The organism is Actinacidiphila rubida (assembly GCF_900110255.1).
Taxonomy (GTDB): domain Bacteria; phylum Actinomycetota; class Actinomycetes; order Streptomycetales; family Streptomycetaceae; genus Actinacidiphila; species Actinacidiphila rubida.
Window position 1 is genome coordinate 284,000 of the sequence record NZ_FODD01000001.1, and the last position, 109,486, is coordinate 393,485.

Consider the following 109,486-nt stretch of genomic DNA (forward strand, 5'->3'; position numbering starts at 1 on the left):
GACCGTGGACGTCTTCACGTTCACCGGGCTCGCCGACGGCAAGGAACACATCGCACTGGGGGTCGGCGACTACGACCAGGCGGGCGTGCCGTTGGTGCGCCCGCACTCGGAGTGCCTGACGGGGGACGTGTTCGGTTCCGAGCGGTGCGACTGCGGTCCGCAACTGCGCGAGGCAGTGGAGCGCATCGCCGCCGTCGGCGGGTACCTGCTCTATCTGCGGCAGGAGGGCCGCGGGATCGGCCTCTACGCGAAGCTCGACGCCTACGCGCTCCAGGACCAGGGTCTCGACACCTATGAGGCGAACCGCGCCCTGGGGCGCGCCGACGACGAGCGCGACTACACCGCCGCCGCTCAGATGCTGACGGCCCTCGGCGCAGGAGAGATCACCCTGCTGAGCAACAACCCCGACAAGGCGAAGCAGCTCGGGGCGCTCGGCATCACCGTGCGGGAGCAGGTGCCCACCGGGGTGCACGTCTCCGCCGCCAATGTGCGGTACCTGCGGGCCAAGGTCGAGCACACCGGCCACACGCTGGCGCTGCCCGCCTGACGGCGGGCGGCTCAGGGCGTCTCCGGGGTCGCCGGTGGACCTCGCTGGTTGCCTGCTGCGTACGTGATACGGCCCACGATCGAAACGGTGGCGTTTCGATCGTGGGCCGATTACTCTTTTAGGTGTACGACATCGTTTCGACAGTGCGTATCGCATACCGTGCACGCAGGGATCACAAGGAGGGCAGGTCATGTCGCCGGAGGCAACCACCGCGCGTCGCACCCGTCTGACTCCCGAGCGTGAACGGGAGCTGTACACCGCGGTCGTCGAACTCCTCCGGGAGGTCGGCTACGAGGCGCTGACCATGGATGCCGTCGCCGCCCGCACCCGGGCCAGCAAGGCGACCCTCTACCGCCAGTGGAAGGGCAAGCCGGAACTGGTCGCGACCGCGCTGCGGCACCACAAGCCGGTGTCCTTCGCGGACATCGACACCGGGTCGCTCAAGGAGGATCTCCACGAGCTCGTCAGATGTCATGACGAGAACGAGATCAAGCGCGACCAGGAGGTCATGCGCGGTCTGGCGCACGCCGCGTTCCAGAACGAGGACCTCTTCACCGCGCTCCGGGAACTGCTCATCGAGCCGGAACTGGCCAGCTTCCGCGACCTGGTGCAGCGCGCCGTGGACCGCGGCGAGATGTCCCCGGACAACCCGGCGCGGCACTTCCTGCCGCACCTGCTGTTCGGCGGCGCGCTGGCGCGTCCCATCATCGAGGGCATCGACCCCGACCCGGAGTACACGCACCGATACATCGATGCCGTGGTCGTCCCCGCGCTCGGGCTCTCCTAGCTCATGCGCACCTCCCGGAATCCGCAGTGGCCCGCAGGGCTGCCCGGGCCGCTCCGAAGAGACCGGGCCCGAGGCCGGATCCGAAGAGTGCCGATCCGAAGACATCAGATCTGACGAGATCACCAGATCACATCTGAACACCCCACCATCGCACCACCGCTCCACCTGACACGCCGCTCTCGTCGTCGGGCTGGTTCCTCACGCCCATATCCGCCCTCCTTTCGACGGGAGCTCCTGCCTTCATGGCCACATTCCTGTACAAACTGGGTCGGCTCGCATTCCGGCGACGGCGTTACGTCGTCCTCGTGTGGGTGGCCCTGCTGGCCATCGCCGGAGTCGGCGCCGCCACCGCGCCCTCCGCGCCCAGCGACAACTTCACCGTTCCGGGCACCGAGGCGCAGCACGCCTTCGACCTGCTGCACGAGCGTTTCCCCGGCACCAACGCCGACGGCGCGTCCGCGCGCATGGTGTTCAAGGCGCCCAACGGCCAGAAGATCACGGCAGGCCCGAACAAGGCGGCCGTCGAGAAGGTCGTCACCGATCTGAAGAACAGCCCGCAGAAGGGCACCGTCGCCGATCCGTTCACGGCCGACGCGGTCAGCAAGGACGGCACCACGGCGTACGCGTCGGTGACGTACACGGCGAAGTCGACGGAGATCACCGACGCCACGCACACCGCGATCGAGGACGCCGCGCAGCACGGCCGCGACGCCGGGCTGACGGTCGAGACCGGCGGCACCGCACTGCAGGCCTCGCCCGAGACCGGCAACAGCGAGGTCATCGGCATCGGGATCGCGGCGGTGGTGCTGCTCATCACCTTCAGCTCGCTGGTGGCCGCGGGACTGCCGCTGCTCACCGCGATCATGGGCGTGGGTGTCGGCATCGCGGGGATCACCGCGCTCGCGACGACACTCGGGTTGTCGAGCACGTCGTCGACGCTCGCGTCGATGATCGGACTGGCGGTCGGCATCGACTACGCGCTGTTCATCGTCTCCCGGCACCGGCACGAACTCATGGAGGGGCATGACGGCGAGGAGGCGGCCGGCCGGGCCGTGGGCACCGCGGGTTCCGCGGTGGTCTTCGCGGGGCTGACGGTGCTGATCGCGCTGGCGGGACTGTCCGTGGTGAACATCCCAATGCTCACCAAGATGGGGCTCGCGGCCGCGGCGACCGTGGCGATAGCCGTGCTCATCGCGCTCACCCTGATCCCCGCGCTGCTCGGCTTCGCCGGGACCAAGGTCCTCACCCGCAAGGTGCGCAAGGGACGGGCCACGGACGCGGACAAGCCCAACATGGGTACGCGCTGGGCGCGGCTCGTGGTGCGCAGGCGCGTGCCGTTCCTGGTGGCCGGTGTCGTGGCGCTGGGGCTGGCGGCGCTGCCGATCACGGGCATGCAACTGGGCTTGCCGGACGACGGTTCACAGCCGGTCAGCACCACGCAGCGCAAGGCCTACGACACGCTGTCCGCCGGTTTCGGGCCCGGGTTCAACGGCCCGCTCATGGTGGTCGTGGACGCGGCGCACAGCAGCGATCCGCAGCAGGCCGCGCAACATGTCAAGCAGACGATCGCAGGATTCCCCGACGTCAAGACGGTGACCGCGCCTGCGTTCAACCCGAAGGGTGACACCGCGACGCTCACCGTGGTGCCGGCGTCGAAGCCGAGCTCCGCCCAGACCGAGGATCTGGTGCATACCATTCGCGGTCACTCGGGAGAGCTGGAGCGGTCAACGGGCGCTGACGTGCTCGTGACCGGCACGACCGCGATGAACATCGACGTCTCGCAGCGGCTGAACGACGCCCTGGTCCCGTACCTGGCGCTGGTCGTCGGCCTCGCGTTCCTGCTGCTGATGATCGTGTTCCGGTCGGTGCTGGTGCCGCTCAAGGCGGCGCTCGGCTTCCTGCTGTCGGTGCTGGCCGCGCTCGGCGCGGTGGTGGCGGTCTTCCAGTGGGGGTGGCTGTCCCACCTCATCGGCGTCGAGCAGACCGGTCCGATCATGAGCATGATGCCGATCTTCCTGATCGGTGTGGTCTTCGGACTGGCGATGGACTACGAGGTCTTCCTGGTCACCCGCATGAGGGAGGCGTACGTCCACGGCGAGTCGCCGCGTCAAGCCGTCGTCACCGGATTCACCCATGGCGCCCGGGTGGTGTCGGCCGCGGCCGTCATCATGATCAGCGTCTTCGCCGGATTCATCGGATCGTCGGAATCGATGATCAAGATGATGGGCTTCGGTCTGGCCATCGCGGTCGCCTTCGACGCGTTCATCGTCAGGATGACGATCGTCCCGGCGGTGCTCGCGCTGCTCGGACGCGCCGCGTGGTGGCTGCCGGGCTGGCTGCAGCGGGCGCTGCCGAACGTCGACGTCGAGGGTGAGCAACTGCGGAAGAACCTCGCCGACGTCCGTGCGCCGCACGCACGGAGCGACGAGCCCGAGACGATCAGCGTCTGATCCGACCGCCGTTCCCGCACACGTACATGTCCCCGGCTGGATTCATTACCAGTCGGGGATATGTCGTTAACTGAACGGCAGGGTTATGGACACCGAACGATCGTATGACGATGCGTACGATGCGGCGACATCACGGACTTCATGCGCACTGAGGGACCCATGCGACCCCTGGACGTTCTTCCGCGCGGGACGGACCGCCTTCGGGCCGCCGTCATCGCCGCCTGTGTGACCGCAGTTTCGTTCTGTGTGGGGGACGCCGCCGCCCGCCAGTACCCGTTCGGCCCCCGGACGCGGGACATCAACGACCTGGGGAACCAGTTCGTCCCGTTCCACGCCCACCTGTGGGACCTGCTCCACGGCAAGGCCGACGGCGGGTGGCTGCTCAACTGGCAGTCCGGATACGGCAGCAGCTTCCTCCCCGACTACGGCACCTACCTGTCGAGCCCGTTCGCGCCGCTCGTGGCCCTGTTCCCGCGGCACGAGATCGACCTGGCGGTGTACGTCGTCACCGTCCTGAAGATCGTCACGGCCGCCGTCGCGATGGCCTGCCTGCTGCCGGCCCTGCGTCCCGGCCCGCGCTGGGCGGCCGGACTGCTCGGCGCCTCCTACGCGTTGTGCGGCTGGACGCTGATGATGGGCTCGTACAACACGATGTGGCTGGACGGCCTGATCGCGTTCCCGATGCTGTGTCTCGTCGGCGAATGGGCGCGGCAGGGGCGGCGGCAGATCTGGGGCATCGCGGTCGTCGCACTGTGCTGGACCGCGAACTTCTACACCGCCTACATGGCGACCATCGCCGCCGCGCTCGTCCTGGTGGCCCGCCTGCTCACCGACACGGACCCGGCGACGACCAACCGCGCGCGGCTGCTCGCCGTGGGCCGCGCGACCGTCACCACCGTGCTCGGCGTCGGCCTGACCGCGCCGCTGCTGCTGACCATCGTCAAGGGCACCAAGGACGCCTACCCGGGCCGTCATCTGATCTTCCACGCGCTGCCCTGGTCCGACCTGCTGATGCGGCTGCTGCCCGGCACGTACGGCTTCACCAGCCCCTCGACGTACATCGACACCACCGCGCTCCTGCTGGCGTTCGCGCTGCCGTTCCACACGGGGGTGCCGCGGCGCGTCCGGGCGGTGTGGACGGTACTGGTCCTCGTCGTCGCCGCGTCGTTCCAGTGGACGCCCACGCACCTGATGTGGCACGCGTTCGCGACGCCCAACGGGAGCGCGTACCGGCAGACGTTCGTGCTCAGCGGCATCATGGTGATCGCCGCGTGGCTGGCACTGGCGCACGCCCTGCCCCACCCGAAGGCCCTCGCCTGTGGTGCGGGAGTCATGGGTCTCGTCACGGTGGGGGCGGTGCTGGGTGCGCAGGGCGGCCTGTCGGGCCTGGGCACCTACCCGCTGCTCGTACTCGGGCTGATCGTGTCCTGCGGCGGGCTGTACGTCCTGTGGCGCGCCGGCACCGCGGGTGGCGCGACGAACCGGTGGAGGATCGCCGCCGGAGTCGCCGTCGGCGTGCTCGTCGTCGGGCAGGTGGGGCAACTGGCGCTCAGCAACGCCTGGATCGACCGCAAACGCCTCGCCGCGTTCGACGACTACCCGGTGTGGGGCCAACGGCAGAACTGGCAGAGCGCCACGATCGCGTCGGTCGACGACTGGCCCGCGCGCCGCACCGACCCCGGCCGCGAGGCGACGGTGGGCAACGACCCGCTGGCGGTCGGCGGCCAGGGCGCGCAGTACTACAGCAGCCTCACCGCCGACGTGTACACCCGCACCATGGAGGCGCTCGGCGACGGTTGGACGTCGCACGGCCGCAGCCTGCAGAGCCTCGACAACCCGGTCACCGACGTGATTTTCTCCGTCGACAACCGGCTCCGCTCGCCCGTCGACCCGCACAGCTCGCACATCCCGCAGACCGCGCCGCCGGCCGTCGTCCACCAGGACGTGCCGCCGCTGGTCACCGTGCGGCAGACGCCGCCGGGGAAGTTCGGCACGTCGCCGTTCCTCAACCAGGAACTGCTCCTCGGCAGCCGCGTCTACACACCCGGGCACATCTCTCTCACCAACCCCCAGGGCAGGCCCGTGCCGCTGAACGCCAAGGGCGTCTACCTCACGCCCGGCAAGCGCAGTGCCCCGCACAGCACCTACCGGTTGACGACCACGTGCCCGGCGGGCACCGGCGTGTACCTGTGGGCACCGGACTTCATGGGCAACGTGCGGGTCCCGGGCCACAACGCCCTGGTGTGGCGGGGCGCGCTGCCCAGCCATCGCGCGCCCATGCAGGGGCTGGGCAAGGCGCCGGCCGGCGGGCACGTGACGCTGCTGCTGCGTGCCGCGTACGGGCCGAGCACCGTCGACCCGGACGGCGTCGGCTGCCTGTCGCTGCCGATGCTGGCGTCCGCCGAGAAGCGCATCGCGGCGGCGGCCGCCACCCGGGTGGACGTCAGCAGTGACGGGATCAGCGCGCAACTGCCCGCGGGCTCCCGGGGGACCGCGGTGATCGCCGCACCCGACATCAGCGGCTGGAGCTGCTCGGCGGGCAACGGGTTCCATCCCGGGCGGTCGTATCTCGGGCTGCTGTCGGTGCCGCTGGGCGCGGACAGCACCAGCGTCTCGTGCTCGTTCACCCCGCCGGGACTGCATCTCGGTGAGGCGGCCGGTGGCGCGTCCCTGTTCGGAGTCGCGTTCGTCGCCGCCTACGGGTGGTGGCGGAAGAGGCGGCGCCCGTCGGTGGAACCCGGCGGCCCGCCCGACCCCGTCGCACCGCCGCAGATGCCGGAGGCCGCGGGCATCTGACCGTCCGATGATCGGGACGCCACGTCACCCGTGCGCGTCACGTCGTCCCGGACGCCGCCCCACAGCCGTCAACGAACGGAGACCGCGCACGTCACCCGAACCGGTGGCGCGCGCGGTCTGCTGATCGGATGTCAGATCAGCGTCGGCTGGAGCAGGCCGCGTTCGAAAGCCAGCAGCCAGCGCTTGCGGTCCAGGCCGCCGCCGTAGCCGGTGAGGCTGCCGTTGGCACCGATGACGCGGTGGCAGGGCACGATGATGCCGACCGGGTTCTTGCCGTTGGCCAGACCCACCGCGCGGGAGGCACCGGGTTGCCCGAGGGCGATGGCGAGTTCGCCGTACGAGACGGTCTCGCCGTAGGGGATGTCGCGCAGGGCCGCCCACACCCGCTGCTGGAACGGCGTCCCCGACAGGCGCAGATCGAGGTCGAACCCGGTGCGCCCACCGTCGAAGTACTCGGTGAGCTGCGTGGTGACCTCGTCGAAGACGGGAAGGTCGGCGCGCGGGCCGAAGGTCTCCTCCGACGGCCGGTGCCGCTGCTGCGTCATGTACAGGCCCGCGAGCTCACCCTCGAGGGCGACGAGCGTCAACGGCCCGCAGGGGCTGTCCACGACGGTGTGGACGACGGCGGGGGTGTTCGTGCCGGTGGTCGGGTCGGTGGTGGTGGTGGTCATCGCGCCGCACCTTTCGTCGGATGAGCGGTCGTCGCGGTCGTCGTGGTGGTCGCGGTCGTCGGAGGAGTGCCGGTCGTACCGCCGGTCGTACCGCCGGTCGTCACACCGGTCGTACGGGCGGTTGTCGGATCAACGTCCGCGACGGCGGTCTCACCCGCACGTACCGCGTCACCCGCGCGGGCGTCCGGGGCGACGATCGGATCGTCCTTCGTCGGGAGGACGTTGATCGGATGGTCGCCTGTCGCCCACAGGTACTGGGTGGCGTAGGCGCGCCACGGCTGCCACGCGGCGGAGTGGCGGGTGAGGGCGGCGGGCGTGGTGGGCAGGCCGAGGTCGCGGGCGGCGTTGCGGACGCCGAGGTCGGTGGCGAGGAGCGCGTCGGGGTCGCCGAGGGCGCGCATCGCGATCGTCTCCACCGTCCACGGCCCGAACCCGGGCAGGGCGCCCAGCTGCTTGCGGGCGCGCTGCCAGTCGCTGCCGACGTCGAGGTCGAGGTTGCCGGCGGCCAGTTCGCGCACCAGGGCGGCGAGCGTGTTCCGGCGGCTCTGCGGCATGGCGAGGGCCGCCGGGTCGTGGCCGGCGAGGGCCGCGGGGGACGGGAACAGGTGGGTGAGGCCGCCGGCGGGATCGGTGACGGGTTCGCCGTACGCGGCGACCAGCCGCCCGGCGTGCGTGCGCGCCGCGGCCGTGGAGATCTGCTGGCCGAGCACCGCCCGCACCGCGAACTCCGGCCCGTCGGCGACCCGCGGCACCCGCCGGCCCGGGGCCTTGGCGACGAGCGGCGCGAGCACCGGGTCGGTGGACAGCAGGGCGTCCACCGCCACCGGGTCCGCGTCCAGGTCGAGCATGCGCCGGCAGCGGCTGATCGCCTGCGCGAGGTCGCGCCAGTCGGTCAGCCACAACTGGCACGCGATGTGGTCGGGTTCGGGCCGCAGCGCCGCGATGCCCGCGCCGTGCGGCAGCCGCAGCGTGCGCCGGTAGGCGCCCGCCCGCCACTCCTCGACACCGGGCACGGCGGTGGCCGCGAGGTGCCCGAACAGGTTGTCCGGAGTGAGCGGGCGGCGGAACGGCAGCCGCAGCGACAGCGTCCCCGTCGCGGCGGCGGGACGGCCCTTGGCGACCCGGGCCCGCAGCTCGCTCGGGGACAGCGCGAACACCTCACGCACGGTGTCGTTGAAGGTGCGGACGCTGGAGAAGCCGGCGGCGAAGGCGATCTCGGCCATCGGCATCGTCGTGGTCTCGATGAGCAGGCGCGCGGTCTGCGCGCGCTGCGCCCGGGCGAGCGCGAGGGGTCCCGCGCCCAGCTCGCCGAGCAGTTGCCGCTCGATCTGGCGTTCGCTGTAGCCCAGCCGGGCGGCGAGGCCGGGCACGCCGTCGCGGTCGACCACGCCGTCGGCGATCAGCCGCATGGTGCGGGCGACGAGGTCGGCGCGCTCGTTCCACTGCGGCGACCCGGGGCTGGCGTCGGGCCGGCACCGCTTGCAGGCCCGGAAACCGGCCTGCTGGGCGGCGGCGGCGCTCGGGTAGAAGGTCATGTTCTCGACCTTCGGCGGCACCACCGGGCAGCTCGGCCGGCAGTAGATGCGGGTGGTCAGCACCGCCGTGAAGAACCACCCGTCGAACCGGGAGTCCTTCGACTGGACGGCGCGTACGCAGGCGTCGAAGTCCGTAGGCAAATCCGTAGGCACCCCACCAGCATCGCGCACGTCAGGGTCGCGGTCTGGCGAGAATCCGACATCGAGGTCGGAGCCGGGGCCCGGGGCCGCACGGCGGGCGCGGGCCCTGACCGAGCCCGACGGCGAGCCCCGGGGCTGGTCAGGCTCGGTCGGGGCCCGGCTCGGGGCTCGGTCGGGGCCGTGCGACGGGCGGTCCGGTCGGGACGGAGGCGGTCAGTCGGCGACGCGGCTCGCGGGCTCGAAGCGCAGCGACTCGTACTCGGGGTGCCGCGTGATCCAGCTGTCGATGAACGGGCAGATGGCGACGACCCGCAGGCCCAGCTCGCGGGCCTCGTCCAGGGCGGTGCGGGCGAGCGTCGACCCCACGCCGCGTCCCTCGTAGGCGGCCTCGACCTCGGTGTGGACGAAGACGATCATGTCGGGGGTGCGCATGTAGGCCGCCACCCCGGCGAGCTCACCGTCGATGCGCGCCTCGTAGCGGTGCGCGTCCGGGACGTCGGTGACGGTGACGGAATCGGCGGGCGTGCTCACGAGCGGTAGCCCTCCACCGTCGAGGAGGGGCGGACGCGGGCGCCGCCCGGGTCCTCGCCGGCCTCCAGAAGGGCGCGGCGCTGCCGCAGCAGGTCCCAGCACTGGTCGAGTTCGCGCTCCAGGGCGGCGAGCCGCTCGTGCTCGGTGCCGCCTTCGATGGAGCCCTGGGCGAGGAGGTCCCGCAGGATCTTCTCGTCGGAGACCATCTTGCTGATCCGCTTGAGGATGGCAGCTTCTGCGTTGGCGTCGTGGGGCTGTTCCACGGGGAGGCACCTCCAGGGTCCCGTTTCCGGACGGTCCGGCACTTCCACTCTTGCAGGTCGCGCGCCTTGCCGCAGGCCGTCGCGGGTCGGGGCCGACGGCAGGGGGTGTGCGGGCGGGCGGTCTTGGGCCCTCGCGCCACGCGGCGCGACCCCTCACCGCTTGCGTCGCGGGCCCAGACGCCACGCGGCGCGGCCCCTCGTGGCGTGGTGCCCCGCTCCTCGTGATGCGCGGCCCTCACTCCTCGCCCGTGGTGCCGGCGTCCGCGTGTTCGCGGAGCCACTGCTCGATCTCGGCGCGCACCCTGCGGTCCATCGCCAGCGACATCTCGGCCTCGACGATGTTCTTGGCGACGGGGCGCAGCCGCTGGAGGGTGTCGGCGATGCGCTGCCCGTCGCCCGGTGCCAGATAGGGGCCCGGGTTGAGCACATGGGTCCTGATGACCTGGGTGAACACGTCGGCGATGGCGTCGACGTGGGCGCGCACCTCGCGGCCGGCCGCCAGCACGGCGGACAGGGGCACGCCTTCCCGCACCAGGGCGGCGGAGGCGTCGAGCAGGCGGCGGCTGATGTGCAGGACGTTCTCGCCCTCGACCGCGATGTAGCCGATGTCGAGCGCCGCCGTGAGGTTGTCGGGGCTGACGTCCTGGCCGAAGTAGTCGGCGAGTTCCTCGGGGGTGAGCCGCACCGGTGTCTCGTCGGACCAGGGGGCGCCCAGGGCGCCTTCCAGGCCGAGGAGTTCGGCGACGCCGTCCAGGGTGCGGCCGTTCTCCCAGGCCGCGATGAGTTCGGCGATGCCGCCCAGGGTGTGGCCGCGGTCCAGGAGGGCGGCGATGGTGCGGAGCCGGGCGAGGTGGTCCTCGGAGTACCAGGCGATGCGGCCGTCGCGGCGCGGGGGCGGCAGCAGGCGCCGTTCCCGGTAGAAGCGCAGGGTCCTGACGGGGATGCCGGCCGCCTTCGCCAGTTCCTCGACGCGGTACTCGCGCGCCCCGGTGCCGTTGTCGTCCACGCTGCCAGCCTATGCGGTGGCGAACGCACGATCGGGTGGTGTGGTGGGATGCGGGTGACCGTGCGGTGGGGCGACGGCGCGCGGGTGCGAGTGCGGGCCGGGATGCGGGTGCACGGGTCGCGCCGGCCCGCCGGTGCTCGTCCCGGACCCGGCAGACCTACCGGTCGGTAAGAATTGCGTCGAACCCCTACCGAAGGTAACTCCAGTGCCCTACAGTCCGACTGTACGACCGTGCCAGTGATTGCTGGCGCGATTGTCGGATCGTGTGAACGAAACGCTTCAGTCAGTCGGTCGAAGGGCGGTGCCATGGACGGCGACCTCGAACACGTGCGGGTGGCGGTGATCGGGTCAGGGTTCGGCGGGCTGGGCGCCGCCGTCAGACTGCGCAGGGAGGGGATCACCGACTTCGTGGTCCTGGAACGCGCCCAGTCGGTGGGCGGCACCTGGCGGGACAACAGCTATCCCGGCTGCGCCTGCGACGTGCCCTCCCACCTGTACTCCTTCTCGTTCGCCCCCAACCCCGAGTGGCCGCGGGCCTTCTCCGGGCAGGAGCACATCCGCGCCTACCTGGAGCGGGTCACCGACACCTTCGGGCTGCGGCCGCACCTGAGGTTCGGCGCCGAGGTGCTCACGGCGCGCTGGGACGACGCGGCACGGCACTGGCATCTGACGACCGCGGCCGGTGAACTGACCGCGGACGTCGTCGTGTCCGCGACCGGACCGCTGTCGGACCCGAAGATCCCCGATGTTCCCGGCATCGAGGACTTCCCCGGCCGGGTCTTCCACTCCTCGCGCTGGGAGCACGACTTCGACCTCAAGGGCAAGCGTGTGGCCATGGTCGGCACCGGCGCCTCCGCGATCCAGATCGTGCCGTCGATCCAGCCCGAGGTCGCGCAGCTGACCGTCATCCAGCGCACCCCGCCGTGGGTGATGCCGCGGATGGACCGGCCGATCGGGGCCGCCGAGCGCTGGCTGCACGGGACCGTGCCGGCCACCGCGAAGGCGCGGCGCGGACTGCTGTGGCTGATCCGCGAGTTCCAGGTCGGCGCGTTCGTGAAGCGGCCGAAGCTGATGAAGGCGGCCGAGCGGATCGCCCGCAACCACCTGCGCCGGTCGGTGAAGGACCCGGCGCTGCGGGCCCGCCTCACGCCCGACTACACCATCGGCTGCAAGCGCATCCTGCTGTCCAACACCTACTATCCGGCGCTGTCGCAGCCCAACACCGAGGTCGTCACGTCGGCGCTCAGCGAGGTGCGCGGCTCGAAGGTCGTCACCGCGGACGGCACCGAGCGGGAGGTCGACGCGATCGTCTTCGGCACCGGCTTCCACGTCACGGACATGCCGATCGGCGACCGGGTGATCGGCGCGGACGGCCGCGCCCTGAGCGAGCACTGGAAGAACGGCATGGCCGCGCTGCGCGGCTGCAGCGTCGACGGGTTCCCGAACCTGCTGTTCATCATCGGCCCCAACACCGGCCTGGGGAACAGTTCGATGATCCTGATGATCGAGTCGTCGCTCAACTACGTCGCCTCCTACATGCGCGCGCTGTCGGCCACCGGCGCGGCCGCGCTGGACGCCAAGCCCGCCGCCGTCGCCGCGTGGAGCGACGACATGGAGCGGCGCGCGTCCCGCACGGTGTGGAACACCGGCGGCTGCAAGAGCTGGTACCTGGACGCCAACGGGCGCAACACCACCGCCTGGCCGGGCACCACCGCCGAGTTCCGGCGGGCCACGCGCGAGGTGAGGCTGTCGGAGTACGAGGTGCTGGCGCCGGTCGCCGCGTCGGAGCTTTCGGTGGAGGCCGTGTCATGACCGTCCCCTACGAGGCCGTGCGGCCGCGCCGCGAGCACACCGTCGTATCGGCGGACGGAACGCGACTGCACGTCGAGGAGTACGGGCGGGCCGACGGTCCGACGGTCGTACTGTCGCACGGCTGGACGTGCTCGACGCTCTTCTGGGCGCCCGTCGTGCGGCTGCTGGCCGCCGACCACCGCGTCGTCGCCTACGACCAGCGCGGTCACGGCCGCAGCGCCGCGCCGGCCACCCGCACGGGTTACGGCACGGGCGTACTGGCCGATGATCTGCAAGCCGTACTGGAGACCGTCGTCCCCGACGGTCAACGGGCCGTGCTCGCAGGTCACTCCATGGGCGGTATGACGATCATGGCGGCGTCCGGGCGGGCGTCGGTGCGCGGCAGGACCGCCGCGGTGCTGCTGGCCAGCACCGGCAGCGGGCAGCTGCTCGGCAGCACCGAGGTGCTGCCGCCGAAGGTCCGGTCCAAGGGCCTGCGGCGCTTCTTCCACCGTCAACTGCTCGTGTCCCGGCTGCCACTCGGACCGGTGACCCCGATGTCGAAGGCGGCACTCAAGTACGGCGTGCTGGGCACGGAGCCGACACCCGAGCAGGTCGCGTTCACCGCGCGCATCGTGCACGCCTGCCGCGCGAGCCAGCGTGCCGCGTGGGGCCGGGTGCTGGCCGTGCTCGACCTGGACCGCGAACTGGCCGCGCTCGACGCGCCCACCGCGATCGTCGTCGGCACCGCCGACCGACTCACCCCCAAGGGCCACGCCCACCGCATGGCGGCCGCCCTGCCCCGGCTGGTCTCGCTGACCGAACTGCCGCGGCTCGGCCACATGACGCCCATCGAGGACGCGGTTTCCGTGGAGCACGTCATCCGGGAACTGGTCGCGGAGCATCTGGCGCCCGCCGGCGCGGCGCAGCCGCAGGAGCCGGCGCAGGAGTCGGTGAAGGAGGAGGAGAGCGCATGAGCGCACGATCGCTCGACGGCCAGGTGGCCGTCGTCACCGGTGCGGCGCGCGGCGTGGGCGAGATGGTGGCCCGCAAGCTGGCCGCACGCGGGGCCCGCCTGGCACTCGTGGGCCTGGAGCCCGACGCGTTGAAGCAGGTCGCGCAGTCGCTGCCCGGCGACGCCGCCCACTGGACCGCCGACGTCACCGACCGCACCGCGATGGCCGCGGTCGCCGCCGACGTGCGGGCGCACTTCGGGCGGATCGACGTCGTCGTGGCCAACGCCGGTGTGGCCACCGGCGGTCCGTTCCTGGACTCCGACCCCGACGCGTTCGACCGGGTGATCCAGGTCAACCTGCTGGGCAGCGTCGCCACCGCCCGGGCGTTCCTGCCGGCACTGGTCGACTCGCGCGGCTACCTGCTGCAGATCGCCTCGCTCGCCGCGATCACGCCCGCGCCGATGATGGCCGCGTACTGCGCGAGCAAGTCGGGCGTGGAGGCGTTCGCGCACAGCCTGCGGGCCGAACTCGGCCACAAGGGCGTGGGGGTGGGCGTCGGCTACCTCAGCTGGACCGACACCGACATGGTGCGCGGCGCCGACGAGGACGAGGCACTGCGCGCGATGCGGGCACGGCTGCCGTGGCCGGCCAACCGCACCTACCCGCTGGAGCCCGCCGTCGACCGGCTCGTCGCCGGCATCGAACGCCGCTCCGCGCACGTGTACGCGCAGTGGTGGCTGCGCGGGATGCAGCCGGTGCGCGGCTACCTTCCGTCGCTGCTCGGCGGCGCCCTCGGCCGCCGCGAAATGCGGCGCGTGGAACCGGCGCTGGTGCGCAACGGCGGTGTCCGCAGGGGCCTGGTGGGGCGCGGCGGCGCGGCCGACGAGGCCGAGCGATCATCGATCGATCACACACCGTGACAGTAACCACACGCTGACCTGGGGTTATTGTCCCAGGATGCGGCCTGTGTCCGGCCGTGTAAGTCTTGTCGAGGCCCCATTCCGACACACTCCAGGAGGAGTAACCATGGGCGCTTTCGATCAGTTCAAGGACCAGGCCACCCAGTACGAGGAGAAGGCCCGGAGCGCTGCAGGCAACAAGCGCGACAAGTCCGCCAACCCCCAGCGCCAGGAGCCGATGGAGCGCGGCGGTGCGCAGCGTGACGCGCAGCAGCGCGGCTCCGAGTTCGAGGACCGTGCGCGTGACCGCATGGACCGCGACGCCGAGGAAGAGCAGGACTGGGCCTGAACGGCCTGACTTGAACGGTCGCCGCCGGCAAGGGCGTTCGCGCCCCAGCCGGACGCAGTGACACTGAAGGGGCACCCCGCAACGGGTGCCCCTTCTTCTGTCCCCGGGCGAGTCGCTCTCGCGGCACCTGGCTGCTGCGCGGCCCTTCGCCCCTCAGCGCGGCGGCAGTTGGGGACGGGCGCGGCTGGGGCGCGACGACAGGTCGGGCGGGACCGCGGCCGGGTGCTCCTCGAGCAGGTTGAGCGCGGTGCGGACGGCCACGGCCAGTTGGCCGTGACGGCCCTCGGCCCAGTCGACGGGGGTGCGCAGGCACTCGATGTCGGGAGAGACGCCGTGGTTCTCCACGGACCAGCCGTAGGCGTCGAACCAGGCGGCGTTCATCGGCACGGTGATGACGGTGTTGTCGCCGAGCCGGTGCCGTCCGGTCATGCCGACGACGCCGCCCCAGGTGCGCAGCCCCACCACCGGTCCCAGGCCCAGGAGTTTGAAGGCCGCGGTGATCATGTCGCCGTCGGACGACGTGGCCTCGTCGGCGATCGCGACGATCGGCCCGCGCGGCGCGCTGCTCGCGTAACTGACGGGCTGCGCGTTGCGGGTGAGGTCCCAGCCGAGGACGGTGCGGGTCAGCTTCTCGATGACGAGTTCGCTGATGTTGCCTCCGGCGTTGCCGCGCACGTCCACCAGCAGCGCGTCGTACGCGACCTCCTTGCGCAGGTCGCGGTTGAACTGCGCCCAGCCGGAGCCTCCGAGGTCGGGGATGTGCAGGTAGCCGCAGCGGCCGCCGCTGAGCCTGCGCACCACCCTGCGGCGGCGGGCCACCCAGTGCTGGTAGCGCAGCGGCCGGTCGTCGATCAGCGGGACGACGGCGATCCGGCGCGGCCCGCCCCGGCCGCTCGACGGCGCGAACGTCAGCTCCACGGTGGTGCCGCCGGCGCCCGACAGCAGCGGGTAGGGGCCGGCGTGCGGGTCGACGGGCCGGCCGTCGACGTGCGTGAGGATCGCGCCCTCCCGGATGCCCGTACCGGCCAGCGGTGAACGGGCCTTGGAGTCCGAGGACTCGCCGGGCAGGATCCGCAGCAGCGACCAGGTGCCGTCCTTGTTGTGCTGGAAGTCCGCGCCGAGCAGGCCGATCGGCCGCTGGTAGTGCGGCGGCCCCTCGTTGCGGCGGGCCGGCTGCACGTAGGCGTGCGAGGTGCCGAGTTCGCCCAGGACCTCGCGCAGCAGGTCCGCGAACTCGTCGGGGGTGCTGACGCGTTCGACGAGCGGCCGGTACTGGTCGAGGATCGCCGGCCAGTCCACGCCGCACATGTCGGGCGCCCAGAAGTAGTCGCGGATCAGCCGGCCGGCCTCGGCGTAGGACTGCCGCCACTCGGCCTCCGGCAGCACCTCGTGCAGGATGCGGCGCATGTCGACGTAGACGGTCGAGTCGTCGTCGCCGCGCTCGTTGGCCGGCAGCACCGCCAACTCGCCCTCGTCGTACACCGCCAGGCGCCGGCCGTCGCCGCTCACCGCGTACCAGTCCATGTGGTGGACCAGTTCGGTGCGCTTGGACTTGCCGAGGTTGAAGTACTCCAGCGTCGGCCGCGCGGACGGGTCGGCGGGGTTGACGAACGTCTCGCCCAGGGCGCCGGAGATGGGCCAGCGCAACCACACCAGGCCGCCCTGCACCGGTTCCAGCGACGAGTACTTCGACGCCGCCACCGGGAACGGCGTCACCCGGTTCGCCAGGCCCTCGGCCTCGACGACGACCGGGCCGTCGCCGGCGGCCTCGCCCGGGTCGAGACCGGAGCCCACCGGGCTGCCCTCGACGCGCAGGGCGAACGGCGACGGCGTCGCGGAGTTCAGGGGCACGAGGTAGGGGCGGCAGCCCAGCGGGAACGACAGGTCGCCGGTGTGCACGTCGTACACCGGGTCGAAGCCGCGCCACGACAGGAACGCCAGGTAGCGGCCGTCGCGCGTGAACACCGGCTGCTCGTCCTCGAAACGGCCGTTGGTGACGTCGATGATCGTGTGGTCGGACAACCGGGCGATCTTCACCGAGCGCAGCGAGCGGCCCACGCCTGGGTGCGACCACGTCAGCCACGCGGAGTCGGGGGAGAACGCCAGGTCGCGCACCGGGCCGTTGGTGGAGCGGATCAGCTCCTCGACGGTGCCCGCCGCGCGGGCCGGCCGGCCCCGGCCGTTCGTCGACCCGGCGCCGCCGAAGTCACCCGCGTCGTCCGCGTCGTCCGTGTCATCCGTATCGTCCGACGATCCGCCGGCCATACCGCCGTCACCCTCGTCGTCGACGCCCGTCGCCACCAGCAGCAGCCGCCCGTCGTGCGCGGCGACCGCGAGGGTGCTGCCGTCCGGCGAGGACGCCATCTCCAGGACGCGCCCTATGCGTGCGACGGCCAGCCGGACCCGCAGGTCGTCCACGTCCCGCACACCGCCGGCGGCCAGTCCCGCACCGCCCGCGCCGGACGCGCCGCCGGGCGGCCCCACGCCCGCCCCGGCGCCGCCGTCCTCCGGCGCGCCCGCGCCCTCGACCAGCAGTTCCGGCCCGGGCGCCGAGCGCTGCGGGCCGCCCTCGCCCGAGACCGCCTCCTCGACCACGATCTCCTCGCCGACGGCCTCCTCGACCGCGGCCTCCAGCGCGTCCTGGCCCGTCCACCGGGTGGAGCCCCGGCGCACCCCCGCGGGCACCGCACCCTGCCCGGCCCCGCCCGCGGCTGCTTCGGCGGCCGCGGTGGCGGCCTCGATCGGGTCGTCCAGCAGGTCCCGCTCCCGGGTCAGCGCCCGTGCCGCGCGGCCTGGCAGCGGCGCCAGCTCGATGCCGTCCTCGCCCTCCGCGTCCGTGACGTACGCGACGACGCCCGTGTCGCCGAGCATCACGGGCAGCCGCACCCGTGCGCCCGGCTCGTCGGCGATGGTGCGCGCCGGGCCGTCGCGGTGGGTGAGCCAGTACAGGCTGCCGCGCACGCACACCGCACTGGCCCGGCCGGTCTCGTCGGTGGCCAGCCCGTCGAGGTTCGAGGCGGCCGGCACCTGGTAGGGGCGGCGGCCGCTGCGCTGGCCGCCCAGCCGGATGTCGAGGCGGCGCGGCCGCGCGTCCGCCGCGGCCAGGTCCTCGACCAGCCACAGGTCACCCGCGCACTGGTACACCACGCGCTCGCCGTCGGTGGCGGCGCTGCGGGCGTAGAAGTCGGCGTGGTCGGTGTGACGGCGCAGGTCACCGCCGTCGGGTGCGCACGAGTACAGGTTGCCGACGCCCTCGTGGTCGGAGAGGAACGCGATCCGCCCCCGGACGAACATCGGCGACGACAGGTGCCCGTCGATGCCGGGGACCAGCCGCTCGCCGTGCAGCCACAGCCGGCCGGTGGCGCCGCCGCGGTACCGCTTCCACGCGTACGGCTCGTGCGGCGGCGTGCCGGTCAGCAGCAGCGTGCGGCGCTCGGTGCCGCCGCCCTCGGCGCACGCCCGGTCCTGCACGGCGATGTCGGACACCGGGCCCCAGGGCAGCGGGCCGCCCGGCCCGTACTCGACAGGCACGCTGTAGGCCCACGTGTGGTACGCGAACGGCTTGCCGTGCGAGGACACCGCGAGGACCTGCCCGTCCGGCGTCCACGAGCACACCCGGGTGTCGCTGCTGCCCCAGTACGTCAGCCGGCGCGCGGCGCCGCCGTCCACCGGGACGAGGTACACCTCGGGGTCGAGACTGCGCCAGTTGGTGAACGCGATCGTGGTGCCGTCGGGGGAGAAGCGCGGCGGCCCGACCCGGGTGCGGTCGGCGGTCACCCGCCACGCGCGACCGGGGGACCCGCCGGGCGTGCCCAGCGGAGCCGTCCAGATGTCGTCCTCGGCGGCGAAGCACACAAGCTCGCCGTTCAGGTGCGGGAACCGGAGGTACGCGCCATCGCTCACCCCTCCCATGGTTCGGGGCGCCCGCAGGCCCAGCAACTTTTCCGGCCGGCTTGCGCCCCCGCCGCACTCCGTTCCGCCGCCCGTGCGCCCCTGGCCTGCGGTCCCGCCCGTCCCGGCGGCACCGCGAACCTCCCGGGCCCCGCCGTGACGGGTCCCCGGCCGCCGGAGCCACCCGGAGGGCCCAGTCAGGGCGCGGAGCCCGCAAGCCACGCCGGGCCCCGGCGGCTCGGACCACGCGGGACGCCCAGCCCCGGAGAGGGGGTTCACTGGTCAGGTGGTGAGGTGGTGAGGCAGCTAGGCGATGTGGCGGCAAGGTGGTGAGGCAGTGAGGCGGCCACGCGGTGATGCGCTACGGCAGCCAGGCGGTGCGCCGGCGCTGTGCCTGGCTGCCGCCCGATCCGGGGCTCAGGCCGCGCCGGCCTCCCGCGCCAGCCGCTCCTCCGCGGCCGCGAGCCGCGCCAGCGTCCGCTCCCGGCCGAGCGCGACCAGCGACTCGAACAGCGGCAGGCCGACGGTGCGGCCGGTGACCGCAACCCGCACCGGCGCCTGGGCCTTGCCCAGCTTGAGCCCGTGCGCCTCGGCCACCGCCTCCAGCGCGGCCTTCAGCGGCTCGGCCTCCCACTGCGCGACCGTCAGCGCCGCAGACGCGTCGCGCAGCAGCTCCGCCGCGCCGGGCTTCATCGCCTTCGCCCACGACGCGTCGTCGCGGGCGGGCGCGTCCAGGAAGAGGAAGTCGACGTTCGGGGTGATCTCCGACATGACCGCCAGCCGCGTCTGCGCCAGCGGCGCCACCGCGGCGAAGACGTCCGGGTCGTAGGACTCCGGCGCCCACGGGGCGTGCGGCGCGGTCAGCCACGGCGTGCACTCGGCGATGAAGTCGTCGAGCGGCAGGGCGCGGATGTACTCGCCGTTGAACGCGGTGAGCTTCTTGAGGTCGAAGAACGCCGACGAGCCGTTGACGTCCTCGATCCGGAACAGCCGCTCCAGCTCCTCGTACGGCATGATCTCGCGGTCGTCGCCGGGACCCCAGCCCAGCAGCATCAGGTAGTTGACCATGGCCTGCGGCAGGTAGCCCTCGGCGAGGTAGTCCTCCAGCGCGACCTTGTCGCGGCGCTTGGAGAGCTTCTGCCGCTTCTCGTTGACGATCACCGGCATGTGCGCCCACACCGGCGGGACCGCGCCCAGCGCCTGCCACAGCAGCTGCTGCTTCGGCGTGTTGGACAGGTGCTCCTCGGCGCGGATCACCTCCGTGATGCCCTCGTCCAGGTCGTCGACGACGTTGGCGAGCAGGAACACCGGGGAGCCGTCGCCGCGCGCGATCACGAAGTCCTCGATCGCGCTGTTGGGGAACGCCGGCTCGCCGCGGATCAGGTCCACCACGACCGTCTCGCCCTCGTCCGGCGTGCGGAACCGCAGCGCGCGCCCCGGCTCGTACGCCAGGCCGCGGTCGCGGCAGAAGCCGTCGTAGCCCAGCTGCTGGGAGCCGGTGCGCTCGGCGAGCTGCTCGCGGGTGCAGTCGCAGTAGTACGCCTTGCCCTCCGCGTGCAGCTTCAGCGCCGCCTCGCCGTGCCGGCCGGCGTTCGCGGACTGGAAGTACGGGCCCTCGAAGTGCGGATCGGCCTGGGAGATGCCGATCGCGGCGAGCGCACTGATGATGCCGTCGATCCACTCGGGCTTGTTGCGGGCCGCGTCGGTGTCCTCGATGCGCAGCACGAAGGTGCCGCCGGACTGGCGCGCCACCGCCCAGTTGTAGAGGGCGGAACGGGCGCCGCCGACGTGGAACATGCCGGTCGGGGACGGTGCGAAGCGGACGCGGGGCGCGGCATCAGACATGCGGCCCAGCCTATCGGCGGGGTGCCGGTGCCCGCCCCCATGACCGGCGGGGCCGCTTCGCGTAACGTGCTCCGCACACGTACCGGTGAGTAGCCACCGGTGGGGCTGTCAGTGGGACGGGAGCGGGCCGATGGCGCTGGACGCGGACGTCGTGGTGGTGGGAGGCGGGCTGGCAGGGCTGGTCGCGACCGCCGAACTGGCCGAGGCGGGGCGGAAGGTGATCCTGGTCGACCAGGAGCCCGAGGCGTCCCTGGGCGGTCAGGCGTTCTGGTCGTTCGGCGGGCTGTTCTTCGTCGACTCTCCCGAGCAGCGCCGGATGCGGATCAAGGACAGCGCCGACCTGGCGCTCCAGGACTGGATGGGCACCGCGGGCTTCGACCGCCCCGAGGACCACTGGCCGCGCCGCTGGGCCGAGGCCTACGTGCACTTCGCGGCGGGGGAGAAGCGGGCGTGGCTGCGCGAGCGCGGCATACGCATGTTCCCGGTCGTCGGCTGGGCCGAGCGCGGCGGGTTCCTCGCGACGGGACCGGGCAACTCGGTGCCGCGCTTCCACATCACCTGGGGCACCGGCCCCGGTGTCGTCGCGCCGTTCGCGCAGCGGGTGCGCGACGCGGTCGCGGCCGGCCGGGTCGAGTTGCGCTTCCGGCACCGGGTGACCGCGTTGACCGTGACGGGCGGCACCGTGGACGGGGTCAGCGGCGAGGTGCTGGTGCCCAGCGACGCCGCCCGCGGCGAGGCGAGTTCGCGCGAGACGGCCGGCGAGTTCAGCATCAGGGCGCAGGCGGTGGTGGTCACTTCCGGAGGCATCGGCGGCAACCACGAGCTGGTGCGGGCGGCGTGGCCCGAGCGGCTCGGCACGCCGCCGCGGAAGCTGCTGTCGGGCGTGCCGGCGCACGTGGACGGGCTGATGCTCGGCGTCGCCGAGTCCGCGGGCGCCGGGCTGATCAACGGCGACCGGATGTGGCACTACACCGAGGGCATCGAGAACTGGAACCCGATCTGGGCCCGGCACGGCATCCGCATCCTGCCCGGGCCCTCGTCGCTGTGGCTGGACGCGACCGGCCGGCGGCTGCCCGTGCCGTACTTCCCGGGCTTCGACACCCTCGGCACGCTCGCCCACATCATGGGCACCGGGCACGAGTACACCTGGTTCGTCCTCACCCAGAAGATCATCGAGAAGGAGTTCGCGCTGTCGGGCTCCGAGCAGAACCCGGACCTGACGGGCCGGAGCGTGCGCGAGGTGCTCAAGCGCGCGCTGCCCGGGGCGCCCGGACCGGTCGAGGCGTTCAAGCGGAACGGCGCCGACTTCGTCGTCGAGTCCGAACTGGGCGCGCTGGTCAAGGGGATGAACGCGCTGACCGGTGAGGGGCTGATCGACGAGGCCGAACTGCGGCGCGAGATCGAGGCGCGCGACCGCGAGATCGCCAACACCTACACCAAGGACCTCCAGGTGACCGCGATCCGCGGTGCCCGCAACTACCTGGGTGACAAGCTGATCCGCACCGCGTCGCCGCACCGGCTGCTCGACCCCAAGGCGGGCCCGCTGATCGCGGTGCGGCTCAACATCCTCACCCGCAAGTCGCTCGGCGGGCTGGAGACCGACCTCGACGCGCGCGTCCTCACCCCGGCGCCGGGCGCCGGCGAGACGCGCGGCGAACCGCTGCCCGGGCTGTACGCGGCGGGCGAGGCGGCCGGCTTCGGCGGCGGCGGCATGCACGGATACCGGTCGCTGGAGGGGACGTTCCTCGGCGGCTGCATCTTCTCCGGCCGCGCGGCGGGCCGCGCCGCGGCGAAGGCGACGGCGTAGGGCACGGCGGGGCAGGCCCCGCCGCAGGTTCCGCGTACGGCCACCACGCGTTCACCGCAACCGGACTGACGGATCGTCAGTTCGGTTGCGGTACGTCCCGCGTGCGGGCTCGCCGCTCGTCGTGCTTCAAGCATTGACAGGGGCAGGGCAGCTCCCCACTATGGGAGCGCTCCCACGTTAAGAGCGTGTAACCGGACCATGAATCACCGCACCACCTCCCTTGACCTCTCGAACTGGTTTCGACGGTCCACCCCCCATATGGAGGTTGTTCGCACATGGCAGTTCCGACAGTCCGACGCAGAACGGCCGCGCTTGCGGCGGCAGGCGCGCTCGTCGTCGCCTCCGGCGCAGTGGCCGCTGCGATGAGCACCAGCGCATCGGCCGCCTCGGCCGGCTGCTCGGTGAACTACACCGTGAACCAGTGGGACAGCGGGTTCACCGCGCAGATCACCGTCACCAACACCGGCCCCGCACTCACCGCATGGACCCTCGGCTGGTCCTTCGCCGGAAACCAGCAGGTCACCCAGGGCTGGAACGCCACCATCACCCAGTCCGGCCAGGCGGTCACCGCCAAGGACATGGGCTACAACGGCGCGATCGCGACCGGCGGCACGGCCAACTTCGGCTTCAACGCCTCCTACAGCGGCACCAACGCGTCGCCGACCGCCTTCACGCTCAACGGCGTGGCCTGCGGCGGCTCCGGCACCTCCGGCGGTACGACCGGCGGCACCACCGGCGGCGGAACCACCCCGCCGACCACGCCGCCCACGACGCCGCCGACCACTCCCCCCACCAGCCCGCCGCCCGGCACGAAGCTCGACAACCCGTACGTCGGCGCCAAGGGCTACGTCAACTCCGAGTGGTCCGCGGAGGCCGCGGCCGACGGCGGCCAGTCGATCGCCAACCAGTCGACGGCCGTCTGGCTGGACCGGATCGCCGCGATCAACGGTGCGAACGGCGCCATGGGCCTCAAGGCCCACCTGGACGCCGCCGTGACGCAGGCCGCGGGACAGCCGCTGACCGTCGAGTTCGTCATCTACGACCTGCCCGGCCGCGACTGCGCCGCCCTGGCGTCCAACGGTGAACTGGGTCCGACGGACATCGACAAGTACGAGACGCAGTACATCGACCCGATCGCGTCGATCATGTCGGATGCGAAGTACGCGAGCCTGCGGATCGTCAACATCATCGAGCCCGACTCGCTGCCCAACCTCGTCACCAACGCGGGCGGCACCGCCGGTTCGACGGACGCCTGCGCGACGATGAAGGCGAACGGCAACTACGAGAAGGGCGTCAGCTACGCGCTGTCCAAGCTCGGCGCGCTGTCGAACACCTACAACTACATCGACGCCGGCCACCACGCCTGGCTCGGCTGGGACAGCAACCTCGGCCCGTCCGCCCAGGAGTTCTACAAGGTGGCGACCACCAACGGCGCCTCCCTGGGTGATGTCCAGGGCTTCATCACCAACACCGCGAACTACAGCGCGACGGTGGAGCCCAACTTCAAGGTGACGGACAACGTCAACGGCACCACGGTGCGCCAGTCCAAGTGGGTGGACTGGAACAACTACGTCGACGAGCAGTCCTACGCCACGGGCCTGCGCAACCAGCTGATCTCGGACGGCTTCCCGTCCAGCATCGGCATGCTGATCGACACCGGCCGCAACGGCTGGGGCGGCACCGCGCGTCCCACCGGCCCGGGCGCGACGACCAGCGTCGACACGTACGTCGACGGCGGCCGCATCGACCGCCGCATCCACGCCGGCAACTGGTGCAACCAGTCCGGCGCGGGCATCGGGGCCCGCCCGACCGCGGCGCCCTCGGCGAACATCGACGCCTACGTGTGGATCAAGCCCCCGGGTGAGTCGGACGGGTCGAGCTCGGCCATCTCCAACGACGAGGGCAAGGGCTTCGACCAGATGTGCGACCCCACCTACGGTGGCAACGCGCGCAACGGCAACAACCCGACGGGCGCGCTGCCCAACTCGCCGCTGGCCGGCCACTGGTTCTCGGCCGAGTTCCACCAGCTGATCCAGAACGCGTACCCGCCGCTGTCGTAGCACCCGCAGGACTGACAGCGGATCCCCCCACCGGGCCCGTGACGGGGCCGCGCCCTGGTCGCCACGACCAGGACCGCGGTCCCGGAACGGGCCCGCCGCACGTCAGCGGCCGTGCGAGGAGAGTTGTCCACAGGGCCCCCGACCGGCCGTCGGGGGCGTCGTGCACCATGGAGGGCGTAAGGGAGCACCGCGGTCAGGCGGGGTGTGCGGCCGGCCCGCGCACGGTCCTGGCGGGTACGGGAACACACATCGGGAGGCGCCGCTCATGGGCATCGGGGACGTCCACGGGACGGTCGCGGACGGCTGGGAACCGGTACGCGACGTCTTCGCGCAGAACTTCGCGCGCCGCGGGGACCAGGGCGCCGCCGTCGCCGTCCACCACGACGGGCGCGTGGTGGCGGACCTGTGGGGCGGCACCCGCGACTTCGACGGCGGACCCGCGGGCAAGCCGTGGGAGCGGGACACCGCGCAGACCGTACGGTCGGCCACCAAGGGCATCGCCGCCGCCTGCGTGCTGCTGCTCCACCAGCGCGGGCAGCTCGACCTCGACGCCCCCGTCGCCGCGTACTGGCCGGAGTTCAAGGCGCACGGCAAGGACCGCGTCCGGGTGGGGGACGTGCTCGCGCACCGGGCCGGCGTCCCCGCGCTCGACGTGCCGCTGACGCCCGCGCAGGCGCTGGACGGGGTGTCGGGGCCGCGGGCGGTCGCCGCGCAGGCCCCGCAGTTCCCGCCGGGCGAGGCGCACGGCTACCACGCCCAGACCTACAGCTGGCTGCTCGGCGAGCTCGTGCTGCGGGTCAGCGGCCGCACCCTGGGCCGCTTCCTCGCCGACGAGATCGCCGGACCGCTCGGCCTCGACCTGTGGACGGGACTGCCCCCGGGCGAGCAGCACCGGGTCGGCCGCATAGGCGAGACCGCCCAGCCGGAACCCGCGTCCTCCGGCATCATGCGGGCCCGCCCCAAGCAGTCCGTGCACGACGCCTACGCCGACCCCGGGTCGCTGACGCGGCGCGCGTTCGGCGCGATCACCCCGCTGCCCGACGAGAACAGCCCCGCCTACCGGGCCGGCGAACTCGCCGCGTCCGGCGGTATCGCGACCGCCCGCGCGCTGGCCCGCTGCTACGCCGCGTTCGTCGGCGACGTGGAGGGCGGCCGGCGGCTGCTGGAGCCGGGCACCGTCGAAGCCGCGCGCGCCGTGCGGTCCGACGGGCCCGACCGGGTGCTGGTCGTCAGCACCCGCTTCGGACTCGGGTACATGCTGCACAGCGGCGCGTCACCGCTGCTGGGCCCCGGCTCCTTCGGGCACCCCGGCCGCGGCGGCTCGCTCGCGTTCGCCGACCCCGAGCACGCCCTCGGCTTCGGCTACGTCACCAACGGCATGCAGAAGAACGTCACCGCCGACCCCCGCGCCCAGGCTCTGGTCAGGGCCGTTCGGGACTGCCTAACCTGACCCGATGGAGCGCTTCGAGACGTACGGCGTGGTGGTCACGGGCGGAGCCCGCGGGATCGGGGAGGCGACCGCACGGCGGTTCGCCGCGGAGGGCGCCGGCGTGCTCATCGCCGACGTGGACGGGGAGTCGGGCGCGCGCACGGCCGCGTCGATCCGGGCCGGCGGCGGCCGGGCCGAGCACGCGGTGTGCGACGTCACCGACCGGGTGTCGGTCGACGCGGCGGTGGCGCAGGCGGCGGCCGCGTTCGGCTCGCTGGACGTGCTGGTCAACAACGCGTACGCGTGCAGCGACCACCGCGACGACTTCACCGAGGAGCGCGACGAGGACTGGGCGCGCGACCTCGACGTCTGCCTCATCGGCGCGATGCGCTGTGCGCGGGCCGCGCTGCCGCACCTGGCGAAGGCCCGGGACCGGCGCGGTGCGATCGTCAACATCGGCTCGGTGAACGGGCTTTCGTACTTCGGCAACGCGGCCTACAGCGCGGCCAAGGCCGGGCTGGTCTCGCTGACCCGGAGCCTGGCGCAGGAGGCGGCGCCGCTGGGCGTGCGGGCCAACATGGTGGCGCCCGGCACGATCCGCACCCCCGTGTGGGACGGCCGCGAGGCCACGCTGGCGGCGGCCGCCCGCGCCTACCCGCTGGGCCGGGTCGGCGAGCCCTCCGACATCGCCGCGGCGGTCGCGTTCCTCGCCTCCACCGACGCCGCGTGGATCACCGGCGTCACCCTTCCCGTCGAGGGCGGCATCCTCGGCTCCAACACGGGCTTCACCGACGCGCTCGCCGCGGAGATCGCGGACGGCGACCCCGCCCACGCCTGACCCCTTCTCGGAGCCGCGGCCGTTTCCCCGGGGTGCGGCTCGCCCGCTTCTCCTCGCCCGAGCAGCGGGCGGGCCCGCGCGCGCCTGACCGCTTCCCAGCGGTCCCGTCGTCCCCGCGGCGTCCGGCGTCGGGCGGGCGCGGCGCCCAGCCCAGGGCCGGGGGTCTGCGCCTCCGCCTGCGCCGGCCGGGGCCGGTCGTCGGTGGGGGCGGGAACGGGTGGGGTGCGGCTTCAGCCGGTGAGCATCAGCGTGATGCCGGAGACGACCAGGGCGGCGGCGATCAGCCGCGGCCGTCCGAAGCGCTCGTTGAAGACGAGCGTGCCGATGGCGGCGCCGGCGATGATCGACGTCTCGCGCAGCGCTGCGACCGGGGCGAGGGGCGCGCGGGTCTGCGCCCACACCACGAGGCCGTACGCGGCCGTGGACAGCGCGCCGGCCAGCAGCCCGCGGGCCGCCACCGGGCGCAGCGCGGCCAGGAGGCCGGGCCGGCGGGAGGCGGCCGCGACGAACGGCACGGCCGCGCCCTGCATCAGCATCAGCCAGGTGATGTAGCCCGCGGCGGAGCCGGACGCGCGCACACCCACGCCGTCGACCACGGTGTACCCGGCGATCGTCAGGCCGGTGCCCACCGCGGCCGCCAGCGCGGGCCAGTTGGGGCGGCGGCCGCGCAGCCCCCACAGGGCGACGCCGCCGAGCCCCGCGGACGCCACCGCGACCCCGGCGGTCTGCCAGCCGTCGGGCCGCTCGGAGACGAACACCGCGGCCAGCACCGTCACCGCCAGCGGCGCGACCCCGCGCGCCACCGGGTAGACCTGCCCGAACTCGCCGAGCGAGAACGACCGCATCAGCAGGTACTGGTAGGCCAGGTGGATCGCCACCGACGCGGCCAGGTACGGCCACGCGCCGGAGCGCGGGGACGCGGCGAACGGCGCGATCAGCGCCGCGCACAGCGCCCCGCCCCCGCCGACGAGGGTGAAGGTGAGGAGCTGGTCCTTGATGCGGTGCGCGATGGCGTTCCACACCGCGTGGGTGACCGCGGCGGTGAGGACGGCGAGGACGACGACCGGGGTCATGCCGGTCGCCGTCCTCGTACGGTGGTGCGCTGCCTCACCCGGTCACGACGCCCGCAGGACGGCCGCCACGATGGGGCCGGCGGACGCGAAGCCGTGGCCACCGCCCTGCACGAGAGCGGCCGCGGCCACATGGCCGTCGTACGCGGTGAACCAGCCGTTGGGCGCGGCCGCGCCCTCCAGTTCCGCGGAGCCCGTCTTGGCGCCCGCGTCGGAGCCGAAGCCGCGCATCACGCTGCTGGCCGTGCCGTTGGTGACGGCGCCGCGCATCAGCGAGCGCAGCTTCGTGGAGACGCCGGACGGCAGCGAGTGCGACGACGCGATCGTGCCGTCGATCAGGTCCCGGTCCACGATCAGCGGCTGGTGGAACGTGCCGGTGGCGGCGGTCGCGGCCACCGAGGCCATGATCAGCGGGTTCATCTGCAGCCGGCCCTGGCCGATCATCTCCGAGGTCAACTCGTCCTGGTCACCGCCGGGATCGGGCATCGTCGGCTGCGCGTCCGGCGTGGGGGTGCCGACGTTCCACGCCTGTGTCAGGCCGAACTGCCGGGCCGTGCTGGTCAGTCCGCCGCCCGGCAGGTGGCCGGCCTGCTTGATGAAGCCGGTGTTGCAGGAGACGGCGAAGTCCCAGGCCAGATTGGCGCCGGGGTTGTCGTGCACGCCGCTGTCGTTGTGGTACGCGCGGCCGTACTTGTAGTTGGCGCCGTTCACGCAGGGCGCCGGCGAACTCGGCGAGAGCCCGCCCTCGATCAGGGCCGCCGCAGTGACGATCTTGAACGTCGAACCGGGCGCCTCCTTCGCCTGGAGCGCGTTGTCGACGCCCGTCGCCGGGCTGTAGGCGACCGCGAGGATGCCGCCGGTGCGGGTGTCGAGCGCGACGGTGCCGGCCTGGCTCTTGCCGGCCACCGCCTTCTCGGCGGCGGCCTGCAGTCCTGAGTCGAGGGTCGTCCGCAGGCGCTTGCCCTTGCCCTTCACCAGCGTCACCAGGGTCTTGCCCTGCGAGCCGTCGGACTTCTCGATGTAGGTCTCGACGCTCGGGGTGCCCCCCTTGAGCTTGTCGCCGTACCTGGTCGCGAAGTCGTCGAAGATCCGTGCCAGCGACGGGTACTGCTGCCCCGTCATCGTCTTGTCGTTGCGGTCGACGATGTCGAGGTCCGGCGTCCTGGCGGTGCCCGTCACGATCCGGTCGCCGTCCGCCAGCCCCGGATACAGCACCGACGGGGCCCACTTGACCGCCGGGTCGCCCTTGGCGTCGACGCCGACGGTCAGGGACGTGGCGTACTGCAGCAGCGTCTCCTTGCCCTGGTAGTCGACGTGCGCCACGACGGTGTAGGGCATGGCCTGCCCGGCGGGCGTGCCCGGGGTGATCTCGACCTTGGTGATGTGGCCGTCGGACGCGAAGCCGCGCAGGCCGTCGGTCGCGGTCGACGCCGCGTCCGTCATGCCCGCCGCCCGCACGACGTCCCCGCCGGCCCACGCCGTCAGGAAGTCGGTGCCGGTCTCCGAGACCTCCTTGGCCGACGGCGTCCGGTCGGCCTGGGCGGCCGTCGGGCTGGACGTGCCCCCGCTGCCGCCGCCCCCGCCGCCGGTGTCCAGTGCGCTGAAGATGTTGTACGCGCCGAATCCCGCGACCCCCAGCATGCCGGCGAACACGGTTCCGATGATTCCGGCCTTGGCGCCTCTCGACATGGGCACAGCCCGGTCCCCCTCCCCTTGAACGCGTTCAATGAACGCGCTTTCGCGACTCTACGGCGCCTCCCTTTGAGCCAGGTCTCGATCAGGCCACGGGTTCGTGCCGAAACCTTATGAAGAGGAACGCGACGGGCCGCTTCTTCGTCGGGGCCGGGGCGCGCGGCCGCGGCGCCGACCCGCGCGATCGTACCCCTCGGGACCGTCGCGGGGCGGTTCGGTCCGCATACGGGACGCGTCCGCAGGCGGTCAGCGGGAGGCGGGTCTGCGGGACGCCGGGCTGTCGGACGCGGGCGCTAGCCTCCGGGCGAACTCATCGGGAAGAGCAGGGGAGATGTGCGATGGACGCGTCGACGGCGGACCGGATCCTGGGGCAGAGCTGGGAGGACTACGCCCGGGAGGCGATCGCGGAGGCCGGCGCGGAGTTCCCGGGACGGGGCCGGGTCGTCGAAGCCTTCGGCGAGCCCGACTCGTTCGAGGAGGTCGTCGCCCCCTTCGGCGCGCGGTGGCCCGGCCTCGCCGCCGCGCCGTCCCCACTCCCGGCGGACGCGGATCATGTGGCGGCGCGGGTGCTGGCCGCGCTGCACGAGGCCGCGGACGGGGATGGCGACGGCGGGGATGACGCGGACGGGGAGGACGGGGATGCCGACGGCGGGGATGACGACGACGCGGAGTCGTGCCTGCTCGACCGGCCGTACCGCAGCACGGACCTGCCCGCCCTCGCCGAGGAACGCGACCTGGCGGGCTCCTGGCCGTACGACATGGCCGAGCTCTGCACCGTCCTGCGCTCCTGGGAGGAACGCTTCGGCACCCGGCTGGTGGGCCTCGGTGACGACCGCCTGATCCTCTCGGTCGCGGCCCCCGCCGGGACCCCGGCCGACGCCGAGGCCGTCGCCGCGGAACACTTCGCGTTCGCCCCCGACACCATTACGCAGGGCTTCGACGAAACCCTCCGCGCCCACGCCGCCCACCAGATCCTCAACCACCCCATCTGGTCCTTCTGGTGGGACTGACCCGCTCCGCGCCGGTACCCGCACGTCCGGGAACGCCGCGACCCCGCACCGGAGCATCGGCGCGGGGTCGCGACAGGTCGCTTCGATCCGGCGGTGTCAGGAGACGCTCTTCCGCGCTTTGAGGATGACCTCGGTCACGGCGTCGGGCTGCGAGATCATGATGACGTGGGAGCCCTCGATCTCGGTGATGTCGGCGCCGGCCCGCTGGGCCATCTCACGGACGACGTCGGCGCCGGCCGCGGTGTCCGCCGTGCCCACGGCCGCCCAGACGGGCAGGTTCTTCCACGCGGGGGGCCCGCTCTTCTCGGCGAAGGCGCCGGCGGCGATGGGCCGCTGGGAGAGACCGTAGACGTCGGACTGGCGCTGGGGGAGGTCGGCGGTGAAGACCGAGCGGAATTTCGCGGCGTCGATGAGAACCTCGGTGGCGGTCTCGGAGCCGTTTCCCGTGGGGTATTGGTACTCCTCCAGCGCGCTGGTCAGCACGCTGTCCTTCGAGCGGCCCACGATGTCGCCCAGGAGCTCACCCTCGTCGGGGGCGAACGCGGCGACGTACACCAGGCCGACGACGTTGCCGGTCCGCGGGACGGCGTTGGTGATGACCGCACCGCCGTAGGAATGGCCGACGGCCAGGACCGGGCCGGGGATCTGGTTGATCATGCTGGCCACATAGGCGGCGTCGTGGCTGATGCCGCGCAGCGGGTTGACGATCGCGCGCACGGGCACGCCGGCGGCCACGAGGCGTTCGGTGACGAATGCCCAACTGCCGGCGTCGGCGAACGCCCCGTGCACCAGCACGACCGTGGGGCCACTGGCGGAGGAGGCCGCGTCGCTCATGGATGTCTCCTTCAGGTGATCTCCGGCCGGCCTCTTGCTCACCGTCCGGGCTGGGACCGGGAATTGCGGACTGAGGAAGGGGTCTTCGCGTCAGCGCGTCATGGCCGCTGATCTCCCGTGCGGAACCGACGGGACCGGTCGACCGAAGCCCACGCCCTCTGCACGCAGGGGGCGGGAGCCCGTAGCGGTTTGTCCCCTATTGTCTGGAATTCTGCTCAAGGGGAGTCTGGCACGGAAGGGAAGCACCCGCAGTGCAACGGGGTGGCTGGGGTGCCGCCGAGGACGACCGCCAACGACCGGGGGCCCCGCACCGGCGAACCGGTGCGGGGCCCCGCGTCACGTGGGATCACATCGCTGACCTGGCTAGATCCAGGAGTCGAACCACATTCTCGCCTGCCAGCCCGAGTACGGGATCGTCATGCCCGTGTAGATCGGGAAGAAGTAGATGAAGTTCCAGATGATCAGGAGGACGAGGGTGCCGGCGCCGACCGCGCCCCACATGCGGCGGCCCTCGCTCGCGCCTGGTGGGCCGAGGAACGCGCCGACCATCATGGCGACGGCGAGGCAGAGGTAGGGGACGAAGGCGACCGCGTAGAAGTAGAAGATCGTCCGGTCCTGGAAGTTGAACCAGGGGAGCCAGCCCGCGCCCAGCGCGCAGAGGATCGCGCCGGCCCGCCAGTCGCGGCGCATCGCCCACCGGAAGAGCAGGTAGACGATCGCGAAGCAGGCCGACCACCACAGCAGCGGCGTGCCCAGGGCGAGGATCTCGCGGGAGCAGCCGGACGCGGTGTGGCAGCCGTCCTGGCCGTACTTGGGCGACTCGAAGTAGTACGAGACCGGCCGCCCCAGCACCAGCCAGCTCCACGGGTTGGACTGGTACGGGTGCGGGGTGTGGAGGCCCACGTTGAACTTGTAGACCTCGTGCTCGTAGTGCCACAGGCTGCGCAGCGGCGCGGGGATCCACGACCAGGTGCCGCCGCGGTCGTCCGCCCAGTGCCGGAAGTAGCCGCCGTCGGTGACGAACCAGCCGGTCCAGGTGAGCAGGTAGGTGCCCAGCGCCACCGGCAGCATCGAGAGCACCGACCAGCCGAGGTCCTTGCGCAGCACCGCCACGTACGGGCGGCGGGCGCCCGCGATACGCCGCGAGCCGACGTCCCACAGCACCGTCATGATCATGAAGAAGGCGAGGAAGTACAGGCCGTTCCACTTGCTGGACGCGGCCAGGCCCAGGAGGACGCCGGCCGCCAGCCGCCAGGGCCGCCAGCCCATGCCCACCCGCTCGCCCGTGTGCCGGTCGGGCCCGGCGAAGCCGTCCTCCCCGACCGGCAGCGCCGCCGCGAGCCGCGCTCTGGCCCAGTCCCGGTCCACCAGCAGGCAGCCGAACGCGGCGAGCGCGAAGAACATGATCACGAGGTCGAGCAGCGCGATGCGGCTCATCACGTAGTGCAGGCCGTCGCACGCCATCAGGGTGCCGGCCACGCAGCCCAGCGCGGTGGAGCGGAACAGCCGCCGCCCGATCCGGCACAGCATCAGCACAGACAGGGAGCCGAGCAGCGCCATCATGAAGCGCCAGCCGAACGGGTTGAGGCCGAACATCCACTCGCCGGCCGCGATCACCCACTTGCCCATCGGCGGGTGCACCACGTAGCCGGGCGCGTCCGACAGCGGGATGGTCTGCGGGTGCGCCAGGATCTGCGGGTTGGAGATCTTGCCGTCCGGCCAGCTGCCCTCGTAGCCCAGCTTGAGCAGCGCCCAGGCGTCCTTGGCGTAGTACGTCTCGTCGAAGACGACCTCGCGCGGGCTGCCCAGGTGCCAGAAGCGGATGCCGCCGGCGAACAGGGAGACGAGCAGCGGTCCGAGCCAGCCCGACCACCGCGCCGCCCGGTGGGCCGCCGCCGGGCCCAGCCCCACGGTCCGCCACAGGCGGGTCCCGGGTTCGGGGAACGGCGGGACCAGGCGCTCACGCGTGTCGGTCCGCGGCCGCTCGGTGTACCCGAAGCGGCGCAGCCGCCGCGCCCAGGGACTGGCGTCGGCCTGCGCCCGGACCTCCTCGTCGACGCGGTCCTGCGTCGCGGTGTCACTCGTCACCGGGCCATCGTAGGGAAACGACCTGAGAAAGCGATGTGCCCGGCGGCGGCCGACCGGTTTTGCCCCCTATCTCCGTGCGCTCCCCGTCCCCCGGCCGGCCCCGCCCGCGGCCCGCGCCCCGCCGCCCGCGCCTCCGGGCCGCGGCGGTGATGGGAGGATGCCGGGGTGAACAGCGCAGCCGCAGGCGTCCTCGTACTGGCCGGAACCCCCATCGGCGACCCCGCGGACGCACCGCCCAGGCTGCGCACCGAACTTGCCGGCGCGGACGTGGTGGCCGCCGAGGACACGCGGCGGCTGCGCCGCCTCACCCAGGCGCTGGACGTCGAGGTCTCCGGACGGGTCGTCTCCTACTTCGAGGGCAACGAGGCCGGCCGCACCCCGGAGCTGGTCGAGGCGCTGCTCGGCGGCGCGCGTGTGGTGCTTGTCACGGATGCCGGGATGCCGTCGGTCTCCGACCCCGGGTACCGGCTCGTCGCCGCCGCGGTCGAGCAGGGCATCCCGGTCACCGCCGTGCCCGGTCCGTCCGCGGTGCTGACCGCGCTGGCGGTCTCCGGGCTGCCCGTCGACCGGTTCTGCTTCGAGGGCTTCCTGCCCCGCAAGGCGGGCGAGCGGACCGCCCGGCTGCGCGAGGTCGCGGCCGACCGCCGCACCCTCGTCTACTTCGAGGCCCCGCACCGGATCGCCGACGCGCTCACCGCGATGGCCGAGGTGTTCGGCGCCGAACGGCGGGCCGCGGTGTGCCGGGAGCTGACCAAGACGTACGAGGAGGTCCGCCGCGGCCCGCTGGCCGAGCTGGCGGGGTGGGCCGCCGAAGGCGTGCGCGGCGAGATCACCGTGGTCGTCGAGGGCGCCCCCGAGCCGGGTCCCGCCGACCTGGAGCCGGCCGAGCTCGTCCGCCGCGTGGCGGCCCGGGAGGCCGCGGGGGAGCGGCGCAAGGAGGCGATCGCGGCGGTCGCCGTCGAGGCCGGGCTGCCCAAGCGCGAGGTCTTCGACGCGGTGGTGGCCGCGAAGCACGGCTCCGCCTGAACCCCCGGCGCCACCTGACCCTCGGCGCTGCGCCCGACCCACTGCTGCGCCCGACGCCACGGCGCCGCTCGACGCCACGGCGCCGCGCCGTCCGACCCGGGCGGGCGGGTCCCGATGCCGGTCCCGGGCGGCGGTCCCGGGCGGCGGTGCCTGCCCGCGAGCGGTACGGCGCCGGCCCAGGGCGGCCGCGCCCGCCTGCGAGCGACGCGGTGCCCGCCCGCCGGCGCTACGAAGCCGGGCCCCGGCTCCCGGGCCCGGCTCCGGGGCTCCCGGGCCCCTGGGGCGCGGACCTAGACTTGGGGCAAGGCAAAGCAACAGCCCCCAACTCCCACATAAGCGCCAAATCTCCCCCAAGAGTCGGAAGCCCCGCCGCGTCATCGGGCGGGGAGGCGTTCGCTGGGAGGTGGGAAGTCCCAGTCCGGGCGAACGGCCCGGAGGGCACGCAGGAGCTGCCATGAGCGACACCGTCGGAAGCGACCGCGGCACGGGCGGGCAGACCGCCACCGAGGCGTACTCCTTCGCCTGCATGAACTGCGGACACTGCTGGGAGCAGACCTACGAGATCGAGCACCACCAGGACGCCGCGGGACGTCCGTACGTCACGTACCGCGCCGACGGCGTCGAGGTGCCGTCACCGCTGACCCGTCCCACCTGCGACAACTGCGACGGGCACCGGGTGCGGATCATGGGCTCCGGCCAGGTCTCCGAGGCCGTGGCACAGCGGTGGACGCTGGAGCACGGTGAGCACGACCGCGGAGTGCACCGCACCCACCACTGGCCGACGCTGCACATGCTGCACCGCAGGCACGGGCAGGAGCCGCCGCGCCCCGAGGACGGCACCACACGCCGGACCGCGCCGTAGACCCGGGTCCGACCGAGGCCCGGCCCGGCTCAGGCCCGGTCCGGCGTTCCGGCCGGGCGGGCGTTCCGGCCGGGCGGGGCCCGCGATCGCGGCCGCGCCCGAAGTCCCTAGGATCGGGCCCATGGCGAGCCACGAAGACCCCAGCACCGCGGCCCAGGTCCGGTCCCGCACGGACGGCAAGAAGGCAGCACCGCCGCCGCCCGAGCCGCTGCGGGTCGCGGTCGCCGACTCGCACACCCATCTGGACATGCAGTCCGGCACCGTCGAGGAGGCGCTCGCGCAGGCCGCCGCGGTGGGCGTGACCACCCTCATCCAGGTCGGCTGCGACCTGCCCGGGTCCCGCTGGGCCGCCGAGACCGCCGCGGCGCACGCCGCCGTCTGGGCTTCCGTGGCCCTGCACCCCAACGAGGCCCCGCGGATCGTGCACGGCGACGCCGAGGCCACCCACCCGCGGGCCGGCGGGCAGGTCCGCGCGGGCGGCGGCACGGCCGCGCTGGACGAGGCGCTCGACGAGATCGACGCGCTCGCCGCCCTGCCGCAGGTCCGCGGCGTCGGCGAGACCGGCCTGGACTACTACCGGACCGGCCCGGACGGCGTCGCCGCCCAGCACCACTCCTTCCGCCGGCACATCGCCATCGCCAAGAAGCACGGCAAGGCGCTGGTCATCCACGACCGCGAGGCCCACGACGACGTGCTGCGCCTCCTCGACGAGGAGGGCGCGCCGGACACCGTCGTCTTCCACTGCTTCTCCGGCGACGCGGCGATGGCGAAGGTGTGCGCCGACCACGGCTACTACCTGTCCTTCGCGGGCAACGTCAGCTACAAGAACGCGCAGAACCTGCGGGACGCCGTCGTCGTCGCCCCGCTGGACCGGCTGCTGGTGGAGACCGACGCGCCGTTCCTGACCCCCGTGCCGTACCGGGGCCGCCCCAACGCGCCGTACCTCATCCCCGTCACGCTGCGCGCGATGGCCGCGGCCCGCGGCACGCACGAGGACGCGCTGGCCGCGGCGATCGCCGAGAACACCGCCAGGGCCTTCGCGTACTGACGGGCGTCCGGCGCGGTGCCGATAGCCTTGCGGGTGTGAGTACGACACCCCCCGACGGCCCCGCGCACGAGGCGCACGACCCGGACGCCCCCGGCGCCCAGGACTCCCCGGGCGACCAGGACTCCCTGCTCGGCCCGGCCGACGTGCGGGAACTGGCCGCCGCGCTGGGCGTGCGCCCGACCAAGCAGCGCGGCCAGAACTTCGTCATCGACGCCAACACGGTGCGGCGGATCGTCAGGACCGCGGGGGTGCGGCCGCAGGACGTCGTCGTGGAGGTCGGCCCGGGGCTCGGGTCGCTCACCCTGGGGCTGCTGGAGGCCGCCGACCGGGTCACCGCCATCGAGATCGACGACGTCCTCGCCGGGGCGCTGCCCGCCACCGTGGCCGCGCGGCTGCCCGCGCGCGCCGACCGGTTCGCGCTGGTGCACAGCGACGCGATGCAGGTCGCCGAGCTGCCCGGGCCGCCGCCCACCGCGCTCGTCGCGAACCTGCCGTACAACGTGGCCGTCCCCGTGCTGCTGCACATGCTCGCGACGTTCCCGAGCATCGAGCGCACCCTGGTGATGGTGCAGTCCGAGGTCGCCGACCGGCTCGCCGCGCAGCCCGGCAACAAGGTGTACGGCGTGCCGTCGGTGAAGGCCAACTGGTACGCGGACGTGCGCAGGGCCGGTGCCATCGGGCGCAACGTCTTCTGGCCCGCGCCCAACGTGGACTCCGGTCTCGTCTCGCTGGTGCGCCGCGACCCGCCGAGCACCACCGCCTCGCGCGAGGAGGTGTTCGCGGCGGTCGACGCGGCGTTCGCCCAGCGCCGCAAGACGCTGCGGGCCGCGCTGTCCGGATGGGCGGGGTCCGCGCCGGCCGCGGAGGCCGCGCTGGTCGCGGCGGGGATCTCCCCGCAGGCCCGCGGGGAGGCGCTGACCGTCGAGGAGTTCGCCGCCATCGCCGAGCACCGCCCGGACCGGTCCGCACCGGTGTCCCGCCCGTGACCCGCCGCCCGCCGCACCGGCCCCGGCACCGTCCGTCCGAACCGACCCGCGCCGTACCGCCCCCGAGGAGCCCCCGCCCGTGACCGCCGCCTCCGTGACCGTCCGCGTGCCCGCCAAGGTCAACGTCCAGCTCGCCGTGGGCGGGCTCCGGCCCGACGGCTTCCACGACCTGGCCAACGTCTTCCTCGCCGTCGGGCTGTACGACCACGTCACGGCCGCGCCCGCGGCCGGCCTGCGGATCAGCGGGGAGGGCCGGGACATCGAGTCCGTCCCGCTCGACGCGTCGAACCTCGCGGCGCGCGCCGCGATCGTCCTGGCCGAGCGCCACGGCATCGAGCCGCGGGTCCACCTGCACCTCCGCAAGGACATCCCGGTGGCCGGCGGCATGGCCGGCGGCAGCGCGGACGCGGCGGGCGCGCTGGTCGCCTGCGACGCGCTGTGGGGCCTGGGAACGCCGCGCGAGGAGCTGCTGGCGATCTGCGCGGAGCTGGGCAGCGACGTGCCGTTCGCCTTGGCCGGCGGGGCCGCGCTCGGCGTCGGCCGCGGCGAGATCCTCACTCCGCTCGAGGTGGGCGGCGCGTTCCACTGGGTGTTCGCCGCGGCGGAGGGCGGGCTGTCCACGCCGGCCGTCTACCGCGAGTGCGATCGCCTCCGGCGCGAGCGGGGGGCCGGGGACGGCGTCGACGACGTGGCCGTGCCGGCGGCGGATCCCCGCCTGCTGGACGCGCTGCGCGCGGGTGACGTCCACGCGCTGGCCGCGACGCTCTCCAACGACCTGCAGTCCGCCGCGCTGTCCCTGCGGCCGGACCTGGCGCGGACGCTGCGGGCCGGCGAGGACGCGGGGGCGCTGGCCGCGGTGGTGTCCGGGTCGGGGCCGACCTGCGCGTTCCTCGTCTCCGACGAGGAGACGGCGGCCAAGCTGGCCCACGCGCTCGGGCCCGCGGCCCGCCCCGCTCCGGCCCCGGCGCCGGGCGCCACCCTCCTCCCGGCCTAGGGGCTGCCACCCGCCGGGTGGGGCCGATGCTGTCGCCGCCGGGCCACCGGCCGGTGGTGGGTCGCTCGCGCTGGGGGCAGCTCCCGGCCGAAGGCTGGAGGACCCCGCGCCCCTGGTCCGGCCGGGTGGGGTCGTTGCTGTCGCCGCCGGGCCACCGGCCGGTGGTGGGTCGCTCGCGCTGGGGGCAGCTCCCGGCCGAAGGCTAGGGGACCTCGCGCCCCTGAGGGGGGCCCTGGTGTGGGCGGGGCGCGGCACGGACGGATGCCCCGGGGGCAAGGGGCGCTCCTCGGGCGGGCCGGAGGTGGCGGCGCGGGGAAGTAGGGTGGGAGGTCGGAGATCCCCCAGCTGAAGCGTGGAGAAGTGCCGACGTGGCCGTCAATCTCGTCAATGTCGAAGCCGTCGGCAAGACCTACGGGACCCGGACGCTGCTGGACTCGTTGAGTCTGGGCGTCTCGGAGGGGGACCGGATCGGCGTCGTGGGGCGCAACGGGGACGGCAAGACGACCCTCGTCCGCATCCTCGCGAAGCTGGAGGAGCCGGACTCGGGCCGCGTCACCCACCAGGGCGGGCTGCGCTTCGGGGTGCTCACCCAGAACGACTCGCTGGACCCGAAGGCCACCGTCCGGCACGAGGTCGTCGGCGACCGGCCCGACCACGTGTGGGCCGGCGACGCCCGGGTCCGCGACGTGCTGACCGGGCTGTTCGGCTCGCTGGACCTGCCCGGCTTCCCCGACGGCATGGACACCGTCATCGGCCCGCTGTCCGGCGGCGAGCGCCGTCGCATCGCGCTGGCCCGGCTGCTCATCCAGGAGCAGGACCTGATCGTCCTGGACGAGCCGACCAACCACCTGGACGTGGAGGGCATCTCGTGGCTGGCCGGCCACCTGCGGGCCCGGCGCTCCGCGCTGGTGTGCGTCACCCACGACCGCTGGTTCCTCGACCAGGTCTGCACCCGCATGTGGGACGTGCAGCGCGGCACCGTCTACGAGTACGAGGGCGGCTACAGCGACTACGTCTTCGCGCGGGCCGAGCGCGAGCGGATCGCGGCCACCGAGGAGACCAAGCGGCAGAACCTGGTCCGCAAGGAGCTGGCGTGGCTGCGCCGCGGCGCCCCCGCCCGCACCTCCAAGCCGCGCTTCCGCATCGAGGCGGCGAACGCGCTGATCGAGGACGTGCCGCCGCCGCGCGACTCCGCGGAGCTGATGCGGTTCGCCAACTCCCGCCTCGGCAAGACGGTGTTCGACCTGGAGGACGTGACCGTCACCGCGGGTCCCAAGGAGCTGCTGGCCCATGTGACCTGGCAGTTGGGCCCCGGCGACCGGATCGGCCTGGTCGGCGTCAACGGCGCCGGCAAGACCTCGCTCCTGCGCGCGCTGGCCGACGCGGACGCAAGCGAGGGCGAGGTGCAGCCCGCGCACGGGCGGGTGGTCGTCGGAAAGACGGTGAAGCTGGCGTACCTCTCGCAGGAGGTCGCGGAGCTGGACCCGGCCCAACGGGTGCTGCAGGCCGTGGAGTCGGTGCGGCAGCGGGTCGACCTCGGCAAGGGCCGGGAGATGACCGCGGGCCAGCTGTGCGAGCGGTTCGGCTTCACCAAGGAGAAGCAGTGGACGCCCGTCGGCGACCTGTCCGGCGGTGAGCGGCGCCGGCTGCAGATCCTGCGGCTGCTGATGGACGAGCCCAACGTGCTGTTCCTGGACGAGCCGACGAACGACCTCGACATCGAGACGCTGACGCAGCTGGAGGACCTGCTCGACGGCTGGCCGGGGTCGATGGTGGTCATCAGCCACGACCGCTACTTCCTGGAGCGCACCACCGACCGGGTGTTCGCGCTGCTGGGCGACCGGACGCTGCGGATGCTGCCGCGCGGCGTCGACGAGTACCTGGAGCGCCGCCGCAAGGCCGCGGAGGAGGCCACGCCCCCGCCGCCGCCCGCCAAGGAGAAGCCGGCCGGCGACACCCGCGCGGCCAAGAAGGAACTGCAGCGCGTCGAGCGGCAGTTGGACAAGATCGGCGACCGCGAGAACAAGCTGCACGCGCAGATCGCCGAACACGCCACGGACTTCGGGAAGGTGGCCTCGCTCGACGCGGAACTGCGCGCACTGCGCGACGAGCGCGAGGAGTTGGAGATGCGCTGGCTGGAGCTCGCGGAGGACGTGTAGCAGGGCGGTAACGGAACGGCTCCGGGCTGAGGCGTCAAGAGGGCCGGGTGGTAGAAAGAATGACCGCCCGTCCGACACCTGAGCGAAGTACGAAGAGGACCTGCCGATGTCGCAGCCGCCCCCGCCCCCTGGAAACCCGCCCCAGTTCGGGGCGTCGGACGGCGCCGTTCCGCCGCCTCCGCAGGGTCCGGCGCAGGGCGGGGCGCAGACGCCTCCTCCTCCTCCTCCGGGCGGGTACGGCTACCCGGCCCCGCCGACCCCGACACAGGTCGGCCCCCAGACGCCGCCTCCGGTGCCGCCGTCCGACAACCCGTACGCCGCACCGGTGCCGCCGGCCCAGAACCCGTACGCGGCACCGACCCAACCCGCTTTCCCCCAGCAGCAGTTCCCGCAGCAGCCCCCGCCGCCGTACCCGAGCGCGCCGCAGGCGCCACAGCCGCAGGCGCAGGGCTACGGCTACCCGGGGCAGCAGCAGGGCTATCCGGGCCAGCCGCAGGGCTACCCCCAGCAGCCGTACGGGTACGGGCAGACCCCGCCGCCCGGCGGCTACCCGCAGCAGTACCCGGGTGCTCCGGCCGGCGGTGGCCGCTCCTCCGGCAAGGTCGTCGGGATCGTCGCCGCGGTGGTCGCCGCGGTGCTCGTCGTCGGGGGCGGCGTGTGGTTCGCGACGAAGGGCGGCGGCGACGACCCGAAGCCCAAGCCGCAGGCGGACTCGGGCGGTTCGCAGGGGACGAGCGGCGGCCCCACCGGGTCCTCGCACAACACCTCGCTGTCGCTGAAGTGGCAGGCCAAGGGGGACACGGTCGCCGAGAAGGACAACCTCAAGGAGGTCATCGGCGTCTGGTTCACCGACAAGTACGTGGTGAAGAACCAGGTCGACAAGGTCGTGGGGTACGACCGGTCGAGCGGCGCCGTCGCGTGGACGGTGCCGGCGGTCTCCGGCGGCGAGTGCACCGCGGCGCGCGACGCGTGGAACAACCTGGCCGCGATCCAGTACGGCCGCAACTGCGAGAAGGTCATGGTCATCGACATGGCGACGGGCAAGGTCGCCTGGACCAAGGACCTGCCGGGCGCGGCCGGCGCCAACGACAGCACCTTCCACTACAGCGAGATGGCGATCAGCGGCGACGCGGTCGGCATCGACTGGCTGGAGGGCTCGATCGCGTACCGGCTCAGCGACCAGAAGGTGCTGTGGCAGGGCGGCGACGGCGAGTGCAAGGACGACGGCTACGCCGGCGGCAAGCAGTTCGTGGCGGTCGTCAACTGCGGCTACAGCACGTACAAGGTCCAGCTGATCGACCCCGCGAACAACGGCAAGTCGAAGTGGACGTGGACCGCACCGGCCGGCACCCAGGTCAACGCGGTGGTGTCCACCGACCCCGTGGTGGTGATCATCGGCACCGAGTCCAAGCTGAAGACCGACGTGGTGTCACTGGTCGACGGCCGCCTGCAGTCCCGGGTCTCGCTCGGCACCGACAAGTACGACATCGACGACGACGGCACCGAGCAGGAAGCGGTGCACAACGTTCTGGTGTCCAAGGACACGCTGTACCTGACGCTGGACAGCCAGCGCGACGCCCAGGGCCAGGTGCTGGGCGGCATCGTGGCGTTCGACCTCGCGGACGGCAAGCAGAAGTGGATCGCCCGGCCCACCGGCAAGCACGCCATCACCGGCCTGGACTTCGTCGGCGACAAGGTGCTGGCGTACGAGCCGCCGAGCTACAACGTGCAGGGCCAACTGGTCACCGTGGACCCGGCGACGGGGGCGATCAGCCCGTACGCGTCGTTCCCCCAGGACGCCTACGACGCGCTGGACACGTCCGGCTCGGGTGAGTACCCGCAGTGGCACGACGGGCAGTTCTACCTCATCAACCGGACGATGTACGCCGGCAACGACGACCAGAAGTACGTGATCGCCTACGGCTGACCAGGCCGGGCGGGCCGCGCGGGCGAGGACGCCCGCGCGGACGCCGCGCAGGTTGCCGCCGCGCCCCCTGCCGGATGGCGTTTCCGGAATTGCCGGAACGTTTCCCCCGGTTGGGGGCGCGCGGCGTTCCCGGAACGTGTAGCTTCGCGGCGGATGGAGCGATCCGTGCGGGGGCATGGTTGGAACCGTTCGTGCCGCGGTATGCACTGGGGAACGGGGGCCGGCGGCGGTCCGGGTTCCGGTGGGATTGGGGATTCCCGACATGGGTCTACGGCTCGTCGTGGTCGACGACCACCGGCTGCTCGCCGAGGCGCTCGCCTCTGCCCTGAAGCTGCGCGGCCACCGGGTGCTGGCCGCGGCCGCTCCGGCCGGCGGCGCGGCCGAACTCGTGCTGAGCCGTTCGCCCGAGGTGTGCCTGCTGGGCACCGCGGCGCCGTCCGAGCCCGGGGTGTTCGACCCGGTGGTGCGGATCAAGCGCGAGCGGCCGGCGGTCGCCGTGGTGGTGCTGGGCCCGGTGCCCGATCCGCGCGGCATCGCGGCCGCGTTCGCCGCCGGCGCGTCCGGCTACGTGCGCCACGACGAGCGCATCGAGGGCGTGGAGCGGGCGATGGCCAAGGCGCGGGCCGGTGAGGTCGCGGTCGCCCCCGGCCTGTTGCAGGGCGCGTTCGCCGAGCTGCTCAACCCGGCCCGGCAGCCTGACGACGAGGGTGTGCGGCTGCTGGAGATGCTCACCCCGCGCGAGGTCGAGGTGCTGGTCAGGGTCGCCGAGGGCGAGGACACCCGGGTGATCGCGGCGGGGATGCGGATAGCGCCCAGCACGGCCCGCACCCATGTGCAGCGGGTACTGATGAAGCTGGGCGTGGGCTCCCGGCTGGAGGCCGCCGCGCTGGCGGCCCGCACCGGCCTGCTGGAGCGCGCCGCGGGCGAGCGGGCGTAAGGCACTCCGTCAGGCCCCGGACCCCTGCCAGGCCCGGGGCGCCTCCCCTGGGCCCGGGATCCCCCCGTCGGGCCCCCGGGCCTAGCCGCCATGTCGCGGGGCCCCGTTCGATCACTGTTCGGCTTTGTTTGGTTGTGCCCGTCCCGGGCTTCCCATGACCGCCTCTGGCCGCTATGAACTTCGTGCTGCCCCGCGCATTGACGGAACTGTTCTGTTGTGATTCATTGTGTGCGGTTCTGTTGAGTGCGCAGGGTGTGAGGTGCCGCAGGGTGAAGAAGACGACGACCCGGCTAGCTGACGGCCGTGAGCTGATCTACTACGACTCCGCAGACGCGGTGGTCCGCGACGCCGTCGACCTGCGCCCGCTCGAACCCGTCTCCACCGACTCCGACCTGCGCGTCGACCGGCTGCTGGGCGACACGGTCGCGATAGCGTCGCACCGGCAGGGCCGCACCTACCACCCGCCCGCCGACCAGTGCCCGCTGTGCCCGTCGCGCGACGGACGGCTCAGCGAGATCCCCGCGGCGGACTACGAGGTGGCCGTCTTCGAGAACCGCTTCCCGTCCCTCACCGGCGACCAGGGCCGCTGCGAGGTGGTCTGCTTCACCTCCGACCACGACGCCTCGTTCGCGTCGCTGAGCCCCGCGGGGGCCCGCCTGGTGCTGGACGTGTGGACCGACCGCACCCAGGACCTGTCCCAGATGCCGGGCGTGGTCCAGGTCTTCCCGTTCGAGAACCGCGGCGAGGAGATCGGCGTCACCCTCGGCCACCCGCACGGCCAGATCTACGCGTACCCCTTCACCACCCCGCGCACCGCCCTGATGCTGCGCAACGTCGCCGAGCACCGCGAGCGCACCGGCGGGAACCTGTTCGACGAGGTGCTGGCCGACGAGCGCGCCGACGGCCGCCGCATCGTGCTGCAGGGCGAGCACTGGACCGCCTTCGTGCCCTACGCGGCCCACTGGCCCTACGAGGTCCACCTCTACCCCAACCGCCGGGTGCCGGACCTGCTGGGGCTGGACGAGGACGCGCGGGCCGAGTTCCCGGGCATCTACCTGGAGCTGCTGCGCCGCTTCGACCGCATCTTCGGCGAGGGCCAGCCGCCCACCCCGTACATCTCCGGCTGGCACCAGGCGCCGTTCGGCACGGCCGACCGGCGTGACTTCGCCCTCCATCTGGAACTTTTCACCATCCGCCGGACGTCGGGCAAGCTGAAGTTCCTCGCGGGCTCGGAGTCGGGCATGAGCGCCTTCGTCAACGACGTTCCCCCGGAGTCCGCGGCCCAGCGACTGCGAGAGGTAGCGAGCACGTGACCACCCCCCCGAAGAAGCTCCTGGTCACCGGCGGCGCCGGTTACGTCGGCGGCGTGGTCGCCGCCCACCTGCTGGAGGCCGGCCACCAGGTCACCGTCCTCGACGACCTGTCCACCGGCTTCCGGGCCGGTGTCCCCGAGGGCGCCCGCTTCGTCGAGGGCCGCATCCAGGACGCGGCCAAGGTGCTCGACGGCTCCTACGACGCGGTGCTGCACTTCGCCGCGTCCTCGCAGGTCGGCGAGTCGGTCGCGAACCCCGAGAAGTACTGGCGCAACAACGTCGCCGGCACCCTCGAACTGCTGGCCGCCATGCGGGAGTCCGGGGTGCGCACGCTGGTCTTCTCGTCCACCGCCGCCACCTACGGCGAGCCGGACGAGGTGCCGATCACCGAGGACGCGCGCACCGCGCCGACCAACCCCTACGGCGCGACCAAGCTCGCCGTCGACCACATGATCGCCTCCGAGTGCGCCGCGCACGGCCTGTCCGCGGTCTCGCTGCGCTACTTCAACGTGGCCGGCGCGTACGGGCGTCACGGCGAGCGGCACGATCCCGAGTCGCACCTGATCCCGCTGGTGCTCCAGGTCGCCCAGGGGCGCCGCGCGTCGGTGTCGATGTTCGGCGACGACTACCCGACGCCGGACGGCACCTGCCTGCGCGACTACATCCACGTCGCCGACCTCGCCGAGGCCCACCTGCTCGCGCTGGACAAGGCGCCGGCCGGCGAGCACCTCATCTGCAACCTCGGCAACGGCAACGGCTTCTCCGTGCGGGAGGTCGTGGAGGCCGCCCGCACGGTGACCGGCCACCCGATCCCGGCGACCGTCGAGCCGCGCCGGGCCGGCGACCCCGCGGTCCTGGTCGCCTCCGCCGAACGCGCCCGGCAGCGGCTGGGCTGGCAGCCGCGCCGCACCGACCTCGTGGAGATCATCCGCGACGCATGGAACTTCGCCAACGCAGCAGGGGAGGACGGCGCACGATGACCGACGCCGCGTTCGAGATCGCGTTCAAGAACGTCTTCGGCCGGGCGCCCGAGGGCGCCTGGTCGGCACCGGGCCGGGTCAACCTGATCGGCGAGCACACCGACTACAACGACGGCCACGTCATGCCGTTCGCGCTGCCGCACGCCACCCGCGCGGCGGTCGCCCGCCGCGACGACGGGGTGCTGCGGCTGCACTCGGCGAACATGGAGGGCGAGGAAGGCGGCGTCGTCGAGCTGCGGATCGCCGACCTGGCGCCCGGCACCACCGGGGGCTGGGCCCGCTACCCGGCGGCCGTGCTGTGGACGCTGCGCGAGGCCGGGTACCCGATCGGCGGCGCGGACATCCACTACGACAGCACCGTCCCGGTCGGCGGCGGCCTGTCCTCCTCGGCGGCGCTGCAGGTCGTCACCGCACTGGCGCTGACCGAACTGCACGGCGTGCAGGGCGTGTCGCGGCAGGAACTGGCGCTGCTGTGCCAGTCGTCGGAGAACACCTACGTGGGCGCGCCGGTCGGCGTCATGGACCAGACCGCGTCCGCCTGCTGCACCGAGGGCCACGCGCTCCACCTCGACGTGCGCGGACTCGCCCAGCGGCAGGTGCCGTTCGACCTGGCGGCCGAGGGGCTGCGGCTGCTGGTGTGCGACACCCGGGTCAAGCACGCGCACGCCGACGGCGCCTACGGCGAGCTGCGCGCCGGCTGCGAGGCCGCCGCGGCCGCGCTCGGGCTGACCGCGCTGCGGGACGTCGACTTCGACGGCCTCGACGCGGCGCTGGCCGCGCTGCCGGACGACCGGCTGCGCCGGCTGACCCGGCACGTGGTCACCGAGAACCACCGCGTCGAGGAGGTGCTGGAACTGCTGGACGCGGGCCGCACCCGCGAGATCGGCCCGGTGCTGACCGCCGGACACGCCTCGCTGCGCGACGACTTCCAGGTGTCCTGCCCCGAGCTGGACCTGGTGGCGGACACCGCGCTGGCGGCCGGCGCGCTCGGCGCGCGGATGACCGGCGGCGGTTTCGGCGGCTCGGTCATCGTGCTGGTGGAGGAGGCGGACGAGACCGCGGTCGCCGCGGCGGTGGCCGAAGCACTGCCGCAGGTCCGGCAGTTCGCGACGGTTCCGGGGCCCGGCGCGCACCGCCTGTGGTGATCCTTTACGCTGGTCCGGGACCAGTCTACTGGTACAGACCACTGGCGAAGCGCGGAAGAACAGGCCGGTAACTTCCGGCAAGACGGTTCCTATTCGCCGCCGAACCCCTACTCTTTTCCCACAGCGCCGGTGGGGGCCGGTGCTCATCAGGGGGCGAGACGCAAGGGGTTCGGCACCCGGCTGGGACGGCGGTCCCGGACCGGGTGCCGGATCCCACGCGAGCAGCGCCCCACCGCCACTGGGGGATGCCCTGTACCGGGAAAGTGGTGTTCCGTGGGAAGAATCCGCGTTCTCGTCGTCGACGATCACCGCATCTTCGCCGAGTCGCTGGCCGCCGCACTCGCGGCCGAGCCTGATGTCGACGTCTCCGCCGCGGGCTCAGGGCCCGCCGCGCAGCGTTGCCTGGACCGCGCCGCGGTCGACAACCGGCGCTACGACGTGCTCCTCGTCGACGCCGACCTGGGCGCGGGACCGCGCCCGGCCGTCGCGCTGGCCGCGGTGCCGCCGCTGACCACCCGGGACGGGGCCGCCCGCCCGCTGGAGCCGCGCGATCCCGTCATGGACGGCCTGGCGCTGGTGGAACGGGTCCGCGCCGAGCATCCGGGCACGCGTACCGTCGTGCTGGCCGAGCGGGACGACCCGCTGCGCGCCGCCCGCGCGCTGCAGGCCGGCGCGTCCGGCTGGGTCGCCAAGGACTGCTCGCTGTCCCGGCTGCTGGCCGTGGTGCGCGGCGTGCTGCGCGACGAGACGCACCTGCCGCCGGCTCTGCTGACCGGTGTGCTGCGGGAGTTGACCGCCGCGCGCCGCAACCGCACCGAGAGCGAGCGGCTGGTGGAGTCGCTGACCCCGCGCGAGCAGGAGGTGCTGCGCTGCATGGTGGCCGGCCTCGGCCGCAAGGCGGTCGCCGAGCGGCTGTTCCTGTCGCCGCACACGGTCCGCACGCACATGCAGAACGTGCTGGGCAAGCTCGGCGTGCACAGCACGCTGGCCGCCGTCGCGCTGGCCCGCAGGGCCGGGGTGGGCCCGGTGGAACTCGTCCCCTCAGCTGGGGACGTTGTCGAACGGCGCGGTCAACTGTCGTAGCAGTCCCGCCAGTTCGAGGCGCTGACCCTCGCTCAGCTCGCCCAGGATGGCCCGCTCCTGGGCGAGCAGACCGGCCAGCGCCTGGTCCGCGCGGTCCCGGCCCTCGCCGGTGAGCCGGACCAGTACCCCGCGCCGGTCGCTGGGGTCGGGCAGCCTCTCGACCAGGCCCTTCTTCGCCAGCCGGTCGATGCGGTTGGTCATGGTGCCCGAGGTCACCAGCGTCTGGGTGAGCAACTGCCCCGGGGAGAGCTGGTAGGGGGCGCCCGCGCGGCGCAGCGACGTCAGGACGTCGAACTCCCAGGGCTCCAGGCTGTGCTCGGCGAACGCCAGCCGTCGTGCCCGGTCCAGGTGGCGTGCGAGCCGGCTGACCCGGCTGAGCACCTCCAGCGGCTCCACGTCGAGGTCGGGGCGCTCGCGGCGCCATGCAGCGACCAGCCGGTCGACCTCGTCCTCCATGGGATCAGTGTAATAGGTCTGTCGACATGAAGTCTCTTGACATCAAGATACCTGGCGGTGGAGTCTGGAATCAGAGGGCCGCACAAGCGGCGGGCCCGATTCCGCTGTGTGGCCGGCGGCTTCCGAACCCCCCCAGGGAGTACGAACGATGCAAGCAGCTCCGACGTGGGACCCGCAACAGTATCTCCGGCACTCCACCCACCGCACCCGCCCCTTTCTCGACCTGCTCACCCGGATCACCGACCTGCCCGGCGGCGCCTCGCCGCGGATAGCCGACATCGGCTGCGGCCCCGGCAACGTGACCACGCTGCTCGCCGACCGCTGGCCCGGCGCACGGATCACCGGATACGACAGCTCGCGGGAGATGCTGGCCGCCGCCGAGCACTACGCGGGCCCCACGGCGGGCGGCGGCACCCTGGACTTCCGTCCGGCCGACGCCGCCGAGTGGACCCCCGAGGAGACCTTCGACCTGATCGTGTCCAACGCCGCCCTGCAGTGGGTGCCCGGGCACGCCGACCGCTTCCCCGCGTGGCTGGAGCACACCGCCCCCGGCGGCACCTTCGCCTTCCAGGTCCCCGGGAACTTCACCGCCCCCAGCCACGCCCTGCTCGCCGAGCTGTGCGACAGCCCCCGCTGGCGCACCCGGCTGGACGGGCACGGCCGCCGCTACGTCCACATCCTCAGCCCCGCCGACTACCTGGAACGGCTGACCGAGCTGGGCTGCGAGGTCGTCGACGTCTGGGAGACCACCTACGTCCAGCTGCTGCAGGGCGAGGACCCGGTGCTGGACTGGACGAAGGGCACCGCGCTGCGGCCGGTGCTGACCGCGATGGCCGACGACCCGGCGGGCCGCACCGAGTTCGTCTCCCAGTACCGCGATCTGCTGCGCAAGGCGTACCCGGCGGGCCCGCACGGCACCGTCTTCCCGTTCCGCCGCATCTTCGCGGTCGCACGCACCCCCCAGGAGCCGCAGGCATGATCGCCGCCGTCGACCACGTCCAGCTCGCCGCGCCGCCCGGCAGCGAGAAGGAGCTGCGGGCCTTCTACACCGGGGTGCTGGGGATGACCGAACTCGCCAAGCCGCCGGTGCTCGCCGGACGCGGAGGGTGCTGGTTCGGCGCCGGCTCCGCGGTGCTGCACCTGGGCATCGAGGAGGACTTCCGGCCGGCCCGCAAGGCCCACCCGGGCCTGCGGGTCACCGACATCCACGGCTACGCCAAGCACCTGACGGAGAAGGGCGCGAAGGTCGTCTGGGACTACGACCTGCCGGGCCACCTGCGCTTCTACAGTCAGGACCCGGTCGGCAACCGCCTGGAGTTCCTGGAAGCCGTCGCGATGGCACCGCCGGCATCGCCGGAACCGCCACCGTCGCGGTGACCGTCTGACGCACCGCGAGGGGCCCGGCCGCCGGCCGGGCCCCTCCCGCGCCGGGCGCCCCGGCCCCTACAGCGTCAGGAACGCCCCGCCCAGCAGTGCCGCGCCGGCGGCCGCGAGAGTCCAGGCGGTGCGCGGCATCCGCATCCCGCCGCCGACCACGACCGCGGCCAGCAGCAGCGCGCCGCCCAGCGGCACCCAGGCGAACAGCACCCCGCCGAGTCCGGCCCGCACCCCGGTGTCGGTGCCGGGCTCGATGACCACCGGCACCTTCTCGCCGACGTGGTGCCGGACCGGCAGGCTGACCGTCACCTTCGGGCGGGCGGTGGCCGCGCCCTCCGGCGCGAACGGCCCCGTGCAGCTGGAGTCACCGCACGCGGCGAGCGTCACCGTGCCGCGGTCGTGGCCCTTGGTGAGCATCACGTGCTGGGCGGTCCGCCAGGAGGCCCAGGCGCCCGAGGCCAGGATCAGCGCGGCGAGCGCGCCGATCCCCAGTACGCGGGCGAGCAGCACCAGCCCCCACGCTCCCTCGGCGGCCCGGCGTGAACGGCTCCTCTTGACCATGCGGGCGATCTTTGGCCATGGCATGCCGTCCGGTCAACCTCGGGCGGGCGGCGACCGGTTCAGCTGTTGTACGCGCCCTGCGCCCGCTCCAGGCCGTCGCTGACGAGCGCCTCGACGGCGTCGGCGGCCCGGTCCACGAACCAGTCGAGGTCCTTGCGCTCCGCCGAGCCGAAGTCCTTCAGCACGAACGCGGCCACGTCCATCCGGCCCGGCGGACGGCCGATGCCGGCCCGCACCCGCAGGTAGTTCGCGCCCAGCGACTTGGTGATCGACTTCAGCCCGTTGTGGCCGTTGTCGCCGCCGCCGAGCTTGAGCCGCAGGGTGCCGAAGTCGATGTCCAGCTCGTCGTGGACGGCGATGATCCGGTCGGTCGGGACCTTGTAGAAGTCCTTCAGCGCGGTCACCGGGCCGCCGGACAGGTTCATCCACGCCATCGGCTTGGCCAGCACCACCCGCCGGCTCGCCGGCCCCGGCGGGCCGATCCGGCCCTCCAGCACCTGGGCCTGCGCCTTGCCGGAGCGCTTGAACGTGCCGCCGATCCGCTCGGCGAGCAGGTCGGCGACCATGAAGCCGATGTTGTGCCGGTTGCCCGCGTACTCGGGCCCGGGGTTGCCCAGGCCCACGACCATCCAGGGCTCGGTGCTGCTCAGGGGGGTGCTCATCCACGTCTCCGTCTCGGACATGCGGCCGCCGCCGCACCCAGGAGGGTACGACGGCGGACGGGTGCTGCGGTGCAGCGGTGGTGCGTACGAGGATCAGGCCTCGGCGGCTTCCTCGGACTCGCCCTCGACGGCCACGGCCGCCTCTTCGCCCTCGGCGCCCTCTTCCCCGGTCTCCTCGGCCTCGACCTGCGCGGCCACGACCTGGATGACGACCGCGTCCTCGTCGACCGCCAGGGTGGTGCCCTTGGGCAGCTCGATGTCCTTGGCGAGGATGGAGGCGCCGGCCTCCAGGCCCTCGACGGAGACGGTGACGCCCTCGGGGATGTGGGTGGCCTCGGCCTCGACCGGCAGGGCCGCGAGGACGTGCTCCAGCAGGTTGCCGCCGGGGGCCAGCTCGCCCTCGGTGGCGACCGGGATCTCGACGGTGACCTTCTCGCCGCGCTTGACCGACAGCAGGTCGACGTGCTCCAGGAAGCCCTTCAGCGGGTCACGGGTCACGGCCTTGGGGATGACCAGCTCGGACTTGCCGCCGATCTCCAGGGAGATCAGCACGTTCGGCGTACGCAGCGCGAGCAGCAGCTCGTGGCCGGGGATGGAGACGTGCTTCGGGTCGGCGCCGTGACCGTAGATGACGGCGGGGACCTGGTTGGCGCGGCGCACGCGGCGGGCGGCGCCCTTGCCGAACTCGGTACGGGGCTCGGCGGCGATCTTGACCTCGGCCATGGTGCTCAACTCCTCGTGAACGGGGACGTCCGCTGGACGTCGGAATCAGGGGCGGTCGCCCGACCCACGACAGGCCGTTCTCCTACGAGGAGCGCGTCGATAACGGAGGACCGGGTCCGGACACACGTCCGGGGCCTCCCTCGCCGAGCAACGCGGACAGCGTAACCGGCAGGAAGGCCCCGGACGAAATCGATCAGCCCGTCAGACCCGGCGGATCAGTGGCCGTCCTCGAAGAGGCTGGTCACCGAGCCGTCCTGGAAGACCTCGCGGACCGCGTTGGCGATGATCGGCGCCATCGACAGCACGGTGATCTTGTCGAGGTTCAGCTGCTGCGGCGTGGGCAGCGTGTCCGTCAGCACGAACTCGCTGACCTTGGAGTTCTTCAGCCGGTCCGCGGCCGGGCCGGAGAGCACGCCGTGGGTGGCCGTCACGATGACGTCCTCGGCGCCGTTGGCGAACAGCGCGTCGGCGGCGGCGCAGATCGTGCCGCCGGTGTCGATCATGTCGTCGACCAGCACGCAGACGCGGCCCTTGACGTCGCCGACGACCTCGTGGACCTTCACCTCGTTGGCGATGTTCGGGTCGCGGCGCTTGTGCACGATGGCCAGCGGCGCGCCCAGCCGGTCGCACCAGCGGTCGGCGACGCGGACCCGGCCGGCGTCCGGCGAGACGATCGTCAGCTTGGAGCGGTCGACCTTCGAGCCCACGTAGTCGGCGAGCACCGGCAGCGCGAACAGGTGGTCCACCGGGCCGTCGAAGAAGCCCTGGATCTGGTCGGTGTGCAGGTCGACCGTGAGGATCCGGTCGGCGCCCGCGGTCTTGAACAGGTCGGCCATCAGGCGGGCCGAGATCGGCTCGCGGCCGCGGTGCTTCTTGTCCTGGCGGGCGTAGCCGTAGAACGGCACGATCACGGTGATGCTCCGCGCGGAGGCCCGCTTCAGAGCGTCCAGCATGATCAGCTGTTCCATGACCCACTGGTTGATGGGGCTGGTGTGGCTCTGCATGAGGAAGCAGTCGGCGCCGCGGGCCGACTCCTCGAACCGCACGTAGATCTCGCCGTTGGCGAAGTCGAAGGCGCGGGTGGGTACGAGGTCCACGTCGAGTTCCTGTGCCACCGCCTCCGCCAGATCGGGGTGGGCGCGGCCGGAGAAGAACATCATCTTCTTCTCACCGGTCGTCTTGATCCCGGTCACTGCACCGTCTCCTTGGTGTTCGACTGGTGTTCGACACAGCGTCGCCCGGAGTTGGGCGAGCTGGCGGAATTGTGTGCACCCCACACGGTACGCCCCATCCGCTGCACCTGTGCACCTCGGAGGTGGTGCTGACCACCGAGTGAGACGACCCTCACTCGGTTCGCGTGTCAGTCCTGGTCAGTCGTCGGTCAGTCGTCGGTCAGTCCTCGGGGTGTGCCTGCGCTGCGCGGTCGGCCGCCTGCGCAGCGGCACTGCCGGGGCGCTTGCGGGCGACCCAGCCCTCGATGTTCCGCTGCTGGCCGCGGGCCACCGCGAGCGAGCCGGCCGGCACGTCCTTGGTGATCACCGAGCCGGCCGCGGTGTACGCGCCGTCCCCGACGACGACCGGCGCCACGAACATGTTGTCCGAGCCGGTCTTGCAGTAACTGCCGATGGTCGTGTGGTGCTTGGCCTCGCCGTCGTAGTTCACGAAGACGCTGGCCGCGCCGATGTTGGTGTACTCGCCGATGGTGGCGTCGCCCACATAGCTCAGGTGCGGGACCTTGGTGCCCTCGCCGATCGTGGCGTTCTTCATCTCGACGTACGTACCGGCCTTGGCCTTCAGGCCCAACCGGGTGCCGGGGCGCAGGTAGGCGAACGGGCCGACGCTGGCCTCGTCACCGATCTCGGCCTGGTCCGCGACGGTGTTGGAGACCTTGGCGCCGGCGCCGACCGAGGTGTCGGTGAGCGTGCAGTTCGGGCCGACCTCGGCGGCGGCGCCGATCGCGGTGGCGCCGCGCAGCTGGGTGTTGGGGTGGATCACGCAGTCGGGCGTGAAGACCACGTCGGCGTCGACCCAGGTGCTGGCCGGGTCGACGATGGTCGCGCCGTCCAGCATGGCCTGGTGCAGCAGCCGGTCGTTGAGCACCCGGCGGGCCTCGGCGAGCTGCACCCGGTTGTTCACGCCCGCGATCTCCCGGTGGTCGGCGGCGGTGAACGCGCCCACCCGGTGGCCGGCCTCGCGCAGGATCGCGAGGGTGTCGGTGAGGTACTCCTCACCCTGCGAGTTGTCGGTGGTCACCTTGCCCAGCGCCTCGGCCAGCAGCGTCGCGTCGTACGCGTACACCCCGGAGTTGATCTCCGTGATGGCCTGCTGGGCGACGCTGGCGTCCTTCTGCTCCACGATCTCGGTGACCTGGCCGTCGGCGGCGCGGATGATCCGCCCGTAGCCCGTCGGGTCCGGGACCTGCGCGGTGAGCACGGTGACCGCGTTGCCGTCCTGCTCGTGCAGCCGGACCAGGGTGGCCAGCGTCTCGGCGGTCAGCAGCGGGGTGTCGCCGTAGGTGACGACCAGCGTGCCGTCGAGCACGAGGCCCTGCCGGGCCGCCTCGTCCAGGGCGACGCGGACCGCGTGCCCGGTGCCGTTCTGCTCGTGCTGCACCGCGGTCAGCGCCTGCGGGTCCAGTCCGGCCAGGTGCTCGCCGACCTGCTCACGGGCGTGGCCCACGACGACCACCAGGTGCTCGGGGTCGAGCGCGCGGGAGGCGGCCACGACGTGGCCGACCAGCGAGCGGCCGCTGATCGCGTGCAGGACCTTCGGGGTGGCCGACTTCATGCGAGTGCCCTCACCCGCGGCGAGGATGACGACGGCAGCCGGACGATTCGGGCTCACGGGGGAGACTCCTCGGCTTCGGGTGCTTGACACCCGGAGGATTTCGGGTGCTTGACACCCGCAGGATACCGAGGTGCTGTACCGGGGGTTCACCGGCGCCGACGCCACCGGATCGACTGCTCCGCCGCCAGGACTCGAACCCGGACTTAAGGCACCAAAAGCCCCAGTGCTGCCAATTACACCACGGCGGATCAACTCGACGTCCCGGGCCCGTCGTCGGGCCCTGCCGGGCTGGTCGACCCCATCATGCCGTACGGGCGGGGGTGGGCGCGACGGTGATCCGGGGTAGACATCGGGCAGCACCGGTCACGCACCGGTCAGGCATGCCTTACCTCGCGTGGTCCTGTTGCCCTGGCAGGCGCCGCTGCAATACTTACGGAGCCGTAGGTTCCGTGGCACACGCCACCACCAGCCCCCACGACAGCCGACAAGGGACAGACATGACCACACAAACGGACGTGATCACCGAGTCCCGGGAACCCGGGCCCTCGGGGCAGGATCCGCAGGATCCCCTCGCCACACGCGGCGGCGAGAGCAAGCGGTCCATCGAGCAGCTCGCCCTGCTCCTGTTCATCTGCATCCCGTTCGTCGCCCTGGTCGCGGCGGTCCCGCTGGCCTGGGGCCACGGGATGAGCTGGCTGGACCTCGGCCTGATGGTCGGCATGTACTTCCTGGGCTGCCACGGCATCACGATCGGCTTCCACCGGCACTTCACCCACGGCTCGTTCAAGGCGAAGCGGCCGCTGAAGATCGCGCTGGCCATCGCCGGCTCGATGGCCGTCGAGGGCCCGATCGTGCGCTGGGTCGCCGACCACCGCCGGCACCACAAGTTCAGCGACGCGGAGGGCGACCCGCACAGCCCCTGGCGCTACGGCGAGACGCTGCCGGCCCTGATGAAGGGCCTGTGGTGGGCGCACATGGGCTGGCTCTTCGACGAGGAGCAGACCTCCCAGCAGAAGTACGCCCCCGACCTGATCAAGGACCCGGCCATCCGCCGCGTCTCCCGCGACTTCTGGCTGTGGACCGCGATCTCCCTGCTGATCCCGCCGCTCGTCGGCGGTCTGGCCACCATGTCGTGGTACGGCGCGTTCACCGCGTTCTTCTGGGGTTCGCTCGTCCGGGTGGCTCTTCTGCACCACGTCACGTGGTCCATCAACTCGATCTGCCACGCGGTCGGCAAGCGCCCGTTCAAGTCCCGCGACCGGTCCGGCAACGTGTGGTGGCTGGCGGTCCTTTCCTGCGGCGAGTCGTGGCACAACCTCCACCACGCCGACCCCACCGCCGCGCGCCACGGCGTGCTCCGCGGCCAGATCGACTCCAGCGCCCGCATCATCCGCTGGTTCGAGATGGCCGGCTGGGCCACCGACGTCCGCTGGCCGGACGCCGAACGTATCGCCTCCCGCCGCCAGGACGCCGTGCAGAAAGCGGCATGATGGACAGGTGAGCGACGGCAACAACGCACGGGGGACGGCCACCGGTACGGCGGGCCCGTCGGCGCGGCGCGCGCGACGGGTCCGCATGACCGGCAAGGAACGGCGCGAGCAGCTGCTCGACGTGGGCCGGGTGCTCTTCGCCGAGCGCGGCTACGAGGGCACCTCCGTCGAGGAGATCGCGCACACCGCCGGCGTGTCCAAGCCGGTCGTCTACGAGCACTTCGGCGGCAAGGAAGGCCTCTACGCCGTCGTGGTGGACCGCGAGATGCGCCGCCTGCTGGACATGGTCACCGGCGCGCTCACCGGGGGGCACCCCCGGGAGCTGCTGGAGCAGGCCGCGTTCGCGCTCCTCGACTACATCGAGCAGTACACCGACGGGTTCCGCATCCTGGTGCGGGACTCGCCCGTCGCCCAGTCCACCGGCACCTTCGCGTCGCTGATCAGCGACATCGCCACCCAGGTCGAGGACATCCTCGGGCACGAGTTCACCCAGCGCGGCTTCGACGCCAAGCTCGCGCCGCTCTACGCGCAGGCGCTCGTCGGCATGGTGGCCCTCACCGGCCAGTGGTGGCTGGACGCCCAGCGCCCCGGCAAGGCCGAGGTCGTCTCCCACCTGGTCAACCTGTCGTGGAACGGCCTGTCCGGCCTGGAGCCCCGTCCGCGGCTGATCGGCCACCGCAAGAGCTGACGGCCCCCCGCACGCACCGACGCCCGGTGGCACCGGTTCCCACCGGTGCCACCGGGCGTCGGCCGTACCGCCCGCGCCGCGCGGGCGGCGGGGTCAGCCGGTGTTGCGCAGGCCGGCCGCGACCCCGTTGACGGTCAGCAGCAGCGCCCGCGACAGCAGCGGGTCGGGCGTCTCACCCGCCGCGGCCGCCGCCCGCTGCCGGGCCAGCAGCGTCACCTGCAGATACGAGATCGGGTCCAGGTACTGGTCCCGGATCCGGAACGTCTGCGACAGCACCGGGCTCGCGGCGAGCAGCTCGCTCTCCCCGGTGATCCGCAGCACCTCCTGCACGGTCAGGTCGTGCTCCGCCTCGATCGTCGCGAAGACGTGCTTCAGCTCGTCGGGCACCAGGGTGTCCACGTAGTGGCGGGCGATCCGCAGGTCCGTCTTGGCCAGCGTCATCTCGACGTTGGACAGGAAGTTGCGGAAGAAGTGCCACTGCTCGAACGCCTCGGCGATCACGCCGTCCAGGCCCGCCTCGCGTGCCGCCTTCAGGCCGGAGCCGACACCGAACCAGCCCGGCACGATCTGCCGGGACTGCGTCCAGCCGAACACCCACGGGATGGCCCGCAGCCCGTCCAGGCCCGCGCCCGAGTCGGGGCGGCGCGACGGCCGCGACCCCAGGTGCAGCTCGCCGAGCTGGTCGACGGGCGTCGACGCGAAGAAGTACGGCGGCAGGTCGGGGTCCTCCACCAGCGTCCGGTAGGCGGCGTGCGCCGCCTCGGACACGATGTCCATCGCCCCGTCCCAGCGCGTCAGCGCCTCGTCGGACTGCCGCGGCGCGGTGTGCAGCGCCGAGGCCTGGAGCGTCGCCGCGACCGTCAGCTCCAGGTTCTCCCGGGCCAGCGACGGGATCAGGTACTTGTCGGAGATGACCTCGCCCTGCTCGGTCACCTTGATCTCGCCCTCCAGCGTGCCCCACGGCTGCGCCAGGACCGCGGTGTGCGACGGGCCGCCGCCGCGGCCGACGGTGCCGCCGCGGCCGTGGAACAGCCGCAGCCGCACCCCGTGCCGGTGCGCCACGTCGCGCAGCCGCCGCTGCGCCCGGTGGATCTCCCACTGCGAGGTGGTGATGCCGCCGAACTTCGAGGAGTCGGAGTAGCCGAGCATGACCTCCTGCACGTCCCCGCGCAGCGACACCAGCCGCCGGTACGAGGGGTCGGAGAGCATCTCGTCGAGCAGCTTGTCCGCGATCCGCAGCTCGTCGGTGGTCTCCAGCAGCGGCACGATGCCGATCTTCGCCAGGCCCGCGTGGAGATCGATCAGCCCCGCCTCGCGGGCCAGCACCGCCGCCGCGAACACGTCGTCGGAGCCCAGGCACATGGAGATGATGTACGACTCCACCACCTCGGGTCCGAAGCGCTCGAAGGCCTCGCCGATGGTGTGGAAGACGCCGAGGGTCTTGGCGCCCGCCGCGTCCAGCGGGGCCGGCGTCGGCGCGAGCGGCCGCCGCGACCGCAGCTCCTTGGCCAGCAGCTTCCTGCGGTAGTCGCGCGGCATGTCGGAGTACCGCCAGGACTCCTCGCCGAGCCGGTCGAAGAGCTGCCCGAGCGCGTGGTGGTGCGCCTCGGCGTGCTCGCGCACGTCCATCGTGGCGAGCTGCAGGCCGAACGCCGACAGGGTGCGGATCGTCTGGTCCAGCCGGCCGTCCGCGATCAGGCCGCCGCGGTGCGCCCGCAGGCTGTCCTGGATCAGCTGCAGGTCCTTGATCAGCCCCGAGGTGCCCAGGTAGTCGCGGCCGGGGACGTGCGGAGTGCCGCCGGCCAGGCGGTCCCGGGTGTTCACCAGCTTCTGGCGCACGCAGGTCGCCTTCAGCCGGTACGGCTCCTCGGCGTTCAGCCGCTTGTAGCGCGGGCTGATCTCCGGGAGCGCCACCAGGTCGTCCGACAGCGAGTCCAGCAGCTCCTGGCCGGCACCGGAGTTGCGGATGGAGTTCGACAGCGCCCCGCGCAGGACGTCGACCAGCTCCAGGGCGTCGGTGATGCCGTGCTCGTGCTGGAGGATCAGCACGTCCCAGGTGACCTGCGGGGTCACGTTCGGGTTGCCGTCGCGGTCGCCGCCGATCCAGGTGCCGAAGGTCAGCGGGCGGGTCTCCGCCGGCAGCGGGAAGCCGACCCGCTCCAGCTCCGCCGCCAGGTCCTCCAGCACGTCGCCGACCGCACCGGCGTGCAGTTCGTCCAGGTAGTAGATCGCGTTGCGGGCCTCGTCGGCGGGCTCGGGCCGCACCACCCGGAGCTCGTCGGTCTGCCACAGCAGGTCGATGTTCTCGGCCAGCCGCAGGTCGGTGCGCCGCCGGTCGCCGCCGGGCTCCACGCCACCCTCGTTCAGCTCCAGCAGCTCGGCGATCCGCCGCAGCTTGTTCAGCACCGAGCGGCGGGCCGCCTCGGTCGGGTGGGCGGTGAAGACCGGACGGACGTTGAGGTTCTTCACCGTCTCCCGCACGTGTGCGGGGTCGCCGTCCTTGAGCAGGTCGGCGGTCTGCGCGAGCAGGCCGCCCTCCTGGGCGCGGCGGGCCCGCAGGTCGCGCCCGCGGTGCACCTGCTCGGTGACGTTCGCCAGATGGAAGTAGGTGGAGAAGGCCCGGACCAGCTTGGCGGCGGTCTCCAGGTCCGTGTCGCCCAGCAGGGCGGCCGCGGCCTCACCGTCGCTGCGGGTCAGCGCCCGCACCTTCTCCACGAGGTCGAGGAGTTCCTGGCCCTCCTGCCGGACCAGCGTCCCGCCCAGCAGATCCCCGAGGCGGCGGATGTCGGCTCGCAGGGCGGTACTGCTGTCCGGAGGGGTGTCGGCACTGCTCACAGGTGCGGCTCCTTGTGCAGATGGTGGACGGGATGTTTCGGAGCACGAGGCCGTGCTCGCGGACCGCGCTGTCCGACCCCACCAGGATAGGTGGCCGTCCTCGAGCCGAGACGGCGCGCCCACCAGCCGGACACCGGACGGGGCCGGTACACCGGCCGGGCCACCGCCTACGCTGGACGCCATGAGTACGACGGGGGCGCACGTACCGGACGACGGGGCAGGAGGACGGACCGGGTCCGGCTGGTGGTGGTGGCCGAGGCGGCGCAGCCTCGCCTTCGACGCGACGCTCGCCGCGGTCTCCGCGCTGGAGTGCGCGTTCGAGGGCGCCACGTTCGCGCAGAAGACCGGCATCGCGACGACGCTGGGCGCGTTCGTCGGCCTGATGGTCGGCACGGTCCTGCTGCTGCGCCGGCGCTGGCCGGTGGCGGTCGTGCTGGTCGGCATCGCGGTCAGCCCGGCCCAGATGGGGTTCCTGCTCTCGCTGGTCGGCCTCTACACCCTGGCCGCCTCCGAGGTGCCGCGGCGGATCACCGTCGCGCTCGCCTCGATGAACGGCTTCGGCACCATGCTCGTCGCGTTCCTCACCTTCGAGGACGGCATGCGCGACTCGGGCGGCACGTCGATGGCGCTGCCGCTGACGCTGATCGTCTCCGCGCTGATGGCCTTCGGCCTGACCGCGCCGCCGGTGCTGCTCGGGCTCTACGCCCGGGCCAGGCGCCGGCTCGTGGAGAGCCTGCGGGAACGCGCGGACGGCCTGGAGCGCGAGCTGGAACTCCTCGCGGAGAAGGCGCAGGAGCGGGCCGAACGGGCACGCGCGGACGAGCGCACCCGGATCGCCCGCGAGATGCACGACGTGGTCGCACACCGGGTGAGCCTCATGGTGGTGCACGCCGCCGCGCTCAAGGCGGTCGCCCTGAAGGACCCGCAGAAGGCGTCCGCGAGCGCGGAACTGCTGGGCGACATGGGACGGCAGGCGCTCACCGAACTCCGGCAGATGCTGGGGGTGCTGCGCACGGCTTCGGAGACGGGGGCGGCGGGTGCGCCGCTCCCGGCGGCGGCCGCCGCCGCGGTGGTGACGTCGGTGGTCGCGGCGGTCGGGGCCGAGGAGGACGACGGGCCCTGCCTGGCCCAGCTGGCCGAGCTGGTGGAGGAGTCGGTGGCCGCCGGCATGGGCGTGGTGCTCGCCGTCGAGGGCGAGTCGCGGCCCTGCGGGCCGCGGATCGAGGCGACGGTGTACCGGGTGGTGCAGGAGGCGCTCACCAACGTGCACAAGCATGCGGCCGGGGCGAAGGCGCGGGTTCTTCTCGCGTACCGCGAGGCCGAGGTGGCGGTGCTCATCACCAACGGCCCCTCGGACGGGTCCGCCCCCACCCGCCTCCCCAGTGGCGGCCACGGCCTCCTCGGCATGCGGGAACGTGTCTCCTCCCACGGCGGCGGCTTCGCCGCGGGCCCCACCCCCGAGGGCGGCTTCCGCGTCTCCGCGATGATCCCCTTGCAGGCCGCCATCACTTGACGCGCTCCCGTCGCGCGCGGGGTTGCGCCCCCGCAGGGGCGCGGGGAACGGCGCGATCACCCCGCGCGGCGCCGCGGTCCGTCACCGTCCCGTGGGGGCTGTTCGATCGCCCCGGCCCACCGGCGGGTGGCGGCGCGCCCGCGCGGGCCGGCCTTCGCGCGCGCAGGGCGAACCGTGGCCCGCGGGGAGGGAACCCCAGGCCGCGAGGTCTAGGATTCGCGGCCGGTGAGGGCGGCGAGCGTCGCGCGGATGTGGGCCAGATGGGCCCGGATCTCGTCGCGGTGCTCCTCGTGCTCGCGCAGGGTGCGCTCCGCGTCGAGCCGCACGCGCTCCTCGTGCGACCGCGCCTGCGAGAGCAGCGCCGTGGCGCGGGCCCCCGCGTCGGCCTCCTGCGCGCGCAGCGCCTCCTCCGCCTCGGCGCGCTCGCGCTGCGCCTCCTGGAGGCGCCGTTCCGCGTCGGCGAGCAGGTCGGAGAGCTTGCTGTCGACGCCGGCCTCGCGCTCGGCCAGCTCGTGCTCCAGCTCCTCCCGCCGCGCCCGCCGCACCGCGTCCGCCTGGGCGGTCTCCTCACGGAAGCGGCTGTGCACGCCCTCGACCACCGCCGCGGCCTCGCCGCGCACCGCGTCGGCCTCGCCGCGGGCCTCGCCCAGGATCTCCGCGGCCTCGCCGCACGCCTCGTCCAGGACGGCCTGCGCCGCGTCCTCGGCCGCGGCCAGCCGCGCCGACGCGGCCGCGCGGGCCTCGTCCTGGAGGGTGCGGCGCGCGGTGTCCGCCGCGTCCCTGGCGTACTGCGCCTCCACGTCCGCCCGGTCGCGTACGGCCTGCGCCTCCTCCTCCACCATCCGCAGGAGGTCCACCGCGCCCGGGCCCAGCGACTCGTACGAGGACGCGGCCAGCGCGTCCACCTGCCGGCGGAGCGCCGTGCACTCCGCGTCCATCTCGTTGGCGAGGACGGTCAGCCGGGCCGCGCGCTCCCACGCGGCGTCCCGATCCTCGGAGAGTTCGTCCAGGAAGCGGTCCACCTGGTCCGGCCGGTACCCGCGGCTGCGGACCGTGTCGAACCGCCCCTGCGCTTCATCCGGTGTGGTCGTCGTGTCACTGCTCATGGCGTGTGCCCCTCGCCGTCGGGCCGGTCCGAGTCATGGCCGTGCGGCCGCGCGCTCTGCCCCATTTTTCGCTTATGCCCGAATTGTACGGGCTACGACACTCCGGCCTTTCTCCTACCCGGGCGACGCGAGGCAGCCACCTGCCGGAACGCGCGGGGGCCGGGTGGAGGACATGTCCTCCACCCGGCCCCTCGACCGGCTCCTGGTGCGCGGCAGTTGCGCGCGGCGGTTACAGCAGCCCGTCCCACATCTGCTCGATGAGCACCGACCACCAGTTGTCCGGCGACGCGATGGCCGCCGGGTCCTGCGCGGCCAGCTGCGCCTGGAAGTCGACCGTCCAGCGGCCGGCCTGCTCCGGCGTCAGCCCCAGCCGCAGCCGCCACATCCGGCCCAGCAGCGCGAGGCAGCGGGTGAACTCCGGCAGGCTGGAGTTGACGAACTGCGGCGCCAGCGCGGGCGTTCCGCCGGGCCCGGCCTCCAGCGGCAGCGCCACGATGTGCGCGGTGCCGTACTGCACGCACAGCTGGCGCCCGAAGTCGTTGCCCATCACGAGGTACGAGCCGGCGTCGGCCGCCGCCTGCACCCCGCGCTGCGCGGCCAGTTCGGCCAGCGTCGGCACGGGCTGGCCCGGCTGGGCCTGCGCCCAGAAGAACGGCCCGAAGTCGACCGGCAGCCCGGCCCACATCAGCGTCTGCGCGACGATGTCCGGCACGCCGGCCCGCGAGACCGCGCGCTGGTCGAAGCGGAACACGGCCTGCGGGCCGAACGCCCCGGCCAGCTCCTGGCCGATCACGTCCAGACCGACCGGCGGCACCCGCACCACGGTGTGCGCGTCCGGCATCGGGACGCGCAGCGGCTGGGGGCGGGCGGGCGCGCCCGCCACCTGGTGCAGCTCGCCCTGGTGCGTCAGCAGATGCTGCACGCCCTGCCGGCGGCCCGCGTGGTCCCGGCCGTACGGCGCGGTGTGGCTGATCCGCACCTGCGGCCACGTCTCGCGGACCATCCGCGCGCAGTAGCCGCCCGGCAGGTCGCAGGACTCCAGCTCGGTGTGCAGTTCGAGCACCTGCTCGGGCCGGATGTTCATCGACCGCAGCTCGTGCAGGATCTGCCACTCCGGATGCGGGGTGCCCGGCGCCGAACGCCGGATCAGCTGCTGCTCGCTGCCGTCCTGCCCGCGGTAGCGGAGCACGGCCATGTAGCCGGGGCCGACGGTCGGCACGGCGGCGCTCTGCGGGTAGCCGTACGCCGGGGCGGGCGGCGGGGGCGGCGCGCCCGCACCGGGCCCGGGCGGCGGCCCGCCGGGGGACGCGAGCATGGTGGCGGCGTAGTGCGGGTCACCTGAACCCGGAGGCGGCGGGGGCGTCCCCGCGCCGGGGACCGGCGGCGGAGGCGGGGGAGTGCCCGCGCCCGGTGCCGGGGGAGGCGGCGGCGGACCACCCGCGCCGGGTCCGGGCGGAGGCGTGCCAGGCGTGGCCAGCATGGTCGCGGCGTAGTGCGGGTCGGCCGGTCCGGGCGGCGGCGTGCCGACGCCGGGAGGCGGCGGGGGCGTGCCGACGCCGGGAGCCGGCGGCGGGGGAGGCGGCGGCGGACCACCCGCGCCGGGTCCGGCGAGCATGGTGGCGGCGTAGTGCGGGTCGCCTCCGGGCGGCGGAGTGCCGCCCTGACCGGGGGCGGCCAGCATGGTCGCGGCGTACGCCGGGTTGTCCTGGCCGGGAGCCGGCGGCGGAGGCGGCGGAGTGCCCGCGCCCCGGCCCCACTGCGCTTCCCCGCCGGGCGGCGGAGGCGGCGGAGTGCCCGCGCCCCGGCCCCACTGCGCTTCCCCGCCGGGCGGCGGAGGCGGCGGAGTGCCCGCGCCCCGGCCCCACTGAGGAACCCCGGGAGGCGGCGGCACCATGCCGCCGGCCTTCGCGGTCTCCAGGTCGGCGATGTCCGCGGCACCGGCCGGCGGCGGAGGCGGGACGGGTCCGGCGCCCGGCGGCGGCAGCGGCACGGAGCCGCCGGCCGGCGGCGGGTACGGAGAGCCGCCCATGGTGTGCGGGACGCCGGGCCGCGGCGCGGCGGGGGGCTGGTCGGCCGCCGGGGCGATCCTCGTCCTCGGCAGCGAACTGCCGCCGGGCATCAATTCGGTGCGGGCCTCGGACGCGCCCTGCGGCACGTCGGGCCGCTGGTCCGGCTCCCTGACCGGCGGCGCGAACACGGTCGCCGGCACCGCGACGGACTGGCCCTCACCGGAGTCGCTGACCGTCTTCCCGGCCCATCCGCCGCCGTCGCCCGGGGAAGCGGCGGCCGCCCCCGAACGGTCGGTCCGCCTGCGGTAGTCGACGCCACCGGACGGCGGACCGGCCGGCGCGGGCGCCGGGTCGGGCGCCTCGGAGGCCGCGGGCGCCGCCGGCGCGGGAGTCTCCGTGCGGCGGCGGTAGTCGATGCCGCCCGACGACGCACCGGCAGGTGCGGCAGCCGGGTCGGGGGACTCGGCGGCGGCCGGGGCCGCGGGTGCCGAAGTCCCGCTGTGGCGGCGGTAGTCGACGCCACCGGACGGCGTGTCGACCGCCACGGGGGCGTCCGGGCCCGGAGAGGGAGCAGCGCCCGGGGCGTCCTTGCGCCGGTCGGGGATCCCCATCCGGTCCGCCGCGTCCTGCAGCCACTGCGGCGGGCTCAGCAGGAAGGACGTGGCCTCCAGGTCGATACGCTGCGGCGGTTCCGGCGCGCTGTCCTCCGGCACGGCGCCGTACTCCTCCTCGTAGCGGCGGATCAGCTCGCCGATCGGCAGCGCGGGCCACAGCGTGGCCTCCCCGCTGTCGCGGGCGATGACGACGCGGACCAGGCCGTCGTCGGTGATCGGCCCGCCCTCCCGCGTCTCGGACCACACCACGAAGCCCAGGTCGAACTCGCGCACCCGGATCTCGCGGCCCTGGTACGACGCGACGTCGCCGTTGATCCAGCGCTCCGCGCGCTCCTGCGCCTCCGCGAAGGTCACCATCGCGCCCTCACCCCTCCACCGGGACGGCGACGGCGAAGCCGCCGTCCACCATCAGGTTCGCCACCGTCTCCAGCTCCGGCGGGTTGCCCGCGAGCCGCAGCAGGAACTCGTCGAACGAGTCGCCGCAGGGCAGCAGCAGTGCGGCGACGCGCTCGGCCGGACCGGGCCAGCGGTCGTCGTCGCGGACGTCGTCGTAGGCGCAGAACCAGACCGAGCCGTTCCGCTCGCCCTTGACCTTCACGGCGAGCACGCCGCCCTGCACGTACCCGACCGCCAGGTAGTCCTTCGTCAGATGGTCGCGCAGGCACTTGTTGACGTAGACGAGGTCGTTGACCGCCGCCTCCTCGCGCACCGTGAAGAACGGCTGGTCGAGCAGCAGCCCCAACTCGGCGTCCAGCGCGACGCCCTTGGGCGCGCAGCCGCCGGCCGCCTTGAGGAACGTGCGGTAGCCGCCGGGGAGCCGGTAGCCCAGCTCCTCCTCGACGTCGCGTATCCGCTGTTCGCTCACCGCCACCGCGGCCTTCGGCAGCCCGAAGTGCACGGGACGGGTCTCCTGCAGCGGGCGGGTGCCGCGCTTGCCGTGGTCGGCGGTCGACGCGGCCAGGCCGCCGTGGTGCCGCAGCAGCGCCTTGATCTCGACCGGGACCAGCTCCAGGCGGCGGCTGCCGTACACGTGGTGCCAGGTCCAGCCGTGCGGGGTGGCCACGCTCGGCAGGTTCCCCCACAGTTCGTGACCGGCCGCCTGCAGGGCGGCGTTCGCCGACACGTAGTCCGTCAGGCGCAGTTCGTCGACGCCGAAGCCCTCGGGGGGCTCGGCGATCTCCGCGGCGGCGCGCGCGTACGGCGCGAAGTCGGGGAAGCCGTTGGCGTCGATCCACACGCCCTGCGGGTACTTGGCCGCGCGGACGGGGTCGGGGAAGTGCACGACCTGTGCGGAGTAGGCCGCGTTGGGTGGCGCGGAGTGGTCCGCCGCTCCGGGCCCGGGAGGTGCTCCCAGCCCTTGCCGGCCTGTCGTCATGGCGGTTGCCCCCTGCTGCGTCTGGCTGTTGACGACAGCCTAGGGGGTGGGGCAAGGTTCCTGACCTCCCCGGTCCCGGCCCCGGGAGCGAGCGCGCGGTCAGTTCGGTTTGGCGGCTTCCCGGAGCTTGGCGACCTGCTTCTGCGGGATCGCGGCGCGCAGCGTGGCGGGCGTGTGGTCGGTGCGCAGCGTCTCGTACGCGGCGGTGGTGTCGCCGACCCGGATGACGGTGACCAGCACCTGGCCCGCGGTGCCCTTCGCCTTGTCGCCGATGGTGTAGGCGACCTGCTGGTCGCCGTAGCCGCCGCCGGGCGCCACGGCGTGCACGGTGAACGTCGTCGCGGTGCCGTTGCGGGTGGTGTTGTAGCTGGTGCAGGTCTTCAGCGCGGCGGTCAGGTCGTCGAGCACGGCCTTCGCCTCGCCGGCCTTGTACGACGCGACGACGCTCAGGCTGATGGTCTTGGCCTTCTTGTCCTGGGCGGCGGTGTCGGTGACCATCGCGCCCGCGTAGACCTGCCGGGGGTGGGCGGGCTGGCTGCTCCACTGGTCGGCGACCGGCTGGCACGCGGGCGCGTCGGTCAGCTGCCGGGGGCCGAGCAGTTGCTCCTTGCTGCCGGCCGGCAGCACCTGGACGTCGGAGACGTCCTTGGACGTGAGCAGCGCCTGGGTCAGGTTGACCGTGGAGACCGCGCCGGACGCCCTGACGTTCTGCGGGGTGCCCGTGTCGCTCGCGCCGCTCTTCCCGCCCCCGCCGCCGCAGGCCGCGGTCAGGGCGAGTGCCGGCAGCAGGGCGGCGGCCACGGCGGCCGTGCGGCCACTACCGGCGAGTAGGCGACTGCGTGCACGTATCCGCATCGATTCGTTCCCCAAGTGTCGACTCGGCCCCGGCGGCCGGGGGGCCTCGCGCGTCCGGGCACGGGCCTGGCGGGCGGACGGCCCGCTGCCGCGCGACTCTACGGCACCGGGCGCGCCCCGCCTCGTGTGGCCCTGCTCACAGAACGGGTACGGCTTCGGGTCCGCGGTCAGCGGCCCGTGGCCAGGGCCGCCCGCAGCTTCCGGTCCTGGGCGCGGACCACCGCCAGCGGCACGGCGCCCGCCCCGCCCGCCGACCGCGTCGACAGATAGGAGGTGACGGTGTCCCCGGTGCGGACGACCGTCACCAGCGCGGCGCCCGTCTTCTTGTCGGAGGTGTCGGTCATCACGTAGGACACCGACGCGTCGCCGACCGCGACCGCCGGGCCGCGGGCGATGGAGAAGGGTGTCCGCGTCCCGTCGCCGCCGGTCGCGGTGAATCCGGTGCAGCTCGTCAGGGCCGACCGCACCGCGGCGATCACCTTCTGGGCGTCGCCCGGCGCGTGGCTGGCGACCAGCATCTGGTTGACGGTCGCCGGCACGACGGAGGCGCCCTGGCCGGAGGAACCAGGCGCCGTGGAGGAGTCCGTGGCCGGTTTCGGCGCGAACTCGGCGCCCACCGAGGCCATCCGGTGGATCGCCGGCTTGGTGCTGGCGATGTCCGCGAGCGGCTGGCAGTCCGGCCGGTCGGCGGTGAGTACCGCCTGGCCGCCGGAGTCGCCCTGCGCGGACAGGTCGTCGGGGTTGAACTCCTCGGGCGCGGTGGTCTGCACGCCGTCGGACGACGAGGACTGCTCGATCACCCAGCCGGGCAGATCGGCATCGGTCACCAGGGCCTTCGCCAACTGCTGTGCGGTGAGCGGCGCGTGGCCGGCGAGCGTGGAGAGCACCGTGGGGGAGGCGCTCGGGGTGCCGTCGGTGCGGTCGGTGCCGTCGGCGTGGGTGGAGCCGGAGGAGCAGGCGGTGAGCAGCAGCAGCGCGGGCAGCGCCGCTGCCGCGGCCGTCAGGTACTTGCGCATGGGGTCACGTTCCCTCGGGTTCGGCGGTGGGGGGATCCGCGGGTGCGGGGCCGAACTCCGATCCTCCCGTCGCCCGTTCGCGCCGTCCATGGCGTCACCGCAGCTTGTGGGTGCGCTGTGCGCGCCCTGTGGTGCCGCGACGGGCGGCCCGGCAGGGCGTGTGCGGCCGTCCGGTTCGGCGTCCGTTCCGTGCACGCGGCGTGTCCCCGCGGCCGACGGAACGTCACAGGGCGGTGACATGGACCACACAACAGGCGCGCCGCACGGCGGTTTGCTTTCCCAGAAGACGGCTGATTTGGCACTCTGATGCGCACGGGGGATTGCCCGCACTTGCGGGCGCAGGAGGGAAGAACGCACGAGATGACGACGCACCTTGCGGCGGCGGGGACCGCCGATCCGAGGCTGACCTGGAGTGCCGCGCACGATCCCGTCGGCCCGCCCGTGCTGCGCCACCGCCGGGACGGCATCCTGCCCGCGGTCGCCGCGGCGCTGTCCATCCGCGACGAAGTGCAGTCCTGCACCGGCGCGAAGGGGGAGCAGCCCCCCGTGCTGCACCCCATCGTCCGGGACTTCCTCGACGCCCTTCCGGCCGCGCAGAGGGAACGGTTCACCGGACGCTGCCCGGAGGCCGTGCTGATCTCCCGCCACCTCACCTCCGTCGAGGCGGGACGCGGCAAGCGGGCCTCGCGCAAGCCGCTCACCCCGAGCGAGGCGCGCAAGGCGCTGCGGGGCGCGAAGCTGACCGTGCGGCGGATACGCGAGGACGGCGACCCCTCACACGGCACGTACGTGCCGCCGTGCCGCTCCTGCACGCCGCTGCTCGCGCACTTCGGCGTGCGGGCGGTGGACCCGGCCGCGGAGGGCGCGTGAACCCCGGCGGCGCGGCCGGCGCCGCGACCCGCTTCCCGGCCGGCGTGGACGCGGCGCTGCGCGCCGCGGGCTGGCGGCCGGGACGCTGGGACATCATGCAGGCCGAGCGGTGGGCGGACGCGCTGCGCGCGCACGTCTCGCCCGGTGGTCACCGGCACGCCGTGTTCCCCGCGGCGGTCGAGGCCTGGGCGGAGTTCGGCGGTCTGACCGTGCCCGCCGCGGCCGGACCCGCGCGGCAGGTGGCGCCCGCGGCCGTCCTCGTCGACCCGATGCGCGGGCTGCACATGGCCCGCACGCTCGGCGACCTGGGGCGCGCCCTGGAGACGGGGATCAGCCCCCTCGGCGAGGAGCCCGCGTCCGGCGCGGTCCTCGCGGTCGACGAGGAGGGCCGCGTCTACGCCGTCGACCACACCGGCGACTGGTACGTCGGTCAGGACGTCGACCACGCCCTGACCACCCTCACCACCGGCCTCCAGCCCCCTCGCCTCACCCTCTCCTGAGGAGCGGCCCCGCGCCGCGTTCCCGGCCGCGGCCGCCTCCGCGGTCCGGCGGTGCACTCGTGCGGGTACGGCGCCGCGCGCCCGGGTTCGGCGGTGCACTCCGTGCGGGTGGGGCGTGGTGCGGCCGCGCGCCTGGGTTCGGCGCCGCACTCAGTGCGGGTTCGGCGGTGCACTCCGTGCGGGTGGGGCGTGGTGCGGCCGCTCGTCCAGGGCCGGCGGCGCACCCCGTGCGCGGCAAGCGGTCGGGTGGCCCACACCGCGGACCGGGATCGGCACTCGTCCGGGTCCTCGCGCGCCCGGGTCCCGGTGCCCGCGTCGGTGCGCGCCCGCCCGCGGTCCGCGACCCCGGCGCGGTACGGCCTTCGGCCGGCCCGATCCCCCGCGGACCGCGATCGGCACTCGGCCGGGTCCCGGCCCGCGCCCGGCGCTCCCCGCGGCCGGGCGGCCTCCGGCCCGCGTCCGGCCGCGCGCCCCGGTCCCGGCCCTCGTCCGGGCCGCGCCCCGCGGCCCGGCGCGGTCAGCCGGGGTCGGTGGTGAGGGGGAAGACGCGGGGGGCGACGAGGGCGAGGACGGCCACGGCGGCGGCCGCGGCGAGGGCGGCGCCCTCGAAGACGTGGGTGACGGCCGCGGAGACGGCGTGGCGGAGGGGTTCGGGCATGGCGGGGGCGGCGCCTGCGGCGCCGTGGAGGCCGCTGAAGGAGACGCCGTCGCCGTGGTGGGCCAGTGTCGCGTTGGCCACCGCCCCGAACAGCGCGGCGCCCACGCTCTGCCCGAACTGCCGGCAGAAGAGGATGGACGAGGTGGCGGTGCCGCGCTGGGCGTAGCCGACGGACGACTGCACGCCCACGATCAGCGGGAGCTGGAAGACGCCGAGCGCCATGCCGAGCAGCAGCATGAGCGCCGCCGGCTGCCACGCGGGCCCGGCGAACGGCAGCAGCGGGAACGCGGCCAGCACCAGCGTCGCGCAACTCATGCCGATCAGCGCGGAGTTGCGGAAGCCGACCCGCAGGTAGAGGCGCGGCGACAGCGCCGCGGACACCGGCCAGCTCAGCGTCATCGTGGACAGCACGAACCCGGCGGCGATCGGGCCGAGCCCCAGCACGGTCTGCGCGTACGTCGGCAGGAACACGGTCGGCGCGACCATCAGCACACCGAGCGCGCCCAGGGCCAGGTTGACCGCGACGATCGGGCGGCGCCGCCACACCCACCCCGGGATCACCGGCTCGGCGGCCCGCCGTTCGACCAGCGCGGTCGCGCAGCCCGCGGCCCCGCTCGCCACCAGCAGGGCCAGCGTCGGCCACGACAGCCACGGCCACGCGACCCCGCCCTGCACCAGGGCGAACAGCAGCAGCCCGCCGGACACGAACAGCCCGGCCGCGCCCGCCCAGTCGATGGTGGGCCGGACGGCCGGCCGCTCCCGTCGCTCGGCCAGGTGCCGCACGATCAGCAGCAGGGCCGCCGCCCCGATCGGCACGTTCACCAGGAAGATCCAGCGCCAGTCCGCGTACCCGGCGAGGAAGCCGCCGAGCAGCGGCCCGGTGACCGCGGCCGTCGCCCACACCGAGGACAGCGCCGCCTGGATCCGCCCGCGCTCCTTGAGCGGGTACAGGTCCGCCGCGACGGTCTGCACCGTGCCCTGGATCGCGCCGCCGCCCAGACCCTGGACCACCCGGAAGGCGATCAGGCTGGCCATGTTCCAGGCGCCCGCGCACAGCAGCGACCCGACGAGGAACGCGGCGATGCCGACCAGCAGCACCGGCTTGCGCCCGAAGGTGTCGGCGAGCTTGCCGTACACCGGCAGCGTCACCGTCACCGCGAGCAGGTAGCCGGAGAACAGCCACGAGAAGAGGGAGAAGCCGCCGAGGTCGCCGACGATCTGCGGCACCGCGGTGGAGATGATGGTGGAGTCCATCGCGGCCAGCGCCATCGCGAGCATCAGGGCCGCGACGACCGGGCCCCTGCGGGCCGGGCGGCCGTCGCCGCGCACCGCCCGCGCGTCCGACGTGCCCGTCGCGCCCTGCGTCCGACCGGTCATCACCGCTCCCCTGCCCCGCCCTGCCCGCATTCGTGTACACGACACCTTTTCACGGAGCGGTGTCCGGCGGCCCCGCCGGGTGGAGACGACCCTGAGGCCGTATGGGACCTGAGGAGCAGTCCCCCTAGGGGGAGGCACCTACTTGGGTCGGCCCACGGTTCCTGCTGCCGGATGACGATCCGGGCTTATGCGGTCCCTACTGTCAGAGAGCGGGCTGGGAAGCCCCGCTCCGGCGACGGGGTGGGGCTAGCCCCACCCCGGGAACGGAGACCCGCCCCATCGTGGCGGGCGTCCTTCTCCAGCAGTCTGGTGCGTACGCCGGAACGTACGGCTCGCACCACGCTCCACCCTCACCCTTCCCGTCCCCGTACCTCAGGAGAGACCAGTGACAACGGCCACGACGATTCCCACGGCTGGGGGCAGCGGAGAACGTTCGGCCGTCGCCGCTGCAGGCCGCGCGGTGACCAAGGCGTACGGCACCGGCGAGACCCGCGTCGTCGCGCTCGACGCCGTCGACGTCGACATCGCCCGCGGCCGCTTCACCGCGATCATGGGCCCCTCGGGCTCCGGCAAGTCCACGCTGATGCACTGCCTGGCGGGCCTCGACACCGTCTCCGAGGGCCGCATCTGGATCGGCGACACCGAGATCACCGGGCTGAAGGACAAGAAGCTGACCCAGCTGCGGCGGGACAAGATCGGCTTCATCTTCCAGTCGTTCAACCTGCTGCCGACGCTGAACGCGGCGGAGAACATCACGCTGCCGATGGACATCGCCGGCCGCAGGGTCGACCGCGACTGGATGGACCGCGTGGTGGAGACCGTCGGCCTCGGCGGCCGGCTCAAGCACCGCCCCAACCAGCTGTCCGGCGGGCAGCAGCAGCGGGTGGCCGTGGCCCGCGCGCTGGCCGCCCGGCCGGAGATCATCTTCGGTGACGAGCCGACCGGCAACCTGGACTCCCGGGCGGGCGCGGAGGTCCTCGGCTTCCTGCGGCGCTCGGTCGACGAGCTGGGCCAGACCATCGTGATGGTCACCCACGACCCGGTCGCCGCCTCCTACGCCGACCGCGTCCTGTACCTGGCCGACGGCCAGATCGTGGACGAGATGGCCAACCCCACCGCCGACTCCGTGCTGGAGCGCATGAAGTCGTTCGACGGTCGCGGGAGGACGTCGTGACCGTCCTCAAGACCTCGGTGCGCAGCTTCTTCGCGCACAAGGGCAGAATGGCGCTCTCCGCGATCGCGGTGCTGCTCTCGGTCGCCTTCGTGTGCGGCACCCTGGTGCTCACCGACACCATGACGGCCACTTTCGACAAGCTCTTCGGCTCCACCGCCTCCGACGTCACCGTCTCGGCGAAGAAGGTCGACCACGAGCAGAAGACCGGCATGCCCGACACCGTGCCCGCCTCGCTGCAGGACCGGCTGGCGCACGTCAGCGGCGTCGCGAAGTCCGACCCGGACGTGACGAGCACCGACGTCACGGTCGCCGACGCGAAGAACGACAAGATCAGCCCGTCCTCCGGCGCGCCGACGATCGTCAGCAACTGGGACCCGACCGAGAGCCGCGCCGTCGAGCTGTCCTCCGGCCACCTGCCGCAGGCCGCCACCGACGCGGTGCTGGACGCCGACACGGCGAGCAAGCACCACCTGAGGATCGGCGACACGCTGCGCGTCATCGCGGCGCCCGGCGACTTCCGCCTCACCATCTCCGGCATCGTCACCTTCAAGACCACCAACCCGGGCGCGGCCGTCGTCTACGTCGACACCGCCACCGCCCAGTCCAAGCTGCTCGGCCGGACCGACGCCTACACGGGCTTCGGCCTCACCGCGGCCAAGGGCGTCACCGACGACCAGCTGAAGGCCAACGTCAAGGCGGCCGTCGGCAGCGGCTACACGATCGACACCGCGGCCGAGACGAAGAAGAAGGACAAGGACGACGTCGGTGGCTTCCTGAACTTCATGAAGTACGCGATGCTCGGCTTCGCCGGCATCTCCGTCCTGGTCGGCATCTTCCTGATCGTCAACACCTTCTCGATGCTGGTCGCCCAGCGGACCCGCGAGATCGGGCTGATGCGCGCCCTCGGCTCCAGCCGCGGGCAGGTCAACCGGTCGGTGCTGATCGAGGCGGTGCTGCTCGGCGTCACCGGCTCGCTGCTGGGCATCGGCGGCGGCATCGGCATCGCCATCGGCCTGATGAACCTCATGGGCAAGGCCGGCATGAAGCTCGACACCTCCGAGCTGACGATCAAGCCCGCCACCCCGATCATCGGCCTGGTGCTCGGCGTGGTCGTCACCGTCCTCGCCGCGTACATCCCCGCCCGCCGGGCCGGGAAGATCTCCCCGATGGCCGCGCTGCGCGACGCCGGCACGCCGGCCGACGGCAGAGCGGGCCGGGTCCGGGCCGCGCTCGGCGTCCTGATCTGCGCGATCGGCGCGTTCGCCCTGATCGCCGCGGGCCAGGCCAGCAAGGCGTCGGCGGGCGGCAGCCTGCTGGGCCTGGGCGTGCTCTGCTCGCTGATCGGCTTCGTGGTGGTCGGCCCGCTGCTGGCCGGCGTCGTGGTCCGCGGGGTCAGCGCCGTGCTGCTGCGGTTCTTCGGCCCCATGGGCCGGCTCGCCGAGCGCAACGCGCTGCGCAACCCGCGCCGCACCGGAGCCACCGCCTCCGCGCTGATGATCGGCCTGGCCCTGGTCGCCGGCCTGTCGGTGGTCGGCTCCTCGATGGTGGCCTCCGCCGACGACCAGCTCGACAAGTCGGTCGGCGCGGACTTCATCATCACCAGCGGCGGCAACGGCAACCAGCCGATCACGCCGGCCGAGAAGGCCGCGCTCAAGCAGGCCCACGACGTCGAGCGGTTCACCGACTACACCGTCGTCAACGCGGCGATCACCACGCCCAAGGGCAAGGTGATCAACGGCGACCTGAGCGCCGCGGACCCGAGCTACGCCGACGACCTGCGGCTGGACACCACCGCGGGCAGGCTGTCCGACGCGTACGGCACGAACGCCATGTCCGTGCCGGAGGGCTGGGCCAAGACCAACGGCGTGCAGGTCGGCGATCAGCTGAAGGTCGTGATGACCGGCGGCCGCCCCGCCAGCCTGAAGGTCGCCGCGATCACCAGCGACGACACGACGATCGAGCACGGCTCGATGTTCACCAACATCGCCACCGCCCGCAGCTACCTGCCCGCGGACAAGATGCCGGCCGACTTCATGCTCTTCGGCAAGGCCGTGAGCGGCAAGCAGGACGCCGCCTACGCCTCGCTCAAGGCGGCGGTGAAGAACTACCCGGAGATCGACGTCCGCGACCAGGCCGACTACAAGAACCTCATTCACAAGCAGGTCAACCAGCTGCTCTACATGATCTACGTGCTGCTGCTGCTGGCGATCATCGTGGCGGTGCTGGGCGTGGTGAACACGCTGGCCCTGTCGGTGGTCGAGCGCACCCGGGAGATCGGCCTGATGCGGGCGATCGGCACCTCGCGCCGCCAGATGCGGCGGATGATCCGGCTGGAGTCCGTGGTCATCGCCCTGTTCGGCGCGCTGGTGGGCGTGGGCCTGGGCCTCGGCTGGGGCGCGACCGGGCAGCGGGTGCTGGCCTCGCAGGGTCTGGGCATCCTGCAGATCCCGTGGGGCACGATCATCGTGGTCTTCATCGGGTCCGCGGTCGTCGGCCTGCTGGCCGCGCTCCTCCCCGCCTTCCGGGCGGGCCGGATGAACGTGCTGAACGCCATCGCGACGGACTGACGGACTGACCGGCGGCTCGTCCGCGGTAAGGGCCACGCCCGTACCGTCCGTACCCCTCCCCGGCGGCCCCGGAGCGCACCTCGCGCCCCGGGGCCGCCGGCGCGTCCGCCGCGGCCCTTCGGGGCCGGTCCCGCGGCCCGGCGGGACGGGACGCGCCCGCCGGGCGCCGCGGCGTCGTACGCTGGACGCACCCCCGGCCCGTGACACGTGTCGGGCGGTTCGCGTTGCCCCCACACCCCCCTGGGACGGAAATGAGTCTGAACGCTCTGGTCGGCGTCGTCACCGAGGACGCCGCCCTCGCGGAAGCCGTGGCCGCCGCCACCTCCGGCAGCCGTCCGCAGGTCGACCTGGTGGGCCCGCCCGCCGCCCGCCCGCTGGCCGTCGCCGCGCTCGCGGCCCGCGCGGGCCGGACCGTCCTCGCGGTCACCGCGACCGGACGCGAGGCCGAGGACCTGGCCGCGGCCCTGCGCACCCTGCTGCCGCCGGACGGCGTCGTGGAGTACCCCGCGTGGGAGACGCTGCCGCACGAGCGGCTGTCCCCGCGCAGCGACACCGTCGGCCGCCGCCTCGCGGTGCTGCGCCGGCTCGCCCACCCGAGCACCGACGACCCCGCGGCCGGCCCGGTGCAGGTCGTCGTCGCGCCGATCCGCTCGGTGCTGCAGCCGCAGGTCAAGGGACTCGGCGACCTCGAACCCGTGGCGCTGCGCAGCGGGCAGACCGCCGATCTCGGCGCGATCGTCGACGGGCTGGCCGCCGCGGCCTACTCCCGCGTCGAACTGGTCGAGAAGCGCGGCGAGTTCGCGGTCCGCGGCGGCATCCTCGACGTCTTCCCGCCGACCGAGGAGCACCCGCTGCGGGTGGAGTTCTGGGGCGACGACGTCGAGGAGATCCGCTACTTCAAGGTCGCCGACCAGCGGTCCCTGGAGGTCGCCGAGCACGGCCTGTGGGCGCCGCCGTGCCGCGAGCTGCTGCTGACCGGCGACGTGCGGCGGCGCGCGGCGGAGCTCGCCGAGCGCCACCCCGAGCTGCACGAGCTGCTCGACAAGATCGCCGAGGGCATCGCGGTCGAGGGCATGGAGTCCCTCGCGCCGGTCCTCGTCGACGACATGGAGCTGCTGCTGGACGTGCTGCCGGCCGGCGCGATGGCCGTGGTGTGCGACCCGGAGCGGGTCCGCACCCGGGCCGCGGACCTGGTGGCGACGTCGCGGGAGTTCCTGGAGGCGTCCTGGGCCGCGTCGGCGGGGGGCGGCGAGGCGCCGATCGACCTGGGCGCGGCCTCCCTGTGGTCGATCGCCGACGTCCGCGAGCACGCCCGGGAGCTGGGCACCCTGTGGTGGTCGGTGAGCCCGTTCGCGGCCGACGAGGAGGGCGCGACGGACGACGGCGACACGCTGCGCCTGGGCATGCGCGCCCCCGAGCTGTACCGCGGCGACACCGCCCGCGCGCTCGCCGACACCAAGGGCTGGCTGGCCGACGGCTGGCGCACGGTGTTCGTCACCGAGGGCCAGGGCCCGGCCGCGCGCCTGGTCGAGGTGCTCGGCGGCGAGGGCATCGCGGCCCGCCTCGACGTGGACCTGGCGGACCTTGCGCCGTCGGTGGTGCACGTCGCGACCGGTTCGATCGAGCACGGCTTCGTCGACCCGGCGCAGCGCCTGGCGGTGCTCACCGAGACCGACCTGTCGGGCCAGAAGTCGTCCACCAAGGACATGGGCCGCATGCCGTCGCGGCGCCGCAAGACCATCGACCCGCTCACCCTGGCCGGCGGCGACTACATCGTCCACGAGCAGCACGGCGTGGGCCGCTACGTGGAGATGGTCCAGCGCACCGTGCAGGGCGCCACCCGCGAGTACCTGGTGGTGGAGTACGCGCCGGCCAAGCGCGGCCAGCCCGGCGACCGGCTGTTCGTGCCCACGGACCAGCTGGAGCAGGTCACCAAGTACGTGGGCGGGGAGGCGCCGTCGCTGCACCGGCTGGGCGGCGCGGACTGGACGAAGACGAAGGCGCGCGCGAAGAAGGCCGTCAAGGAGATCGCCGGCGACCTGATCCGCCTGTACTCCGCGCGGATGGCGGCGCCCGGCCACACCTTCGGCCCCGACACCCCGTGGCAGCGTGAACTGGAGGACGCCTTCCCGTACGCGGAGACGCCCGACCAGCTCACCACCATCGCCGAGGTCAAGGAGGACATGGAGAAGTCCGTCCCCATGGACCGGCTGATCTGCGGCGACGTCGGCTACGGCAAGACCGAGATCGCGGTGCGTGCCGCGTTCAAGGCCGTCCAGGACGGCAAGCAGGTGGCGGTGCTGGTGCCGACCACGCTGCTGGTGCAGCAGCACTTCGGCACGTTCTCCGAGCGCTACGCGCAGTTCCCGGTCAACGTGCGGGCGCTGTCCCGGTTCCAGAGCGACACCGAGGCCAGGGCGGTCCTGGAGGGCCTGCGCGACGGCTCGGTCGACGTCGTCATCGGCACCCACCGGCTGTTCTCGTCCGAGACGAAGTTCAAGGACCTGGGCCTGGTCATCGTCGACGAGGAGCAGCGCTTCGGCGTGGAGCACAAGGAGCAGCTGAAGAAGCTGCGGGCGAACGTCGACGTGCTCACCATGTCCGCGACGCCCATCCCGCGCACCCTGGAGATGGCGGTCACCGGCATCCGCGAGATGTCGACGATCACCACGCCGCCCGAGGAGCGGCACCCGGTGCTGACGTTCGTCGGACCCTACGAGGAGAAGCAGATCGGCGCGGCGATCCGCCGCGAACTGCTGCGCGAGGGGCAGGTCTTCTACATCCACAACCGGGTCGAGTCGATCGACCGGGCGGCGGCGCGGCTGCGCGACATCGTGCCCGAGGCGCGGATCGCCACCGCCCACGGGCAGATGGGCGAGTCCCAGCTCGAACAGGTCGTCGTCGACTTCTGGGAGAAGAAGTTCGACGTGCTGGTGTCCACCACGATCGTGGAGTCCGGCATCGACATCTCCAACGCCAACACCCTGATCGTCGAGCGCGGCGACAACTTCGGCCTGTCGCAGCTGCACCAGCTGCGCGGTCGCGTCGGCCGGTCGAGGGAGCGCGGCTACGCCTACTTCCTGTACCCGCCGGAGAAACCGCTGACCGAGACCGCGCATGAGCGGCTGGCCACCATCGCCCAGCACACCGAGATGGGCGCGGGCATGTACGTGGCGATGAAGGACCTGGAGATCCGCGGCGCCGGCAACCTGCTCGGCGGCGAGCAGTCCGGGCACATCGCGGGCGTCGGCTTCGACCTGTACGTGCGGATGGTCGGCGAGGCCGTCGCCGACTACCGCTCCGCGCTGGAGTCCGGCGGCGAACCGGAGGAGACGCTGCTGGAGGTGAAGATCGAGCTGCCGGTCGACGCGCACGTCCCCCACGACTACGCGCCGGGCGAGCGGCTGCGGCTGCAGGCGTACCGCTCGATCGCCGCGGCCTCCTCGGAGGAGGACATCGCCGCGGTCCGGGAGGAACTCACCGACCGCTACGGCAAGTTGCCCGAGCCGGTGGAGAACCTGCTGCTCGTGGCGGGGCTGCGCATCCTGGCCCGCCGGGTCGGTGTCGGCGACGTCACCCTGCAGGGCGCCAACGTGCGGTTCGGGCCGGTGGAGTTGCGCGAGTCGCAGGAGCTGCGGCTGCAGCGGGTCTATCCGCGCTCGGTGATCAAGCACGCGACCCGCCAGGTGCTGGTGCCGCGCCCGGCCACCGCGCGGATCGGGGGCAAGCCGGTGGTGGGTCGCGAACTGCTGGAGTGGACCGCGGAGTTCCTCACCACGGTGCTCGGCAGCTGACGCCTCGCACGGTCGCACGCGGCCGCGCTCGATCACGTACGGCCGCGCTCGATCACGCACGCGGCACGAGCCGGGTCCGGGATGCCGGACCCGGCTCGTGCCGCGTGGGGACGGCACCGTGCGCCGTCGCGGCCGCCCGGTTCAGCGGTGGGCGCGGCGCCCGCGGCCCAGCGCCACGGCTCCCGCTCCCGCGGCGACCGCGGCGGCGCCCAGGCCGGCCAGCACGGGCATCGCGCTGTCCGCACCGGTCGCCGCGAGCTGCGGGCCGGGCGCCGAGGTGGTGGCGGTGCCGGACGGTGCGGCGGCCCCCGACGGCGTGCTGCCGGTCGTGCTGACGGTCGGGGCGGCCGTCGGGCTGTGCGTCGGTGACGCGGTCGGCGTGGCGGTCGGCGAGGTGGTGCTCCCGGCCTGCTCGATGACGTAGCCCTCCATGCCGCTGGAGTCGCCCGCGCAGTCCACCGTCTTCCCGGTGTCGCGGTAGGTGTAGCGGTCGGCGAAGAGCCCCTCGAAGGACAACTCGCCGTCGCGCGCGAGCTTCGGCACGTCCGCGCTGATCTCGAACCGCAGGTGGTAGGTGCGGGTGGCGCCGGGTGCCAGGTCGTGCAGGACGTCGGCGCGGCCGGAGCTGCCACCGCTCAGCGTGGTCCACGCGCCGCCGGCGTCCTGCACCTGGACGGTGGCGTACGGGCCGAGTGCCGGGTCGCCGTCGCCGTCGGTCTCCCGCCACGCGCTGCCGAAGGCGACGACGACGGGCAGGGTGGTGCCGCCGATGTTGTGCAGGGTCCCGGTCGCCTCGTGCCAGCCGTCGCCGGCCACCACGACCTTGGGCACGCCCTGCACGTCGGCCCGCAGGCTGTTCTGCTCGTAGTCGCCGTAGGCCGTGGACACGTCCGCGCAGGACGGCAGGGTGGTCGGGTCCGACGGGTCTGGCGCGGTGTCCGCGCGGGCCGGACCCGCGGCCAGCAGCAGGGCGGGGGCGAGGGCGGCGGCGGTGGCCGCGGCGGCGGTGGCTCGGCGGATGCGCATCGGTTCTGGTCGGCCTCTCGGGACGTATGCCAGGTGAACAACGGGCGAGGTGAGCGTGAACTCAGACCGGCCGTGCCCGCCAAAGGTTGTGCCGCGCGGGCGAGGTGAACGCGCTCTCAGGGACCGGAGCCCGCATTGGTCTGGACTATTGACAGGTCCATACCAATGCGCTGGAGTGGGCACCGCCCCCACGCACCCCCCACTCAACCCCCCGCAAGGAGTGGTCACATGTCCAGACAGCGGATCGTCGCGCTACTGGCCGCGCTCGTCGCGGTCGTGGGCCTCGCGGTCCTCGTGCCGATGGCCTCCACCGCCTCCGCCGCCACCTGCGCCGCGCCGTGGAACTCCTCCTCGGTGTACACCGGCGGCATGGCCGCCTCGTACAACGGCCACAACTGGTCCGCGAAGTGGTGGACGCAGGGCGAGACGCCCGGCGCCGCCGACGTCTGGGCCGACCAGGGCGGTTGCGACGGCTCCTCCGGCGGCACCGGCGGCACCACCGGCGGGTCGGGCGGCTGCAACTACCCGGCCTGGGCCGCGGGACGCTCCTACGTCGCCGGCGACATCGTGCAGTACACCAACGGCCTGTTCTACGTCGCCACGCACGACAACCCGGGCTACGACCCGACGATCAGCACCTGGTACTGGAGCCCGTACACCTGCACCGGCGGCGGCACCGGCGGCACCACCCCGCCGCCCAGCGGCGGATTCGTGGTTACCGAGGCGCAGTTCGACCAGATCTTCCCGAACCGGAACTCCTTCTACACCTACAGCGGGCTGACCGCCGCGCTCAGCGCCTACCCGGGCTTCGCCACGACCGGCAGCGACACGGTCAGGAAGCAGGAGGCCGCGGCCTTCCTCGCCAACGTCGACCACGAGACCGGCGGCCTGGTGTACGTCGTCGAGCAGAACACCGCCAACTACCCGACGTACTGCGACTGGAGCCAGTCCTACGGCTGCCCGGCGGGCCAGGCCGCCTACTACGGCCGCGGCCCGATCCAGCTGAGCTGGAACTTCAACTACAAGGCGGCCGGCGACGCCCTGGGCATCGACCTGCTGGACAACCCCAACCTCGTCCAGACCGACGCGGCGGTCTCCTGGAAGACCGGGCTCTGGTACTGGAACACCCAGACCGGCCCCGGCACCATGACCCCGCACAACGCGATGGTCAACGGCGCCGGCTTCGGGGAGACGATCCGCAGCATCAACGGCAGCATCGAGTGCAACGGCGGCAACCCCGCCGAGGTCCAGGACCGGGTCAACGACTACCAGTCCATCACGTCGATCCTCGGCGTCCCGGCGGGCGGCAACCTGTCCTGCTGAGCGGCCCCGCGGCCGGTCCCGCGCGCCCCGTCCCCATGGCGGGGCGCGCGGGATCCGGACCGCGTTAGGGTGCGCAGGTGACGATCACCGCAGCGGGAACCAACGTCCGTCCGCTCGCTCCGGGCCAGCGCGCGCGGCTCCTCGTCGGCGACGTCGACGGCGGCCCCGCCCGGCTGGTGCACGAGACCACCGGCAGTGCCCTGGAAGCGCCCAACTGGACGCCGGACGGCCGCTGGCTGGTCTTCAACCAGGACGGGCTGCTGCTGCGGATCGCGGCGGACGCCGCACCCGGGCGCGGCCCCGGCCCCGAGGTCATCGCCACCGGCGGCATCACCGACGCCAACAACGACCACGTGCTCTCGCCCGACGGCCGCACCCTCTACCTGTCCGCGGGCGACGGCCACATCCACGCCGTGCCGTTCGGGGGCGGCGAGCCGCGCCGGGTCACCAACCCGCCCGCGCCCGGCGACGGCAAGGCCCACCCCTTCCGCCACTTCCTGCACGGCGTCTCGCCCGACGGGCGCACGCTGGCCTACGTGGGCGTCGAGCCGTTCGGCGGCGACGACTGGGGCTACCGCAACATCTACACGTTGCCGGCCGCCGGCGGCCCCGACGTCCGCCTCACCGACACCTCGGCCCCCTCCGACGGGCCCGAGTTCAGCCCGGACGGCGCCTGGATCTACTTCAACTCCGAACTGGAGTCGGCGATCGAGGGCCACGCGCAGCTCTTCCGGATGCGCCCCGACGGCACCGGCCTGACGCGCCTGACCGGCGACGACCGCGTCAACTGGTTCCCGCACCTGTCACCCGACGGCCGCCACCTGCTCTACCTCAGCTTCCCGCCGGGCACCGAGGGCCACCCCGCCGACCGCGACGTGATCCTTCGCCTGATGGACCCCGACGGCGGCGCCCCGCGCGACCTGGTGGCCTTCCCCGGCGGCCAGGGCAGCCTCAACGTGAACAGCTGGGCGCCCGACAGCCGGCACTTCGCGTACGTCGACTACCCGCTCGGCGCGGCGGACGCGGGCCCCGCCGCGCCGCCGCCGCTCTCCTAGTCGCGGCGCAGGACGACGTAGCCCTCGGCGTTGCCGACCACGGAGTACTTCGTCCCGGGGTGCAACTGGGTGGCGTAGACGGCCGGATCGGACACCCAGCCGTTCGTGTCGTCGATGGCGATGTACTGCGGGACGACGCCGGGGGTGTCACCGATCCAGTACACCGTGGTGCGGTGCACCAGCCGGCTGATCGGGCCGACGTTGGCCTCGACGGTCGCCCCGTCGGGGATCTGGCCGAGCAGCTGCTCGACGGCCTTGGTGCGGGCGTCGACCTTGTACGTCGCGCCGTGCGACAGCGAGGCCAGCGGCAGGGTGAGGGTCAGCGCGAGGGCCGCACCGGCCACGGCGGCGGGCGCTCCCGACGCGTACGAGCGCAGCCACGGCATCCGGCTGCGGCGCGACCGGTCGGCGGCGTCGACCAGCGCCAGGAAGACCACCGGCATCAGCACGGCGCTGTAGTGCCAGTCGATGCCCCAGTAGTGGTCGTCGTGCGAGATGAACCGCCAGCCGAGGGTCGGCAGCGCGGCCACGAACAGCGGCGAGCGCAGCGCGAGCAGTCCGCTGGTCGGCAGGAGTATCCACAGCAGGGTGTGCAGCGCCGTGCCGAACGGGATGTGGCCGGGCATCGGGGCGCCGTGCCCGTTGAGCTTGTTCCAGTAGTCGTAGCCGCCCGCCTTGTTGAACGCGGGGATGATCACGCCGAACGCCAGGGCGGAGGCCGCGACCCCGAAGGCGGCCAGCCCGATCGCCCACGGTCCGTACCGCTCGCCGTCGGACATCGGCTCGTCGCGGGCGTCGCCCTCGCCGTCCGGCGGGCTGCCGTCGTCCGCCTCGCCGTCGCCGTCCGCCTCGCCGGTGCGCTCCGCGGCGGTGCCGTGGCCCTCGCCGTCCGCGGCGCTCCTGACGAGGCCGGTGGTGCCGTCCGCATCCGCCGTGCGGTCGGCTGTGCCGTCCGCGTCGCCGCGGTCGGCGCTGTCGGCGCCGGGTGCGGCCTGCTGCGGCGCGGACTCCTGGCGGGTGCGCCACCACACGATCGCGCCGATCGCGGCGGCCGTGACGCCCATGTCCTCCTTGACCAGCACCAGCGGCACCGCCCACCACAGGGCCGCGGCCCACTTCTTGCGCAGCACCGCCTCCAGCGAGAAGGCCAGCAGCGGCATCGCGAACGCGATCTCGTGGAAGTCGAACTGCACCGCCTTCTGCACGCCCCACGACAGCGCGTACGCGGTGCCGATCGCCAGCCCCCGCCCGCGGCCCAGCACATGGGCCGCGCCCCGCGTGACCGGGACGACGGACAGCGCGAAGAGCACGGCCTGGGCGACGAGCAGGGTGACGGGTGTGGGGAACACCCGGTAGAACGGCGCGATCAGTGCGGTGATCGGGCTGAAGTGGTCACCGAGGATGTTGAAGCCGGGGCCCTTGAGGTCGGCGACGGGCGCGTGCAGGTGCGCGTAGGACTTGATGGCCTCCTCGAAGATGCCCAGGTCCCAGGACATGGTCAGCATCTGCCGGTAGCGGGTCACCGACAGCAGCAGGTACGCCACGAAGAACACGGCCGCCAGCAGGTACGGGTCGAGCCGGGCGCCCGGCGGGCGGACCCGTGGTCCGCGGCCCGCCGGCGACCGCTCGGCGCCTGCGCTGCCGGGCTCCGACACGCGGGCGGACGCGCTCCGCTCCGCGGTTCTGGTGCCCTGCGCCGGTATGACGGCCTCGGCCCTGTCCATCGTCGTCCTCCCGTGGCATCGGGTCGGGGTCTGCCGGAAAAGATACGGGACGACACCGTGCCCGCGGGACCCGTGGGACGACCCGGCCGTCACGGCGTGGGCAGGAACCGGCCGCGCGGACGCCGCGGACGGTGGCCGCACGGCAGCCGGTACGTCCGCCGGGCGCGGGCCGGGTGCTGTGGCGCGGCGTCGGCCGGGCCTCGTGGCGGGAGCCGGCGGGATGCGGGCCGCACGGGGTCCGGAGTGCGTGCCGCGGGTCACACGCGGCGCAGCACCAGGCAGTCGTCCTGGTCGGCGACCACCGTGTAGCGGTGGCCGGGGTGCAGGGCCTGCGCGTGGCGCACCGGGTCGTCCTGCCAGCCCGCGGTGTCGCCCAGCGCGATGTACTGCGGGACGACGTCCTCGCCGGAGCCGATCCAGTACACCGTCGTGCGGTGGACGAGGCGGCTCAGCGGGCCGACGTCGGACTCGACCGTCGCACCGTCCGGGATGCGGTCGAGCAGCCGCTCCACGGTCCGGGTGCGGGCGTCGACCCGGTAGGCGCCGGCGTGCGCCAGCCCGGCCAGCGGCAGCTGCACGGTCAGCGCGAGCGCCGCGCCGGCTGACGCCGCCGGCATCGCCGCCGCCCAGCCGCGCAGCCGGTCCCCGGCACGGCGGGCGCCGAACACGCCCCGCGGGCCCGGCCGTTCGAGCGCGGTGATCGCGTCCACCAGGGCCAGGAAGACCACCGGCATCAGCACCGCGCTGTAGTGCCACCCGGTGCCCCAGTTCTCCGGGTAGTGCGAGGAGAACCGCCAGCCGAGGGTGGGCAGCGCCACCAGCAGCAGCGGGGAGCGCAGCGCCAGCAGGCCGCCGGCCGGCACCAGCAGCCACAGCAGGGTGTGGGCCGCCGTGACCACCGGGATGTGCCCGCTCACCGCCCCCTCCCCGTTGATGTGCGCGAACGGGTCGTAGCCGGGTCCGTGGAACATCGGGATCAGCCACCGGACCTCCCAGGCCGACGCCGCGATACCGAAGGCCACCAGCGCCAGCGCGTACGTCCCCGCGGACCCGGACGGTCCCGCCCGCCCCTTCCCCGCCGCCCGGCGGGCCTCACCTGGCGAATCGGCTCGACCCGCCCGCTCCTCGCGCCGCTCGTGCCGGGTCCGCAGCCGGACCAGCAGCCCGATCATCGCGGCCGTGGCCCCCAGGTCCTCCTTGACCAGCACCAGCGGCACCGCCCACCACAGGGCCGCGGCCCACCTCCGCCGCAGCACGGCCTCCAGCGAGAACGCCAGCAGCGGCATCGCGAACGCCACTTCGTGGAAGTCGAAGTCCACCGCCCGCTGCACGCCCCACGACAGCCCATAGGCCACGCCGATGGCCAGCCCCCGGCCGCGGCCGAGCGCCCGGCCCGCGATCCGGGTGACGGGGACGACGGACAGCGCGAAGAGCAGGGCCTGTGCGACGAGGAGGGTGACGGGCGTGGGGAACACCCGGTAGAACGGCGCGATCAGGGCGGTGACCGGGCTGAAGTGGTCGCCGAGCACGCTCGTGCCCGGCCCCTTGAGATCGGCGACGGGCGCGTGGAGGTGGGCATAGGACTTCACGGCCTGCTCGAAGATGCCCAGGTCCCAGGACATCGTGAGCATCCGCCGGTCCCGGGACACCGACAGGGCCGTGTAGGCGCAGAAGAACGCCGCCGCCAGCAGGTACGGGTCCGGCCGGCCGGTGCGCGGCGCGGGTGGGTCCGCGGCGGTGTCGGCCGCCTGGGCCGGGATGGCGGTCTGCCCCGGGAGGACGGCCTCGGCTCGGTCCATGCGGTTCCCTCTTCGTCTCGCGGACGCTCCCGGCACCGGCCGGTTCTCATCCGCTGTGCGTCGATTGTGCAGGAAATGTCCGTGTCGAAAGATACGCGGTCACCCCCTCCCGCGGCGGGGGCGTACGCGCGCCGTAGGCTCCCTGCCTCGACGGGTGGTCCGCCGGACGGGGCGGCCGCCGGATTCCTGGGAGGGCCGCCGTGAAGGCGTGGATGGGGGCGCACCGGCGCCTGCTGCTGGTGCTGGGCGGGGGACTGGTCGTGGTGGGCGTCGTGGTGGCGGTGGTGGTGTCGGCCGTGTCCGGCGGTGGCGGGGGCCGTACGCTGCCGCCGCCCCGCGCCCGCGTCTACACCGCGCAGCAGGCGTGCCTGCTGACCGGCGAGCGCGGGATCGCGGACCCGGCCGCGGTGCCGGTGTGGGCGGGCATGCAGGACGCGTCGGCGCGCACGCACGCGAAGGTCACGTACCTGGCGATGGCCGGCGAGCAGAGCGCGGCCGCGGCGGGGCCGTACCTGTCCACGCTGGCGGCCCGGCAGTGCACCGTGGTGCTGACGGTGGGCGCGGCGCCGGACGGCGCGGTGGCCGCGGCCGGCAAGCGGTTCCCCGGCACCCGCTTCGTGGTGGTCGGCGCGGGCCCCGCCGGTCTGTCCAACGTGACGGCCGTGTCCGGAACGCGCGCCGGGGTCGCCTCCGCGGTCGAGGCGGCACTCAAGGGCTGAGTCGGCCGAAGTCCCCGGTCGGAAAAGCGGAATGATTCGCTGTCATATGACGATACGCCAGATCGTCAATGGGGGCGGAGTAAAGACTGTGCCCGGAGTGAAACGGGGCAATCGGCGCAGTCTCGCGAGGTTGACCATGTACAGGCAAAGAATGTCTACAAATCCTTTGGGAGACCTTTCTTCCGCGTGACGGCTCCGGGCAAGATCTGCGCGTTTTCTGTGTCGACTCTGTCAGGAGCCTGTGCCGTGCGCGCATCCTTCCTCCGTCGCTCGTCGCGACGCCTCGCCCGCCGCCGTGTGTGGATGCGGTGCACGGCGATGCTGGCGTTCGTCGCCCTCGCGTTCACGCTGGCGACGGATCAGGCCGCGGCCGACGGAGCCACGCTCCCGGCGCTGTCGATGCCGAGCCTGTCGTCGCTCACCAGCTGGCTGAAGCACCCGCACTGGAACCACCTGCCGCGGCAGGCGGGCGGCACCGCCGCGGGCCGCAGCCACCGCGCGACCGCCGCGTCCACGCGGGCGGGCGGCGGGGTCGGCCATCCGCCGGGCCACGCGCCAGGTGAACTCGACGCCTACCACCCGTACGCGAAGTCGGTGAAGGCCGGCCGCAGTGCGGTGGTCGGCGGCTGGTCGGCGAAGACCAGCAAGCGGGACGCCGCCCACTCCGGGCGCACCGTCACCGTCTACGACAACGCCGACGGGTCCCACACCCGCCAGGTCTCCCTCGACGCCGTCAACTACCAGGACGCGCACGGGAACTGGCTGCCGATCGACACCCGGCTCAGCCGCCGCGCCGACGGCAGCCTGCACGAGCGCGCCAACTCCCTCGGCGTCGCCTTCGCCCCGCGCGCGAGCGACCCGCACCTGGCCGTCCTGACCACCGGCAGCGGGACGTCCGTCGGCTACGCGCTGGGCGGCGCCGCCCCGGTGGCCGGCACCCTCGCCGCCGACGGCAAGGCGGTCACCTACCCCGGCGTGCTGCCCGGCACCGACCTCGTCGCCGCCGCCTCGGCGAACGGCGTCAAGGAGGCCGTGGTCCTGCACTCCGCGCAGACCGCGAACTCCTGGACCTTCCCGCTGGCCCTCCAGGGCCTGACCCCGTCGCTCGCCAAGGACGGCTCCGTCGAACTGCGGGACGCCGCCGGGAAGATCACCGCCCGCATCCCGCGCGCGTACGCCTACGACTCCCGCGTCGACCGCCGCTCCGGCGACCCCACCACGACCTACGCCGTCCAGTACGCGCTCGTCGGCGACCACGGCACCACCGCCCTGAAGGTCACCCTCGACCAGGCCTGGCTGCACGACCCGGCCCGCGTCTTCCCGGTGACCGTCGACCCGACCATCACCGACGGCTGGACCACCACCTACGCCGAGTCGGGCAACACCGGCGACCACTCGTTCGAGCAGACCGTCAAGGTCGGCTCCTACGACTCCGGCACCCACTCCGCCAACTCCTTCGTCAACCACTGGTACGGCGGCTGGGACGGCTCCAAGGTCACCGTCACCGCCGCCGACCTGCACCTGTTCGACACGTGGGCCTCCACCTGCACCGCCGAGCGGTTCGACGTCGCCCTGGTCACCAGCGCGTGGACGCCGACCGGCGTCACCACCTACCCCGGCCCGTCGAAGGGCTCGTCGATCGGCAACCTCACGCCGAGCGTCCCCAACGCCTGCGCCAACACCGGCGCCGACCGCACCGTGGGCGACTGGCTGGACGTGCCGCTCACCGTCTCCGCCATCCAGGGCTGGGTGAACGGCACCACGCCCGACTACGGCCTGGCCGTGTACGCCGCGACCACCGACGCGCTGCACTGGAAGCAGTTCGGCTCGTTCAGCGACGCCGGCAAGGGCCCGTACATCACGGTCACCTACACCGGCACGACGCCGCCGCAGGTGTACCAGCAGTACCCGGACAACAACGCCGTCGAGTACACCACCACGCCCGAGCTGACCGCGTGGTCCGGCGGCGCCAACTCGCAGGCCAACACCACGACCAAGTACGACTTCCAGGTCTACGACAACACCAACACCAAGGTCGCCGACTCCGGCCTGCTCGCCACCGGCGACTGGACGGTGCCCGCCGGCAAGCTCAAGTGGGGCCAGACCTACTCCTGGACGATCCAGTCGTACGACGCGAGCCTGTACTCGGGCGCCACGTACTACGCGATGTCCATCCAGGTCCCGCAGCCCCTGGTGACCTCCGGCCTGTCGCAGAACAGCAGCGACCACGGCTTCGACCCGTCCATCGGCAACTACACGACGTCCGACACCGACGCGACGATCTCGGTGGCCGGCCCCAGCCTGGACATCGACCGCGACTACAACTCCCGCGACCCCCGCTGGACCGGCGCGTTCGGCGCCGGCTGGTCGAGCGTCCTCGACGCCCGCGCCACCGAGCAGTACAACGCGGCGGGCGCCGTCGTCGGCAACGTCGTCACCTACCCCGACGGCTCCCAGGTCGGCTTCGGCAAGAACGGCGACGGCACCTACTCGCCGCCCTCCGGCCGCTTCGCCACCTTCAAGGCCGTCACCGGCGGCTACTCGCTGACGGACAAGAACGACACCGCCTACGCCTTCACCCAGTCCCTCGGCTCCGGCGGCTACGGCATCACCTCCGTCACCGACGCCGACGGACGCGCCGTCACCTTCGGCTGGAGCGGCGGCCACATCACCACGATGACCTCGGTCACCGCCGGCCGCGCCCTGCACCTGACGTGGCAGACCCCGTCGGGCGCCGGCGCCGCGCACGTCGCGACCGTCGTCACCGACCCGGTCGTGACCACCGACTCGACCTCCGCGCTCACCTGGACCTACGGCTACACCGGCGACCAGCTCAGCACGGTGTGCTCGCCGATCTCCACCACGCAGTGCACCACCTACGGCTACACCGCCGGCTCGCAGTACCAGAACGCCACCCTCGACCTCGGCCCGCACGCCGCGTGGCCGATGTCCGAGGCGTCCGGCACCGCCGGCAAGGACGCCGTCCTCGCCAACCAGGGCACCGAGAACCTCACCTACAGCGGCGTCACCCTCGGGTCCGCCGCCGGCACCGGCCCGCTCACCGGATCCACCGCGACCGCCGCCCTGTTCAACGGCACCAGCTCCTACGCGACCATGCCGTTCGACATGGGCAACGACACCGACTCCGGTGCCCTGTCCCTGTGGTTCAAGACCTCCGCCGGGCCCGGCGTCCTCTACTCCTACGCCTCGCAGCCCGTCACCGCCGGCGACTCGCCCGGCGCCTACACCCCGGCCGCGTACGTCGGCACCGACGGCAAGCTCAAGGCCGAGTTCTGGTACAGCGGCGGCATCGCGCCGATCAGCACCACCGCCTCCGTCGCGGACGGCAAGTGGCACCACATGGTGCTGTCGGCCGCCGGCAACTCCCAGACGCTCTTCCTGGACGGCGCCAAGGTCGGCTCCGTCACCGGCAGCGTCTCCATCAAGCCCGGCGTCGCCTTCGGCAAGAACCAGCCGTACAACACGCTCGGCGCCGGCTTCCTCGGCGGCAACTGGCCGGACGAGCCGCACCAGAGCAGCACCGACCCGACCGGCACCGCCACGTACTTCAACGGCGCCATCGCCGACGCCGCCTGGTTCGACCGCCCGCTCGTCGCCGCCGACGTCACCACCCTGCGCGGCTACGGCACCCACGCCGCCAGCCTGCTCAGCAGCATCAAGCGGCCGTCCGGCAAGACCTACCAGGCCATGACCTACGACGCGGCGACCACGACCCTCACCCAGCTCACCGACGAGAGCGGCGGCGTGTGGAAGCTGGCCACGCCCACCGTGGCCGGCTCCAGCCAGACCTACCGCGGCGCCGTCCTCGGCGGCGCGCCCGCCACCTACTTCCGGCTCGGCGAGGCCGCCGGCGCCACCACCGCGCTCGACGAGACCCGCGGCGGCACCGGCACGTACAACGCCGTCACCCTCGGCCAGACAGGACCGTTCAGCGACCAGAAGGCCGCCACGTTCAACGGCACCTCGTCGTGGGTGCAGGTGCCCGACGTGCAGACCGGACACACCGCGGCCTCCGCCGAACTGTGGTTCAAGACCACGCACGGCGGCGCGATCCTGATGAACTCGCAGACCGCCGCCATCGGCGGCACCGTCTCCTCCACCACACCCCAGCTGTGGATCGGCAGCGACGGCAAGCTCTACGGCGGCTTCTACACCACCTCCGGCTCCGTCCAGCTCGCCACGACCGGCACGGTCATCGACGGCCAGTGGCACCACGCCCTGATCAGCGCCACCGGGACCTCCCAGACGCTGTACCTGGACGGCACGCAGGCCGCGACCAAGACCGGCACCGCCGCCCTGACCAACGCCAGCCGCACCGTCACCTACCTGGGCGCCGGCACCACCGGCGCCGGCTGGAGCGGCCTGACCAACGGCACCGTGGCGTACTTCAACGGCTCGCTGGCCGAAGCCGCCACCTACCGCACCGCGCTCACCTCCGACGACGCCGCCGCGCACTTCGAGGCCGCGAAGAACTCCGCCGGCCTGCTGCCCGTCGAGACCGTCAAGGTCACCGGCCCCGCCCCGGCGAACGCCGTCTCCACCTACAAGTACGACCTGCTGAACAACGAGCGGCAGCTGAGCGAGACCGACGGCCTCGGCTACACCACCAGCTTCGGCTACGACACCGGCGGCTTCGAGCACACCGTCGTCGACCCCAACGGGGCGATGACCGTCACCGGCCACGACCCGCGCGGCAACGTGGTGTCCTCCACGACCTGCCAGGACCAGGCCGCCAACCACTGCTCCACCGAGTACTACACGTACTACCCGGACGACACCACGGCGCAGCTCACCACCGCCGACGCCCGCAACGACGTGCTGCTCACCGAGCGGGACGGCCGCTCGGTGTCCGCCACCGACACCACCTACCTGACCACCCACACCTACAGCACCACCGGTGACGAGACCGGCATCACCACCCCGCCGGTCGCCGGCTTCCCGGCCGGCCGCACCACCTCCACCGTCTACAGCGACGGCACCAGCGCCTTCCCGGCCGCCGACACCGGCAACGTGCCCGCGGGCCTCGCGGTGCGCACCACCAGCCCCGGCGGCGCCGTCAGCTCCGTGGCGTACTTCCACAACGGGGACGTCGCCTCGACCACCGACCCCCTCGGCCTGGTCACCTCGTACACCTACGACGGACTCGGCCAGGTCCTCACCAAGAAGGCCGTTTCCGACACCTACCCCGCGGGCCTGACGTCCAGCTACGTCTACGACGCGGCCGGGCAGGTCACGCAGGAGAGCGACCCGCGGATCACCGACCGCGTCACCGGCGCCACCCACGCCGCGGTCAGCACCACCGCGTACGACGCCGACGGCGACGTCCTCTCCCAGACCGTCGCCGACGGCTCCGGCGGCGACGCCCCGCGCACCGAGACCCAGACGTACAACCAGTACGACCAGGTGCTCACCGACAGCGACGCCAACCAGGCGGCCGGCGCGGCCAACGGCAACACCACGACGTACACGTACGACGCGTCGGGCAACAAGACCACCGAGGTCACCAGCTCCGGCACCACCACGCAGTACACGTACGACGACGACGGCCACCTGCTCACCCAGGGCATCCAGTACACCGGCGACCCGGTGAACCCGCAGTCGGCCACCCTGCTCACCGAGTCCTCGCGCGCCTACGACCCGGCCGGCCGGCTGGCGTCCATCACCGACGCGATGGGCAACACGACCTCGTACACGTACACCGACAACGGCCTCACGGCGAAGATCACCAAGACCAGCGCCGACGGCAAGAGCAGCAGCGTCGTCACCGCCAACACCTACGACGCGGCCGGCAACCTCCTCACCGAGACCACCGACAACGGCGCCACCGTCACCAACCACACCGTGGACGCCGCGTCCCGCACCACCGCCACCACCGTCGACCCCACCGGCGTCAACCGGACCACCACCGTCTCGTACACGCCCGACGACCTCGTCGCCACGCAGACCGACCGCAACGCGTCCGGCAACCAGACGACCACCGCCAACACCTACGACGCGGCCGGCGACCAGCTGAGCGAGAGCGTCTACGGCGACACGACCGGCCACCCCTCCGGCTGGTGGAAGCTCGACCAGACCTCCGGCACCACGGTCCCGGACGCCTCCGGCACCGGCTACACGGCCGCCGTCGGCTCGGGCGTGACCTGGAACAACGGCGCCGCCACCTTCGCCGGCACGAGCGGCCAGCAGATCGCCACCAACGGCCCGGTCGTCGACACGACGGCCTCCTACTCGGTGTCCGCGTGGGTGAACATGGCCTCGCTGCCGACCGGGAACGCCACCGTGGTCTCCCAGTCCGGCACCACCAACAGCGCCTTCATGCTGCAGTACAACTACGCGCACACCAGCGCGCCGCTGTGGAGCATGGAGACCACCAACGCCGACACCACCGGCCCGAGCTTCCCGTCGGCCTACTCCACCGCCGTCCCGGCCGCGGGCGCCTGGACGCACCTGGTCGGCGTCTACAACGCCGCCACCGGCGGCCTGCAGATCTACGTCAACGGAACCCTGTCCGGCAGCGGAACCACCACCACCCCGTGGAGCGCCGGCGGCCCGCTGACCCTCGGCGCCGCCAAGTACAACGGCAACGCGACCGACTTCCTGCCGGGCTCGGTCTCCAACGTGCAGGTCTACCCGCGCGCCCTGAGCGCCGCCGACGTCACCAAGCTGTACGGCAACGGCCGCTCCGGCGGCACCGTCGGCTCCGCCTCGGTGAGCACCACGAAGTGGGCGTACGACAAGCGCGGCCTGGCCACGTCCATGACCGACGCGAACCTCAACACCACGGACTACTCCTACGACGAGGCCGGCAACCTCGCGGTCACCACCGCCCCCGCCGTCCAGGTCGAGACCGGCGGCGGCGCGCCCACCACCCAGCGGCCCGTCACCACCAGCGGGTTCAACACCTACGGCGAGGCCGTCGAGGAGGTCGGCCCCAACGGCGACCAGACCACCACCGCCTACGACGCCGACGGCAACAAGGTCTCCGAGACGCTGCCGCCCTACACCCCGGCCGGCTCGTCCACCCCGCTGACCGCGACCACGTCCTGGGCGTACGACAGCGACGGCAACCAGACCAGCGTCACCACGCCGGGCAACGAGACGACCCACTACCTGTACGACCAGCTCGGCGACGTCGCCCGCACCACGCTGCCGGACGGCACGAGCACCCACGCCGTCTACGACACCAACGGCGAGGCGCTGTCGGTGACCGACGCGAACGGCGGCGTCACCCAGGCCACGTACGACTACCTCGGGCGGCCGCTGACCTCCTCGGTCCTCGAACGCTTCCCGACCGCCACCACCCTGACGACCACCAACTCGTACGCGCCCACCACCGGCAACCCGTACGGCGCGTTCCTGTCGTCCACCACCACCCCCGGCGGCGTGACCACGTCCTACGCGTACAACCGGGCCGGCGAGCCCACCGCCGTCACCGACGGCGCCGGCAACACCACCTCGTACGCCTACGACTACCAGGGCGAGCGCACCAAGGTCACCGCGCCGGACAGCACCTGGACGCAGACCGAGTACGACCCGGCCGGACAGCCCACGTCCAGCGAGCAGTACGACGCGAACGGCACCCTGCTGCGGGGGACCTCGCAGGTCTACGACGGCACCGGCAACGTGCTGGCGTCCACCGACGCCAACCACCACACCACCCACTTCACCTACGACGCGGCCGGCACCGTGACGCAGGAGGTCCAGCCGGTCTCCGACACCGCGTCGATCACCACGAGCTTCGGCTACGACGCGGCGGGCAACCAGACCCGCTACACCGACGGCCGCGGCAACTCCTGGTACGACACCTACACGCCGTGGGGCCAGCAGGAGACCGTCCGGGCGCCCGCCACCGCCGACTACTCCTCGGCGGCCGACTCCACCACCACCAACGCCTACGACATCGACGGGCAGCTCGTCTCCAGCACCCAGCCGGGCGGCGTCACCACCGCGATGACGTACGACTCCGTCGGCAACCTCAAGACGGCCACCGGCAGCGGCGCCGACGCGGCGACGGCCACCCGGTCGTTCAGCTACGACGCCGACGGCCAGATCAAGTCCGCCAGCACCGACGAGGCCGGCACGGTCGGCGCCCGCGACCACCAGGCGGCCACCAGCGAGTCGTTCAACTACGACGACCGCGGCGACCTGCTCTCCGCGGACGGCTCCGCCGGATCGTCCAGCTTCACCTACAACCAGGACTCCTCGCCGGTCACCCGCACCGACGCGGCCGGCACCACGTCCTACGGCTACGACACCGCGGGCCGCCTGCACACCCTCGACGACGCGTCCTCCGGCACCGAACTGACCTACGGCTACAACACGATGGACCAGGTCAACTCGGTGAAGTACGGCGCCACCGGGCAGACCCGCACCTACACCTACGACGGCACGCACGCGCTGACCGGCGACACCCTCGTCCAGGGCGGCTCCACGCTGTCCGCCATCAGCTACGGCTACGACGCCAACGGCAACCTGACGAGCAAGAACACCGCCGGCGTCGCGGGCGCCTCCAGCAACACCTACACCTACGACTACGCGGACCGCCTCACCTCGTGGAAGAGCGGGACCACCACCACGCCGTACGCGTACGACGCCTCGGGCAACCGGATCCAGGTCGGCTCGAACGTCTACACCTACGACGCCCGCGACCAGCTCACCTCCGACGGCGTCCACACGTACGCGTACTCCGCACGCGGCACGATGACGTCGGACACCTCCACGCAGGGCACGGCCGCGTACACCACCGACGCGTTCGGCAACCAGATCACCGCGGCCGGCCACTCCTACACGCTCGACGCCGCCGGCCGGAACATCACCGACACCAATGCCGCCGACCAGTCGACCCGCACGTTCCAGTACTCCGGAGCGGGCGACACCATCGCCTCCGACGGCGCGTTCCGGTACAGCTACGACCCGTCCGGCGGACTCGTCGGCGTCAACGCCGGCGGCACACCGGGCAGCGGGACCCTCGCGCTGACCGACGCGCACGACGACGTCATCGGCACCTTCGCCTCCGGCGCCACCGCCCTGAACGGGTCCACGAGTTACGACCCGCTGGGCAACGTGACGGCCACCGCGGGCACCAACGGCCTGCTCGGCTTCCAGTCCGGCTGGACCGAGGCCGACACCGGCAAGGTCGGCACCGCGTCACGCTGGTACAACCCGGCCACCGGCACCTTCCTCAACAAGGACTCGGCGTCGCTGAACCCCGTCCCGAACGAGGCGGCCGCCAACCCGTTCGCCTACCTCGGCGACAACCCGCTGGACGGCACGGACCCGAGCGGCCACTGGGGCTTCCACAGCCTGTGGCACGCCGCGACGCACGCCGTCTCCTCGGTCACGTCCTCGTTCAGCTCGAGCTTCAGTTCCAGCTGGGACGACTTCAGCTCGTTCGTCTACCACTACACGCCGCCGATCGTGCACCGCATCGTGCACGCGGCCAAGCACGCCGTCCGCCACGCCGTCCACCGGGTGCAGGACTACTACCACGCCACCGTGCGCCGGGCCCGCCGCATCTACCACTACGCGGCGCGGCACGTGAAGCGCTACTACCACGCGGCCGTGCGCAAGGTGACCTCCGCCTACCACGCGGTCAAACGGAGGGTCCAACGCGAGGTCGCGAAGGCGAGAACGCTCGTCCACTCGGCCATGAAGAAGGCCAGAAGCGCGATCCACAAGGCCGCGAGCGCCGTCCGGACCGCGTACCACGCCTCGGTCAAGGCCGTGAAGACGGCCGCGACGTACGCCAAGCACCACGCGGCGGCCATCACCTCGTTCGTGGTCTCCACCGCGGTGTTCGCCGGCTGTGAGGCGGTGACGGCGGGCGTCGGCTCCATCGGCTGCGCGGCGGCCGCGGGAGCGGCGGGCTCGCTCGTCGAGCAGGGCTTCAACTGCGCCCAGCACGGCGGATCGGCGTGCAGCGCGGGCGCGTTCGCCACGTCGGCGGTGACCGGTGCGGTGACGGGCGCGATCGGCGGTGCGCTCGGCTCGCTCGGCGGCAAGATCCTCGGCAAGGTCGCCCCGAAGGCGATGGAGGCCGTCGGCGGACTGTTCGGCAAGGGCGCCTCGGAAGCGGCGGAGAGCGGCGCGGCGGACGCGACGGACGAGGCCGCGGCGAAGGCGGCGTCCGAGGAGTCGGGTTCGGCGGCGGACGGCGACGGGCCCAGCTGCACCAAGCACAGCTTCACGGGCGGCACGAAGGTGCTGCTCGCCGACGGCTCGACCAAGTCCATCGACAAGGTGAAGGTCGGCGACACCATCGCCAACTCGGTGCCGGGTGTGGCCGGTACGGAGGCGCACAAGGTCACCGCGGTCATCGTCACGACGACCGACCACGACTTCGTGGACCTCACGATCAAGGCGCGGACGAAGTCCGCGGTGAAGACGGTCGCGGCGAAGGCCGCGAAGAAGGCGGCGTTCGGCCTGGCCGCGTCGGCGGCGGTGCTGGGCGCGCTGGCCGGCACGCATCACGCGGGCGCAGACCACACGTCGCCGACGGCCGCGATCGTCGCCCACACGTCGCCGGCGGTTGCCACCTCAGCGGCGCCGTCCGCGTCCGGGGCGACGGAGAAGGCCGCCCACCTCACGACGACCTTCCACCACCCCTTCTACGACGAGACCCGCTCGTCCTTCGTCGACGCCCGCGAACTCCACAGCGGCGACGTCCTCCAGACCCCGACCGGCACCGCCGAGGTCACCGGCGTCCGCCTCTACCACGCCAACACCACCACCTACGACCTCACCATCGGCACCCTCCACACGTACTATGTGGAGGCTGGCGCGACGCCGGTACTCGTTCATAACTGTGATGTCGCCACTGAGGATGATGCGCGTCTGGCTATGGATCGAGCAGAAGAGCTGCAGTCGGGGCGGACTGATTATCCGCACGCCGATAAGAAGGGAACGACTGCCGTCATTGGGGTTTGGAATTCCCTGGAAAAGAAATTGACGATGAGGATTGGAATCAACGGCTCTGGGCCGATGCCTGCGAACTTCGCTCTGCGGGCCAATGAGGAGTTCGTGCAGGGTGCCGGTCATGCCGAAGAGGCAATCTTGAATGGCCTACAGGAGCATGAGCATGCAATCTTCGGTGCGGCTTCGAGGAACTTCTGCAACGACAGATGCCTTCCGATGATTCTCGATCCTGAGCAGCTCAATGTAGACACTTTGGAGATCGGCGGCGCGGGGATACGAGGCCATGCCGCGCAGAACTCTCCATATACATTGTTCTGGTCTCCGAAGGGTTAGGTTGTCCATGGCCAGACATCGAGACATTTCAGTACTTGAGAGTGCTTCGACTGTGGTTTTGGCCGCATACTGTGCGGCTGCTGCAGAGCGCGTCGGTGGCATCTACGCCGCTCTCGTCGAAGTGGAAGAATCAACCTGGGCGAAGGATTCCCTGAGAGCTGTTTGGGGAGTTGTGACCTCGGGAATGTCGTCGGAGTCTGACGAGGACGCCTGCGCGGAGGCATTGGAAGCCGTCGAGGATATAGCCGACTCTGATGAGGAGGAGCCTGACATTGGCTGGGGATTCTACGCTGCGCGGGCCATCGATGTATTGGGATTGGCTTTAGAGTCCGCCCTGCGCCCGGATTTCTCAAAGGCCGATCTTGCAGCTAGTACAATGGAATCACTTTTGGGGTCGTTCGACTTCACTCTCTCGGGGGGAGGGTCAGTCATCTATCGCGCAGGAGAACCGCTTCCGTCCCCTGGGCCGCTCGTACGCTCCGAGCTAGAGGCCGATTCATCATTCCTGGATTCCTTGCAGGGTGCTGGACTGGATGTGGCCGCTCCCTCTGTCCCGGATGCGGTAATTTCCCAGATTCGGGAGCATTCTCGCGAAATTGGCAGAAGATACATGGATGCAGTGCGAGAAGTGATTGAGATTGAAGGGTGAGCGAAAAAGAGCCCCCATCGATCGAGTGGGCCGGATTGTCTGGTGCCTGCGTCCGGAAAGAGCAACCTTGGAGATGGCCTGTGCGCGCGGATTGAAACGCCTGCAGCGTCGCTCGTGGTAGAAACTAGACTCTTGCTGTCATTGAGGTGACAGGTGATGAGGTAATTGTCGCGCCCCGTCGGATAGCTAAGCGCTGTCCCGTAATCCCACGAGGCTGAGGGTCATGCCGTGTCCGGGTCGGCGCCGATGGCACCGGCCGAGCGAAGCGAACGCCCGAGGTCTCCGGTGAGAACGCGGGGGTGGCGCCGCCACCACCACAGTTCGGGGCCGGGCCGCCTGTGGAACTGGTCGAGTGCTTGGCCGTCGTCGTCCACGGTGCGGCCCTGTACCGGTCGTCTAGAAACCTTGATCTGCGAGGTCCAGAGCTGAACGATGTGTTCGTCCAGCAAAAGCCATGCCTCGTGCAGCCAGTTTCGGCAGTAGAGGTCGTTGGTGTACTCGTAGATGTCGTCGTCGTAGCCATGCTCGATCACGCCCACCAGGACAGCCCACGCGTGCACCATGTCAGCAACCGTGAATGCTGTCCGCCAGCCACGCTGATGCAACAGCTCTCCCACCTCAGCTTCAGTAGCTACGGGCGTGAGGCTCTCATGCCGAATCCGTCGGGGCGACCGAGATGCGTCCAGTCAGAGGCTTGCGGCCCTGCACCATCATCAAGATGAGACGATCTCGCCGTGGCTTGTGTGATCTCGGCGTCGGAGCCGTCCTGGATAGCCCTGTTCAGCGGGCTGAGTCCGATGCGGTTCGGGAAGCTGGTGACCGTTCTGAGGCGCCAGGGTGCGGGCGCCGTCCGCAAGGGCCGGCCGTGGAGCCTTCCGCTGGAGGACCGGGCCCTGCTGGTCGCGGCCTACTGGCGCACGAACCTGACCATGCGGCAACTTGCCCCGCTGTTCGGGGTGTCCAAGTCGGCCGCGGACCGCATCATCGACCACCTCGGGCCGATGCTTGCGCTCCAGCCTCGCAAGCGGTTCGCCAAAGACACCGTGCTCATCGTGGACGGCACTCTGGTCCCCACCCGGGACCACGCGCTCGCCGAGCGTTCGAAGAACTACCGGTACTCCACCAACCACCAGGTCGTCATCGACGCTGACACCCGCCTGGTTGTCGTGGTCGGCCGACCGCTCGCCGGAAACCGCAACGACTGCAAGGCCCGGGAGGAATCCGGCGCCAAGGCTGCCGTGGGCAACACCGTTACGATCGCCGACGGCGGCTACCCGGGCACCGGACTCGTCATCCCGCACCGCCGCCAGCGCGGCCAGAGTGAACTCCCGGCCTGGAAAGAGGAACACAACAAGTCCCACAAGCAGGTCCGCGCCCACGTCGAGCACGTCTTCGCCCGCATGAAGACCTGGAAGGTCCTCCGCGACTGCCGCTTGAAGGGCGATGGTGTCCAACACGCCATGCCCGGCATCGCCCGGATGCACAACCTCACCCTCGCCGGGTAGGTCAGCGGGCCGCACAGCGGCCAACCGTGCTTGAGGCGACCCGATGATCATTTACGGGACAGCAGTTAGGTACGGCCGCAGACGCCATCCGGTGGATCCGCATCGCCCTGCGCACCATCACACCCGCCCTTGACCGCGCCGTATCCCACGACGCCTGGGCATGGCTCACCACGGGCCAACTCGACGCCACCGAACGCCTCCGGGCCGGCAAGCCCCGCACCTACACCGCCCACCACGCCTCAACCACAATCGAGTGGACCGCTCGCTCGGTCACCTTCCTGGCCCTGGCACACCGAGCCGCAACACGCTGAGCATGTGCAGAGGCATTGAAGCCCCGGTACTGGATGTCTAGCTTCAGATGAGGCTTGACGGTTGTGTGTCGGTTGATGCTTTCCGGTTCCTAGCCTGTTGTGCGGTTCTTCGTGCCGTAGGCCTTGAAGCGGGTCACCTCCTTGCGGGTGGTGCGGGGCACCGTCCGCAGGCGGTGTCCGCCCTGGTCGAAGATGTGCAGCTTGGACGGCACACGCATCAAGACCGTGCCGTCCCGGCTGAATACCGCGGATCTGGTCCGGCTGCGAGCCTCCGGGGCCCGGGCGGCTGGTTCCGCTCCGGCTGGACGTGCTCCTGGCCGGCTTGCGGTGCGGATGCCGATCGAGGTGGCCCGCACCGTGAACCTCTTGGCGGCCCCTGGAGAACCCTGGTCCGGCGAAGCTGCCCGACCGAGGAGGGACCCACCCGTTCCGGCCGGTCGTGCGCCGGTAGACCGGATCGACAACCCGCGCAACAGGCACGGCCCTTGACGGCAACGGGGACGGCAACCGGGACGCACCCCAGTGCACATCGACGGACGCTGACGGACCATTGGTTCCTCCCTCACCTGCGAAAACGCAGGCGGGAACGGTCCGCCTCCCACACGTACTATGTGCTGGCGGGGGCCACGCCGGTCCTGGTGCACAACTGCAACGAGGCAATCGCTGCACAGCTCAAGTCTCGCGTGGACGACCTCCACGGGCTGCTCCCCAAGGGTGCCCAGGGGCGGAGGTCAACAGCTATCTTCGGGCAATCGACGACGAGGGAAATCCGGTTGATGTGGTTGGCTGGAGCACTAGCAAGCGTGATCCAAACCGAATTCTGGACCGGCTGATCCGTGATGGTTTGCAAGACGGGGAAGTGATGGCTGACAGGACAGCTGAAGATGCTGAGACAAGCGCACCAGCTCACATCAAAGCCAAGGGATGGACGCCGGTGGCAGGCGTCGCTAACCGTCCAGTCTGTCCTTGGCGCTAGAACAGCTTGTTTGGGACAACTAGATAGGTTACGCCATGTTCAATCGAACTCTTGTAAAGAGTATGCTCGCCGAGCTGGCCGATCGACAGTGTGGCGCAGTCGCCACCTTGATGCTCGCAAGGTTTAGGCGGATGTTCATGGCGGATGCTCGAGAAGAGGTGACCTCTGAATCGACACAACAGGTTGTCCAGGATGCATACAACTACTGCTTGAGGAAGGCCGCCGGCGAGGTCGTGAGCAGCACTGCAATTCGTGCCCGGTTCAATGAACTCTTGGGGCCGGATGAATCCCCATTTGAAGACCCAGAGGAGATCGAGCCGTGGTTCATCGATCTCGTTTCAACGGCGGATTACGCTGTCCGGACCTGGGAGCGTCCTGATGTCAGTGGATCGGTTTGCTTTGACGCACTATTGAGTGCATATTCCATCGCGGGTGGGCTGGAGGACGATCCTGAGCTCACGCCCACCTCTCCGTTGGGGCAGTTGGAGTTCGAACGGCAGATTGCCGATATGCGCGCTATTCAGTCAGGGGTGGGTGTGGAAGAGCTGATTGAAATCGGCGGTCAACTGGCGCAGGCATACGCCGAGAGATTCTTGGAGTACATCCATCATTATCAGGGTTGACGGGATCTGAGTGTGTTGGCTGGAGTCGTTTCCTGTCCTATTTTGCTGGTGGTAGCTCTCGATTCGAACCGGCTTTTGCGTTAATGACGGACGCCGAGGCTCTCACTGCAGTTCGCGACGGGGGCCCAGGGTCTTTTGTGTGAGATCGCATTGAGATGTGTTCAGGAGTGTGGGGCTGCTGATCAAGCGCGTAGCGTATCCCGACTGCTCCGCCTTCGACGGCGGAGCCCCGCCCGTGATGACGATTTCGTTCTCAGGTCATCAATTTTTTGATATGCGCAGGAAGTTCGGGTGGCGGGTGTGGCTGCGAGCAACGGTCATCGGGCCAAGGAAGATCGTCAACGCCGATGTCGACCTGTCAGGGTTCGACTTGGACGGAGTTGAGTTCCGAGGCTGTGCGATCGCCCAGTTCGAACGCCCTCTCGGCATGGTCGTGTGGGGCGGGAAAGTGCGGCGCTGCCAGCGATCGTGCGCGGGTGCGTCGTGGCACGGGAATCAGTAACTGCCGCGGGTGAGTCCCTTCACGGCCCGGGCTCTGGAGAAGCGCCGGGAACCTCCAAGGGCTGCCAAGGCCGGGCGCAAGCGTCACGGGGTGAGCCTTGGCGGCTCCTGGAGAACGCTGTCCGGAAGCTGCCTTGCCGAGGAGGGGCCCACCCGCTCCGGCTGGCCGTCTGCCAGTCGACCCGTCGGCAACCCGCACAACAGGCATGGCCGTTGACGGTAATGGCGACGGCAACCGGGACGCACGCCAGTGCACATCGACGGACGCCGACGGACTGTTGACGCCTCCTCCACCTGCGAAAACGCAGGCGGGAACGGCCCGGCTTCCACACGTACTATGTGGAGGCTGGGGCCACACCGGTACTCGTCCACAACTTCAATGCCGAGTGTGAACTGGCGAAGCTGCCTTCTCGGCCAGATCACGCAGGCCCGACGAGCGGGCGCAGTACGCTCAGCGACGAGACCATAGTCAGCGGACGGGGTAGCGATCCCGCTACCAAGGCGACGAAGCGTTCTATCACCGACCGGCTCTGGGGTCTGGGCAAATGGGATAGCAGGGCTGACTGGGGAGATGCCGACCACGTCGAAATGAAGGTGGTCGACATGATGGAAAAGCAAGAGGTTGATCACGCCGAAGTGGTGATCAATAATGAAGAAGGGCCATCCGTCAAGGCGGCACCCGCCCTTTCTTGCCCAAACACCTTGGACTCGCTGTTGGGTGGCAAGACGCTGAGGGTGCACTGGCGTGACAAAGACACGGGCGAGATGACGAGTCATCTTTTCGGAGGTATTGGATGACGATCAAGGGACTCGAGGCGCAGTTTCAGCCCGAGCACACCAAATCTCCCGCTCTACTCGTCAGTGCGGATGACGTGGATTCGTTCATTGATGCCTTGCTGAACGGACAACATGATCGTAATTGCGCTGTGGTCTATTCGCTTGATCGCCCAACGATGCCATCGGGATATCGAGATCACGAGTTGGCGGTTGGGGTTGATAGGGTCGCCCAGATGGGGGCGCTGACCCTCGCGGCCGATGACGGCTATGTATCGAAAGGCTCGATGGATGGCGGAATCGGCGAATATATGCTCCTCGGGCATGTGCGGGAGTTCATGCCGGGCTCGGAAATTCCCATCGCGCTTGTCCGTCAGGCGGTGAAGGAGTTTCTCAGCAGCGGCGGTCAGGTTCCAACGTGCATCGAATGGCAAGAGGAAGAGTTTTAAATAAAAGCGGTGCCCTTGGGCGGGGCCTGCGCCTAAGGGCGCTTGACGGCAACGCCGTCGGACGCCGGAGCCCCCACCCGCGGTTCGTGGTGGGGGTTCCGGCGTCTCTGCGTGGTGTGGTCAGTTGGGTGGGGCATTGATCACGGGCGGGTCGTCGGGATCGTCGCCGTCCTGGAGGACGTCGGTGAGTTGGTTGAGGCGTCGTGTTGGAGGCGCAGGCGGACGTGGGCGTAGACCTGGGCGGTGATCCCGATGTTGGCGTGGTCGAGTAGTTCCTTGATGGTGACCAGTTGGACGCCCTGTTCCAGGAGCAGGGTGGCGCAGGTGTGGCTGAGGTCGTGGAAGCGGATGCGTCGGATGCCTGCCTGGTCGAGTAATCCAGTGAATCGACGGGCGATGTCGCTGGGGTCGAGGGGTGTGCCGACACGGGTGGTGAAGATCAGGCCGCCTTCCCGCCACCGGGCTCCAGCGGCGGTGCGTTGATGCTCCTGCTCTTGGCGGAGTTGTTCGAGGGCGACCAGGCACGCCGTGGGCAGAGCGATGCGTCGTTCGGCAGCCCTGGTCTTGGTGGGGAAGAGGGTGAGTCCTCCGGCGGGGTTGTGCTGGAGGCTGCGGCGGATGTTGAGGGTGCCGGCGGCCGGTTCGAGGTCGGCCAGGTGAGGCCCAGCAGTTCACCGCGTCGCAGTCCGGCTCTCAGGGCCACCACAGGGTCCGGGGTTTGTCCCGCCGGGCCATTTTGAGGAAGCCGCGTGCTTCGTCGGCCGTGAGCGGTTCGAAGCGCCGGTGGCGGGCCGGGCTGAGTTTGACGTTCCGGGCGACATTGCGGGGCAGTTCATCCTGTTGGGTGAACAGGGTGAACTGGCGACCATCGGAAGGAAGCAGGCATGGTGAGGTGGGTTCGATCTCTTGGAGGCCCCTTGATCGCTGTGCGAGAGGATTTCCTTGCGTCCTGGCGTGGCGGCGAGGAAGTCGATAGCGAGGGGAACGAAATCGAGGAGGAGGAGACGGACTACTGGCGTGCATGTGAAATCACCGATCAGGTTGGATTGATCGACTTGACAGGCCGGGACATGCTGGTTCTGAACAGCGGGCCACTGCGCACAACGTACGTTTCGGAGAGTTCCCTTTTTGTGCAGCAAGTGGCCAAACCGGCCAGGACTGATCTCCTTGGTGCGATCGACGATGCACTTCCTCGTGTGGCCTGGCGTGACATGTTCTACTGGAAGAGCGGGGGAGATTACGTTTTGTTTGATGCTGCGGCCGCCGGGGATGAAATCAGCGAATCGGACAGGATCAACTTCTCCCTCCCTCCCGGTCGAACTCTGGTGAGAATTGCGAATGTTGAGCCGGCGCCAGAGCTGGACGTCTGGGTAAATTTGGTGCAGTTGGTTCCGCAGGGATAGTTCACCTAAATCACGCGCGGTGGTGAAGTACTCGGCCATCGCGGCCAGCGGGACGGTCGATTGCCCCTCCATACCTGCTGATGACCGGTTCTCGGACGTCGTGCGGGTGGTGGGGGAGGGTGCGTGGGCTTCGGACGACGTGTCGTTCTTGGGGCAGGTGAGCCAAGTGGCCGGTGACTACCTGGAGACGTTCGAGGAGGGGCCCGCAGGGTGGGGTTACTAACGCTACATGGCGGCGATGCTTGTCCTGATCGCTCTGCCCAACCTGATCGGTGGGCCGGGTAGCGACACGGTGGCCTCGGTGTGGGAGTTCACGCGTCGGTTCGCCGATCACGTCGACTGGGATCTCGGCCGTGCGCAGGGACAGAACGCCGCTACCTCTGAATCGTCCTTCCGGAGGAGGGAGGGCGTGGTGTGGCTGCGCAACGCCGAACTCGCCGGGGGTGGCGGCAACACCACGTTGATCGCTGTTGAGTCGGCGGCCTGGGGCCGCACGTTCGTCGCCGCACTCGACGCGATCCGCGGGACGCCAGAAAAAAAGATACTCATTCCGGCTGACTACGACCACGTTGAACCGATCTGCGCGACCATTCCAGGGCAGTGGTTCCTGGGATATACCGACGCAATGAGCTGAGGATGATACTCAGTGTTTCGAGCGGCGGTCAATCCGTCGCGCTACTCAGGGTCGCTGTGAGGGCTGACGGAATGCGAGAACCAACTGTGACCAGCGGCGCCTTCTGCCTGATTCGATACATGCCTCTGCTGGCGGTGCTCGAATCGCGCATACGGCAGCCGGTCGACGAGGTCATTCGGGGTTGTCTGGGCTCCGGCGAGATCGCGGACGGCGTACTGATCAGTCTGGATGAATTCTCTGAGGCAGTTGGCCAGTTGCAGGATTTCGGCCGTCCTGCCTTCTTCGAACAGAGCGTCGCGAGCATGGCCTTGACCGCGGCTGGGGCTGGAGAGGCGGAGCCGGGTTCGGCAGATACGCGAATCTCGGAGCAGGCGGTCGGGGTATGGAGCACGCTGACCCGACTGGTGAAGGAGGAGGCGCGGGCATCTGCGTCTCCGGGTGTCGCCGACTTCGCGGAGCTGGAGCGCAGTGCACAGCGCGAGGATGCGCGTGTGCTGTTCGCGGGGGAACGCGATCCGTCGGCGGTCGTCCGGCACGCCGATCAGCTGGTTTCGGCGGGCGTCGCGATGACGGCTGAGCTGTCGAAAGTGGCTGCTGCGCTTCGATGGCGGCCTTCCGGGCCTTGCGGTGCGCAATGCACTTGGCCGACTTGTGGGTCTTTGGCGCCGAACTGCGTGCGCAGTCGCGCGTTTCGCCCCCAGCAGACGCTGGCCGCTCGACTCCGGCGGAAACAGGGTGCAGAGTCCCGGCCCTGGTACATGATCTCCATGAGTCTTCTGGCGGCCGATGACGAGCCGTTCGAGTTCGTCACAGAGATCGGGACAGAAGGCTATGAGCTGCGCAAGGTGGCTCAGTACATGGACGGCCGACTCGTCTGCGTCGATCGGGAGCACCCGCGCCGGGCCGGGGTGCAGCTCGGCTCGAATCGTGTTCCGTCGTGGACGGAACTCAAGGCCGATGACGACCTGCATGTTGAGGAGACGTCTGCGGAATTCTTCGAGCGACGCTGGAAGGAAGGGATCACCGGCTTCATCGGTCAGTGATCGCGCGCTTGCCGGCGCTGTCCCCGCCCAGTGCTGTGTCGGGGCGCCGGACAAGACTCCGCGTCAGCATTGGCGCTTGAGGGGCTGGCCTCTGTTGATGAATCGGCTGGCCCGTCGTACGCGTGCAGAGTCCGTTCGCGGGCATCGCTATACCAATCAGTGGGGGATCGACTCGGCGGTGCTCGCCTCCTGCTGCCCGCGGGGGCCCACCCGCCGGTCATAAGTGACGGCTCACCAGCCGCCCCAACTCGCCGCGGCCCCGGTCCCGCCTCGGACAGCCCACTGCGTGAACGCGCGAGGCCAGTGTCACGGTGTGAGCCTTGGTGGCTCCTGGAGAACCGTGGCCCGGCGAAGGCGCCGACCGAAGAGGGACCCATCGACTCCGGCCGGTCCTGTGCCGGCAGGCCGGTCGGCAATCCGCATAGCAGGCACAGCTGTTGACGGTAGCGGTGACGGCGACCACGATGCACTCCACCGCACATCCGGGGACACAGAGGGACCGTTGATTCCTTACTCACCTATGAAAGCGCAGGCAGGAACAGCCCAGCTTCCACACGTACTGTGTGGAACCCGGGGACACGCCGGTCCTGGTGCACAACTGCGGCGCTGAGCAGGTCGAGTTCGGCGGCGACCATCTGAGCCGCAAGGCGATCGAGGCCCGCAAGGCCAACAATGGATCTCCCCGGTCCGGCTGGAACGTTCCACGTGCATGAATAATCGTAGGAAGCCATGTTTGATACGCAGAGGTTTCGGGAAGTGGTGGAGCCGGTCGCGCGGGCCGCAGGCGTGGTTCCATGGGACCAGGTCGAGGCCGAACTTGGTCACGAGCTTCCATCCGACTACAAGTGGCTTGTGGAGAACTATGGTCCCGGTACTATCGATGGATTCCTTGAAGTTCTGCAGCCCGTCACGAAATTCGCACCCATTCGACTGCAATCCCGAGTTGCTCGATCGCGGGAGATCTTGAAGACCTGTGTCGACCATGGTGAAGTGATCCCGGCAGATCCGAGCGAATTGGTTGCGGTGGCAGTGACGGATAACGGCGACACCATCTATTGGGTGACCAGGCCGCGACATTCGCCTGACAGTTGGACGATCGCACTGAATGCCGCAAGGAATGATCTGTGGGAGTTCTTTGACGGTGGCGTTGTCTCATTCCTGACGGCGACATTGGCGCGAGAAGTGACTTTCGCGTTGTTCCCGAGGAACTTCCCGGGACGGACCCCGGTCACCTTTACTGCCCATGCGTAATGCGTCTCCGTGCACGTGCCTATGCGGAAGCCGGTACGACCCCGGTCCTGGTCCACCATTGCGGCCTGGCCGGGGTGGGGGACAGCAAGCTGTGTCCGCGTGGGTCTTCCGGACGGCGGCACAGCAGGCCGGCTAACGGAGCGAAGTAGTCTCCTCATCGCCACCGCGTGCGGCATACCTTCGGCTTGATAGCCGTCATCGGCCGCCTCGCGTGCCACCAAGAGGACCAGCGTGAGCGCGAGTTCGATCGGGTGTGGGGGTGCGGTCCGTGCGTCGGGCTGGATGGCTGGCGCTTGAGAAAGGGTGTTTGACGGTGATCGAGGTGTCGGAGGTCGTGGAACTCGTGCTGGGCCGCGATGTCGAGGAGCGGCGCAGGGCGGCGGCGTTGCTGCTCGTGCGGTACGCGGGATTTCACGGCGACCGCCGTTTCTCGCCCTGGTTCCCGCGTGAGCAGCGGGTTTTGGGTGACGTGGCACAGGTGGCAAGGCAGGTCTTCGCGGGGCATGCCCCGGACGCCCGCGTGGCTGACCTCAAGGACGTGGTGCAGGCCGGGCTGGAGGACAGCGACCCCGATGGCCCGCCGTTCGCCGCGGAGGTCTTCGACCATCTGGTGTTCGCCGACGAGGTGCTGGCGTTCCTCTCGTGCCCGGAGAACGGGGAGGCCTTGGCGCGAGCCTACGAGCGTGCTGAGGAACTGGCCGAGGCCCACGAGGAGATGGGCCGTGAGGGTTACGAGGGTGAGGACGGATGGAAGCCGGCCGCACTCGGCGAACTGGAGTGGGCAGCCCGGACGCGCGATGCTCAGGACGCCCTGGATAACGTCGCGCTCGACCGTTCCGCCGCCTTCGCCTCGCTCTATGCCGACGTCATCGCCCGCTGCTACACCGATGAGGACGCCGGCGGCGGGCTGGACTCCTGACGGCCCTGGGCGCAAGTGGTGCCCGGCATGGGCCGACCGCCCGCGATGATCCCTTGGGCACGACATCCGGCCCCGCCCTACACTCCGGCCATGCCGTTCCAGCGTGGGCCCGCAGGCTCGACCGAGGAGCAGGTGTCGATCATCGGCACGTTGATCGCTCTGCCGTTCCCTGCGGAGGAGAGCCGGTCCGCGACGCCACATGGCTGGGGAGGGCCCGGACACCACCTTGCGGTGCTCCGGCAGAGCCGGGACTTCTGGGAGGCTCGGGATCCGGAGACGCTCACGGAGGCCCAGGAGGAGCTGGAGACGGAGCTCAGCGCACTGGCTGCGCTGCTGACCGTGCGATGGGGCAGCCCGGCCGTGGTCGACCTGCGGCCCTTTCTCGGGCTCGACGACGCGGACTACCCGGACGTCGAGGCGCCGCCCGAGCCCCTGAACTCGCTGTGTATGCAGGCGGTGAGCATGCAGGTGTGGCACGTGCCGTCCACCGAACGCTGGCTCGGGCTCACCGTCGGCCAGGCCGACCGTGAGCTCAACTGTCACCTCCGGCTCGCGAGAACCCGGCGCGCGAAGCTGGAACGCCCCGGCGCCGTGACAGGGGGGCGGGAAAGCAGCGCGGTCGTCTCTGTGATGATGGCCGTGACCTCAGGGAGGGCGCGGTGGCGGGACGGACTGACGGGTCCACGGCGGAAGCGCAGGGTACGGACGGCGGTGTCGCGCGGTTCCGGGCGGACGACGTGCTGGAACTGCGGTGTCCGTTCACCGAGACCACGGTGAGCGG

The 109,486-nt window shown here is 72.1% G+C and carries 82 protein-coding genes and 1 tRNA gene (1 of these 83 only partly in view); 52 read left to right on the forward strand and 31 right to left on the reverse strand.

The annotated features are described in order from the left end of the window. The 4 genes from BMW99_RS01265 to BMW99_RS01280 all read left to right on the forward strand — a co-directional run. Positions 1 to 547: the 3' portion of a GTP cyclohydrolase II gene (locus BMW99_RS01265; RefSeq protein WP_069462748.1), read on the forward strand. Its footprint begins 86 nt before the window's first position; only the last 547 of its 633 coding nucleotides appear in the window; its start codon lies off the left edge, out of view; its stop codon occupies positions 545 to 547. A gap of 190 nt (positions 548 to 737) precedes the next feature. Further along, on the forward strand, positions 738 to 1,334 hold the full coding sequence (locus tag BMW99_RS01270) for a TetR/AcrR family transcriptional regulator (RefSeq protein WP_069462747.1): 597 nt from the start codon (positions 738 to 740) through the stop codon (positions 1,332 to 1,334). A 242-nt stretch (positions 1,335 to 1,576) separates the two neighbouring features. Then, the gene (locus BMW99_RS01275; RefSeq protein ID WP_069462746.1) at positions 1,577 to 3,784 is read left to right on the forward strand and encodes an MMPL family transporter; all 2,208 of its coding nucleotides are present in this window, start codon (positions 1,577 to 1,579) and stop codon (positions 3,782 to 3,784) included. A gap of 225 nt (positions 3,785 to 4,009) precedes the next feature. Then, positions 4,010 to 6,580 (forward strand): YfhO family protein, encoded by a 2,571-nt coding sequence (locus tag BMW99_RS01280; RefSeq protein ID WP_245791122.1) that lies wholly within the window; start codon positions 4,010 to 4,012, stop codon positions 6,578 to 6,580. A gap of 131 nt (positions 6,581 to 6,711) precedes the next feature. Here BMW99_RS01280 and BMW99_RS01285 read toward each other — a convergent pair whose 3' ends face one another. From BMW99_RS01285 to BMW99_RS01305, 5 genes are all read right to left on the reverse strand, one after another. Further along, the gene (locus BMW99_RS01285; protein ID WP_069467742.1) at positions 6,712 to 7,251 is read right to left on the reverse strand and encodes a methylated-DNA--[protein]-cysteine S-methyltransferase; all 540 of its coding nucleotides are present in this window, start codon (positions 7,249 to 7,251) and stop codon (positions 6,712 to 6,714) included. Further along, a complete protein-coding gene (locus BMW99_RS01290) occupies positions 7,248 to 8,939 on the reverse strand; it encodes a DNA-3-methyladenine glycosylase 2 (RefSeq protein WP_322900192.1) in 1,692 nt (563 codons plus the stop codon). The genes BMW99_RS01285 and BMW99_RS01290 overlap by 4 nt, the downstream gene beginning before the upstream one ends. Before the next feature lie 201 nt (positions 8,940 to 9,140). Next, a complete protein-coding gene (locus BMW99_RS01295; protein WP_069463147.1) occupies positions 9,141 to 9,458 on the reverse strand; it encodes a GNAT family N-acetyltransferase in 318 nt (105 codons plus the stop codon). Further along, positions 9,455 to 9,664: a DUF2630 family protein gene (locus BMW99_RS01300; RefSeq protein WP_069463148.1), complete on the reverse strand. Its 210-nt coding sequence runs from the start codon at positions 9,662 to 9,664 to the stop codon at positions 9,455 to 9,457. The genes BMW99_RS01295 and BMW99_RS01300 overlap by 4 nt, the downstream gene beginning before the upstream one ends. 292 nt (positions 9,665 to 9,956) lie before the next feature. Then, positions 9,957 to 10,727: a MerR family transcriptional regulator gene (locus BMW99_RS01305; RefSeq protein WP_069463146.1), complete on the reverse strand. Its 771-nt coding sequence runs from the start codon at positions 10,725 to 10,727 to the stop codon at positions 9,957 to 9,959. 306 nt (positions 10,728 to 11,033) lie between these two features. Between BMW99_RS01305 and BMW99_RS01310 the strand changes: the two genes are divergently transcribed. The 4 genes from BMW99_RS01310 (at position 11,034) to BMW99_RS01325 (ending at position 14,722) form a co-directional block, all read left to right on the forward strand. After that, positions 11,034 to 12,539 (forward strand): flavin-containing monooxygenase, encoded by a 1,506-nt coding sequence (locus BMW99_RS01310; protein ID WP_069463145.1) that lies wholly within the window; start codon positions 11,034 to 11,036, stop codon positions 12,537 to 12,539. After that, complete coding sequence (locus BMW99_RS01315; protein ID WP_069463144.1) at positions 12,536 to 13,495, forward strand: alpha/beta fold hydrolase; 960 nt, start codon at positions 12,536 to 12,538, stop codon at positions 13,493 to 13,495. The genes BMW99_RS01310 and BMW99_RS01315 overlap by 4 nt, the downstream gene beginning before the upstream one ends. Next, on the forward strand, positions 13,492 to 14,394 hold the full coding sequence (locus BMW99_RS01320; protein WP_069463143.1) for an SDR family oxidoreductase: 903 nt from the start codon (positions 13,492 to 13,494) through the stop codon (positions 14,392 to 14,394). The genes BMW99_RS01315 and BMW99_RS01320 overlap by 4 nt, the downstream gene beginning before the upstream one ends. 106 nt (positions 14,395 to 14,500) lie before the next feature. Continuing rightward, a complete protein-coding gene (locus tag BMW99_RS01325; protein ID WP_069463142.1) occupies positions 14,501 to 14,722 on the forward strand; it encodes a hypothetical protein in 222 nt (73 codons plus the stop codon). A gap of 153 nt (positions 14,723 to 14,875) precedes the next feature. On the opposite strand, the gene BMW99_RS01330 is transcribed toward BMW99_RS01325, so the two are convergent. After that, positions 14,876 to 18,634: a S41 family peptidase gene (locus BMW99_RS01330; protein ID WP_075016065.1), complete on the reverse strand. Its 3,759-nt coding sequence runs from the start codon at positions 18,632 to 18,634 to the stop codon at positions 14,876 to 14,878. Positions 18,635 to 19,030: 396 nt separating this feature from the next. After that, a complete protein-coding gene (gene gltX, locus BMW99_RS01335) occupies positions 19,031 to 20,410 on the reverse strand; it encodes a glutamate--tRNA ligase (RefSeq protein ID WP_245791131.1) in 1,380 nt (459 codons plus the stop codon). A 178-nt stretch (positions 20,411 to 20,588) separates the two neighbouring features. Here gltX and BMW99_RS01340 point away from each other — a divergent pair, with 178 nt between their 5' ends. The 4 genes from BMW99_RS01340 to BMW99_RS01355 all read left to right on the forward strand — a co-directional run bounded on the left by BMW99_RS01340 (position 20,589) and on the right by BMW99_RS01355 (position 26,592). Continuing rightward, positions 20,589 to 22,265 carry an FAD-binding dehydrogenase gene (locus BMW99_RS01340; RefSeq protein WP_069464950.1) on the forward strand — a complete coding sequence of 559 codons (1,677 nt, stop codon included), beginning with the start codon at positions 20,589 to 20,591 and terminating at the stop codon, positions 22,263 to 22,265. Positions 22,266 to 22,540: 275 nt separating this feature from the next. Beyond that, positions 22,541 to 24,325: a glycoside hydrolase family 6 protein gene (locus BMW99_RS01345; protein WP_069464951.1), complete on the forward strand. Its 1,785-nt coding sequence runs from the start codon at positions 22,541 to 22,543 to the stop codon at positions 24,323 to 24,325. Between the two features lie 265 nt (positions 24,326 to 24,590). After that, the gene (locus tag BMW99_RS01350; RefSeq protein ID WP_069464952.1) at positions 24,591 to 25,775 is read left to right on the forward strand and encodes a serine hydrolase domain-containing protein; all 1,185 of its coding nucleotides are present in this window, start codon (positions 24,591 to 24,593) and stop codon (positions 25,773 to 25,775) included. Positions 25,776 to 25,779: 4 nt separating this feature from the next. After that, positions 25,780 to 26,592, forward strand: coding sequence for an SDR family NAD(P)-dependent oxidoreductase (locus tag BMW99_RS01355; RefSeq protein ID WP_069464953.1), 813 nt, complete (start codon positions 25,780 to 25,782; stop codon positions 26,590 to 26,592). Between the two features lie 230 nt (positions 26,593 to 26,822). Here BMW99_RS01355 and BMW99_RS01360 read toward each other — a convergent pair whose 3' ends face one another. Continuing rightward, positions 26,823 to 27,665 (reverse strand): DMT family transporter, encoded by an 843-nt coding sequence (locus BMW99_RS01360; RefSeq protein WP_075016067.1) that lies wholly within the window; start codon positions 27,663 to 27,665, stop codon positions 26,823 to 26,825. 42 nt (positions 27,666 to 27,707) lie between these two features. Next, positions 27,708 to 29,351: a penicillin-binding transpeptidase domain-containing protein gene (locus BMW99_RS01365; protein ID WP_075016068.1), complete on the reverse strand. Its 1,644-nt coding sequence runs from the start codon at positions 29,349 to 29,351 to the stop codon at positions 27,708 to 27,710. A gap of 341 nt (positions 29,352 to 29,692) precedes the next feature. Here BMW99_RS01365 and BMW99_RS41080 point away from each other — a divergent pair, with 341 nt between their 5' ends. Then, entirely contained in the window at positions 29,693 to 30,364 is a 672-nt protein-coding gene (locus BMW99_RS41080; RefSeq protein WP_069464294.1) for a DUF4253 domain-containing protein, read from the forward strand. Positions 30,365 to 30,460: 96 nt separating this feature from the next. On the opposite strand, the gene BMW99_RS01375 is transcribed toward BMW99_RS41080, so the two are convergent. Together BMW99_RS01375 and BMW99_RS01380 are read right to left on the reverse strand one after the other, a co-directional pair. Then, entirely contained in the window at positions 30,461 to 31,198 is a 738-nt protein-coding gene (locus BMW99_RS01375) for an alpha/beta fold hydrolase (protein WP_069464293.1), read from the reverse strand. A 363-nt stretch (positions 31,199 to 31,561) separates the two neighbouring features. Further along, on the reverse strand, positions 31,562 to 33,286 hold the full coding sequence (locus BMW99_RS01380; protein ID WP_069464292.1) for a dolichyl-phosphate-mannose--protein mannosyltransferase: 1,725 nt from the start codon (positions 33,284 to 33,286) through the stop codon (positions 31,562 to 31,564). Positions 33,287 to 33,451: 165 nt separating this feature from the next. Here BMW99_RS01380 and rsmI point away from each other — a divergent pair, with 165 nt between their 5' ends. From rsmI to BMW99_RS01440, 12 genes are all read left to right on the forward strand, one after another. Next, a complete protein-coding gene (gene rsmI, locus BMW99_RS01385) occupies positions 33,452 to 34,312 on the forward strand; it encodes a 16S rRNA (cytidine(1402)-2'-O)-methyltransferase (protein WP_075016069.1) in 861 nt (286 codons plus the stop codon). 454 nt (positions 34,313 to 34,766) lie between these two features. Further along, positions 34,767 to 35,174, forward strand: a complete 408-nt coding sequence (locus BMW99_RS41860; protein WP_075016070.1) for a hypothetical protein — start codon at positions 34,767 to 34,769, stop codon at positions 35,172 to 35,174. Between the two features lie 121 nt (positions 35,175 to 35,295). Then, positions 35,296 to 36,222 carry a TatD family hydrolase gene (locus BMW99_RS01395; RefSeq protein WP_075016071.1) on the forward strand — a complete coding sequence of 309 codons (927 nt, stop codon included), beginning with the start codon at positions 35,296 to 35,298 and terminating at the stop codon, positions 36,220 to 36,222. 125 nt (positions 36,223 to 36,347) lie between these two features. Then, positions 36,348 to 37,208 (forward strand): 16S rRNA (adenine(1518)-N(6)/adenine(1519)-N(6))-dimethyltransferase RsmA, encoded by an 861-nt coding sequence (gene rsmA / locus BMW99_RS01400; RefSeq protein WP_075016102.1) that lies wholly within the window; start codon positions 36,348 to 36,350, stop codon positions 37,206 to 37,208. Positions 37,209 to 37,287: 79 nt separating this feature from the next. Further along, positions 37,288 to 38,202: a 4-(cytidine 5'-diphospho)-2-C-methyl-D-erythritol kinase gene (locus BMW99_RS01405; protein ID WP_075016072.1), complete on the forward strand. Its 915-nt coding sequence runs from the start codon at positions 37,288 to 37,290 to the stop codon at positions 38,200 to 38,202. Between the two features lie 368 nt (positions 38,203 to 38,570). Then, positions 38,571 to 40,361, forward strand: coding sequence for an ABC-F family ATP-binding cassette domain-containing protein (locus tag BMW99_RS01410; RefSeq protein ID WP_075016073.1), 1,791 nt, complete (start codon positions 38,571 to 38,573; stop codon positions 40,359 to 40,361). Between the two features lie 292 nt (positions 40,362 to 40,653). After that, on the forward strand, positions 40,654 to 42,288 hold the full coding sequence (locus BMW99_RS01415; protein ID WP_075016074.1) for an outer membrane protein assembly factor BamB family protein: 1,635 nt from the start codon (positions 40,654 to 40,656) through the stop codon (positions 42,286 to 42,288). A gap of 262 nt (positions 42,289 to 42,550) precedes the next feature. Continuing rightward, positions 42,551 to 43,225 carry a response regulator transcription factor gene (locus BMW99_RS01420; protein ID WP_069462778.1) on the forward strand — a complete coding sequence of 225 codons (675 nt, stop codon included), beginning with the start codon at positions 42,551 to 42,553 and terminating at the stop codon, positions 43,223 to 43,225. Positions 43,226 to 43,494: 269 nt separating this feature from the next. Next, complete coding sequence (galT, locus tag BMW99_RS01425; RefSeq protein WP_069462777.1) at positions 43,495 to 44,538, forward strand: galactose-1-phosphate uridylyltransferase; 1,044 nt, start codon at positions 43,495 to 43,497, stop codon at positions 44,536 to 44,538. Then, entirely contained in the window at positions 44,535 to 45,518 is a 984-nt protein-coding gene (gene galE / locus BMW99_RS01430; protein WP_069462776.1) for a UDP-glucose 4-epimerase GalE, read from the forward strand. The genes galT and galE overlap by 4 nt, the downstream gene beginning before the upstream one ends. Then, positions 45,515 to 46,663, forward strand: coding sequence for a galactokinase (gene galK / locus BMW99_RS01435; protein ID WP_069462775.1), 1,149 nt, complete (start codon positions 45,515 to 45,517; stop codon positions 46,661 to 46,663). The genes galE and galK overlap by 4 nt, the downstream gene beginning before the upstream one ends. Before the next feature lie 273 nt (positions 46,664 to 46,936). Beyond that, positions 46,937 to 47,746 (forward strand): response regulator transcription factor, encoded by an 810-nt coding sequence (locus BMW99_RS01440; RefSeq protein WP_075016075.1) that lies wholly within the window; start codon positions 46,937 to 46,939, stop codon positions 47,744 to 47,746. Here the strand turns inward: BMW99_RS01440 and BMW99_RS01445 are convergent. After that, positions 47,705 to 48,202, reverse strand: coding sequence for a MarR family winged helix-turn-helix transcriptional regulator (locus BMW99_RS01445; protein ID WP_069464958.1), 498 nt, complete (start codon positions 48,200 to 48,202; stop codon positions 47,705 to 47,707). The two genes, BMW99_RS01440 and BMW99_RS01445, sit on opposite strands and share 42 nt — an antisense overlap. Positions 48,203 to 48,350: 148 nt before the next feature. Between BMW99_RS01445 and BMW99_RS01450 the strand changes: the two genes are divergently transcribed. Both BMW99_RS01450 and BMW99_RS01455 read left to right on the forward strand, forming a co-directional pair. Then, positions 48,351 to 49,181 carry a trans-aconitate 2-methyltransferase gene (locus BMW99_RS01450; RefSeq protein ID WP_069464959.1) on the forward strand — a complete coding sequence of 277 codons (831 nt, stop codon included), beginning with the start codon at positions 48,351 to 48,353 and terminating at the stop codon, positions 49,179 to 49,181. Next, positions 49,178 to 49,579: a VOC family protein gene (locus BMW99_RS01455; RefSeq protein WP_069464960.1), complete on the forward strand. Its 402-nt coding sequence runs from the start codon at positions 49,178 to 49,180 to the stop codon at positions 49,577 to 49,579. Before BMW99_RS01450 ends, BMW99_RS01455 begins: the two co-directional genes overlap by 4 nt. Positions 49,580 to 49,645: 66 nt before the next feature. On the opposite strand, the gene BMW99_RS01460 is transcribed toward BMW99_RS01455, so the two are convergent. The 6 genes from BMW99_RS01460 to BMW99_RS01485 form a co-directional block, all read right to left on the reverse strand. Then, on the reverse strand, positions 49,646 to 50,140 hold the full coding sequence (locus tag BMW99_RS01460) for a hypothetical protein (RefSeq protein ID WP_176735567.1): 495 nt from the start codon (positions 50,138 to 50,140) through the stop codon (positions 49,646 to 49,648). A gap of 59 nt (positions 50,141 to 50,199) precedes the next feature. Further along, positions 50,200 to 50,802: an aminoacyl-tRNA hydrolase gene (pth, locus tag BMW99_RS01465; RefSeq protein WP_069464961.1), complete on the reverse strand. Its 603-nt coding sequence runs from the start codon at positions 50,800 to 50,802 to the stop codon at positions 50,200 to 50,202. Between the two features lie 93 nt (positions 50,803 to 50,895). Further along, positions 50,896 to 51,525, reverse strand: a complete 630-nt coding sequence (locus BMW99_RS01470; protein ID WP_069464962.1) for a 50S ribosomal protein L25/general stress protein Ctc — start codon at positions 51,523 to 51,525, stop codon at positions 50,896 to 50,898. A gap of 215 nt (positions 51,526 to 51,740) precedes the next feature. Continuing rightward, entirely contained in the window at positions 51,741 to 52,718 is a 978-nt protein-coding gene (locus BMW99_RS01475; RefSeq protein WP_069464963.1) for a ribose-phosphate diphosphokinase, read from the reverse strand. A gap of 199 nt (positions 52,719 to 52,917) precedes the next feature. Next, entirely contained in the window at positions 52,918 to 54,369 is a 1,452-nt protein-coding gene (gene glmU, locus BMW99_RS01480; RefSeq protein WP_075016077.1) for a bifunctional UDP-N-acetylglucosamine diphosphorylase/glucosamine-1-phosphate N-acetyltransferase GlmU, read from the reverse strand. A 119-nt stretch (positions 54,370 to 54,488) separates the two neighbouring features. Continuing rightward, positions 54,489 to 54,560, reverse strand: a tRNA-Gln gene (locus BMW99_RS01485). A 249-nt stretch (positions 54,561 to 54,809) separates the two neighbouring features. On the opposite strand from BMW99_RS01485, the gene BMW99_RS01490 reads away from it, so the two are divergent. Together BMW99_RS01490 and BMW99_RS01495 are read left to right on the forward strand one after the other, a co-directional pair. Continuing rightward, on the forward strand, positions 54,810 to 55,802 hold the full coding sequence (locus tag BMW99_RS01490; RefSeq protein WP_069464965.1) for an acyl-CoA desaturase: 993 nt from the start codon (positions 54,810 to 54,812) through the stop codon (positions 55,800 to 55,802). 85 nt (positions 55,803 to 55,887) lie between these two features. Beyond that, positions 55,888 to 56,490 (forward strand): TetR/AcrR family transcriptional regulator, encoded by a 603-nt coding sequence (locus BMW99_RS01495; RefSeq protein WP_069464969.1) that lies wholly within the window; start codon positions 55,888 to 55,890, stop codon positions 56,488 to 56,490. 93 nt (positions 56,491 to 56,583) lie between these two features. Here the strand turns inward: BMW99_RS01495 and ppc are convergent, their stop codons facing one another. Beyond that, entirely contained in the window at positions 56,584 to 59,325 is a 2,742-nt protein-coding gene (gene ppc, locus BMW99_RS01500; protein ID WP_069464966.1) for a phosphoenolpyruvate carboxylase, read from the reverse strand. A 181-nt stretch (positions 59,326 to 59,506) separates the two neighbouring features. Here ppc and BMW99_RS01505 point away from each other — a divergent pair, with 181 nt between their 5' ends. Further along, complete coding sequence (locus tag BMW99_RS01505) at positions 59,507 to 60,838, forward strand: sensor histidine kinase (RefSeq protein WP_069464967.1); 1,332 nt, start codon at positions 59,507 to 59,509, stop codon at positions 60,836 to 60,838. Between the two features lie 209 nt (positions 60,839 to 61,047). Here BMW99_RS01505 and BMW99_RS01510 read toward each other — a convergent pair whose 3' ends face one another. The 5 genes from BMW99_RS01510 to BMW99_RS01530 all read right to left on the reverse strand — a co-directional run bounded on the left by BMW99_RS01510 (position 61,048) and on the right by BMW99_RS01530 (position 67,813). Further along, positions 61,048 to 61,944, reverse strand: a complete 897-nt coding sequence (locus tag BMW99_RS01510) for a DivIVA domain-containing protein (protein WP_075016078.1) — start codon at positions 61,942 to 61,944, stop codon at positions 61,048 to 61,050. 229 nt (positions 61,945 to 62,173) lie between these two features. Beyond that, complete coding sequence (locus BMW99_RS01515; RefSeq protein WP_075016079.1) at positions 62,174 to 64,924, reverse strand: SUKH-4 family immunity protein; 2,751 nt, start codon at positions 64,922 to 64,924, stop codon at positions 62,174 to 62,176. 7 nt (positions 64,925 to 64,931) lie between these two features. Continuing rightward, positions 64,932 to 65,942 (reverse strand): SMI1/KNR4 family protein, encoded by a 1,011-nt coding sequence (locus tag BMW99_RS01520; protein ID WP_069467270.1) that lies wholly within the window; start codon positions 65,940 to 65,942, stop codon positions 64,932 to 64,934. Between the two features lie 99 nt (positions 65,943 to 66,041). After that, entirely contained in the window at positions 66,042 to 66,797 is a 756-nt protein-coding gene (locus BMW99_RS01525; RefSeq protein WP_079139056.1) for a sensor domain-containing protein, read from the reverse strand. Positions 66,798 to 66,964: 167 nt separating this feature from the next. After that, the gene (locus tag BMW99_RS01530; RefSeq protein ID WP_069467268.1) at positions 66,965 to 67,813 is read right to left on the reverse strand and encodes a hypothetical protein; all 849 of its coding nucleotides are present in this window, start codon (positions 67,811 to 67,813) and stop codon (positions 66,965 to 66,967) included. Between the two features lie 360 nt (positions 67,814 to 68,173). Between BMW99_RS01530 and BMW99_RS01535 the strand changes: the two genes are divergently transcribed. Continuing rightward, positions 68,174 to 68,683 (forward strand): YwqJ-related putative deaminase, encoded by a 510-nt coding sequence (locus tag BMW99_RS01535; protein WP_069467267.1) that lies wholly within the window; start codon positions 68,174 to 68,176, stop codon positions 68,681 to 68,683. Continuing rightward, positions 68,680 to 69,183 carry an SUKH-3 domain-containing protein gene (locus BMW99_RS01540; RefSeq protein ID WP_069467266.1) on the forward strand — a complete coding sequence of 168 codons (504 nt, stop codon included), beginning with the start codon at positions 68,680 to 68,682 and terminating at the stop codon, positions 69,181 to 69,183. Before BMW99_RS01535 ends, BMW99_RS01540 begins: the two co-directional genes overlap by 4 nt. Positions 69,184 to 69,700: 517 nt before the next feature. On the opposite strand, the gene BMW99_RS01545 is transcribed toward BMW99_RS01540, so the two are convergent. Next, positions 69,701 to 71,218 carry an MFS transporter gene (locus BMW99_RS01545; RefSeq protein ID WP_075016080.1) on the reverse strand — a complete coding sequence of 506 codons (1,518 nt, stop codon included), beginning with the start codon at positions 71,216 to 71,218 and terminating at the stop codon, positions 69,701 to 69,703. A 385-nt stretch (positions 71,219 to 71,603) separates the two neighbouring features. Between BMW99_RS01545 and BMW99_RS01550 the strand changes: the two genes are divergently transcribed. The 3 genes from BMW99_RS01550 (at position 71,604) to mfd (ending at position 78,753) form a co-directional block, all read left to right on the forward strand. Then, positions 71,604 to 72,392, forward strand: coding sequence for an ABC transporter ATP-binding protein (locus BMW99_RS01550; RefSeq protein ID WP_075016081.1), 789 nt, complete (start codon positions 71,604 to 71,606; stop codon positions 72,390 to 72,392). Next, entirely contained in the window at positions 72,389 to 74,959 is a 2,571-nt protein-coding gene (locus BMW99_RS01555) for an ABC transporter permease (RefSeq protein WP_069463984.1), read from the forward strand. Before BMW99_RS01550 ends, BMW99_RS01555 begins: the two co-directional genes overlap by 4 nt. Before the next feature lie 251 nt (positions 74,960 to 75,210). Continuing rightward, positions 75,211 to 78,753: a transcription-repair coupling factor gene (mfd, locus tag BMW99_RS01560; protein WP_075016082.1), complete on the forward strand. Its 3,543-nt coding sequence runs from the start codon at positions 75,211 to 75,213 to the stop codon at positions 78,751 to 78,753. A gap of 141 nt (positions 78,754 to 78,894) precedes the next feature. Here mfd and BMW99_RS01565 read toward each other — a convergent pair whose 3' ends face one another. Then, positions 78,895 to 79,779: a hypothetical protein gene (locus tag BMW99_RS01565; RefSeq protein WP_075016083.1), complete on the reverse strand. Its 885-nt coding sequence runs from the start codon at positions 79,777 to 79,779 to the stop codon at positions 78,895 to 78,897. A gap of 228 nt (positions 79,780 to 80,007) precedes the next feature. Between BMW99_RS01565 and BMW99_RS01570 the strand changes: the two genes are divergently transcribed. Both BMW99_RS01570 and BMW99_RS01575 read left to right on the forward strand, forming a co-directional pair. Then, positions 80,008 to 81,102, forward strand: a complete 1,095-nt coding sequence (locus BMW99_RS01570; RefSeq protein WP_069467359.1) for a glycoside hydrolase family 19 protein — start codon at positions 80,008 to 80,010, stop codon at positions 81,100 to 81,102. 77 nt (positions 81,103 to 81,179) lie between these two features. Beyond that, entirely contained in the window at positions 81,180 to 82,157 is a 978-nt protein-coding gene (locus BMW99_RS01575; protein WP_218108540.1) for a TolB family protein, read from the forward strand. Here the strand turns inward: BMW99_RS01575 and BMW99_RS38995 are convergent. Both BMW99_RS38995 and BMW99_RS01585 read right to left on the reverse strand, forming a co-directional pair. Next, a complete protein-coding gene (locus tag BMW99_RS38995) occupies positions 82,154 to 83,881 on the reverse strand; it encodes a DUF2079 domain-containing protein (protein ID WP_079175889.1) in 1,728 nt (575 codons plus the stop codon). The two genes, BMW99_RS01575 and BMW99_RS38995, sit on opposite strands and share 4 nt — an antisense overlap. Before the next feature lie 257 nt (positions 83,882 to 84,138). Next, a complete protein-coding gene (locus tag BMW99_RS01585; protein ID WP_075016084.1) occupies positions 84,139 to 85,680 on the reverse strand; it encodes a DUF2079 domain-containing protein in 1,542 nt (513 codons plus the stop codon). 200 nt (positions 85,681 to 85,880) lie between these two features. Between BMW99_RS01585 and BMW99_RS01590 the strand changes: the two genes are divergently transcribed. The 3 genes from BMW99_RS01590 (at position 85,881) to BMW99_RS40605 (ending at position 98,316) form a co-directional block, all read left to right on the forward strand. Next, positions 85,881 to 86,399, forward strand: coding sequence for a type 1 periplasmic-binding domain-containing protein (locus BMW99_RS01590; protein ID WP_079138230.1), 519 nt, complete (start codon positions 85,881 to 85,883; stop codon positions 86,397 to 86,399). A gap of 246 nt (positions 86,400 to 86,645) precedes the next feature. After that, the gene (locus BMW99_RS41085) at positions 86,646 to 97,667 is read left to right on the forward strand and encodes a LamG-like jellyroll fold domain-containing protein (RefSeq protein WP_176735414.1); all 11,022 of its coding nucleotides are present in this window, start codon (positions 86,646 to 86,648) and stop codon (positions 97,665 to 97,667) included. 7 nt (positions 97,668 to 97,674) lie between these two features. Next, positions 97,675 to 98,316, forward strand: coding sequence for a hypothetical protein (locus BMW99_RS40605; protein WP_141726025.1), 642 nt, complete (start codon positions 97,675 to 97,677; stop codon positions 98,314 to 98,316). Between the two features lie 221 nt (positions 98,317 to 98,537). Here the strand turns inward: BMW99_RS40605 and BMW99_RS01600 are convergent, their stop codons facing one another. Next, entirely contained in the window at positions 98,538 to 98,879 is a 342-nt protein-coding gene (locus tag BMW99_RS01600; RefSeq protein ID WP_245791123.1) for a hypothetical protein, read from the reverse strand. 171 nt (positions 98,880 to 99,050) lie between these two features. Between BMW99_RS01600 and BMW99_RS01605 the strand changes: the two genes are divergently transcribed. Continuing rightward, a complete protein-coding gene (locus BMW99_RS01605) occupies positions 99,051 to 99,821 on the forward strand; it encodes an IS5/IS1182 family transposase (RefSeq protein WP_069462381.1) in 771 nt (256 codons plus the stop codon). A 400-nt stretch (positions 99,822 to 100,221) separates the two neighbouring features. Here the strand turns inward: BMW99_RS01605 and BMW99_RS42605 are convergent, their stop codons facing one another. Continuing rightward, complete coding sequence (locus BMW99_RS42605) at positions 100,222 to 100,344, reverse strand: hypothetical protein (RefSeq protein WP_256090223.1); 123 nt, start codon at positions 100,342 to 100,344, stop codon at positions 100,222 to 100,224. A gap of 799 nt (positions 100,345 to 101,143) precedes the next feature. Here BMW99_RS42605 and BMW99_RS01610 point away from each other — a divergent pair. The 4 genes from BMW99_RS01610 (at position 101,144) to BMW99_RS01625 (ending at position 103,455) form a co-directional block, all read left to right on the forward strand. After that, positions 101,144 to 101,731: a hypothetical protein gene (locus BMW99_RS01610; RefSeq protein WP_141726024.1), complete on the forward strand. Its 588-nt coding sequence runs from the start codon at positions 101,144 to 101,146 to the stop codon at positions 101,729 to 101,731. A 169-nt stretch (positions 101,732 to 101,900) separates the two neighbouring features. Then, positions 101,901 to 102,233, forward strand: coding sequence for a hypothetical protein (locus BMW99_RS01615; RefSeq protein WP_069462379.1), 333 nt, complete (start codon positions 101,901 to 101,903; stop codon positions 102,231 to 102,233). A 338-nt stretch (positions 102,234 to 102,571) separates the two neighbouring features. Further along, positions 102,572 to 103,030 carry a DddA-like double-stranded DNA deaminase toxin gene (locus tag BMW99_RS01620; protein ID WP_075016086.1) on the forward strand — a complete coding sequence of 153 codons (459 nt, stop codon included), beginning with the start codon at positions 102,572 to 102,574 and terminating at the stop codon, positions 103,028 to 103,030. Next, positions 103,027 to 103,455 (forward strand): Imm1 family immunity protein, encoded by a 429-nt coding sequence (locus BMW99_RS01625; RefSeq protein WP_075016087.1) that lies wholly within the window; start codon positions 103,027 to 103,029, stop codon positions 103,453 to 103,455. The genes BMW99_RS01620 and BMW99_RS01625 overlap by 4 nt, the downstream gene beginning before the upstream one ends. Positions 103,456 to 103,595: 140 nt before the next feature. Here the strand turns inward: BMW99_RS01625 and BMW99_RS39000 are convergent, their stop codons facing one another. Beyond that, on the reverse strand, positions 103,596 to 104,111 hold the full coding sequence (locus BMW99_RS39000; RefSeq protein ID WP_322900193.1) for a site-specific integrase: 516 nt from the start codon (positions 104,109 to 104,111) through the stop codon (positions 103,596 to 103,598). Positions 104,112 to 104,339: 228 nt separating this feature from the next. On the opposite strand from BMW99_RS39000, the gene BMW99_RS01635 reads away from it, so the two are divergent. The 7 genes from BMW99_RS01635 (at position 104,340) to BMW99_RS41095 (ending at position 109,482) form a co-directional block, all read left to right on the forward strand. Continuing rightward, positions 104,340 to 104,858, forward strand: coding sequence for an Imm21 family immunity protein (locus tag BMW99_RS01635; RefSeq protein ID WP_069462377.1), 519 nt, complete (start codon positions 104,340 to 104,342; stop codon positions 104,856 to 104,858). A gap of 229 nt (positions 104,859 to 105,087) precedes the next feature. Next, on the forward strand, positions 105,088 to 105,492 hold the full coding sequence (locus BMW99_RS01645; RefSeq protein ID WP_069462375.1) for a hypothetical protein: 405 nt from the start codon (positions 105,088 to 105,090) through the stop codon (positions 105,490 to 105,492). A 119-nt stretch (positions 105,493 to 105,611) separates the two neighbouring features. After that, a complete protein-coding gene (locus BMW99_RS01650; protein ID WP_218159290.1) occupies positions 105,612 to 106,535 on the forward strand; it encodes a DUF6881 domain-containing protein in 924 nt (307 codons plus the stop codon). A 563-nt stretch (positions 106,536 to 107,098) separates the two neighbouring features. Then, positions 107,099 to 107,248 carry a hypothetical protein gene (locus tag BMW99_RS41090; protein WP_176735411.1) on the forward strand — a complete coding sequence of 50 codons (150 nt, stop codon included), beginning with the start codon at positions 107,099 to 107,101 and terminating at the stop codon, positions 107,246 to 107,248. Between the two features lie 16 nt (positions 107,249 to 107,264). Further along, complete coding sequence (locus tag BMW99_RS40610; RefSeq protein ID WP_141726023.1) at positions 107,265 to 107,786, forward strand: SMI1/KNR4 family protein; 522 nt, start codon at positions 107,265 to 107,267, stop codon at positions 107,784 to 107,786. Positions 107,787 to 108,093: 307 nt separating this feature from the next. Beyond that, entirely contained in the window at positions 108,094 to 108,705 is a 612-nt protein-coding gene (locus BMW99_RS01655; protein WP_141726022.1) for a hypothetical protein, read from the forward strand. Positions 108,706 to 108,795: 90 nt separating this feature from the next. Beyond that, positions 108,796 to 109,482, forward strand: coding sequence for a hypothetical protein (locus tag BMW99_RS41095; protein ID WP_069462372.1), 687 nt, complete (start codon positions 108,796 to 108,798; stop codon positions 109,480 to 109,482). Positions 109,483 to 109,486 lie beyond the last annotated feature (4 nt).

Excerpts from the sequence above, each read along its gene's own strand:
- BMW99_RS01270 (WP_069462747.1), top strand. The coding sequence starts at position 738 with ATGTCGCCGGAGGCAACCACCGCGCGTCGCACCCGTCTGACTCCCGAG.
- BMW99_RS01275 (WP_069462746.1), top strand. The coding sequence starts at position 1,577 with ATGGCCACATTCCTGTACAAACTGGGTCGGCTCGCATTCCGGCGACGG.
- BMW99_RS01285 (WP_069467742.1), bottom strand. The coding sequence starts at position 7,251 with ATGACCACCACCACCACCGACCCGACCACCGGCACGAACACCCCCGCC.
- BMW99_RS01300 (WP_069463148.1), bottom strand. The coding sequence starts at position 9,664 with ATGGTCTCCGACGAGAAGATCCTGCGGGACCTCCTCGCCCAGGGCTCC.
- BMW99_RS01310 (WP_069463145.1), top strand. The coding sequence starts at position 11,034 with ATGGACGGCGACCTCGAACACGTGCGGGTGGCGGTGATCGGGTCAGGG.
- BMW99_RS01315 (WP_069463144.1), top strand. The coding sequence starts at position 12,536 with ATGACCGTCCCCTACGAGGCCGTGCGGCCGCGCCGCGAGCACACCGTC.
- BMW99_RS01320 (WP_069463143.1), top strand. The coding sequence starts at position 13,492 with ATGAGCGCACGATCGCTCGACGGCCAGGTGGCCGTCGTCACCGGTGCG.
- BMW99_RS01325 (WP_069463142.1), top strand. The coding sequence starts at position 14,501 with ATGGGCGCTTTCGATCAGTTCAAGGACCAGGCCACCCAGTACGAGGAG.
- BMW99_RS01330 (WP_075016065.1), bottom strand. The coding sequence starts at position 18,634 with ATGGGAGGGGTGAGCGATGGCGCGTACCTCCGGTTCCCGCACCTGAAC.
- gltX (WP_245791131.1), bottom strand. The coding sequence starts at position 20,410 with ATGTTCCACGTCGGCGGCGCCCGTTCCGCCCTCTACAACTGGGCGGTG.
- BMW99_RS01340 (WP_069464950.1), top strand. The coding sequence starts at position 20,589 with ATGGCGCTGGACGCGGACGTCGTGGTGGTGGGAGGCGGGCTGGCAGGG.
- BMW99_RS01345 (WP_069464951.1), top strand. The coding sequence starts at position 22,541 with ATGGCAGTTCCGACAGTCCGACGCAGAACGGCCGCGCTTGCGGCGGCA.
- BMW99_RS01350 (WP_069464952.1), top strand. The coding sequence starts at position 24,591 with ATGGGCATCGGGGACGTCCACGGGACGGTCGCGGACGGCTGGGAACCG.
- BMW99_RS01355 (WP_069464953.1), top strand. The coding sequence starts at position 25,780 with ATGGAGCGCTTCGAGACGTACGGCGTGGTGGTCACGGGCGGAGCCCGC.
- BMW99_RS01360 (WP_075016067.1), bottom strand. The coding sequence starts at position 27,665 with ATGACCCCGGTCGTCGTCCTCGCCGTCCTCACCGCCGCGGTCACCCAC.
- BMW99_RS01365 (WP_075016068.1), bottom strand. The coding sequence starts at position 29,351 with ATGTCGAGAGGCGCCAAGGCCGGAATCATCGGAACCGTGTTCGCCGGC.
- BMW99_RS41080 (WP_069464294.1), top strand. The coding sequence starts at position 29,693 with ATGGACGCGTCGACGGCGGACCGGATCCTGGGGCAGAGCTGGGAGGAC.
- BMW99_RS01375 (WP_069464293.1), bottom strand. The coding sequence starts at position 31,198 with ATGAGCGACGCGGCCTCCTCCGCCAGTGGCCCCACGGTCGTGCTGGTG.
- BMW99_RS41860 (WP_075016070.1), top strand. The coding sequence starts at position 34,767 with ATGAGCGACACCGTCGGAAGCGACCGCGGCACGGGCGGGCAGACCGCC.
- BMW99_RS01395 (WP_075016071.1), top strand. The coding sequence starts at position 35,296 with ATGGCGAGCCACGAAGACCCCAGCACCGCGGCCCAGGTCCGGTCCCGC.
- BMW99_RS01420 (WP_069462778.1), top strand. The coding sequence starts at position 42,551 with ATGGGTCTACGGCTCGTCGTGGTCGACGACCACCGGCTGCTCGCCGAG.
- galK (WP_069462775.1), top strand. The coding sequence starts at position 45,515 with ATGACCGACGCCGCGTTCGAGATCGCGTTCAAGAACGTCTTCGGCCGG.
- BMW99_RS01445 (WP_069464958.1), bottom strand. The coding sequence starts at position 48,202 with ATGGAGGACGAGGTCGACCGGCTGGTCGCTGCATGGCGCCGCGAGCGC.
- BMW99_RS01450 (WP_069464959.1), top strand. The coding sequence starts at position 48,351 with ATGCAAGCAGCTCCGACGTGGGACCCGCAACAGTATCTCCGGCACTCC.
- BMW99_RS01455 (WP_069464960.1), top strand. The coding sequence starts at position 49,178 with ATGATCGCCGCCGTCGACCACGTCCAGCTCGCCGCGCCGCCCGGCAGC.
- BMW99_RS01460 (WP_176735567.1), bottom strand. The coding sequence starts at position 50,140 with ATGGTCAAGAGGAGCCGTTCACGCCGGGCCGCCGAGGGAGCGTGGGGG.
- pth (WP_069464961.1), bottom strand. The coding sequence starts at position 50,802 with ATGAGCACCCCCCTGAGCAGCACCGAGCCCTGGATGGTCGTGGGCCTG.
- BMW99_RS01470 (WP_069464962.1), bottom strand. The coding sequence starts at position 51,525 with ATGGCCGAGGTCAAGATCGCCGCCGAGCCCCGTACCGAGTTCGGCAAG.
- BMW99_RS01490 (WP_069464965.1), top strand. The coding sequence starts at position 54,810 with ATGACCACACAAACGGACGTGATCACCGAGTCCCGGGAACCCGGGCCC.
- BMW99_RS01495 (WP_069464969.1), top strand. The coding sequence starts at position 55,888 with ATGACCGGCAAGGAACGGCGCGAGCAGCTGCTCGACGTGGGCCGGGTG.
- BMW99_RS01505 (WP_069464967.1), top strand. The coding sequence starts at position 59,507 with ATGAGTACGACGGGGGCGCACGTACCGGACGACGGGGCAGGAGGACGG.
- BMW99_RS01510 (WP_075016078.1), bottom strand. The coding sequence starts at position 61,944 with ATGAGCAGTGACACGACGACCACACCGGATGAAGCGCAGGGGCGGTTC.
- BMW99_RS01515 (WP_075016079.1), bottom strand. The coding sequence starts at position 64,924 with ATGGTGACCTTCGCGGAGGCGCAGGAGCGCGCGGAGCGCTGGATCAAC.
- BMW99_RS01520 (WP_069467270.1), bottom strand. The coding sequence starts at position 65,942 with ATGACGACAGGCCGGCAAGGGCTGGGAGCACCTCCCGGGCCCGGAGCG.
- BMW99_RS01525 (WP_079139056.1), bottom strand. The coding sequence starts at position 66,797 with ATGCGGATACGTGCACGCAGTCGCCTACTCGCCGGTAGTGGCCGCACG.
- BMW99_RS01530 (WP_069467268.1), bottom strand. The coding sequence starts at position 67,813 with ATGCGCAAGTACCTGACGGCCGCGGCAGCGGCGCTGCCCGCGCTGCTG.
- BMW99_RS01535 (WP_069467267.1), top strand. The coding sequence starts at position 68,174 with ATGACGACGCACCTTGCGGCGGCGGGGACCGCCGATCCGAGGCTGACC.
- BMW99_RS01545 (WP_075016080.1), bottom strand. The coding sequence starts at position 71,218 with ATGACCGGTCGGACGCAGGGCGCGACGGGCACGTCGGACGCGCGGGCG.
- mfd (WP_075016082.1), top strand. The coding sequence starts at position 75,211 with ATGAGTCTGAACGCTCTGGTCGGCGTCGTCACCGAGGACGCCGCCCTC.
- BMW99_RS01565 (WP_075016083.1), bottom strand. The coding sequence starts at position 79,779 with ATGCGCATCCGCCGAGCCACCGCCGCCGCGGCCACCGCCGCCGCCCTC.
- BMW99_RS01570 (WP_069467359.1), top strand. The coding sequence starts at position 80,008 with ATGTCCAGACAGCGGATCGTCGCGCTACTGGCCGCGCTCGTCGCGGTC.
- BMW99_RS38995 (WP_079175889.1), bottom strand. The coding sequence starts at position 83,881 with ATGGACAGGGCCGAGGCCGTCATACCGGCGCAGGGCACCAGAACCGCG.
- BMW99_RS01585 (WP_075016084.1), bottom strand. The coding sequence starts at position 85,680 with ATGGACCGAGCCGAGGCCGTCCTCCCGGGGCAGACCGCCATCCCGGCC.
- BMW99_RS40605 (WP_141726025.1), top strand. The coding sequence starts at position 97,675 with ATGGCCAGACATCGAGACATTTCAGTACTTGAGAGTGCTTCGACTGTG.
- BMW99_RS01600 (WP_245791123.1), bottom strand. The coding sequence starts at position 98,879 with ATGGTGCACGCGTGGGCTGTCCTGGTGGGCGTGATCGAGCATGGCTAC.
- BMW99_RS01610 (WP_141726024.1), top strand. The coding sequence starts at position 101,144 with ATGTTCAATCGAACTCTTGTAAAGAGTATGCTCGCCGAGCTGGCCGAT.
- BMW99_RS01625 (WP_075016087.1), top strand. The coding sequence starts at position 103,027 with ATGACGATCAAGGGACTCGAGGCGCAGTTTCAGCCCGAGCACACCAAA.
- BMW99_RS01635 (WP_069462377.1), top strand. The coding sequence starts at position 104,340 with ATGGTGAGGTGGGTTCGATCTCTTGGAGGCCCCTTGATCGCTGTGCGA.
- BMW99_RS01645 (WP_069462375.1), top strand. The coding sequence starts at position 105,088 with ATGGCGGCGATGCTTGTCCTGATCGCTCTGCCCAACCTGATCGGTGGG.
- BMW99_RS01650 (WP_218159290.1), top strand. The coding sequence starts at position 105,612 with ATGCCTCTGCTGGCGGTGCTCGAATCGCGCATACGGCAGCCGGTCGAC.
- BMW99_RS40610 (WP_141726023.1), top strand. The coding sequence starts at position 107,265 with ATGTTTGATACGCAGAGGTTTCGGGAAGTGGTGGAGCCGGTCGCGCGG.
- BMW99_RS41095 (WP_069462372.1), top strand. The coding sequence starts at position 108,796 with ATGCCGTTCCAGCGTGGGCCCGCAGGCTCGACCGAGGAGCAGGTGTCG.